Source organism: Rhizobium sp. A22-96, from assembly GCF_053521805.1.
Genome location: NZ_JBNWDQ010000005.1, coordinates 1 through 112,006, shown reverse-complemented (window position 1 = coordinate 112,006; position 112,006 = coordinate 1). Strand labels below are relative to the sequence as shown.

Below are 112,006 nucleotides of genomic sequence, written 5' to 3'. Positions count from 1 at the left end.
GCTGCCGGTTCCCATGCCGAAGGCGGCGGCAAGACCGGCTTTGCGTGAGCGGGAGACGGCAATGCGGGACACGAGCACGAAGCTCGGACCGGGGCTGACGGCCCCGATAAAAACGGCGGCGATAACACTGAAAAATATGGCTATGGATGACATGCGGCACCTCCAACGGGTCTGCAAATCCGCCCGGCGCAGACGCCAGCCTCCGAACACATTCGGGAGGGCCATCCGCTTAGGCTGCAGGGACTTCGGATCGAAGGTTAATCACGCTCCCGCCTTGGCGGCAAGCTTGCTGGTCAGAACTTGTCCATGGCCTTGAGGATAGCCGGACCGAGAATGACGGCCATCAGAACCGGCAGGAAGAAGATGATCATCGGCACCGTCAGTTTCGGCGGCAGCGCGGCCGCCTTCTTTTCCGCCTCGTTCATGCGCTCGTCTCGGCCTTCCTGGGCCATGACGCGCAGGGCCTGCGACAGCGGAGTGCCGTAACGCTCGGCCTGAATGAGAGCCTGCGTCACCGATTTGACAATCTCGATCTGCGTACGCGCGGCAAGATTATCGAAGGCGGTTCGGCGATCCTGCAAGAAGGAAAGCTCCGCCGTGGTCAGTACCATTTCCTCGGCGAGTGCGGGCGATTCTTCTGCCATCTCGTCCGCCACGCGGCGCATGCCAGCTTCGATCGATATGCCCGATTCCACGCAGATCAGCATCAGGTCGAGCGCATCTGGCCAGGCGCGCTTGATCGACTTCTGGCGCTTCGTCACCAGATTGGAAATATAGATATTCGGCGCGTAAAAGCCGAGATAACCCATGACGATGACGCCGAGAATGCGGATCGGCAACGGCCTTGAGGCGAAATAGCCAAGACCGAAAACGATGAAGATGGCAGCCGCAAAAAACAGAAACGGCAAAAGGAACCGCGCCAGCAGAAACATGTTCAGCGCGTTTTCCGAACGCAAGCCGGCAGCCCGCAGGCGATTGACGGTGTTGGCGTCAACGAGTGCATTGCGCAGATTGAAGCGCTCGACGATCTGCCGGACGTTGCGATTGTTCTGGTTGCGCAGCGTTGCCTTGCCGCCTTCGGCGGTCAGCCGCGCCCGCTCTCGCGCGCGGATCTGCTCGCGTTCGGTCGATACCGCCTTCAGTCGTTTGCTGAGATCGCCGCGCTCCAGCATCGGCATGGCAATCGTATAGAAGGTGGCGAAAACCGCGATCGCCACGACAACGGCGAGGAGAGTTTCCGGATTGGTCAAAGTGGCAGCCAGATCAGACATTAGCGATGCGGCTCCCTCCGCTCAGATCTCGAAATTGACCATGTTGCGCATGATGTAGACACCAAGCGACATCCAGATGCCGGCGCCGATCATGATCAGGTGACCGCGCGGATCCGTGAACAGAACCAGCATGTATTGCGGCGACGTCAGATAGACGAGCACCATGACAACGAAGGGCAGAGTGCCGATGATGACGGCGGACGCCTTTGCTTCCATCGACAGCGCCTTGACCTTCGCCTTCATCTTCTTGCGCTCGCGCAGGACACGCGAAAGGTTGCCCAAGGCTTCCGACAGGTTGCCGCCCGCCTGGGCCTGAATGGCGATGACGATTGCGAAGAAGTTTACCTCCTGCAACGGCATATGGGTGCCCATGCGCCCGCAGGCATCCGCCATGCTGAGGCCGACCTGTTGTGCCTCGACCACCCGGCGGAACTCCGTCTTGACAGGCTCCCGCGCCTCGGCCGCAACCAGGCGGATGGCGTCATTGAGTGGCAGACCGGAGCGAATGGAGCGCGTGATGAGATCCAGCGCATTGGGGAGCTCTTCGAGAAATTTGTTCTGCCGGCGCTTGATGAGGATACTCACGACCCATCGCGGCAACCCGAAAATCGCAGCAAAAGGCAATCCCAGAATGACGAGGAGCGGCGCGCCGAGAATGAAAAAAACGAACATGACGAACAGGCCGAACAGCACGCTGAAAAGATAGAAGCGGGACGGCGTCAACGACAGGCCCGTCTGAGGCAGGCGCGCTTTCAGCGACTGCTTCTTCTTCGTGTTTTCCGACTGGCGTTTTTCGAGATCCTTGAGCGTGTCCTGAACCGATTTCCGCCGCTTGGACAATTCCTGAACACGGTCACGCGTCGCCTTGACCTTCATGCGGTCGGTCTCAGCCTGCTTGACCCGGTTGACGCGGCTCTCGGCCTTCTTCTGCGTCTCGATGCGCGAATAGAGGACGCCATAGCAGATCGCACCCGCGGAAACGGCTGAAAGCAGGACGATCAGTAGTACTACGGGGTCAACGCCGAACATCGGGATTCCTATTTCGCCTTCTGTTCCATCTCGTCGAGGGCGGCGGCCAGGCGCCTCTCCTCGTTATAATAACGGGCACGATCCCAGAAATGCGGCTTGCCGATGCCGGTCGAGACGTGCCGGCCGATGATGCGGCCATTCGCGTCTTCACCATCGATTTCGTAGCGCATCAGGTCTTGCGTGATGATGACATCGCCTTCCATGCCGATCACTTCCGTGATCTGCGTGATGCGGCGCGAACCGTCACGCAGACGCGCAGCCTGAACGATCACGTCGACGGAGGTGGAAATGATCTCGCGCACGGTCTTGGCCGGCAGGCTGAAACCGCCCATGGCAATCATCGATTCGATACGGCTCAGGCATTCGCGTGGCGTATTGGCGTGGATCGTCCCCATGGAGCCGTCGTGGCCCGTGTTCATTGCCTGCAGCAGGTCGAAGACCTCAGGTCCGCGTACTTCGCCGACGATGATGCGTTCAGGGCGCATACGCAGGCAGTTCTTGACGAGATCACGCATGGTGATCTCGCCCTCGCCTTCGATATTCGGCGGACGCGTTTCGAGACGCACGACATGTGGCTGCTGCAACTGCAGTTCGGCGGTGTCTTCGCAGGTGATCACACGTTCATCGCGGTCGATATAGTTTGTCAGGCAGTTCAGAAGCGTCGTCTTGCCCGAGCCGGTACCGCCGGAAATGACGACGTTGCAGCGCACGCGCCCGATGATCTGCAGAAGCGTCGCACCCTCGGGCGTGATGGCACCGAAGCGGACGATCTGATCGAGCGTCAGCTTGTCCTTCTTGAATTTACGAATGGTCAGCGCCGGACCGTCGAGCGATAGCGGTGGGGCAATGACGTTGACGCGCGAGCCGTCAGGCAGGCGGGCGTCGCAAATCGGGCTCGATTCATCGACGCGGCGGCCGACCTGGCTGACGATGCGCTGGCAGATGGAGAGAAGCTGCGCATTGTCGCGGAAGCGGATTTCAGATTCGACGGTTTTACCGGCGACTTCGATGAAGGTCTGGCCAGCTCCGTTGACCATGATGTCGGAAATGTCGTCGCGGGCCAAAAGCGGCTCCAGCGGACCATAGCCGAGCACGTCGTTGCAGATATCCTCGAGCAGTTCCTCCTGCTCGGAAATCGACATCGCAAAGCTTTTGATCGTGATGATATCGTTGACGATATCGCGGATTTCCTCGCGTGCGGCTTCGTTGCCGAGCTTGGAAAGCTGCGACAGGTCGATCGTATCGATCAGCGCGGCAAAGACCTGCGATTTGGTGTCGTAATATTCTTCGGTGCGTGCCGACCGGCGTCGGCTGGGCGTCTGCATCGGCGGCGGAACCACCTGTTGACGCTGCTGCGATTGATCGCGAGACGGCTCTATCAGCACGGCAGGGGCAGCGGGCGTACCAGCTGCGGCGGGCGCACGCGCCGGCTGCGGCACAACGCCACCGCTCTTTGCTGGACCTTCATTTCCGCGCTTGCCAAACATGCCTTCAATCCAATTCTAATGCTGCAGCATGATTTTCAGGAAAGGGATGCCTTTCAAAAATCCATGCTAAATCAAACGACTACTTCCGCTTCAGCAGGCCAAGCAGACCGCCCTTTCTCGTCTTCTTCAAAGCGACGCGCCCGGTAACGATGTGCGATATCTGCGAAAAGATTTCGGTAACCGGCGACTTCGGATCCGTCTCCGAGATCATCTGGCCGCTATTGGCGGCATTGCCGAACAGATTGATGTCGAAGGGGATGATGGCAATCGGATCGATCTCGAGCGGCGCGCAGAATTCCGATGGGTTGATCTCGGGGCGCTTCGGCATGCCCACCTGATTGAGAACGAGGTGTGGCGCCTTGTCGTTGGGACGCAGTTTGCGCAATGCATCGACCAGGTTCTTGGCGTTGCGCAGATTGGCAAGATCGGGTGCCGCACAGATGACGACCTCATCGACCGCCGCAAGCACCGAGCGCGTCCATTCCGTCCAGACATGGGGGACATCGAGGACCGCGACCGGCGCGCTGCGCTGAAGAACATCGAGCACCGGCAGGAATGCCGGCCCATCGAAATCATAAGCGCGATCCAGCATGGAAGGCGCCGCCAGCAGCGATAGATGCTGCGAGCATTTGGTCAGCAGTCGATCAAGGAAAACCTCGTCCAGACGCTCCGGCGAAAAGACGGCTTCGGCGATACCCTGGGCGGGATCCTGATCGAAATCGATGTTCGCAGTACCGTAAGGCAGGTCGAGATCGGCAAGAATGGTCTCGGTCGAGAACAGGCTCGATATCCCGAAGGCACAATTATGGGCGATGGTGGATGCGCCCACGCCGCCCTTGGCACCGATGAAGGCGATGCTGCGGCCGAGCGGCTCGGCATCGGGATCGATGAAAATCCCCGCCATCGCCGTCATGAGATCGGCCATGTCCATCGGCTGCACGATGTATTCGGAAATACCGTTGCGGATGAGCTCGCGGTAAAGGCTGATGTCATTGTGATAACCGACGATGATTACCTTGGTGCTCGGATCGCAGACCGCGGCAAGCGGCGCAAGCTCTGCCAGCAGATTGCGCGCATTGGCGCGCGTCTCGAGAATGATCAGGTTCGGCGTCGGTGTCGAAGCGAACATGTTCGCCGCGGCAGCACTACCCCCACTGGTGATCCGGAGACTGACCTTCGACATGCGCCGATCGTTGGCGCACTGGTCCATCACCCGCTGCAGCTGCTCGCTTTCGCAGAAAGCGTGCACCGAAATACGCGGCAGCGGCCGCAGATTATCAAGATTGCCGGAGCGTGGGGCTTCTTCGGCGTCCGCTTCAGTCGATTCGATCTCGTAATCGATGGCGTTCATGGTCTCATCCTGTTTCGCCGGCCCCTTGCTCTCAATTTCCGCTTCCGGAACCGAAGCTGCCAAGTGTTGACGTGCTGGTTGGGGTCGAACCAGTGCGATAATCACTGATCACCTTGCTGCGCTGATCGGCGTCGATCGGCGTCATGGCGCGTGGCGAGACCAGATCAGTGGGATTGGCTACCTGCGCGGCAAGATTATGCTGCGTTGCGCAGCCGAAATTATAGTAATTCTGATTGTCGAAGGCATTGTCGGCGAGATCATCGGGCCACTGACCGCATGCATTGGTAGCGGCAGTCGTCGCGGTGAAACGCAGTCGTATCGGTGCAGCATCTCCGAGGCCACCGGCGACATAGTAGCTGTCGACGACGCGACCCGAGGGTATGCCGTTTGTCACGAGTTCTCTGCGAATCTGCTGGCGTAGAGCAGATGCGGCCACGGCATTGACCGACTCTCGCGGCGACAGGATTTCAACGGTGCCGCTTGCATGCGCCCGATAGTCTTGGACGAAGCCGCGGATGGTATCGCGCATGCCCGTGGTCAGGTGGCGGTCGCTGGTAGACACCGGTATATCGATATTATGTTCCTTCTCGGTCAGCACGATCGGGTGGCGCTGACGATAATCGTCCTTGATGGCGCTTGTGGTCATGCCGTCCGGGGAGCCGGCGCAACCGCCGAGCACCGCCGTCAAGATGAACATCGGAGCAACAAGGGCCAATGCAGGAAGCCGGGGCCTGACGGTACGAGGCGCATTGCGGTCGAGGCTAACCATCTTGTGATCTCTGGTTGATCCGGCTTGAAAGATGCGCGTCATGATCCGTATCCCCTCATTTGTAGATGAAGCCGACGGTGCCATGGAAATCGGCGTCGGCAACCGGCGGCGCATCCTTGCGGCCGTAGATCTTGTTGACACGGTTCATGAAGAAGACGCCGGCGTCGTTCGACGGCGAGAAATTGTCATCCGGTCGGGCGAGCTTGTCGCGTGCCACCGGGCGCACGAGGTATGGGGTGGCGATGATGACAAGCTCACTTTCATCACGCTGAAAACTCTTCTGACGGAACAAGGCACCCAGTAGCGGGATTTTTGACGCTCCAGGCGTTCCCGAAGTGGTCTGCTGCACATTGTCGCTCAGAAGGCCGGCAAGGGCGATCGAACCTCCGGACGGCAGCTCAACCGAGGTATTGGCGGCGCGCTGGTTGTAAGTCGGGGTTGCCGATGATGCGACCGGTTCGGAGACCTGGGTCTGCACATGCAGACTGATACGGCCGCCGGCAAGAACAACGGGCGTGAACGCCAATGTAATACCATAGGTATACGGCGTGATGGTCGTGTTCCCGTCCTTGTCTGTCGTGGAATAGAGTGTCTGGCCGCCGGAATTGAATGTTGCAGCCTGTCCGGAAATCGCTGTCAGCGTGGGCTCCGCCAAGGTGCGCACGGCGCCTGCCTGCTCGAGAGCGTTCAGATAGCTGCTGATATTGTATTTGCCGAGAGCATATTTGAAGAGCGTCGAGAGACCACCGGCGCCGGTGGCGTTGGTCGGATCACCGTTCACGCCCACGAAATTCGTGGTTCCAGTATTTCCTATATTGCCGAGCTGCGCCACGCCCAGGCCGGAGGAGTTGCTGACCAGATTGTCAAAACCGATCTGCTTCAGCACGCTGCGCTTGATCTCGGCGACCGTGACCTTGAGCGTCACCTGATCTTCTCCTTCAATCTGCAGCATATTGACGATCTGCGAGGACTGGCGCCCTTCGGCGAAGAGCGCAACCGAGCTGTCACCGCCGGTGCCGGAGGCGGTCTCCGTGCGGGTTGTCGCTTCACCACCCTTCAGAAAGGCCTGGGCGAGCTGTTGCGCGCGGATCGAATCCTGCGGCGTGCGCACCATGCCCGTCAGGACAATGTTGTCGGAGATGATCTCGACGCTGATGTCGGAGTCGGGAATGAAACGTTTGATGTTGCCTTGCAGGCCGGCAATGTCGCGCTCGATCTGAAGATCGAGGCTGACGATCTCCTTGCCGTCTGCGCCAAAGATGAAGATGTTGGTCTGGCCAACCGTCTTGCCGAACAAATAGATGCGGCGCGACGTGCGCGTTACGGCATCCGCCATCTTCGGGTCTGACACAAGGATATCATGGGCATCGGCCGGCAGATCGACCACGAGAGCCTTGTTGAGGCCGAGCTTCAAAGTGCGCTTCGTGCCAAGACCTGCGATGGTGACGATGCTGTCGGAACCGGCCGCAAATGCCGCCTGCGTGCGCAGGAAAAGAGGGATGTTCGCCAGGGGCAATCCCGCAAAGGCGACCGAGAAGGATAGAGCTGCAGCGAGGGGAACGCTGGCCTTCTTGCTTATCTTGAACATCATCCCGCCCCTTCTCATTGTGCTTTCGGCCCTGCGGGGCCATCGGTCACGATCGTCCCCGACTTGATGACCTGTACAAGTCCGCCACCATTGTCGCCGGCCAGGAGATAGTCGGCCGCGGTCGTATCGGATTGCTGCGCGTCAGCGACGGAACGCAATGCCAGTGTCAGCCGATCCGCCATCTGGTGCGCGACGGCCAGGACTTTTGTCTGGTCCGGTGTCAATTCAAGCGTAGCGGTGGCGCCGACCACAGCCTTGCCGCCGTCCTGTTTTTCTTCGATCTGCTGATCGACGGCCAGAACGCGCACATTGCTGAGCACGGTCTCGGTGACAAGTTGCTGCTGGGAACCCTTGCGAACCATGATGACGTCGACCCGGTCGTTCGGCAGGATAAAGCCGCCGGCGCCGGTGGAGACGGAAATCTCGGTCGCAACGGCACGCTTGCCGGATGGCAACAATGAAGAGAGGATGCCGCTGCTGGAATCGGCGACCTTTTCCTCGCGAATCGGTTCACCTTCAAAAATCGGCAGGCGGACGACCGCGCCGTTCAGATCCTTCAGTGCCTCAGGTCTTTGGTTTTCGGTGATGAGGCCCTTGACGACGCCGCCTTCCGGCCATGCCATCCAATGGACCATCTGCTCGTTCAACCGCGAGCCGACGGGCAGATTGGCGCTTGCGACGAGAACATTGACCGTCGCTTCCTTTTCCACAACCGCCGCAATCTGTTGCGGTACGATATCGCGCTTGCCGGCCAGACGCATCGCCAGCATGCCGGCCAGACCTGCCGCGACGGCCGCTACTGCGAGTATCATTATGCGAGCGGGTTTCATGGTCATTCCTTGGGGAATAGGATTCTTCGCCCCGTAGAATGCTCCGCAATTGGTGTAATTATGGTTAACGGTAGGTTACATTTATTATTACTTAACCATCAATACTTGATATGTATTAGAAAAATCATATACAATGATTTGAATTAAACTGGCCGTCTTTCCGCTCAGATCATTCCGCGTGTCGCCGCGATCAGGAGTGGCGACGAGGGAAAAGCGAGCACGCCTCCAATCGCGATGGCGATGCCGTATGGAATTTTCTTGGCGATCACCAGCGAATTCGGCAGAGGAAGACCCATGGCCATGATGATATTGGACTGCGATCGAAGCAGAACGATCAGCACCGTCAGCACGCCGCCGATAAACGCGACATAGACGAGGAATTCCAGAAGAGAGGTGTCGAAGCCGAACCAGAGCGTGGCGGCGGCCAGCAGTTTCGCATCGCCGCCACCCATGACGTTCAGCGCGAAGAATGCAAAGCAGGCAAGAAAGACAATGCCGGCACCGGCAAAATGCATAGCGATTTCCGGAAGCGATAATCCGAAAACGGGTGCCAATACCAGGAATGACACCGCAAGTGCCAATGAAGCGCGATTTGGGATTGTCATCGTCAGCAGATCGGAGATCGCTGCAATCGACATGCAGAGCGGAAAGATAAGTAAAGCCGCGACTTCAAGCATGGCATTGCTCCAATCTCTTATCTCAGAAGCTAAAACCGCCCATTTTACTGGGCGGCTTCAAGGTCAAGAACGTCGTTCAAGATATGAGGCTTATTAGTAGGCCTTCGAAGCGGTGTTCATCTTGGTCGAGATGTTCGTGAAGGTCGAGCTGAGCGTAGAGCCCAGGGTGGTTGCGCCGGTGATGATGGCGACCGAGATGAGAGCAGCGATCAGACCGTATTCGATTGCAGTCGCGCCGGATTCGTCCTTCAGGAAGCGCGAAAAAAGCTTGGACATAAATTTAACTCCACTTTGTTGACAGCACGTCCGCCAACTGTTGCCGTTGATCGGATGAGTTGCACGGTAGCCTCGTGCCGTTTCCATCGCTTTAAGGAAGTGGGTTAATAGGCTGTAAATATCGAAGCTCAAAAAGAATAGTTAATGGCGAGCTTATGTCTTCCCATCTATTTTTAAAGAAAATCTTCAGCTAAAAAGAAACTATTAGATGTATGAATATTAGTACGATATGCGACTTGCCCCAAAGTAATGCATGCCTGGTGTAGAAAATCCGAAGCCGAAGCCAAAGATGGGACATTTGCATCATATTCGAACGGCCAGAGCTTGTCTTAATCGTTCATTCACCATTCTTTCTCATTCTGTCCGGCAAATCCTTTCGTCATATGCTTCAAGGGGCTCAACCATGCCAATCGGCGGCAAAACCGCATTTCTTATCGGTATCGTCGCTCTGGCCGGCATGACGCCGCAGCTCTCGCACGCTGCCGGAGAAAGCATGCTGCGCGTCTATATGGATCACGCGCGCGTATTGAAGCTTGACCGCCCTGTCGCCAAAGTCATCGTCGGGAACTCCCAGGTCGCCGACGCGACCGTGGCGGATCCGAAAACCATCGTCTTGACCGGCCGCAACTTCGGAACAACGAATATCATCCTGCTCGATGCGGACGGCAACGCTATCGTTGACGAACAAATCCTGGTTTCGATCGATGAAGGCAATACGGTCCGCGTCTTCCGCCAGACGGATCGCGCCGTATTGTCATGCGCGCCCAATTGCGAGCAGCATGCGCAGCAACAGAACAATGCCGCAGCGGCCGCGCCGACCGGGCAATAGCTTTATTTATTATCGCAAATATTCTAAAGTACTATATAAGTACTATCTTCTTCTTAATAATCTCGACTTCCTTTAAATATAAAGAGAGAAGCGAAACGGATTATCAAGAAAGCATCTCTAGTTTCGTCCGCGTGTAATCGCCGCGGATGTTCGATGATACCAGACGACAATATTTCCGGGAGCAATAGTTCAGCGCGGCGACGCGCCCGCGGAGGCTTGCGCGAATTCGTCCGGTCTCGCGATGGCACTGCCGCCATCGAATTCGCATTGCTTGCCATTCCCTATTTCCTGATCGTCTTTGCAATCATCGAAACTTTCGTCGCCTTTACGGCCGAGCAAGTCGTTTCCAATGCGGTCGACACCCTGTCGCGCCAGATCAGAACCGGGCAAATGACCGCGGCCAACACGACTCAGCAGCAGTTTCGCCAGGCATTCTGCAATGAGATCTCGGTGTTGATCACTTGTTCGTCGACGGAAGTGGCGACACCCGCCAGCCTCTATGTCGATGTCGAAAGCTATTCGACCTTCGCCTCGATGCCGACAACCATTCCGCGCCAATCGTCAACGGACCCCTATTCCGATCTCAACACAACGGGGTTCACTTTCACGCCCGGCGGCGCAAAAACCTTGAATATGGTGCGCGCCTACTACCGTTGGCAGATCATCACCGATTTGCTGCGTCCCTATCTCAGCAACATCAGGCCTTCCGATGGCTCGATGCCGACGACCTATCTCATCGTTGCCACAGCGGCTTTCCAGAATGAGAACTATCCATGAGCGAGCAATCCAGGGTTGACAAAGAAGGCGCGTCCTTCGGCATCCTGCGGCGCTTTGCCCGGGATCAGCGGGGCGTCGGCGCGATCGAATTCGCCATTCTCTTCCCCGTGTTGCTGATGCTTTACCTCGGTGCGTTTGAGCTTACCGTCGGCCTCAACGTCTCCAAGCGCGCCAGCCGCTCGGCCGGTTCGATCGCGGATATCCTCTCGCAGCGCTCAAGCGTTGTCAAATCGGACCTCGCGACAATGCCCTCCGTCGTGGGCGCCATCTTTGCGCCCTACGCCACTACCGGCCTGACGTTGAAGATCACCGGAATCGCTGTCGACGCCGGTGGCAACGCCACCGTTGCATGGTCCTGGGCGCAAGATGGGACAAGACCCTATTCGCCCGGTACCGCCCTCACCGTCCCGAACAATATGAACCAGGCAAGCACCTTCCTCATACGCAGCGAGCTTGCCCTACCGTATCAGCTCATCAGTTTCGGAACTAATTTCCTGCCAAACGGCACCAACCAGATCACGATCAGCCGGCAATATTACTATCGCCAGCGCGTCGGTAGCTCGATCAGCTGTAGCGATTGCTGACCCCCCTCGGCGCCGCGGCCAACGGTACGCGGCGGCTTCAAACGGAAAATTGCCAAGTCGATGCCTCCGTTATATGGGTGACGTCCAAAGCACCGGGCAGAACCTGCAGGGTGCGGTGATCTTTATCGGGTGATCTATGGCGCGCGCCTTTCTTTTCGTTCTGGACTCTTTTGGCGTCGGTGGCGGCCCGGATGCGGCAAGCTATGGTGACGAGGGTGCCGATACGCTCGGCCATATCGCCGAGTTCTGCGCCGCAGGGGCAGCCGATCGCGAGGGCCTGCGCCAGGGGCCGCTGGCTTTGCCGAACATGTCTGCCTTCGGGTTGCTGGAGATCGCCAAGACGGCGACTGGGAATTATCCAGCTGGAATGCCGCAACCGGAAAGGCTATACGGCCTCTATGGCTGCGCCAGCGAGGTTTCACGCGGCAAGGACACGCCATCAGGCCATTGGGAGATTGCCGGAACGCCGGTTACGTTCGATTGGGGTTACTTTCCAACCGAGGGCGACGCCTTCGCGCCGGAGCTGGTGAAGGCCATCTGCGAGGCAGCCGACCTGCCCGGCATTCTCGGCAATTGTCATGCCTCCGGCACGGATATCATCGCCAGGCTCGGCGAAGAGCATATCCGCAGCGGCAAGCCCATCTGCTACACCTCGTCCGATTCCGTTTTTCAGATCGCTGCCCATGAGCAGCATTTCGGGCTCGATCGACTGATAGAGCTGAGCAAGATCGTGCGTACCCTTCTCGATCCCTACAATATCGGCCGCGTCATCGCCCGTCCCTTCATCGGCGAGACTGTGGCGACCTTCGAGCGGACCGGCAATCGCCGTGACTTCTCGGTGTTGCCGCCAGAGCCCACCCTGCTCGACCGGATCGTCAAAGCGGAGCGCAAAGTGCATGCCGTGGGCAAGATCGGCGATATCTTCGCCCATCAGGGCGTTTCGAGGGTCATCAAGGCCAATGGCAACATGGCGCTGATGGATGCCACGCTGAAGGCCATGGACGAGGCCCAGGACGGCGATCTCGTCTTCACCAATTTCGTCGATTTCGACATGCTCTACGGCCATCGCCGCGATGTGCCGGGCTATGCCGCGGCGCTCGAAGCTTTCGATGCCCGGCTGCCTGACATGTACAAAAAGCTGAAGGCTGGCGATCTCGTCATCCTCACCGCCGATCACGGCTGCGATCCGACCTGGCGCGGCACCGATCACACGCGCGAACGCGTGCCGATCATGGCCTATGGGCCGGGCATCCGCCCGCGCTCAGTCGGCGTCCGCCAGACCTATGCCGATATCGGCGAGACGGTCGCACAACATCTGGGAATTGCGGCAGGGCCGCATGGGAGGAGTTTCCTTTGACATCGCATTTGAAGAAGGTGGAGCTGCATTGCCATCTGGAAGGCGCGGCTCCGCCGGCGCTGACGCTTGCACAGGCGCAGAAGTATAACGTCGATACCAGCGCTTTCCTCAAGGACGGCGTCTATCTCTGGAAGGACTTCGCCGAATTCCTCGTCTGCTACGACAAGGTTTCCGAGGTCTACCGCACCGAGGAAGACTATGCGCTGCTGACGGAAACCTATCTGGAAGAACTTGCCGGCATCGGCACGATCTATAGCGAGCTGATCGTTTCGCCCGACCACGGCGACCGCATCGGCCTTGGTACCGACGCCTATATGGCCGGTGTTTCGTCCGGCATCCGTGCCGCCAAGGCAAAGACCGGCATCGAGGCGCGGCTCATCGTCACCGGCGAACGCCATTTCGGCCCGGATCGTGTGGTGAAGGCGGCCGAATATGCAGCCAAAAGCGACAATCCGCTGATAACGGGCTTCAACATGGCCGGCGAGGAGCGCATGGGCCGCGTTGCCGACTATGCCCGCGCCTTCGATATCGCCCGCGAGGCCGGTCTCGGCATTACCATCCATGCCGGCGAAGTCTGCGGCGCCTTCTCGGTCGCCGATGCCATTGAGCTGGTGCGCCCGGCGCGTATCGGCCATGGCGTGCGCGCCATCGAGGACGCCGACCTCGTCAAGCGCCTTGCCGATCTCGGCACCGTGCTGGAAGTGTGCCCCGGCTCCAACATCGCGCTCAACGTCTTCCCGGATTTCCAGTCGCATCCGCTGCGCAAGCTGCGCGATGCGGGCGTAAAAGTGACGATCAATTCCGACGACCCGCCCTTCTTCCACACATCGCTGAAGCGCGAATACGAGCTGGCATCGTCAGCCTTCGGCTTTAGCGACGACGAGATCAACGCGATGACGCGCACGGCGATCGAGGCGGCCTTTGTGGACGAGGCGACACGCGCTGCATTGCTGGCGAGACTGTAGAGGCATGAATTCGGCCGCAGACTGGGGATGACATTTCCCAAAACGGCCTATTTTCTTGCACCAGAGGCGATTTCCGTGAAAGAAACATCTCATATCACGGAATTATTGGAAGGCTGAACCCATGGACGGCGTCACTGTCATCGATCACCCGCTTGTGCAACACAAGCTCACAATCATGCGCAAGAAGGAGACGTCGACAGGGAGCTTCCGCCGTCTGCTGCGGGAAATTTCCACGTTGCTCTGCTACGAAGTGACGCGCGACCTGGAGCTGACGATCGAGACCATCGAAACGCCGCTTCAGCCGATGGATGCGCCGATCCTCGAAGGCAAGAAGCTGGTCTTTGCCTCGATCCTTCGCGCCGGCAACGGTCTGCTCGAAGGCATGCTCGATCTCGTACCTTCGGCGCGCGTCTCGCATATCGGCGTCTACCGCGATCATGAGACGCTGCAGCCGGTCGAATATTACTTCAAGGCGCCGGAAGATGTTTCCGAACGCCTGATCATCGTCGTCGATCCGATGCTGGCAACCGGCAACTCCTCGATCGCCGCCATCGACAAGCTGAAGGAGCGCGGCGCTCACAATATCCGCTTCCTATGCCTGCTGGCTGCTCCGGAAGGCCTTGCCAATTTCCGTGCAGCGCATCCGGATGTGCCGGTCTTCACCGCGGCGATCGACAGCCATCTCAACGAGTTGGGCTATATCGTGCCCGGCCTTGGCGATGCTGGTGATCGCATGTACGGCACGAAGTAAACTCTGCACTATACTTTTCTTCAAGGCTCGGCAGTCTTCAACTGCCGGGCTTTTTATTGATTGCCTTAGCGGCATTTCAGCAAATCTGGCTTACACATGGTGATGCCCGCAGGAGGGGCCTTGCCGATGCTCGTTCGTCTCCTTGTCGTTGCCGGTGTTATTGCCGTTGGGGCTACCCAGGTGCCGATGCTCGTGAACGAATACGACAAAGCCACTCAGAAGCCGGTAACGGTAGAGGCGGTTTCACTTGCACCGGAGAAGGTCGAAGCTCCCGTTTCCTATGGCAGCGTTCTGCTGCGCGCCAATGCGGGCGACCACTATCAGGGCGACTTCACGATCAATGGCCGATCAGTGCACGGAATGATCGATACGGGCGCGACCTATGTCGCCATCAACGAAAGCACAGCGCGCGGCCTTGGCTTCAGCAGTGTCGATCTCGACTATCGCTACACGATCCAAACCGCGAACGGCGCTTCCAAGGTCGCCCTCGTCAAGCTCGATCGCCTGGAGATCGGCAATATAAGGGTCCGCGATGTCGAGGCTGTGGTGGCGAAAGACAATGCCTTGGTCACGTCGACCTTGATCGGCATGAGCTTCTTGAAGAGATTGAAGTCCTACAGCGTCCAGAACGACACGATGCGCCTGACGCAATAGCTGCGTGTCAGATCCGCGTGACGATGACGGGCGGCAGAGCGGGCGCGGCTTCGACGAGGCTATAGTTAGCCGCCAGGTCGGCTACGGCCTTTTCCGCGCTCGCCTCGTCCGTCGCATGAACGGTCGCGATACGATCGCCCTTGCTGACCTTCGTGCCGAGCGGCAGGATATCGCTGAAACCGACACGATGGTCGATCTTGTCCTGCGGACGACGGCGGCCGCCGCCGAGATCGATGACACTCATGCCAATCGCACGGGCGTCGCACGCGCCGAGCCAGCCGTCAGAAGAGGCCAGAACCGGCTTTTGCACGGGTGCAGCCGCCAGATATCGATCAGGGTTTTCGAGGAGGTCGGCCGGACCGCCGAGACCATGCACCATGCGGCCAAACACCTCGGCTGCCTTGCCGGAGGAAATGGCGTCGCGTGCCCTGCCCTCCGCCTCGGCCTTGCTCGCGGCGATGCCGGCCTGAACAAGCATCTCGACGGCAAAGGCCAACACGACCGTTTCCAGCCGTGTGCCCGCCTTCTTGCCCTTCAGGAAATCCAGGCAATTGCTTAGCTCGACGACATTACCGGCCGCATCGGCCAAAGGCTGGTTCATGTCGGTGATCAGTGCCGACGTTTTCACGCCGGCATCGTTGGCGACCTCCACCAGCGAGCGCGCCAGGGTCTCCGCCTCTTCCTGCGAGGTCATGAAGGCGCCGCTGCCAATCTTGACGTCGAGTACCAGGGTTTCCAGCCCAGCCGCCAGTTTCTTCGACAGGATCGAAGCGGTGATCAGGGGCGCGGAATCGACGGTCGCGGTAACATCCCGCACCGCGTAAAGCTTGCCGTCAGCGGGTGCGAGCGCGCTGGTCTGGCCGATGATGGCGCAGCCGACCTCGTCAACCACCTTGCGGAAACGGGCGGCATCCGGGGTAATTCCATAGCCGGGAATAGATTCCAACTTGTCGAGCGTGCCGCCGGTATGGCCGAGGCCCCGGCCGGAGATCATGGGGACTGCGAGGCCGCAAGCCGCGGCGACGGGGGCGAGCATCAGCGAGACGTTGTCGCCGACGCCACCCGTCGAATGCTTGTCGGCGATCGGCCTGCCGATGCCTTTCCAGGAGAGCGTATCGCCCGAGCGCGCCATGGCGAGCGTCAGGGCCACCGTCTCTTCCCGCGTCATGCCGCGAAACCATACGGCCATGGCAAATGCGCCGATCTGGCTTTCCGCCAATTCGCCGCGCGCCAATGCACCGACGAAGCCTTCGATGTCGGCGGCCGACAAAGTGCCGCCGTTCCGCTTCAGCCGGATGATTTCTTGCGGGATCATCGGATCAATAGCCTGACGACGCCGTCTTCGACTCTCCGCCGGCCAATACGCTGAGGATATCGTCGAGCAGGCTCGATGCGCCGAAACGGAAGGTCGAGGGCATGGCCCAATCCGGCGTCATGATGGTCTCGGCGAGGCTGAGATACAGTGCCGCATCGGCCACCGAACCGATACCGCCGGCTGGCTTGAAACCGACCTTGCGGCCGCTGGCGCGGATTGCCCGCAGCATGATGTCAGCCGTTTCGAGCGTCGCGTTGACGGCAACCTTGCCCGTGGAGGTCTTGATGAAATCGGAGCCGGCGTCGATGGCAAGCTCGGAGGCGCGCTGGATCAGCGCAACATCTTTCAGCTCACCGGTTTCAAGGATCGTCTTCAGGATGACCGGTCCCTTGCACTCGGCCTTGACGGCGGTGACCATATCGGTGACGGCCTGTTCATTGCCGGCCAGAAGCGCGCGATAGGGAATGACGAGGTCGATCTCGTCGGCGCCATCGGCAATGGCCTCGCGGGCTTCGGCAGCAACATCGGCAACTTCCATGTCGCCAGCCGGAAAATTCACCACGGTCGCGATCTTGACCGCATGGCCTGTGCCGAGAATGCCGCGCGCCTGGGCGACGAAACGCGGCCAGATGCAGATGGCGGCGGTATTGCCATAGGGCGACTGGGCGCGGGCGCAAAGCGTCTCGATCTGCTCGGGCGTGCAATCATCCTTGAGATTGGTGAGATCAAGCAGGGAAAGCGCAACGGCCGCCGTTTCTCTGAGGGAATGGCTCGTCATGGGGAATCTCCTCCGTCCGCAATCATTTCTTTCAGGATGGCGGCAAGACGCGCGCCACCGACCGGAGCCATGTCCTTCGTCTCGTCATGCGAGAGTTCACCGCCGGTCATGCCAGCACCATAGTTAGTGACGACAGAGGCAGCGGCAACCCTCAGGCCGAAAAGACGCGCCAGAATGACTTCCGGCACGGTCGACATGCCCACGGCATCGGCACCCAGAATACGCGCCATGCGGATTTCCGCCGGCGTTTCGAAGCTCGGTCCGGAGAACCACATATAGACGCCGTGTGACAGCTTGATCTCGGCCTTTTCCGCCGCCTTGCGCATGCGCATGATCAGATCACTATCATAGGCGCTGGTCATCCCGACGAAGCGCCTGTCGCTTTCCTCGCCGATCAGCGGGTTCATGCCGGAATAGTTGATGTGGTCGGTGATCTGCATCACCGATCCCGGCGGCATCTCCTCGCGCAGCGATCCGGCCGAATTGGTCAGGATCAGCGTATCGACGCCGAGCGCCTTCAGGGTCTCGATCGGCACGCGCATGGCGTTGGCGTCGCCCTTTTCGTAATAATGCACGCGGCCCGACAGCATGACCACCGGGACATCGCCAAGCTTGCCTGCAACCAGCGTGCCGGCATGGCCCGAGACTGCGCTGACGGGAAAGCCCGGCAGTTCGGCATAGGGGATGCGCAGGGCATCGCTCACCTGATCGACTAGCGAACCAAGGCCGGAGCCGAGGATGATGCCATAGCGCGGCTTCAGCTCGCCGAGCTTCTCCCCGAGCATATCGATGGCGGCACTCATCCGAGTATCTCGGTTTCAAAGCTGAAGGGCAGCAGCTCGTCCATGGTCATGGTCTTCCTCACGCCGGTTTCGTCGCAAAGATAGATCCGCGTTTCCTTGCTGGCAAATTCGGCGATCTTCTGCCGGCAGCCGCCGCAGGGCGGGCAGAGCGGCAGCTTTTCGGCGATGACGGCCATTTCGACGATCTTCTTGGCGCCGCCCATGATCATATGGCTGATCGCCGTGGGTTCGGCGCACCAGCCCTGTGGGAAGGACAGGTTCTCGATATTGGCGCCGGCATAGATCTTGCCGTCCTCGGCGCGGATCGCCGCGCCGACGGGGAATTTCGAATAGGGCGCATGAGCGAAAGCCATCGCTCCGCGCGCGGCTTCGAACAGATCGTGCGACATGGACTAGCGCTCCTTGGTATAGGGCACGCCACCGGCCTTCGGAGGCTTGGCGACGCCGATGAAGCCTGCGAGCAGGATACAGGTCAGAATATAGGGCAGCGCCTGGAAAATCTGTACCGGCGCCTCGCCAATGCCCGGAATCGTCTTGCCCTGCATGAAATTGGCGAAGGCATCGAGGAAACCGAACAGGAGGCAGGTGAACATGATCGGCACCGGCTTCCATTTGGCGAAGATCAGCGCGGCAAGAGCGATATACCCCTTGCCGGCCGACATATTGTTGATGAAGGCGGCCGACTGGGCGATGGAGAGATAGGTGCCGGAAAAGCCACAAAGAACGCCGGCGACGATCAACGACCTGTATCGCAGCCACTCGACCGAAATGCCGGCGGTATCGACGGCGCCGGGATTTTCACCGACGGCACGCAACCGCAGGCCGAAACGGGTGCGATAGAGGATCCACCAGGAAATCGGCACGGCGAGGAAGGCCAGATAGGTCAGGATATTATTGCCGGAAATGACATTGGCATAGAGCGGCCCGATGAAGGGTACGTCACGAATGGCATCGGCGCCCGGCAGGGTGATGGCGGAAAAGCGTGAGGTGGCCGGCAACGTCGGCGTGCGACCACCCTGCCCGAACCAGGCCTGGCCGAGAACAATGGTCAAGCCGGCCATCAGGAAGTTGATGGCGACGCCCGAGACGATCTGATTGCCGCGATTGGTGATCGAGGCAAAGCCGTGCAGCAGACCGACGGAAACCGACACAAAGACGCCGGCGCCAAGCCCGGCCCATGGCGAGCCGCTGATCGAGGCGACACAGGCTGCCGCAAAGGCTGATGCCAGCATCTTGCCTTCGAGACCGATGTCGAAAATGCCGGCACGCTCGGAAAACAGGCCCGCCAATGCGGTAAAGATCAGCGGAATCGACAGGCGAATGGTCGAGCCAAGTATGCTGATGAGAAGATCATAATAGTCAGTCATGTGATCCTCACGTCCTGGCGAATGTTTGATAGATACGCACGAGCGCCGGCCGGAACATATATTCCAGGGCGCCCGCGAACAGGATGACGAGACCCTGGATGACCACGATCATGTCACGCGTGATGTTCGGCATATCGAAGGATAGCGCGTCGCCACCCTGGTAGAGGATGCCGAACAGGATCGCCGCCAGAATAATGCCGAAAGGATGGTTCCGGCCCATCAGCGAGACGGCGATGCCGACGAACCCGGCACCGAGCACGAATTCGACCTGCAGGCGGGCCGACGAGCCCATGACCGGATTAAGCGCCATCATGCCGGCGAGACCGCCCGAGATCAGCATGGCGATGATGACTGTACGGGCATAGGGGATGCCGGCATAGACGGCGGCCGTCGGGCTGAGGCCGAGCGTGCGCATCTCATAACCGAGCTTGGTGCGCCAAACGAGCACCCAGACCAGCACGCACATGACCAGAGCAATCAGGAACGACACGTTCAAGGGTGCGGCACCGATGGTGGAGCCGAATATGGCCATCAGCCAGTCGAGCTTCGGCAGCTGACCACCCTCGAGGAAGGTGCGGGTTTCCGGCGCCATCTTGCCCTGCACGATCAGCACATGCACCAGGATGAAGTTCATCATCGCCGAGGCGATGAAGTTGAACATGATTGTGGTGATGACGACATGGCTGCCGCGCTTGGCCTGAAGCCAGGCGGGAATGAGCGCCCAGAGCGCACCGAAGATGGCTGCGCCGATCACCGCGAAGGGCATCGTCACATACCAGGGCACATATCTGTCCAGGGTCAGAGCGACCAGAGCACAGCCAAGGCCGCCGACATAGGCCTGGCCTTCCGAGCCGATATTGAACAGGCCGGCATGGATGGCGACGGCGACCGAAAGGCCAGTGAAGATGAAGCTCGTGGCATAGTAAAGGGTAAAGCCGATGCCCTCCCCGCTGCCGAGAGCGCCCTGCAGGAGCAGGACCAGCGCATCAAGCGGGCTCTCGCCGATGAACCAGACCACGAGGCCCGAGATCAGGAAAGCAACGATCAGGTTGAGGATGGGGATCAGGCCGTAATTGATCCAATTTGGAAGCGGAACGGAAGCGGTACTCATCAAGGCCTCACGCGGCAATGCCGGCCATCATCAGGCCGAGCGTTTGTTCACCGGCCTCGGCCGACTTTTCCCCGACCACATGGCCGGCGAACATGACAAGGATGCGGTCCGACAATGCGCGGATTTCATCCAGTTCCACTGAGACCAGCAGGATCGCCTTGCCGGCATCGCGCATCTCGATGATGCGGCGATGGATAAACTCGATTGCACCGATATCTACGCCGCGTGTCGGCTGTCCAATGAGGAGAGCCTTCGGATCGCGCTCGATTTCGCGGGCGACGACGATCTTCTGCTGGTTGCCGCCGGAGAAGTTGGCGGTCTTCAGCCGCGCATTCGGGGGGCGAATATCGTATTTCTCGATCTTCTCGATCGCGTCCTTGCGCATGGCGTCGAGATCGAGCATGCCGCCGCGCCCGTATTTGCGGTCGCGGTGATAGCCGAGCATGGAATTTTCATATTCCTCGAATTTGAGGACGAGGCCCATGTGGTGGCGATCTTCCGGAATATGGGCAAGGCCAAGGTCGCGAAGCACCGCTGGATCGGCGTTGCCGATCGGCTTGCCATGCAGGAGGATTTCGCCCGAGGCCGGCTTGCGGATGCCGGCAATGGCCTCCAGCAGCTCGGATTGACCGTTTCCGGCAACGCCGGCGATGCCGACAATCTCGCCGGCTCGGACATCGAAGGAGACATTGTCGACCATGGTGACGCCACGACCGTCCTTGACGGTGAGGTTGCGCACCGAAAGCAGGACATCGCCGGGATTGGGGGCGCCCTTCTCGACGCGCAGCAGCACGCGACGGCCGACCATCAGCTCGGCCAGTTCTTCCACCGTGGTTTCCGCCGTCTTGCGGGTGGCGACCATCTCGCCGCGGCGCATGACCGACACCGTATCGGTGATCGCCATGATTTCGCGCAGCTTGTGGGTAATGAGCAGGATCGTCTTGCCCTGGTCGCGCAGCACCCGAAGAATGCGGAACAGATTGTCGGCCTCGGCCGGTGTCAGAACGCCGGTGGGCTCATCGAGGATGAGGATCTCGGCGCCGCGATACATCGCCTTCAGGATCTCGACGCGCTGCTGCTGGCCAACGGGAAGCTCTTCGATCACCGCATCCGGATCGACGTCCAGGCCGTAATCCTTTTCCAGCCGGCTAAGTTCGGCGCGAGCGGCGGCAACGCCCTTGGCGAGCAGCGCGCCACCTTCGGCACCCAGCATCACGTTTTCAAGGACGGTAAAATTCTCGACCAGCATGAAGTGCTGATGCACCATGCCGATGCCGGCTGATATCGCCGCCTGGCTGTCGCGGATGGTGATGGCATTGCCGTTGACGCGGATCTCGCCGCTGTCGGCCTGATAGAATCCGTAGATGATCGACATCAGCGTCGATTTCCCGGCACCGTTCTCGCCGATGATCCCGTGGATCGAACCTTTGGCGACGGTCAGGTTGATATCTTTGTTGGCGTGGACAGCACCGAACTTCTTGTCGATGCCCACGAGCTCAATGGCAGAGGTCTGGCTCACAATAATAGGCTCCCGAAACCGGATTCAGGATAAGAAAAGGGCGTATGACGTTTTGATCCGTCATACGCCCTTGTTTCATATCAGCTCTTCGGGCAGGCGTTGTCGACCGTATAGTCGTGGACCTTGACGGTACCGGCGACGATATCGGCACGAGCCTTGTCGACAGCAGCCTGGATAGCCGCGGTGACGAGTGGCTTGTTATTGTCGTCGATAGCAACGGTGACGCCGTCTTCCTTCAGGCCGAGCTCCTGGGTGCCGGGCGTGAACTTGCCGTTCTTGGCATCGGAGAAGGCATTGTAGACGGCCAGGTCGACGCGCTTGACGACCGAGGTCAGAACCGAGCCCGGATGCAGGTAGTTCTGGTTGCTGTCGACGCCGATCGAAAGCTTCTTGTTGTCAGCAGCCGTCTGCAGCACGCCAAGGCCGGTCGCGCCGGCAGCCGCGTAAACAACGTCGGCGCCCTGGTCGATCTGGTTCTTGGTGAGCTCGCCGCCGCGAACCGGGTCGTTCCAGGCAGCGCCGGTCGTGCCGGTCATGTTCTGGAAGACTTCGATCTTCGGATTGGTGGCGCGGGCGCCCTGCTCGTAGCCACATTCGAACTTGCGGATCAGCGGAATGTCCATGCCGCCGACGAAGCCGACCTTGCCGGACTTCGAGGACAGAGCAGCCATGACGCCTGCGAGGTAGGAGCCTTCGTTTTCCTTGAACTTGACAGAGCGGACGTTCGGCAGATCAAGGCTGTCGTCGATCAGCACGAATTCGGTCTTCGGATATTCGGCAGCAACCTTCTGGAGAGCCGAGGTCCAGGCGAAGGAGACGGCGATGACCGGATTGAAGCCCTTGCTGGCGAAGTTGCGCAGCGCCTGTTCACCCTGGGTGTCGCCGGTCGGCTCGAAATCGCGATAAGCGATGCCGGTTTCCTTCTTGAACTTTTCAGCGCCGTTATAGGCAGATTCGTTGAACGACTTGTCGAACTTGCCGCCGGTTCCGTAGACGATCGCCGGCTTGATATCGGCCGCAAGCGCCGTCGCCGACATGGCGGCCAAGGCGAAAAGGGTCAGAAGGGATTTTTTCATGAGTCGCAGCCCTGTTGTTGCTATCTTTGTTGGGTCCTCCCGCAAGCCCGTTGACCGGGCATGTCTGCGGAACCGCCGGCCTCCCCCGAGGCCAAGCTAGCGAGCATCCTTGCATGGCTGCATGAAAAATTCACGAGAAATTTTTCAGTTGGTAAAATTTTGTGGGAATTGCTGAAAACCCGCTCAAAGGAGCCGTTTTTTAAACAATTTTGCTTTCAAACTGCGATTTTAATAGTCATTGAGGCGATTTTTACTTCCTTGCGGTCCACAGCCAGACCTGTCCGCGAGCGCCTTTTCCGGAAGCCCGAACTCCCCGAACAGCATAGCTCCCGGAGGCGCTTTACGACGCGTCAGGCGCTGAACCGACCGATCAGCGGCGGTCGTTTGTAAGCGATCATCCACAGCAGCAGCGAGATCACCAGGAATACGGCGAAAGCCGGCTGAAAAAGCAGCCATTGTATCGCCATGTCATAGAAGCGAGGGTGAACATAATAGGCGATCGCGGAGCGGACCGTGGCAAGCGATGATGGGCTGACGTCACTCCATGCGTCGCCCATCGGGGTCAATACTATTGCCGAGGCAGCAACCGACTGTATGGAATCGATGGTCCCGGCGATGACCGCAACCACCAGCGCGACGAGACTGGCAAAACGCAACAGGAAACGCATAAACTCCTCCGGATACTCAACTATCCTCGGCCATGCACGCTTGGCCGGTTGCACTATTTTTCCGTCCTTCATTGTAGATAAGTTGAGAATGAAACAAACGCAATGGAGGGCAAGCGCGTAGTTTTTTGTCCAGAAGTCAAAAAACTGTCAGATTCGGGTTGATCCCAGAAAATTCATCGGTATATATCGCGCCGTTCCCACAATAGCTCCTTTATCGGATGCGAAAGTGCAGATGGACAGGTGGCCGAGTGGTTTAAGGCGCACGCCTGGAACGCGTGTGTGCGTGAAAGCGTACCGTGGGTTCGAATCCCACCTTGTCCGCCATCTATCCCCGCTCGCACCGGAGACGTCAGTGACGGTATCGTGCCGAACGTGATGACGACCTTTCTTCCGCGCATTCAGATATAGCCGCATTTCTTGCTTTCGAGATCTGTCATCAAGCGGCCAGGGTGATCCTGAAGACTGAGCCAGCCGCCCGGTCACAGCAGCCAAAAGGCCCGGCCAACAATGTCGACCGAGCCCTCGATTAAGCGCTATCTGAAATTCCAATCCGCCAGCGGATCAGATCATCAAGGCGAGCCTCACGCCCCAAGCGGCAACTGCGCGAGATCCTCGAGCAGTTTCGGGCCGGTGGGTTCCCAGCCGAGCTTTTGACGCGTCTTGGCGCTGGAGGCATGCATGTCGCGTCCGGCAAACAGCGAGAGCCAGCCGAAATAGTCCTGCGTCTCTTCCCTGCTGATGGATTTGACCGGCAGGTTCAGGCGGCGGCCGATGGCCTCGGCAATATCGCGCATCGCCACGCCTTCCTCGGCAACCGCGTGGTACCGGGCATTCGGCTCGGCACGCTCGACGACAAGGCGATACAGGCGCGCGACGTCGGAGAAATGCGCGGCCGGCCAGCGTTCGATCCCATCTCCGACATAGGCGCAGACGCCCTTCTGCCTGAAGATCTCGATCAAGGGGGTGATAAGCCCCTGCGAGAGCGGATCATGCACTTGCGGAAGGCGCACGACGGAGACGTTGACGCCGATTTCGCTGGCGAGGATTGCCGCTTCCTCCGAAGCCGCACGGGGATGCTGGTCGGAGCCGGCGATGGCATTGTCTTCCCGGGCGGGTTCGCCCGGCACCGTATTGGCAATGGGCGTTCCCGAGGTGATGACCAGCGGCTTGGCCGTACCGGCAAGCGCCGAAGCCAAGGTTGCGATGACGCGGCGGTCGTCTTCGCAGTTGGCCACGAAATTCGAGAAGTCGTGGTTGAAAGCAAGATGGATGACGCCGTCCGCTTGCGACGCGCCGCTTTTCAGGATTTCGGCATCCTCGATCGTTCCTTGAAGAACCTCCGCACCGGCAGCAGCAAGCGCTACCGCCTTCTCTTTCGAGCGGCTGAGGCCAAGCACCTGATGGCCTGACGCGATCAATTCCTTCACAACATAAGAGCCGATATTTCCGGTGGCTCCAGTAACAAACACACGCATTGACACAGTCTCCTTATTTGCTGGAGACAAATCTCTGCCAATCGTTTATTCTGGTAAAGTAGTGACTTTATCATAGTAAAAGAACTAACAGGATGGCCGATCTCCTCGACACGGAAAACCCGCTCGGGACCTATCTCAGGGACCGTCGCAGCAAGCTTGACCCCTCTGCCCTCGGCTTCGCCTCAGAGCGGCGCCGGACGCCGGGGCTGCGGCGCGAGGAAGTGGCGCAGCGCGCCAATATTAGTCCGACATGGTACACATGGCTTGAGCAGGGGCGCGGCGGCGCGCCGTCTGCCGACGTGCTCGACCGCATCGCCCGCGCATTGATGCTGACGGAGGTCGAGCGGGAACATCTGTTCTTCCTCGGTCTCGGCCGCCCGCCAGAGGCTCACTACCGCAAGAATGATGGCGTGACACCGCGGCTGCAGCGCGTGCTCGATGCCCTCGAGCCATGTCCCGCACTTATCAGAACCGCAACCTGGGATGTCGTTGCCTGGAACCAGGCGTCGCGAGTGATGCTGGTGGATTACGAATCCCTGCCGCCGGGCGAGCGCAATATCCTGCGCTTCATCTTTCTCGATCCTCGCGCCCGTGCCGCGCAATATGATTGGGAAAGCGTGGCCCGTTTCACCCTCGGTGCATTCCGCATCGACGCCGCCCGCGCAGGCGCCGTCACCCAGATCGAGCCTTTCGTTGCCGAAATGTGCCGGCTCAGCCCGGAGTTCCGGGCCATGTGGCGGGACAATGATGTTCCCGGCACCCATACCGAAGCCGTCAAGCATATCCACCATCCGGTTCTCGGCCCGCTCTCTTTCGAATATTCGGCCTTTTCCGTCGACGGCCGAACGGACCTCAGCATGGTCGTCTATAACCCTGCAACGCCTGAGGATGCCGAGCGGATCAGCTCGCTATTGTCAATCTCGCCGTCGGCTCCCGTCGCCTCCGAGGGCGTTTGGCACGCCCTGAAATCCTGATAGTCCCAGACCCAGCTGGGGGAACAATTAACTCGGCGAGCATATAGGGCTGCCGGCAAGCATAAACGGGGGAGAGTGACCTGCATGAGCATAGAAAGCGACGCCCGTTTCTGGGACCGGGCTTCAAGCAACTACGCCAAGGGTGCGATCGCGGATCAGGCAGGGTATGAGCGCACGCTGGAGAGCACCCGCGCGCTGTTGAACTCAGGCGACAGGATATTGGAACTGGGCTGCGGAACCGGAACGACGGCGCTCAGGCTTGCGGGCGATGTTCAAGACTATCTTGCGACGGATATTTCCGCGCAGATGATTGCCATTGCCAGGGAGCGTCGGATCGACAATCCCATGGCGAACCTCAGATTCCGCACCACGACGGCGGAAGCCGTGACGCCCGGCCCGGTGCCATTTAATGCCGTTCTGGGATTCAATTATCTGCATCTGGTCCGCGATCTCCCGGGCACGCTGCGCCACATCCATGACCTGCTCACGGCCGATGGCCTGTTCATCTCCAAGACACCCTGCGTCGGTGAGATGAACCCACTCGTCCGGCTCGCCCTGTTGCCCGCCATGCAGGCGATCGGGAAGGCGCCCTATGCAGGCGTTTTTCGGGCATCGGAACTCAGCAAGCAAATATCTGCCGCTGGCTTCGATATCATCGCCACGGAAAATCACGCTACGAAGGGCAACGACAACCGGCCCTACATCGTGGCCCGCAAGAGGTAACGACGGCACTTCCGTGCCGGCACATGGCCCATCTTTCGATTGACGCCGGCACTAACTCCGCTCTAAATTCTCTCCGTCGAAAATGGCTGGCTTGGTCTCGGTAGGCCCAGGCCCTTCTCCTAAACGAGAAGCTCTCTTCCCACGCTCTGCGTGAGATCCCCCGACAGTCCCGGCGCCTTGCGCGCGTTCTGGGTCTGCCCGGTGGCCATCCGACGATGCTCCTTTGGCAGACCGTATTCGAAGGAGTCATTTTATGTTCGCAGTCGATAAATCTAAGCCCATCCTCGTCTATCTCGCCGGCGGCGTGCAGGGTGGCGCCGTCGTTCGCGCCGCACGTCAGCGCGGCTTCAAGGTCAGGGCGCTTGTCCGGGACCGGACGCAGGTTCCGGCACTGGCGGCGCTTGGCGTCGAGCTTGTGGAAGGCGATCTTCGCGATCCTGCATCGCTTCGCGCCGCCAGCGCGGGCATTGCCCATGCCGTGCTGCAGATCCCGATCGGATCACTGGAAGACATGCGCATTCAGGCTGAGAATGCTGTATCGGCGTCGCTCGTCAGCGGTCTCACCTCGATCATCCTGAAGCTCGCAAGCGCCAGCCGTCCTGTACCCTGCGAGGAGCCGAGCTTCGTCGCAAATGCGATGATCGAGGACGTGGCCCGCCGCTCAGGCCTGCCCTTCGTCATCGTGAGACCGACCATGTATCTCGACAATCTCCTGAAGCCTTCGGCGCGAGCTGACATTGTCGAGCATGGAATATTCGCGCCGCCCATTGCCGCGTCCCAGCGGATCGCATGGACATCGACGGATGATTGTGCCCGGGCGGCCGTGACCCTGCTCGAACGTGGCGTCGATGCCGGCGATCACCGTATCGCCGGGCCGGAAAGCGTTGGTGGCGATGAACTGGCGTTGAGGATCGGCGCGGGGCTCGGGCGCAGTGTCATTTATCGTCACCAGCAACTCGATGAATTCGAGCGGGATGTCGATGCCGCGATGGGGCCGGGAACCGGACGCCGCGTCGCATCCAAGTTCCGCTTCTTCGCAGCGCATCGGGAGGAAGCGGATGCGATATTGTCAGGGGCGTTCAAGCCGCAACCCAGCCTGGAGGATTTCCAGCCAACGGGTATCGAGGAATGGGTTCGCCAGCATAGGGCGGAGTTTTATGACGGCCAGGCCTAGATAAGACGCATCGATAACAGCAAGGACCCACGTGCTCTTGAGAAGCACGGGGTCTTTGCCACGGCTCCGAGAAACGGGAGCCTCAATCGTAGTAACCGGGAGCCTGCCTGAAGCGGGGCCAGGCTTCCGGATCATGCCCGGTAACGATCATCGCTCCAACCTGTTCGGCCACGGCGCGCAGTTTTTGAACCGACCGCACGGTGTCCACGGCCGAAGCGAGGAAGCCGGGCAGAGCCTTTTCGTTCCAGTGATCCAGCGTGTAGGCGGCATCGGCGGCCAGCAGGATTGCGCCTGATTTCGGCAGGTTTACCAGAAAGGACTGGTGGCCGACGCTATGACCCGGCGTGAACAGCATGTGCAGCGTGCCGTCGCCGTAAAGGTCATAACCATCCGTCGCAGCGCCCTCCAGAAATTGCCATTTCAACTCGGGACGATCGAAATCGCGGCGGACATAGGCGCCGGCGGCAAACCAGTCGGGCGTAAAGGCGTATTCATACTCCCGACGCTGGACGATGTGCGTCGCGTTGGGGAAGCGGCCGATGGCACCCGTATGGTCGGAATGGAGATGGGACAGCACGACCAAGCGAATGTCTTCGGGCGCAATGCCAATGCCAGCCAATTGCGCCACGCATCCCTGAGACTCGACCATGACGGGCTTGTAGTTGTCGACGGCATCGCCCCAATAGCCGCGGGGATCGGCCAGGCCTTCGGCGGCAAGCCCGCCGTCGATCACCACATGGCCCTTGGGATGGGTGAGAAGAAACCACGGCACGGGTATCTCATAGTCGACACCGTTACCCTCCCCCATCCTGATATTGTGGACCTTGCACCTCTGCGTGCCCGATTGAAACATGTATAGCCTGATGTCGCTCATCGCCCTACCTCTGGTGGATTTCGTTGACGTCATATCCCTTGTTTCGGCGATAGGCGGCGCGGCCGGTAGGCGGCATCGTCCATTTTCATTTATCGGTTGAGCCGATATATTGATTCCATGGATCTGCTGGTGGCAATGCGCGTCTATGTCAGGGTGGTGGAGCGTGGCAGCATGTCGGCGGCCGCGCGCGATCTCGGCATGGGTCAGCCCGCTGTCAGCGAGCGTATTGATCGGCTGGAGCAATATATCGGCGCGCGGCTGCTCCTGCGAAACACCCGCAAACTGTCCGTCACCGATGTCGGCGCGGCCTTCTACGAGCGCAGCAAGCAGGTTCTCGAAAGCGCGGCCGACGCTCTGACTGTGGTCAATGGCGACCAATCATTGCGCGGCATGCTGCGGATCGCCGCGCCTCATGGTGTGGGCGAAGTCATCCTGCCGTCGATCCTGCGCCAGATGCGCGAGCTTCATCCCTTGTTGAAAATCGAACTGATCCTCAACGACCGGATCGTCGACCCCGTTACCGAAGGCGTCGATATCTCGCTGCGCCTCGGCGATCTTGGCGAGGGCAGCTTCATTGCGAAAAAGTTCGGCCATGTCAGCCGCGTGCTGGTGGCGGCACCGAGCTACATCGAGCGGCACGGAGCGCCGGCAAGCCCCGACGAACTCGCCGACCATCCTTTTCTGCGAGTCAGCGGCCTGTTCAACAATGGGCGGCTTCCATTGGTCGGTCCCGATCAGCAAACCGAACTTGCCGCCATCGATAACGTTGTCAGCACCAGCCATTGGCGGCCCTTGCATGCCATGCTGCTGGATGGAGCAGGCATCGGCGTCTTGCAGGAACCGGTCTGCGCCAAAGATTTGGCCAGCGGTCGATTGCAGCGATTGCTCCCCGGATACATCGTGCCGGGTTTCGATCTTCACGCCCTCTATCCAGCCATCAGGCCCGTTCCGCCACGGATCAGGGCGATGCTGTCTCTGCTGGAGGAAAAGCTACCGACAATCCTGCCGGGCTGATGTCATCAAGATGAGTGTGAGCTCGACGGCAGCTAGGCATCACGCTAACCGATCTTCTGCGTCGCTATAGCGGGTGTCGCCCGCAGGGTCAGAGCCCAGAAGAGAAGCGTTGCCAGGCTGATGGCGGCGCCGGAGACGCAGACGCCGGTCCAGCCTGCATGCGCGTAGATGATCGTCGATGTCGAGGAACCGATAGCGCTGCCGATGGAGTAGAACACCATATAGGCGGCAGTAAGCCGGCTCTGCGCGTCCGGCCTGACGCGATAGATCATGCCCTGATTGGTGACGTGCGTCGCCTGCAGGCCGAAATCGATGACGAGGACGCCGACGATGAGCCACAGGATCGACTGATCCAGCATCGAGATCGGTAGCCAGGCAAACAACATCAGCGCAAGCGCTATCCCCGTTATTCTCTGCCCATGGCCGCGGTCGGCCCAGCGCCCTGCCCTGATGGCACCGAGCGCGCCGGCCGCTCCGGCAAGGCCGAACAGGCCAACCTCTGTGTGCGACATGAAGTAGGGTGCTGCCGTCAATGGCAGGACCAGCGGCGCCAGCAAGGTCGTGATGTTGGCGAAGATCAGCATGGCGATGACGGCACGGATGCGCAGGATGGGCTCCTCTACGAGCAGCGTCGCAAGAGAGCGGATGAGGCCGACATAGGAAAGGCCCGATTGCGGCCTCTGCTGGCGGGGCAGTGCCCGCCACAACAACAGCGCGATCACCAAGGTCAGCAGCGCCGAGACGATATAGACAGTCCGCCAGCCGGAGATATCCGTCAGCGTTCCGGCGACGCTTCGCGCCAACAGGATGCCGAGCACGATGCCGCTCGTGACCATGCCAACGATGTGACCTCGCTCCGAAGGGTGGGCGAGGCTCGCCGCATAGGCGACCAGCGCCTGCGTCACCACGGCCAGGAAGCCCACGGCAGCCATCGAGGCAAGCAGCATTGTCGCATCGGTGGAAAGGCTGACAGACACCAGTGCGAGGGCCGTCAGCAGCGATTGGATGATGATGAGCTTGCGCCGGTCAACCAGATCGCCGAGCGGCACCAGCAGGATCAGGCCCAATCCATAGCCGAGCTGCGTCGCGCCGACGATAAGCCCCGCGACTGTGCGCGAGAGGCCAAGATCATCGGCCATGACATCGAGAAGCGGATGGGCGAAATAGGCGTTGGCCACCGCCAGGCCACTGGCCACGGCAAACAGGAGGATGGTGGCGCGCGTTAACGGCGAACTGCTTTCGGCGAAGGGCTGCTCAGAATCGAGACGCGCGATATCGTTCGCGCCGCCTGCCGGCGGCACGTTTTGCCTGATGGTCATTGCAAACTCCCGTGCTTTTAGTTTAATAATAAAACCATCGATCGACTAACATTATTGGTTTAATAATGCAACCGATCTCGCAAGCAAATGATGGAGAGAGCTAGGCAAATGGTGGCGCGAAAGAGTCTCAAAGGCGATTATTGCCCGAGCGCGCGCTCATTGGACGTGATCGGCGATTGGTGGTCGCTGCTCATCGTACGCGATGCTTTCGACGGGCTGACGCGCTTCGGCGAGTTTCAAAAGAGCCTCGGCATCGCCAAGAACATTCTGACGGAGCGGCTGCGGACGCTGGTGTCGAGCGGCATTCTGGAGCTCGTTCCGACAAGCGAAGGCGGCACGCGCATGGAATATCGCCTGACCGCGATGGGAAAAGATCTCTTCCCCGTGATGGTGGCGCTTCGCCAGTTTGGCGAACGCCATCTCTTTGCACCGGCGGAAGAGCATTCGCTGCTGGTGGATCGGGCGAGCGGACAGCCCGTCCGCCTTGACATCAAGGCACAGGACGGCCGGTCCATCGGCCCGGATGAAACGGTTATTCTGAAGGTGCCCGAGGAAGAATAAGCTTCCCCAAACGTATCATCAAAACACCAACGATCGGTGCAGCTGCGCGCCGGCCCAAGCGCCATCACCGACAGCGAGCGTTACCGAGTGCGGGATGCGGGCGGCATCGCCGCAGGCAAAGGCTCCGGGGATGGTGGTTTCCTTCATGGCATCAGTCTGGATCTGCGTGCCGAAGGGCGTTTCCTCGATGGTGCAACCGAGATGTTCGGCGATCGGGGTCGCGGGTGAAACGCGCGATGCGGTGAAGAGCCCGGCGAACGGGAGAAGGCGGCCATCGGCAAGACGCACGTCGGCCTTGCCTTCCAGCCCTGTGACCAATGTTTCCTCGATAGTAACACCACGAGCGTCGAGATCGGCGCGTTGCTCGGCATCCGGAGTGAAGGATCCGTTGAGGAACAGCGTCACCTCTCCCCATTCCGGCAGCAACTGCGCCTGATGCACCGAGATCGGCCCGGTGGCGATACAGCCGATGCGGCCCTGATCAAGCTCGTAGCCATGGCAATAGGGGCAATGGAACACGCTCTTGCCCCAGCGCTCGCCGAGGCCCTCGATGGCGGGCAATGCGTCGGATACGCCGGTCGCAAAGAGAAGACGCCGGCCGTCATGGCGAACGCCATCGGCTGTCGTGACGGCAAAAGCGTCCTTTTCCCCCTCGACCCGCTCGGCCAGCCCCTCGACCCAGGTCAAGGTCGGATAGGCCAGAAGCTGTTCGCGCGCCTTGCCGGCGATCTCGGCGGGGTCGACGCCATCCTGCCCGAGAAAGCCGTGTGATTCTGCGGCGAAACGATTGCGGCGTTGGCCGGCGTCGATCACCAGCACCTTGCGGCGGGCACGGAGAAGCTGGAGGGCGGCTGCCATTCCGGCGTAGCTGCCCCCTATGACGATAACGTCATGGGTCATGACAATTTCCTTGTTTCACGCCAATCCGCATGACGCCGCGCGAAGTCGGCGGCGAGGTCGGCAAGGGTGACGGTTTCAAAACGCTTGAGCAGCAAGGCCTCGGCCTCGGCAAAGGCATCGTCGAGCACGAAATTGACCGCTTGTTCGACCAGACATTCGGGCGTTTCGTTACGATTGCCGATGGCGAAGACCGCAGGCTCGCCGAGCGCTTCATGCAACTGGCGCAGGGTTACCGTGCCAAGATCACTGGCAATCGTCCAGCCGCCGGTATGCCCCTTGGCCGAATGAACGATGCCGACCTCGCGCAGGAGCCCCATGGTGCGGCGCACGACGACCGGATTGGTGTTCATGCATTGCGCCAGGGTTTCGGATGTGACGGGGCCATCCTGCTCAGCCATGTGGAGCAGGGCGTGGAGGACGGAGGAAAGTCGGCTGTCTCTTTTCATGTAACTTCAATTATTACGATTCGAAGCGACATTCAAGAGCAAAACTATTTCCCATTGCGTTCCAGGAAACGGACACCGCTCGCCGAGGCACAGATGCGCACCTCATCGCCAAGCGACCATTCAGCCGCTCGTGCCGCCATAGTCGCCGGAACAGCTTCGGACCCTGGTCCCGCCGGGACATCGTAGGTGGCATGCGCATCATGCGGCAGCAGCACACCATAACCACGCTGCAGGGCCGCGCGCGCCGTCGCGGCGACACACATCTCCGAAAGCATGCCTGATATCACCAGGTCACGCACGCCGAACGAGGTCAGAATGGCGTCGAGATCGGTGCCGTCGAAGCCATCGTCATTGGTCTTTCTGATGACGAGTTCGCCGGATCGTGGTGGGAAATGGAGTTTCCATCCGGCCTGAAGCGGCTCGTCCGGTGCGCCTGCCGGGCCATCGTTCTGCAGGAATATCACCGGCGCCCAGGCGGACCGGGCCTTCTCGAGCAGGAGCTCCACCATTGATGTCAACGTAGCATGGCCGGGAACCGCACCGGGGCCTTCCACGAAGGCATTCTGCACATCGACGACGAGCAGGGCATCGACCGGCTTGCCGAGATCGCGGGTCAATTCGTGCTTTTCTTCCATCGATACGCCTGCTTAGTGTTCCGAAGCTCCACACCATATGGATGCCGCGCAATGAGAGTTCAAAGCCTTCGGCATCGCTTCCAAGTGGGCCATCGGCGGTCAGGCAATGATGAAGACCTTACAAAAAGGCCTTCACGACCATTTCCACGCCGAGAAGAAGAAGGCAGACCAGAAACCAGCGCCGGAAGGTCGCGGGACTGACGCGGTTGCGGATGATCTGCCCGGCCCACATGCCCGCCAGCGCCGGGACGATCGCAAGGGCCGACAGTGCGAGATTGTCGATGCGAAAGGCGCCATGCCATGCCAGCGCGCCGGCCAGCGCCACCGTGGAAACGGTAAAGGAGAGGCCGAGCGCCTGCACCAGATCGTCCTTTTCGAGGCCGAGCGCCTGTAGATAGGGCACTGCAGGCACGACGAAGACGCCTGTGGCACCTGTCAGCAGGCCGGTCACGAGGCCGATGACCGGTGAAAGCATCGGCTCCAGCTTCGGCGGCACACGGATCTGGCGGGCGAGCAGCGCATGGGCTGCATAGAGCGCGAGCGCGGCACCCAGGGCACCCGTCGTCACCAGCGAATTGCCGCTGGTGAGCAAGGATGAGCCGACAAAGGTGCCGATGACGACCGCCAGCACCAGCAGCCAGAACCGCTGCGCAAGCTTGCCAAAACTCGGACCCGCCAGCAATTGCCAGACATTGGTCACGAAGGACGGGACGATCAGCAGGCTGGCTGCCGTCAGCGGCGAGATCAATGCGCCCAGCACGCCCATCGCCACCGTCGGCAGCCCCATGCCGGTCACGCCCTTGACGATGCCGGCGGCAAAGAAGGTGGCGAAGATTGCGGCAATGAGCGGTATCGAATGATCCATCATGCCCTTCCCTAGCAAATCCGGAGCCGGGCACAATGCGGATGAAGCGAAGTCAGGCTTCGGCTATGCCGAAGGCTGGAGATGCGATATTCTCGTTTCATGCGCTTCGATCTGACCGACCTTCGCCTCTTCCTCGCCGTCGTGGATGCCGGAAGCATCACTCATGGGGCGGCCGATGTCGGACTTTCGCTGCCGGCCGCCAGCGAACGGCTGCGCGACATGGAGGCCAATGGCGGCGTGCAGCTTCTGGAGCGCGGGCGACGCGGTGTGACACCGACACCGGCCGGTGAGGCACTGGCGCATCATGCCAGGCTGATCCAGCGGCAACTGGCGCAGATGCGCGGCGAGCTTGGCGAACATGCAAGCGGCCTGCGGGCGACCATCCGGCTTGTCGCCAACACCGCCTCGATTGCCGAATTCCTGCCGCAGCGGCTTGGAGATTGGATGGCTGCGCATCCGCGTGTCGATATCGAACTCAGGGAGCGCCAGAGCATCGAGATCGCCAGGGCCGTTTCGTCCGGGCTGGCGGAGATCGGCATTCTCTCGGATGCCGTCAACACGTCGGGCCTGGTGCTGCGGCCCTTCGCCATCGACCGGCTTGTCGTGGTCATGCCGCGTGACCATGCGCATGCGGCGGAGAAGAAGATCGCTTTTGCCGAGATCTTGCACGAGCATTTTGTCGGGCTCGCGAGCGGCGCGCTGCAGGATCATATCGACGCGCAGGCTGCCCGGCTCGGCACGCGGCTGAAGATGCGCGTGCGGATGCGGACCTTCGAGAGCATCTGCCAGATGGCCGCCCAGGGTATAGGCCTCGGCATCGTGCCCGAAACGGCGGCGCGGCGGTGCGGCCGATCCGCAGGGATTGTCGCATTGCGGCTCACAGACGGCTGGGCCACGCGCCAGCTGTCGGTCTGCACACGTTCGCTGGAAGAGCTGCCGCCGCCGGCCCTGGATCTTTTCGAGCATCTGGCGGCGCGCTGACCAAAACTCCTTATTGAATAAGCAATGGCTGATCGAATAGGCTCGCCCGCGTGGCTGTCTGGGGGAGACAGTTCGTTGGGAGGTCAACATGGAAATTCAGGACGACGATCTCGATCGATTCGAGGCGGAGGGGGCAGCACCCCTGCCGGACACGGAGGCGAGCGGCCACGTCGACCATGACGGTATCAGCATATGGTACGCGTCCTATGGCAGCGGCGCACCGGTGATCCTTCTGCATGGAGGCTTGGGAAACAGCGGTAACTGGGGCTATCAGGTGCCGGCGCTGATTGACGCCGGCCATCGCGTCATCGTCATCGACAGTCGCGGCCATGGTCGCAGCACGCGGGATGCGCGGCCCTATTCTTACGAGCTGATGGCGTCCGACGTTCTGGCCGTGATGGATCGGCTGGGGATCGCAAAAGCCGCCATCGCCGGGTGGAGCGATGGTGCCTGCACGGGCATGATCCTTGGAAGAACCCATCCGGAGCGTATTTCCGGGGTCTTCTTCTTTGCCTGCAACATGGACCCGAGCGGCACCAAGGAATTTGTGCTCACGCCGATCGTCGAGCACTGCTTCTCTCGTCACACCAAGGATTACGCCGCCCTGTCGCCGACGCCTGATGCGTTCGATGCTTTTGTTCAAGCCGTCAGCCTGATGCAACAAACGGAGCCGAACTATAGCACGGACGATCTGGCCGAGATCCATGTACCCGTGGCCATCGTTCACAGCGAGCATGACGAGTTCATCAAACGCGAACATGCCGACTATCTTGCGCGGCATATTCCGGGCGCGGAACTCGTTATTCTCCCCGGCGTCAGCCACTTCGCGCCATTGCAGCGGCCAGCGCAATTCAACGCGGCCTTATTCGCCTTCCTCGCTCGGATTTCGGCCTGATACGAGATTCAGTTGCGCACGTCCGATTGTTGGAATAAATGATGAGCATCATCTTATTCGACACTCCGGTGACCGATTCGCCACTGACAGGCCCTTCCGCCCCGGGGAGCAAAATCAGCTCCAGGCAGGAGAATTTCATGACAGCTTCTTTGTTTTCACCGCTTGCCGTTGGTCCCCTCGAACTATCGCACCGCATCGTCATGGCGCCGGTGACCCGCATGCGGGCAAGCCAGCCCGGCAATGTGCCTTCGGCTTTGAACGCCGAATATTATGCGCAGCGTGCCAGCGAGGGCGGGCTGATTATTTCCGAGGGATCGCAGGTTTCGCCCATCGGACAGGGCATGCCGGCAACGCCGGGCATTTACACCGCCGAACAGATCGCCGGCTGGAAGGCCGTAACCGATGGGGTCCACTGTAGGGGTGGCAAGATCTTCCTCCAGCTCTGGCATGTCGGCCGCATCTCGCATTCCTCGCACCACCCCGATGGCGCTCTGCCGATTGCCCCTTCCGCCATCGCCGCCAAGGGGCAGGCCTTCACCGCCTCGTTCGAGCGCGTGCCCTTCGAGACGCCACAGGCGATCGACATCGATCTCATGCCGCTGTTGATCGACATCTATGCGCAAGCGGCCGCCAATGCGAAGCAGGCGGGATTCGACGGCGTGGAGATTCACGGCGCCAACGGCTATCTGATCGAGCAGTTCCTGCAGGCGCGCACCAACCAGCGCACCGACCAGTATGGCGGCTCGATCGACAACCGCACGCGACTGCTGCTCGAAGTCGTCGAGGCGGTTTCCAAGGTCTGGGGTTCAACCCGCGTCGGCGTCCGTCTTTCGCCCTTCGGCATTGCCAATGACAGCGGCGAGGACGACCCTTTGCGCCTTTACGGCCATGTCATTCGCGAGCTGGATCGGCTGCATCTCGCCTATCTGCATCTGATCGAACCGCGCGCCAGTGGTGCCGGCTTCGCCGAGGTCGACCACAAGAACGTGCCATCGGCGGCGGAACTGTTTCGTCCCGCCTGGTCGGGCACATTGATCGCGGCTGGAAACTTCCGGCCCGAGAGTGCTCAAGCCGCGCTTGCCGCAGGCCACGCCGATGCCATCGCCTTCGGACGGCTCTTCATCGCCAATCCCGATCTGCCGGAGCGTATCCGTCGCGGCGCCCCGCTCAACCCCTATCATCGCCCAACCTTCTATGGCGGTGGCGCCGAGGGCTATACCGACTATCCAACACTCGATGCCAGGGAGGCCGCCGAATGAGTATGCCAAGCGCCATTATCGTTGGGGTGGGGGCAGAACAGGGACTGGGCGCCGCGCTTTGCCGGCTTCTCGCCGGCAAGGGCTACCATGTCGTCATCGCTGGGCGGACACCGGCCAAGATCGATCAGGTCGCCGAAACCATCAGGGCATCCGGCGGCAGTGCCGAAGCCATCGAAACGGATGCGACCGACGAAGCGGCTGTCGTGCGGCTGTTCGAGCACGCCTTTACGGCCCGGGATGGCATAGCAGCGCCCGACTTCATCGTCTTCAACGCCGGCATCAACCGCCCCATCGGCTTTCGCGATCTGACGGCCGCCCAGTTCGAGGAATTCTGGCGCATCTGCTGTTTCGGCGGTTTTCTCGTCGGGCGCGAGGCGGCTCGTCATCTCACGCCGCTCGGCCGCGGCACCGTGATCTTCACCGGCGCTTCCGCCAGCCTGCGCGGCAAGGCGGGCTATGCCCAATTCGCCGCCGCCAAGGCAGGCTTGAGAATGATCAGCCAGAGCATGGCGCGGGAGTTCGGACCACTCGGACTGCATGTCGCCCATACCATTATCGATGGCGGCATTGATGGCGAGCGGCTGCGCGCGCGGCGACCCGATATGGACGCCAGCGGCTTGCTGAACATCGACGCCATCGCCGAAAGCTATTGGCACATTCACCGCCAGCATCCTTCGGCCTGGACGCAAGAACTGGATTTGCGCCCCTACAAGGAAAATTTCTGAGGCCGCTAGCCGAGGCAGATCCTAGCAATTCCGTGACAGCGCCTTCGCGATGGCGAGGAATTTTGGCTGGGCGGCATCGCCTGGGTTGCAATGACCGACATCGGCACGACTTTCGGTCAAGGACATTTCGCTCGTGATCGTAAAGGACCATGCGGACGGACGTTTCCGACTGCGACGGAAGAGGTGGCGGAGACGGTCAAGGATACCGTGCGTGGCGACCCGATCCTTATCCGCAGCGCTGCACGGCTCAACGGCATTCGGGTTTTCTGGATCACCCCAACGATCGAAATAGAGATCCTTGAAGAAGTGATTGGTTGACATTGTCACTACCTTTTGAATCGATTCAATTGCGATTCAGATTTGTTTATTGAATCGGTTCAAACCTACACTCAATAATTCCAGTGTCAAGCGGAATTGAACCGATACAAATTCCTGCTAAACTGCGCGGCAACGGAAATGGAGAGGCTATTGGCCAAGGGCACGATCAGGCTCGCGGATGTCGCCAAGGCGGCAGGGGTATCGCAGGGAACCGCATCGAATGTTTTCAGCCGGCCCGATGTGGTCCGCGAGGAGGTGCGCGAGCATGTGCTCGAGACCGCCAGGCAGCTCGGCTATGCCGGCCCGAGCCTGACGGGACGATTGCTGCGGGCCGGAAAGGTCAATGCCATCGGCGTCGCCGCCGCAGAACCGCTCGCCTATTTCTTCGACGATCCATGGGCGAGAGCGCTGTTGGCAGCCGTTGCCCAGGTCTGCGATGCCAGCGGCACCGGGCTAGCGCTTGTTTCGGCCAAGGATCGGCAGAAGCTCGACTGGACTATCAAGAGCGCCCTCGTCGACGGTTTCATCCTGCTCTGCGTGGAGGGCGGCGAAAAGCTGGTGCAGCTGACGCGCGAGCGGCAATTGCCCTTCATTGCCCTGGCCTTGAATGACGACGATCCCTCGGTCCCATCGGTCAGCGTCGACAATCTCGGCGGGGCTGCGGCAGCCGCCAGGCATCTGGCGGAACTGGGCCATCGGCGCTTTGCTGTGCTTGCGACGGAGTTCTCCTACGATCATGTCGGGCCGGTTGGCATTGGCGAGATCGAGCGGGCCGTCTATTCGACGTCGCGCGATCGCGCCACCGGCTATTGGCAGGCACTCGAAACCTTCGGCATTCCGCGCGAGGATGTTCCGGTCTACGAGACGGATAACCAAAAGGCGAGCGTCGAGGCCGGTCTGGAATACCTGTTTTCCGCGCCGGAGCCGCCGACCGCGATCCTCGCAATGTCCGACTATATCGCCCTGTTGACCATGAGCTGGCTGCAGGCGCGGGGGCTTTCCGTTCCAGGAGACGTCTCCATCGTCGGCTTCGATGGCGTGCCGGAAGGCGGCATGGTGGAGCCGGGCCTGACGACGATGGCGCAGCCCTTTGCCCGGATCGCAGAGCGCGCGGTAAGAGCGGTACTGGACGATGCCATACCCAGCGAACGCGAGATGATCGGCGTCGCACTCGTCGTGCGCGGCAGCACCGCACCGCCAAAGCAATAGCCTACGCGACAACGAAAACTCAGGGGATTGGCCGCCGCCGCATATCCCGCTCGCTAACCCGCCTGCTGCGCGCCCTCGACGTTTGCGGCTCGCATCTCGATGAGCTGCCGGGCGGCGGCAGCGGATGCGTCCTTGTCGCTGGCCACCTGCACGGTCGGGAAGGCAAACTGGATGCCGTTTTCGTCGAAAGCCTGCTTGATCAGGGCCAGCGAATTGCGGCGAATGACCGACAGCTCGTTGGGCTTGGCGGTGAGCGCCAGCCTGATCTCGATGGCGAAATCGCCAAATTGCTCGACGCCCTTCATCTTCAGCGTCTGGATGATGCTCGGCGCCAGTTCGGGATCTTCAAGGAGGCGCTGGCCGATATCCTTGACGATCTTCTTCAGCTTCACCAGATCGGTATCATAGGTGACCTTGACGATGATCTTGTCGATCGCCCAGTCGCGGTTCATGTTGTTGACCGCGCCGAGCGAGCCGAAAGGTATGGTCGCCAGCGGGCCGCGCTGGTGGCGCAGCTTGACCGAGCGCAGGCTGAACGATTCCACCACGCCCTTATAATGGCCGCTTTCGATGTATTCGCCGACACGGAAGGCATCATCCCAGAGATAGAAGACGCCGCTGATGACATCCTTGACGATGGTCTGCGCGCCGAAGCCGACGGCGACACCGACGACGCCGGCACCGGCGATCAAGGGTCCGATCTGCACGCCGAGCCCAGACAGCACCATCATGATGGCGATGATGCCGATCACCACCGCAAGAATATTGCGGAAGATAGGCAGCAGTGTCTGAAGCCGGGCGCGGCTCGCCTTCATCTCCTCGGAATCGCTGACAGCAGGTAGCGATTCCATCAGCTTCGCGTCGATATAGGTCTTCGCAAGTTGCCAGACCAAATCTGCAATCAACAGGATGACGATGCCGCCAAGAAGACCGCGTGCGATACGGCCGATGATCGATTCGCTGCCGCTCATCATCGCGTGGGCCTCGACCCCCAGCATCCGGCCGAGCCAGAGCGCCGCGAAAGTGATGATCAATGCCCGCACGCCGCGATCAAGAAGCACGGTCGCCACCTTGCCGGCGCCGAAGAAGCCGTCGGCCGCATCATGCAGAGCCTCGATCGCCCGAGTCGAAACCGAGAGTGCGCGTGGCAGCAGGACCGCATAGATGCCGAGCCACAGAAGACCGTCGAAACCGGCCACCCACAGGCCCCAGAGCGCCGCAAAGAAGATCGTCAGCAACCAGGAAACGGTCTTCATTCCGCGCCTTTCAGGCGCAACGGGCCTCGACCAGACAGCGGCGACTGCGATCAGGAACAGGCCGATACCAAGGGTATAGCCGATGAGATCCCGGGCACCGGCTGAAAATTCGAGCGAGGTGACGGCCTGCATGACGGCCCAACCGCAGGCGAAATAGACGGCAAACAGAGTACAGCGCCGATACCAATAGGTTGCCACGCGCCTGCGTTCAGCGATGCGGGCAGTACCGCCATCCTCGTCCAGAACATCGGTCGCGCGGCGCATGGCGGTCAGCTCCATCAGCAGCTTGCCGATCGAGATCGCCAGTCTGATGGACACCAGCGCAATGACACAGGCGATGGCGAAGCTCTCGATGGCCGGCGGCCAGTCGAAAGCGAGCAGCGGAATCAGCGTCACCAGAGCATGGATGATGGCAGGCACGACGCCGCCCAGAAACTGGAACCGCGCGGCCTGCAGCTCGGTCTCGGTGCCGGCAGCCCTTTCGGTGCGTTGCATGTGCTTGGTATTGATGAAGCGCGCGACCGCCAGCTCCGCGACCAATCCCAGGAAAAACAGGATCACAACCTGGATGATGATACGCAGGAGACCGACCGCCCGGCCCTCACGGCCAAGCTTTTCTGAGGCGGCCATCACCTCATAGGGCAAGGTCATCCCCGCGCCGGAGACTATCTCCAGATGATGCCGGGTGTGGCCGAGCATGCCTGATAGAACGGACATCTGATCGTTGTCGGCCGGTGCGGGATCACTGACGACGGTGGGCTGGGTGTTCAGCTGCGAGGTGAGCCATTGCTTCACGTCCGGTTCGTTCATCAGCTGGATGAGTTCGCGAACCTTTTCGGGTGGCGGCGCCGCCTGCTGGGTCGCCGTCGTATTTTGCGCGAGCACAGTGAGCGGCGCGGCCAGCACAAAGAAACATAAAAACAGCATCCCCATCAGCTGCCTGCCAGCCCCGACATCCTTCATACACGTCACCCTTCCCGCAATCGGACCGCCGGCCCGTTTTTGCAGACTATACGCCTTTTTCATGCGAGCAAGCAGGCACTTACGCGGGCGGCGTGATCATCGCCTGATGCCATTGCCCTGGAGGCATTGTCGCGCTAGTTTCCGCGACAATGCCGTTCGATGCTCGGGGACGCTCGTGTTCAATTTCCTGAAAAGGCTCTTCGGTAGAGGCAGACAAGCGAAGGCGCGCGCTGAAGAGGGGCCGCCGATACCCGAGGCCTCGAACATCACACCAGTGAAGATGCTCGACCTGAATATTCCGGACGAAGCCTTGCACAACGAAGCCCGCTTTGCGGCCTATCTGCAGGAGCGGCTGCCGTTTTTCGGCGACCTGATCAGGATCGACTACGATGCCGGCGCCGGCAGCCTGACGCTACACAGCCGCAACGGCGATACCATGACAAAATTCCTGAGCAACGCGTTACTGGCGCTGCGCGAAAAGCAAGGGCAGGCCCGGGCGGAGGCGTTGCTCAACTATCTCAACATGACCGAAGCCATCGCCGGCAGCGAGGAACTCGCCCAGATCCTCCCGGTGCTGAAGGCGCGCGATTTCGTCGATGTAGCGCGGCAACAGATGTTGCATGCCGTCAAGGACGAACCCGATCCGCCGCATTTCGTCTACCTCGACGAGGCGGAAGGCCTGATCAAGCTCTTCGTCGTCAATGGCGAGACTACGGTCAGCTATGTCATGTCGACGGCGCTGGATGAATGGGGCATCGACGCGCGTGAACTGGCCGAAGTGGCGCAGGGCAACCTGCAGAAATTCCTGTCCAAGACCGGATTGCAGATCGCCAAGCGCAGCCAGTTTCAATATGTCGAGGTCGACGGCCAATTCGAATCCAGCGTCGCCTTCCTGCCGAATTTCTGGGCCCAGGTGCAGGAACAGTCCGGTGGTGCCGCGCCGATCGCGGCGTTCCTGTCCCGCGACAAGGTCTTCTTCACCCATGAGAACGACATTCAGGGCCTGCAGCTTCTGGAGCTGATCAGCGCCGATCTCAGCGACGTGCCTTACGTTATTTCGCCGGATCAGTATCGCTGGGAGAATGGCCGCTGGACGCTGTTCAAGCGCGTGGCGCGGATAGAGGCCCCCATCCACCACTAGAGCACTTTAGCTTTTCTTCGAATCGCGAAAGCGCTCCATCTCTTTGCTTTTACGCATTCCCGACGGAAAACTGCTTAAACCAGCACTTCCTGATCGACGCGATCCTCTGCGCCGAAGAACTTCAAATAACGCTCGACTTCCGCTGGCTCCCCCGTCGCCTTTTGTGGATTGTCTGAGAGCTTGACAGCCGGGCGGCCATTGGCCTCGATGACCTTGCAGACGATCGAAATCGGGTTGAGCCCCTTGAGCTCGACCGGCGCACAGCCGGCGAAATCATTGGTAAGGTTCGTGCCCCAGCCGAAGCTCATGCGAACGCGGCCGTCGAAATGCTTGTAGGTATCGATGATCGCTTCGACATCGAGACCATCGGAGAAGATCAGCAGCTTTTGGCGGGGATCGCGGCCCATCTTCTTCCACCAGTCGATGATCTTTTCGCCGCCTTCGATCGGAGGGGCGCTGTCGGGTCGGAAGCCGGTCCAGTCGGCCACCCATTCCGGCGCGTTGCGCAGGAACGAGGCCGTACCGAAAGCATCGGGCAGAACGACAAGAAGATTGCCGCCATAGAGACGGTTCCAGTCGCGCAACACCTTATAGGGCGCCTTGCCGAGTTCCTCGTTGTTCTTGGCAAGCGCGGCGGCGACCATCGGAAGTTCGTGCGCGTTGGTGCCGACGGCCTCCAGATCCGAGTCCATGGCGAGCAGCACGTTGCTCGTGCCGGTGAAAGCGTGCGGCACGCCTTCCTTCAGCGCCTCGACGCACCAGCGCTGCCAGAGGAAGCTATGGCGGCGGCGGGTGCCAAAATCGGAGATGCGCAGGCCCGGCAGTTCTTTGAGGCGATCCACCTTTTCCCACATCTTCGCCTTGGCGCGGGCATAGAGCACATCGAGCGTGAAAGGACCGAGCGCCTTCAGCGCCGTGCGCGAGCGCAGCTCGTTGATGATGGCGAGCGCGGGGATTTCCCACATCGTCGTTTCTTTCCACGAGCCGTGGAAGTCGAGAATATACTGACCGTCGCGCTTCGATAGTTCGTATTCCGGCAGCTGGAAGTTCGACAACCAGGTGAGGAACTCCGGTTCGAAAATCTGGGCGCGGCCGTAGAAGCTATTGCCGGCAAGCCAGATCATCTCCTTCTTGGAGAGCCGCAGCGTACGGGCGTGATCGAGCTGTTCGCGCAACTCCTTCTCGTCGATCACCTCGGCAAGACGGACGCTCTTGGTGCGATTGATCAGCGAAAAAGTGGCATCGACATCGGGATAGAGCTTCCAGATCATCTGGAGCATCAAAAGCTTATAGAAATCCGTATCGATCAAGCTGCGGATGATCGGATCGAGCTTCCAGGTATGGTTATAGACGCGGGTGGCGATATCCGTCTTGGTCATGTCGTTCCTGCCCCGTCTCCTGCCCTGCGGACGTCATGCTTCTCACCGGCTGGCAGGCCGGCACGCATATATAGTGCCTACAGTGCCCTGTTATCAAAAAATGTTGAGCGAAAGTCCAGTCACTGAAAGAAATTTGATACCAGACTTAACGGGTCGCGTATGGTGGCAACAACCGAACAAAAAGTCCCGATTGCCGCCATCTTATGCAAGTTCAGTAACCCCGGCTGCGATCCACAAGGTGCTGCAGCGGCTCGCCACGCTCGAAGCGGGCAATCTGTTCCTCGACATGGCGCATCAGCGCCTTTTCCTCGGATACCGCGGAATCATGCGGCGTGATGATGACATTTTCGAGGTCCCAGAGCGGATCGCCCTTCGCCAAAGGCTCGACGTCGAAGACATCGAGCGAGGCACCGCCGAGGACGCCGGTGCGGATCGCCGATACGATGTCTGCCTGGACCTGGCTCTTGCCCCGCCCGGCATTGATGAAGACCGGCTTGGAAAGAGCGCCATCGCGGCGAAGCCTGGAAAAGAGTGAGGCGTTGTAGATCCCTGTGGTTTCCGGCGTCAGCGGCAGCAGGCCGACAAGAATATCGGTTTGCGCAAGAAACGCATCCAGCTCGCCGGCATCGAAGGTTTGCATGCCGTCGATCTGCTTCCTGTTGCGCGACCAGCCGATGACGTTGAAACCCATGACCTTGAGCTTGGCGGCGGCATCGCAGCCGAGAACGCCGAGACCCATGACGCCGACGGTGACATCGGCTGCTTCGGGACCTTGTTGCTGGGCCCAGGCGTGCTGGCGCTGGCTCCTGAGGTGCCCCTGAACATCGCGCAGATGCATCAGGCATTGCATGACGACCCATTCGCTCATGCGCGTCGTCAGGCTGCGGTCGACGAAACGGACCATCGGTATATCGGGCAGGCCGGCAATGGACATCATCGAATCGACGCCGGCGCCGCCGGAGAAGATGACCTTCAGATTGGGGGCCCGCTTGAAGAGGTCGGCATCGGGCTTCCACAGAAGCGCGTAGTCGACATGGCTGAGATCTTCACCCTTGCTGGAGGGGTCGGCCAGATTGATGCTGCCGCGATCGGCAAAGGCTGCTTCGAGCGCCTTGGCGACCGTCGCCGGACTGAATTTGAGATCGACGAGAACGGGGCTTTTGGCAGACATGGCGATGGTCTTCATTGCTGGATGGTCGCGGTGGGCACGGCTTCGATGTTGAAGGCGGCGGCGAGAAGCGCCTTGGTATAATCCTCTTTCGGCGCGCGGAAAATATCGGCCGAGGCGCCCTGCTCCACGACCTTGCCGAAGCGCATGACGATCAGCTCGTTGGCGAGCGCTTTGACCACCCTCAGGTCGTGGCTGATGAAGAGGTAGGCGAGATCGTGCTTTTTCTGCAGGTCGCGCAGAAGGTCGACCACCTGCGCCTGTACGCTCATGTCGAGCGCCGAAGTCGGCTCGTCGAGCATGACGAAGCGCGGCTTCAGCACCATGGCGCGGGCAATGGCGATGCGCTGACGCTGGCCACCGGAGAACTCGTGCGGGAAGCGCCAGCGGGTGGACGGATCGAGACCGACTTCCTCCAGCGCCCAGCAGACGCGCTTGTCGCGCTCATCGGCAGAAAGCGAGCGCTCGTGAACCTTGAGCCCTTCGGCGATGATCTCGCCAACCGACATGCGCGGGCTGAGCGAGCCGTAAGGGTCCTGAAAGACCACCTGCAGCTGGTTGCGCAGCGGCCGCATCTCGCGGAACGAATAGCCGGCTATATCCTTGCCAACGAAGGCGATGCGGCCTCGCGAGGAAATGAGCCGGGCGAGTGCCAGGCCGAGCGTGGTCTTGCCGGAACCGGATTCGCCGACGACACCGAGCGTCTGGCCGGCCCTGAGTTTCAGATCGATGCCGTCGACGGCCTTCACATGGTCGACGACCTTGCGCATGAAGCCGGCCTTGATGGGGAACCAGACGCGGATATCGCTGCCTTCCATGACCACGGGCTTTTCGGCGTCGCTGGCCGGCGGTTCGCCGCGCGGCTCGGCGGCGAGCAGATGGCGCGTATATTCGTGCTGTGGATTGGTGAAGACATCCTCCACCGCACCGGTCTCGACGATGTGGCCCTTGGTCATCACGCAGACGCGGTCAGCGAACTTGCGGACGATGCCGAGATCATGGGTGATGAACAGCATCGACATGCCGTGCACGCCCTTGAGATCGCGCAATAGCTCGAGGATCTGCGCCTGCACCGTCACGTCGAGCGCCGTCGTCGGCTCGTCGGCGATCAGCAATTCCGGGCGGTTGGCAAGCGCCATGGCGATCATCACGCGCTGGCGCTGGCCGCCGGATAGCTCGTGCGGATAGGCCTTGAGGCGTTTTTCCGGCTCGCGGATGCCAACCTGGTTCAAGAGTTCCAGCGTGCGACCGCGGGCGGCGTGGCCGCTCATGCCCTGATGCAGAGCCAAGATTTCGCTGATCTGCCGCTCGATCGAGTGGAGCGGATTGAGCGAGGTCATCGGCTCCTGGAAGATCATGGTGATGTCGTTGCCGCGCACGGCGCGCAGCTCGTTATCCGATGCCTTCAGCAAATCCTTGCCCTTGAACAGGATCTCGCCCGAGGGGTGGCTGGCGGAGGGATAGGGCAGCAGCTTCAGGATCGAATTGGCCGAGACGGACTTGCCTGAGCCGGATTCGCCGACCAATGCCAGTACCTCGCCCTTTCTGATATCAAAGGAGATGTTATCGACCGCGATCGAGGTTTGCCCGCCTTGATGAAAGGCGACCGACAGATTGCGGACAGAGAGCAAGGGTGTGGAATTTTCGCTCATCGGAACGTCTTCCTTGGATCGAAGGCGTCACGCACGGCCTCGCCGATGAAAATCAGCAGCGACAGCATGATCGACATGGTGAAGAAGGCCGACAGCCCGAGCCAGGGAGCCTGCAGGTTGGATTTGCCCTGGGCGATCATCTCACCCAGCGACGGCGAACCGGGTGGCATGCCAAAGCCCAGAAAATCGAGCGAAGTCAAAGTGGAGATCGAGCCTGACAGGATGAAGGGAACGAAGGTCAGCGTCGCGACCATCGCATTCGGCAGCAGGTGCCTATACATGATGGTGCGGTTGTCGACGCCGAGGGCGCGAGCAGCGCGGACATATTCGAAATTGCGTGCCCGCAGGAATTCGGCACGTACGACGCCGACCAGCCCCACCCAGGAGAACAGCAGCAATATGCCGAGAAGGATGAAGAAGCCGGGCGGCAGAACGGAAGCGATAATCAGCAGGATATAGAGCACCGGCATCGACGACCAGATCTCGATGAAGCGCTGCATCAACAGGTCTGTCCATCCGCCGAAATAGCCCTGCACGGCACCGGCACAGACGCCGACGACCGCCGAGCAGATGGTGAGCACCAGGCCGAACAGCACCGATATGCGGAAGCCGTAGATCAACCGGGCCAGCACATCGCGCGCCTGATCATCTGTGCCGAGCCAGTTGAGGTTGCTCCAGTTGCAATTGCGATCGGCAGCGCCAGCGGCATAGCCCGAGCACCGCTCTTCCTTGCTCATCGCCCAGAATGGCGGTGTCGGCGCCGACTTTCCCTGCGGGAGATTGGAATTGGCCGTCTGATAGGAATAATGGATCGGCGGCCAGATCATCCAGCCATTGGCGTTGATCTCGTCCTGAATATCCTGGGCACGGTAATCCGTCTGTGCCAGAAAGCCGCCGAACTTGTCCTCGGGATAATCGACGAAAATCGGCGTCAGAATCTCGCCCTTATAGGAGACGAGGATCGGCCGGTCGTTGGCGATGAACTCGGCGCCGAGGGTGAGGACGAACAGGATCGCGAAGATCCAGAGCGACCAGTATCCGCGACGGTTCGCTTTGAAATTCTGCCATCGGCGCACATTGGTCGGCGAGAACAGCCCCTTGCGCGGCGGCTTCACCGTGATCGGCGCCGTGGGATGATTGGCGGCGTCCATCAGACATCCCTCCGCTCGAAGTCGATGCGCGGATCGATCCAGGTGTAGATCAGGTCGGAAACGAGGCTGACCACGAGGCCGAGCAGCGAAAAGATGAAGAGCGTCGCAAACACCACCGGATAATCGCGCTGGACGACCGAGAGATAGCTGAGGCGGCCAAGGCCATCGAGCGAGAAGATGTTCTCGATCAGCAACGAGCCGGTGAAGAAGGCGGAAATGAAGGCGCCGGGAAAGCCGGCGATGACGATGAGCATGGCGTTGCGGAAGACATGACCATAGAGCACGCGCCGTTCACTCAAGCCCTTGGCGCGGGCGGTGATGACATATTGCTTCTTGATTTCCTCGATGAAGGAATTCTTGGTGAGCAGCGTCGTGGTGGCGAAGGCAGCAAGCGACAGCGAGATCAACGGCAGCACCAGATGCCAGGCGTAGTCGAGGATCTTCTGCCACCAGTTGAGATCGGCGAAATTATCCGAGACGAGGCCGCGCAACGGGAACCAATCGAAGAAGGAGCCGCCGGCAAACAGCACGATCAGCATGATACCGAAGAGGAAGCTCGGAACGGCATAGCCGATGATGATGATGCCCGAGGTCCAGACGTCAAAGGTCGATCCGTCCTGCACCGCCTTGCGGATCCCGAGCGGGATCGAGATCGCATAGGAGAAGATCAGGATCCAGATGCCGAGCGAAATCGACACCGGCAGCTTTTGCCCGATAAGGTCGAGGACCGTGGTGTTGCGGAAGAAGCTCTCGCCGAAATCGAAGCGGATATAGTTCCACATCATCTGGCCGAAGCGCTCGAGCGGCGGCTTGTCGAAACCGAACTGCTTGTCGAGCTTGGCGATCAGCTCAGGGTCGAGCCCCTGCGCACCGCGATATTTCGAGCTGCTGTCATCAAAGGCCTGCTGGGCCAGCATATCGGTGCCGCCGGACAGGCGTCCGGTGGCATTGTCGGCCTGGCCCGTCAGCTGTGCGATGACCTGCTCGACGGGGCCGCCCGGCGCGAACTGGACGATGGTGAAGGAAATCGCCATGATGCCGACGATGGTCGGGATCATCAGCAGGAGACGTCTCAGAATGTAGGCGCCCATCAGTCCGCCGCTCCCTCAAAGAAGGGTATATTCCGCTTCGTCTCAATCCATCCGTCGATCAATTCATATTCCCTTCCGCCGGATGACAACCGGCGCAGTCATTTCAGCTTGAAACTATACGAATCAGCTCGAGCATTTGGAGCCCAGCGGGCTCATCATTGCAAGAGAGGCTCACTTTCCGGCGCTTTTCGACCACCAGACATCGGGAAAGCCAATCGAATAGTAAGGCAGTTCCGGCGGATGCTCGAACTTGTCCCAATAGGCAATCTTGTTCGTCGTCCCATAAAACAGCGGGACAAGATAGTGATGGGCGAGCAGCACGCGATCGAGCGCCTTGGCGGCAGCGGTCTTTTCTTCGAGGGTCGCGGCAGAAACAAGCTTGCCGATCAATATATCGACACCCGGATCGGATATGCCGGCGTAGTTGCGAGAGCCTTGGCGGTTTGCGGAAGCCGAGCCCCAGTAATCGATCTGCTCGCTGCCGGGCGGCAGCGACGTTCCCCAGACATTCCAGGTCGCATCATAGTCGAAGCTGCGAATGCGGTTGATGTATTGCGATGAATCGACCGTCCTGAGGGTCGCATCGATGCCGATGCGGCGCAGGTTCTGTACATAAGGCAGGTTTGATCTTTCCATCGAAGGACTGCCGAGCAGGATTTCCATCTTGAAGGGTTGGCCGGTCTTTTCGTTGATCATGCGATTGCCCTTCAACACATAGCCCGCCTCCTTGAAAAGCTCGATCGCCTTGCGCAGATTGTCCCGGGCCTTCTGTTGGTCGCCGCCGACCGGATTGGCATAGGGCGTGGTGAAAACCTCGGGCGGTACCTTGTCCTTGATGCTGTTCAGGATGTTCAGCTCCTCGCCTGTGGGGAGACCCGAAGAGGCAAGGTCGGTGCCGAAAAAGAAGCTGTTGACGCGCGTCAGCTGGCCGAAGGCAAGCGCCCGGTTCATCTCCTCGAAATCATAGGCGTAGTTCAGTGCCTCACGCACACGCTGATCCTTGAATTGATCGCGCCGGAGATTGAGCACCACCGCCTGCATGATGCCGACCGAGCGCAGCGAGTTGGGCAGCTCGTCGCGCTTGACGCGGCCGTCCTTGGCGGCTGGAAAGTCATATGCGGTCACCCAATGGCTTGCTGACTGCTCCTGCCAGAAATCGGTGTTTCCGCTACGAAAGGCTTCGAATTGCACATCCTTGTCGGCGTAGTAGGTATAGGAAATCACCCCGAAATTGTTCTCGCCGACGTTAGCAGGCAAGTTCTTGCCCCAATAGTCGTCGCGCAGTTCGTATCGGATCGACGAGCCTGCTTGCAAGGCGGCGATCTTGTAGGGCCCGGAGCCCATGACCGGTTCCAGTGTCGTGCGCGATATATCGCGCGGCTTGCCATCCGGTCCGGTGCCTTCCCACCATTTTTTCGGCACGATCTGAAGCTGGCCGGCAATAAAGGGAAGCTCGCGATTGTTCTTTTCATCGAAGTAGAAGGTGACATCTCTGTCGCCGGTCTTTTCTGCCCGCGTCACATGGGAATAGACACCCGTCGCCAAGGGATTGAGCTCCTTGGTACGATCGAAGCTGAAAACGACGTCGTCGGGGGTAACGGGTGTACCGTCTGCCCATTTGGCCTCGGCCCGCAAGCGGAACGTCGCGCTCGATATATCGTCGGGATAGGCTACACCCTCGGCGAGCAAGCCATAGGAGGTCGCGATCTCGTCCTTGGACGATTGCATAAGCGTGTCGAAAACCATCGACAATCCACTTGCGGGGTTTCCCTTGAACAATACGGGATTGAGCGTGTCGAAGGTGCCTTCGGTCGACATCTTCAACTCGCCGCCTTTCGGCGCATCGGGATTGACATAATCGAAATGCTTGAAGCCGGGCTGGTATTTGAGATCGCCGAGAATGGCGGTGCCGATGCGGAATTGCGGCTCTTCAGCTTGAGAAGCTACCGGCAAGGCCAGCAGGCACATGAAAGAAACGACCAAGCCTGCTTTCAACCGCGTCAATGCCATTCATGATCTCCCGATGATTTCTAGAGAATCAGCATAAGGCAAATGAGGGCAAAAAGCAGGACGCAATTGCTCATCTCTTTGGCATTAAGCCGTATGAGGCGTCTCGAAATCAGCTTTTGCAGGCGGCTTCTTCCAGGCGCTTGCGCAGCATCAGCCGCAATTCGCTAACGACGCGCCGGTCCTCGGCAGCGTCCGGTTCGTTGGCGACGACGAGAGCGATGCGCAGCAGTTCAAGTACGATCCCCGACATCAAGCCGATATCGTCCGATATCGGCGGCTGAGCACGCCGCAAAATAGTGGCGATCAGCTCCTTAAGCTCCGCGCGGGAGCGTGCCTTGCGCTCCTTGGGAATATCGCGGCGCGCGCCGAGCACCGGGAATTCCGGAAATTCTTCGATGAATGCGCCAAGCGCATCGAAAATCGCTTCACCGCTATCGGCTGCGGAAAGGCCAGTGCTCTGCTCCGCCACTTCCCGAAGACCCGTCTTCAGCCGCTCCAGGCGATCGATATGCAGCGCCTCGGCGAGCAGGAGCTTTGTCGGAAAGAATTGATAAAGCGAGCCGATGGAGGACCGAGCCTCGGCCGCGATCTCCGTCATCGTTGCAGCGTCGTACCCCTTTCGGGCCAAGACCCTTGCAGCGGCCTCCAGCAGGATCACGACACGGTCATGGCCGCGCTGCCGCTTCGGTGTGCGCGTCTTCAATTCTTCACTTGATTTTTGTGAGGGCATCCTCATATTTTCCATTGCGAGGATATCCTCATATTTCTCTTGGAGCCCCCAATGCCACTTTACGACCCCCGGACCACCGCTCTCGTTTCCATCGACCTGCAGGGCCTGGTTCTCAGCCGCCAGCTCGCACCCTATTCCGCCCAGCAGATCGTCGACAACACTGTCGCCATCGCAAACAAGCTGAAGGCCGATGGCGGAACGACCGTCTTTGTCACGGTTGGATTTTCCCCGGACTATGCCGACGCTGTCAACCAGCCGACTGACGAAACCTTCACGCTTCCCCCCGGTGGCTTGCCGGCAGCTGCCCTCGCGCAGCCTGCCGAGATTGCCGCGCTGACGCCCGATGTCGCCGTCATCAAGCGCCAGTGGAGCGCGTTCTACGGCACCGAACTCGATCTGCAGCTTCGCCGCCGCGGCATCAAGACACTGATCCTGACCGGCGTCGCCACCAATTTCGGTGTCGAATCGACAGTGCGTGATGCCTATGCGGCAAACTATGCCGTCATCGTCGCCGAGGACGCCGTGACGACATTCTCGCAGGACATGCAGGATTTCTCCTGCACGAAGGTGTTGCCGCGACTGTCGCGCATTCGCAAGACGGCGGAAATTTTGGCGAACTGATCCGTCCGCATTGACGGCCAGAACGGGCAAGCAGGTGGCCGTTGATCGGCCACCTGTGATTGTCGCGGATTAACTTGGACCATTTTTCAGGATAGTCTTGCCGCAAATCACTTCGGCCCGTTCCGACCGCCTTTCAAGGATATGCATGGTTTCCCCACTGGTTCGCACCTTCCAGACTATCGGCAAATTCTCCCTCGCCGCCGCGCTCGGCATGGGCCTCATCGCCGGCGATGCGTTGGCGCAGCAGACGGCCCCCTCGCCCGGCAGCGCCAAGGCGATCTTCGGCGGCGTCACCCTTCCGACGCAGGGGCCATCGCAGTCGATCGGCTTCTATGCCAAGGGTTGCCTTGCCGGCGCGGTCGCACTGCCTGCCGATGGTCCGACATGGCAGGCCATGCGCCTTTCGCGCAACCGCCGCTGGGGCAGGCCCGAGCTCATCGGCCTGCTCGAACGCCTGTCGCGCGATGCCGCGAAGAATGACGGTTGGCCGGGCCTGCTCGTCGGCGACATCTCGCAGCCCCGCGGTGGCCCGATGTTCAACGGTCATGCCTCGCACCAGATCGGCCTCGATGCCGATATCTGGCTGACGCCGATGCCTCAACGCAAGCTATCGGCTGCTGATCGCGAAGCCCTGCCCTTCACCTCGATGCTCGCCAAGGACAAATTCCTGACAATCAACGACAGGGTCTGGACGCCGGCGCATGCCCGCCTGCTGATGCGCGCGGCAAGCTATCCCGAGGTCGAACGCATCTTCGTCAATCCGGCCATCAAGAAGAAGATGTGCGACAGCTGGACGGGTGACCGCAGCAATCTCGGCAAGCTGCGCCCGGAATATGGGCACGACTCGCATTTCCACATCCGCCTACGCTGCCCCCCGGGCTCCGTCGGCTGCACGGGACAAGCGCCGGTTGCCGCCGGCGACGGCTGCGACAAGACGCTTGCCTGGTGGCTCGGGCCGGAACCCTGGGTAAAGCCGAAGCCGAAACCGAGTGACAAGCCGCCGGTAAAGCCGCGGGAGGTCATGGTTTCCGATCTTCCTAGGGCTTGCGAGGCCGTGCTGGCCGCGCCGCCCGTCGCCTCCGTGCGCGCCGCTACCTATGGCGCCAAAGGTGCCGGCGCGGCTGCCGAAACGGATATGATGCCCGCCTCCGGCAACACGCCGCCCGGCCAGATTCCACAGCAGTGAGGCAGGGGCAGTCCTTGCCCGAGCGGTCTTTCAAAGCTCATCCTCTTAGTATAGAAGGCGGATAAATCGATTGAAAGCACTGGGCGGAGCAAGGACTTCATGGCCGGCAGCAAATGCATCGCGCTGATCGCGCACGATCAGAAAAAAGATGCGATGGCAGAATTTGCACGGCGCAATCAGGCAGCCCTTGCCGATTGGAACATCGTCGCAACCGGCACGACCGGTGGCCGCGTGCTCGACGCCTGTCCCACTCTCAAGGTCACCCGCCTGAAAAGCGGTCCGCTCGGCGGCGACCAGCAGATCGGTGCGCTGATCGCCACTGGCGAGATCGACATGCTCGTCTTCTTCATCGATCCCCTTACGCCCCTGCCGCACGATGTCGACGTGAAGGCATTGACGCGGCTTGCCGTTGTCTACGACATTCCCATGGCGCTCAACGAATCCACCGCCGAGCGGCTGATCAAAACACTGAATCATTAATCCGCCTTGCCGGCGGCAGACCACGGACCTGGCCATGCCCGAGCTCAATCACAGCGATGCCCCACTGCCTTTTCCCATCCTGATCGGCGATATCGGCGGGACGAATGCGCGTTTCTCGATCCTTGTCGACGCCGAAGCCGAACAGGAACATTTTCCGGTCGTGCAGACGGCGAATTTCGCGACGATCGACGATGCGATCAAGCAGACCCTCGAAAAGAGCAGGGTGCAGCCGCGCGCCGCGATCCTTGCGATGGCAGGCCCGGTGCAGGGCGACGAGATTCCGCTCACCAATTGTGATTGGGTGATCCGCCCGAAGACGATGATCGCCAATCTCGGCATCGAGGATGTGCTTGTCATCAACGATTTCGAGGCGCAGGCGCTGGCAATCTCCGACGTTGCCGACGAGCACCGCGAAACCATCGGCAAGGCCTCGGAAAACAAGAGCGCCTCGCGCGCCGTGCTCGGACCGGGCACCGGGCTTGGCGTTGCAGGCCTTGTCCATACCCAGCATCAGTGGATACCCGTGCCGGGTGAAGGCGGCCATATCGATCTTGGACCGCGCACAAAGCGCGACCTGCAGATCTGGCCGCACCTGGAAACCATCGAGGGCCGCATCTCGGCCGAGCAGATCATCTGCGGCCGCGGGCTGCAGAACCTCTATCACGCCGTTTGCGCGGCCGATGGCATCGAACCGAGCCTGAAAGAGCCGGCCGATATCACCAACCATGCGCTTGCCGGCACCAATACACAGGCCGAGGAAACGCTGACGCTCTTCGTCACCTATCTCGGCCGCGTTGCCGGCGATATCGCGATGATCTTCATGGCGCGCGGCGGCGTCTATCTCTCGGGCGGCATCCCGCAGAAGATCCTGCCGGCGCTGCAGAAGCCGGAATTCCGCGCAGCCTTCGAAGACAAGGCGCCGCATACCGAAATGATGAAGACGATCCCGACCTATGTCGTCGTCAATCCGTTGGCAGCGCTTTCCGGCCTTGCCGCCTATGCCCGCAAGCCGTCGAGCTTCGGACTTGCGACCGACGGCCGCCGCTGGCGTCGTTGAGCGCTTTCTACAACGGATGGCGCGCCGAAACTTCCGGCACGCCATGCCTTTTTGAAGCAGCGGCCTTCCTCTATAATGGGGTCGGCTTCAGGGCCGGCCTTAACCAGTGTGGCGGCCGTCCCTAGCCAAAGCCGTCCTAACTCTTTATAGAGCCGCGAAAGCATATGCCACATTCGGCTCGCTTGGTTTGAGACAGGAAGCCGATTTTTGAAATCGCCCGATACAAAAAAAACAAACGTCGACAGCGAAGCTATCTCCGGCATGCTGAAGCGCATCATCGGTGAAAACGGCCGTGATCATATCTGGGGCTATACTGTCGCCATTGCCTGCCTGATCCTCGTAGCGGCCTCGACGGCTTATATCGCCTACATCATGAAATGGGTCATCGATAAGGCCTTTGTCGATCGCGATCTCATCGATGCCTGGCTGATTTGCGGAAGCATCTTCGTTGTTTTCGTGGCGCGCGGTTTCGCCGGGTATTTTCAATCGGTCATTCTGAGCAAAATCGGCAACAACATCATCGCCCGCTATCAACGACGGCTCTACAATCACCTGATGTCCCTGTCGGTCGGCTTCTTCAACGAGGCCCGCTCGGCGCAGCTTGCGGCCCAGGTCAGCCAGAACGTCTCCGGCATTCGCGACGTCATGAACCTGACGATCACCTCGACGGCGCGCGACCTCCTGACCTTCGTGTCCCTGCTCGGCGTGATGATCTTCCAGGACCCGGTGCTGAGCATCGTATTCCTGGTCATCGCGCCACCGCTCTTCCTTGCACTTCGCTATATTTCCAAGCGCCTGCGCGCCGCGACACGCGAAGCTGTTGTTCTCAACAGCCACGTGCTCGGCGCGATGCAGGAGACCATCCAGGGCATTTCCATCGTGAAAGCATTCACGATGGAAAACGAGCTGGAGCGCAAGATCAACAAGCTCATCACGGCAGCCGAACACCGGCAGAACCGCATCGCCCGCCTCTCGGAGCGCAACGGACCGCTGATGGAAAGCGTCGCCGGCCTCGTGATTGCCAGCCTTTTTGCCTATGCAGCCTACCGATCGATTTACGACAACGTGTCGCCCGGCGTGTTCTTCTCCTTCGCCACGTCGCTGTTGCTCGCCTATGATCCGGCCCGCCGTCTCGCCAAGCTGCAGGTGCAGCTGGAACGCGCTGTCGTCAACGCGCGGATGATCTACGAACTGCTCGACATGGAACCGCGCCAGCGCGACCTGCCGGATGCGAAGCCGCTCGTCGTCACTGAAGCCCGCATCGAATTCCGCGGTGTCCATTTTGCCTATGGCGACGACACCGTACTGGACGATGTCAGCTTCGTGGCGGAAGGCGGAAAGACGACGGCGCTCGTCGGCCCTTCCGGCGCCGGTAAGTCCACGGTCATCAATCTCATCCCCCGCTTCTACGACCCGAAGGCCGGCAGCATCCTCATTGATGGGCAGGATATCAGCCACATCACCAAGCAGTCGCTGCGCCAGCATCTCGCCTATGTCTCGCAGCAGCCCTATCTTTTCGAAGGCTCGATCCGCGACAATATCCGCTATGGCCGCCCCGAGGCGACCGACGCGGAGATCGAAGCGGCAGCCCGGCACGCCTACGCCCATGATTTCATCATGGCGCAGCCGCAGGGTTACGACACGCCGGTCGGCGAAAATGGCGTGACGCTCTCCGGTGGCCAGCGGCAGCGTCTGTCGATCGCCCGCGCGCTGGTGCGCAATGCGCCGATCCTCCTGCTCGACGAAGCGACCTCAGCGCTCGATACGGAATCGGAAGCGGCCGTGCAGAAGGCGCTGGACGAAGCCATGAGCGGCCGCACGGTCGTCGTTATCGCCCACCGCCTGTCGACGGTGGTCCGGGCCGAGAAGATCATCGTCATGCAGAACGGACGCGTGGTCGAAGAGGGCAACCACGAGACGCTTGCAGAGGCCGATAATGGTCTTTACGCTCGCCTCAACAACCTTCAGCGGCCGGCCGTTTCCAGCAACTCCCGCAAATAAGACGATAGAGACGACATGAGCGACAATGCGATGAAGCTGGTGGTGGTTGGCGCGGCGGGCCGCATGGGACAGGCTCTGATCCGCCTCATCCATGCCACCGATGGCCTGACGCTGCACGCCGCCGTCGCCCGCCCTGGCTCCGCCTTCATCGGCAAGGACGCCGGCGAGACCGCCGGGCTGGGGCCGATCGGCGTCCCCATGACCGACGATCCGCTTTCCGCCTTCCTGCATGCCGAAGGCGTCATCGATTTCACGACGCCGGCAACCAGTGTGACCTTTGCCGGGCTTGCCGCTCAGGCTCGCATCGTCCACATCATCGGCACGACGGGCTGCTCGGCCGAGGACGAAGCGAAGTTTCAGGCCGCCGCACGCCATGCCCGCATCGTCAAATCGGGCAATATGGGCCTCGGCATCAACCTTTTGAGTGTGCTGATCGAGCAGGCGGCACGCGCCCTTCCCTCGGCAGACTGGGATATCGAAGTGCTGGAGATGCATCATCGGCACAAGGTCGATGCGCCCTCGGGCACTGCACTTCTGCTCGGCCAGGCCGCAGCCAAGGGCCGTGGCATCGATCTCGACGACCATTCCGTGCGCGTGCGCGATGGCCACACCGGCCCGCGGCCCGCTGGCACCATCGGCTTTGCGACCTTGCGCGGCGGCAGCGTGGTCGGCGATCACTCCGTCATCTTCGCCGGTGAAGGCGAGCGCCTGACGCTGTCGCACAGTGCCGGCGACCGTTCGCTGTTTGCGCGCGGCGCGCTGCAAGCCGCTCTCTGGGCGCGCGACAAGAAACCCGGCTTCTATTCCATGCTCGATGTCCTCGGGCTTTCCAAACGTTGACCTGACCCCTGGAGCGGATCGGCACGGAACTGCCGATCCGCTCCAGCCTTTTATTGTCTCGCAATTCCGGACGGAAAACCGCTACAGACTTTTCCTGGAATTGCTTCATTAAGGAGAAATTTTATGAGCGGTACTCTCGTCCTCGTTCGTCATGGCCAGAGCGACTGGAATTTGAAGAATCTCTTTACCGGCTGGAAAGACCCCGATCTGACCGCGCTCGGCATCGAGGAAGCCAAGACGGGCGGCAAGGCGCTGGCCGATTACGGCATCAAGTACGACGTCGCCTTCACCTCGGATCTCACCCGCGCCCAGCACACGCTGAAGATCATCCTCGATGAAATCGGCCAGGCCGGTCTCGAGACCATCAAGGACCAGGCGCTAAACGAACGCGACTACGGCGATCTCTCGGGCCTCAACAAGGACGATGCCCGCGCCAAGTGGGGCGAAGAGCAGGTTCACATCTGGCGCCGGTCCTACGACGTGCCCCCGCCCGGCGGCGAAAGCCTGCGCGACACCGGCGCCCGTGTATGGCCCTATTACCTGACGGAAATCCTGCCGCGCGTGCTCGCCGGCCAGAACGTGCTGGTTGCTGCCCACGGCAATTCGCTGCGCTCGCTCGTCATGGTTCTCGATCGCCTGAGCAAGGCACAGATCCTTGAGCTCAACCTCGCGACCGGCGTACCGATGGTCTACAAGCTCAAGGCCGACTCCACCGTCGCCTCGAAGGAAGTCCTCGGCGACATGTCGGGCGCTCATTGAGTTCCTGAAAGAAGCGCCACCCCTCACACGCTGAATGGTTGAGGGGTGGAAAATGCAGCGAAATGTGTTACACTGCACTGCATATGTAACACATAGGCTTGATATGACGGACGCTACATTTACGTTTCGGGTTGAAGAAGACTTGAAGTCCGCCTTCAGCGAGGCTGCAAAAGCACATGATCAAACCGGGGCGCAATTGCTTCGAGGCTTCATGCGCGACTATGTGAAACGGCAGCAAGATGCAGCTGACTATGACGCATGGTTTCGCCAGCAGGTTCAGGCTGGTCTCGTTTCCGCCAATGCAGGCAATCTCATCCCCGCCGATGACGTCGAAGCCGAATTCGCTGCCTTGCGAGAAGAAACACGCCGCAAGCTCAGCGGCAAATCTTCGTGAAGCTTGCTTGGACGCCCGAAGCAAGAGCCGACCGACGCGCAATCTTTAGCTATATCGAGGCGGAGAATGCCTCAGCGGCAATCGCGCTTGATGAACTCTTTGCCAAACGGTCAACGCAGCTTATTACACATCCGATGACGGGCCGACCCGGCCGCGTATCCGGGACCCGAGAACTCGTCGTGCATAGAAACTATCTGCTGGTTTACGATCTTGCGGATGAGACAGTGCGAATAATCCGCATTCTTCATGCCGCACAGCAATGGCCGCCGAACGACGTTCAGCCGCTTTCCTAGCCTGAATTCAATCTCAATTCTCGATCGTGAAGCGTACCCTGTCGGCGGCGAAGCGGGAGATCGAATATTGCACCGGCAAATTGTCGAGATCGGTGTTCAGTGCCTGGGTGATCAGCACGATGGCCCCTGGCGATAGCTGGAGATCGGCGAGATCGTTCTCGTCGGCATGCGTTGCGGTAATTTCGGTCACCATTCGCACGTAGTCAGGCACGCCGAACTCGCGAAAAGCCTTGGTGATCGACCCGGTCGCCCGATAGGTCTCGGCGATCCCGCCGAAGCGGTCGGCCGGAAACCAGCTGGTGGCGCGCGATACCGGGCGATGATCGGCCTGGCCGAGCGTTTCCAGCCGCACGAGCGGCGCGCCGGTCTTGATCCTGAGGTGCCGGGCCAATTCCGCGCTTGCCGCCTCTTCGCCGTCGCCGAGCAGAACGCTGCGGGTCTCGCGCACCTGGTCGCCGATGCCTTGCGAAAACCGCGTCCGCTTCGAAATCGGGAAGCTCAGCCGTTCCTTGCGTTCGATCAGCGTTCCCCGCCCCTGCACGGCCCTGACGATACCCTCCTGCGCCAGTGCTGCGAGCGCGCTTCGGATGGTGTGCCGATTGACGCCGAACTGCAGCGCCAGCGTCGTTTCCGGCGGCACCATGCCGCTTTCGTCAAAGTCGCCGTGGTTGATCGAGGTGCGAATCCGGTCGGCGATCTGCCGCCAGAGCGCCACGCCTGTTTGCCGCTGTATCTTCTGCCCTGCCATTTCGCCCACTCGCCCTGTCACACGCTTGTCACGACTCACTAATAGATATAATCCTATCTTGTATGGTTGTCTATATCAATAGACATTTAAAGGAAGATGCGATGAATTCAGCACAGAGGCAGGAAGCGGCCGCGCAGGAGCGCCGGGAGCGCAAGCGCGTTGCCGATCTCTTGGCGCAGGCCCAGCGCGACGAGCTCGATGCGGCCTGGGAAGCGTTGCCGAGCAAGCCGGCGGTGCAGCCGGTGCGCGGCCCGGAAACCGGGCTTGTCATGGTGCGCGGTCGCATCGGCGGCGGCGGCTCTCCCTTCAACCTCGGCGAGGTCACGGTGACGCGCGCCACCATCCGGCTGGCGTCCGGCACGATCGGCCACGCGCATGCGCTCGGAACGGATCGCGAGAAGGCACGGCTTTCGGCCATCTTCGATGCCCTCTGGCAGCAATCGGCCACCAAGGAGTTCGTCGAGAAGGCGATCCTGCAGCCGGTCACCGAACGCATCGCAGACTATGATCGCAAACGCGCCGAAGAAACGGCCGCCACCCGCGTCGATTTCTTCACCATGGTTCGCGGAGAAGACTGATGAGCATCACCACCCCCTCCACCTTCGGCAATGATGCATTGATCGGCGGCTTTACCGATCCGGTGTTCGACGCCCAAAGCGTCTTCAAGATGATGATGGACGCGATGGCGCGCCCGGGCATCCTGCAGACGGTTACCGCCGACATCACCCCGCCCGCGCCCCTCGGCATTGCTGCGGGCGCGATCGGGCTCACCCTTTGCGACCATGATACGCCGGTCTGGCTTTCCACCAGCCTTGGACGGTCGAGCCTGCCGGAATGGCTGAGCTTTCACACCGGCGCCCCCATCATCCAGGAACGACTGGAAGCGATGTTCGCCTTCATCGAGGCAGGCATGGCGCTTTCCTCCTTCAACCAGTTCGGCATCGGCACCCAGGAATATCCCGATCGCTCGACGACGCTCGTCCTGGAGATCCAAAGTCTCGAAGGCGGCAAGGAACTGGCGCTTTCCGGTCCCGGCATCAACGGCGTCAGCATGATCGCCCCGATCGGATTGCCTGATGCATTCCTGCGCATCTGGAACGACAATCGCGCGCTCTTCCCGCGCGGCGTCGATCTCATCCTGACCGCCGGCCGGCAATTCCTTTGCCTGCCGCGCACCACCAAGATCACCGCGACGGAGTTGTGACATATGTATGTTGCCGTTAAGGGTGGCGAAGCCGCCATTGCCAATGCTCACCGGCTGCTGGCCGACCGTCGCCGCGGCGACCGCTCGCTGCCGGCTGTCGGCATCGACCAGATCGTCGCGCAGCTTGCGCTGGCGGTCGATCGCGTCATGGCCGAAGCCTCGCTTTTTGACCGCGCGCTGGCGGCACTTGCCGTTCGCCAGGCCCGCGGCGACATGATCGAAGCGATCTTTCTTCTCAGAGCCTACCGCACGACGCTGCCGCGCTTCGGCTATTCCCAGCCGCTGGACACGGCAGCCATGAAGATCGAACGCCGCATCTCCGCCACCTACAAGGACCTGCCGGGCGGCCAGCTTCTCGGCCCGACTTTCGACTATACGCACCGCCTGCTCGATCCCAGCCTACTCACCGACGAGCAGGTGGACGAGCCGATGCAGCGGCCGGCCGAACAGGGCCGCGTCATGCGCGTCTCGGAAATCCTCAGCCAGGAAGGCCTGATCGAGGGCGACGGCAATATGCCGCTCGACCACGAGATCGGCGACCTGACGCGCGAGCCGATGGAATTCCCGATGACCCGTGACCTTCGCCTGCAGGCGCTTGCCCGCGGCGACGAAGGCTTCCTGCTGGCGCTCGGCTATTCGACCCAGCGCGGCTATGGCCGCAACCATCCGTTCACCGGCGAAATCCGCATCGGCGAAGTCGAAGTGGAATTCGACGTGCCGGAACTCGGTTTTGCCGTCTCGCTCGGCCGCATCCAGGTGACCGAATGCCAGATGGTCAACCAGTTCGCCGGCTCGGCCAAGGCACCGCCGCAATTTACCCGCGGTTACGGGCTGGTCTTCGGCCAGAGCGAGCGCAAGGCCATGGCCATGTCGCTGGTCGACCGGGCGCTGCGGGCCGAAGAACTCGGCGAGGACATCACCGCGCCGGCACAGGACGAGGAATTCGTCATCTCGCATTCCGACAACGTGCAGGCGACCGGCTTCGTCGAACATCTGAAGCTGCCGCACTATGTCGACTTTCAGGCCGAACTCGACCTGGTGAGGCGCATGCGCCGCGATTTCGAAGCCGCTCGCGAAAGCGGCATGGACCCCATGACGGAGGCAGCCGAATGACCGAACTGGCCACCTACAATTTCGCCTATCTCGACGAACAGACCAAGCGGATGATCCGCCGAGCTATCCTGAAGGCGATCGCCATTCCCGGCTATCAGGTTCCCTTCGCCTCGCGCGAAATGCCGATGCCTTACGGCTGGGGCACCGGCGGCGTGCAGCTGACGGCGGCCATTATCGGGCCGCACGATGTGCTGAAGGTCATCGACCAGGGTGCTGACGATACGACCAACGCCGTCTCGATCCGCGCCTTCTTCCAGAAGGTTGCCAACGTCGCCGTCACCACGCGCACCGACGAGGCGACAATCATTCAGACACGTCACCGCATCCCGGAAGCCAAGCTCGGCCCGAACCAGGTGCTCGTCTATCAGGTGCCGATCCCCGAGCCGCTGCGTTTCCTCGAACCGCGCGAGACCGAGACCCGCAAGATGCACGCGCTCGAGGAATATGGCCTCATGCATGTGAAGCTCTACGAGGACATTGCCCGCAACGGCCGCATCGCCACCACCTATGCCTATCCGGTCAAGGTTGCCGGCCGTTACGTGATGGACCCGTCGCCGACGCCGAAGTTCGACAATCCGAAAATGCATCTGTCGGATGCGCTGCAGCTGTTCGGCGCCGGTCGTGAAAAGCGCATCTATGCCGTGCCGCCATACACCGAAGTCGTGAGCCTCGATTTCGACGATCATCCGTTCGAGGTGCAGCGCTTCGACAAGCCCTGCGCCCTTTGCGGCGCCGAGCAGGTCTATCTCGACGAGGTGATCCTCGACGACAAGGGCGGCCGCATGTTCGTCTGCTCCGACACCGATTTCTGCGAGGACCGCCGCGCCCATGGCCATGCTGGGTCGATGCTCGCAGCCGATGGATTGCCTGGTAGCAAGGAGGCTGCCGAATGACCGATACACCGCTTCTGAAAGTCAAGGACATCTCGAAATTCTACGGCAGCCGCATCGGGTGCCGGGATGTGTCCTTCGAGCTTTGGCCGGGCGAAGTGCTCGCCATCGTCGGAGAATCCGGCTCCGGCAAGACGACGCTGCTCAACTGCATCTCGACGCGGCTGCTGCCAACAACGGGCAGCGTCGAATATCATATGCGCGACGAGACCTATCGTGACCTGTTCCGCATGAGCGAGGCCGAACGGCGCTTCCTGATGCGTACCGACTGGGGCTTCGTGCATCAGAACCCGGCCGACGGCCTGCGCATGACGGTGTCTGCCGGCGCCAATGTCGGCGAGCGGCTGATGGCCATCGGCAATCGCCACTACGGCAACATCCGCAACACGGCCATCGACTGGCTGGAACGGGTGGAAATCGACGCCGACCGCATCGACGATCAGCCGCGCGCCTTCTCCGGCGGCATGCGCCAGCGCCTGCAGATCGCCCGCAATCTGGTGACCGGCCCGCGCCTGGTGTTCATGGACGAGCCGACCGGCGGCCTTGACGTTTCGGTGCAGGCCCGCCTGCTCGACCTCGTTCGCGGCCTCGTCAACGATCTCGGCCTGTCGGCGATCATCGTTACGCACGACCTCGCCGTCGCCCGGCTTCTGTCGCACCGCATGATGGTGATGAAGGACGGATACGTCATCGAGCATGGTCTGACCGACCGCGTGCTCGACGATCCGCGCGAACCCTATACGCAACTGCTCGTCTCTTCGATCCTGCAGGTCTGAGGAAATATCATGGCAACCCCACTCGTCGTTTCCGAAGTCTTCAAAAGCTTCACCATGCATCTGCGTGATGGCCTGCGTCTGCCCGTCGTCGCCGATGTCTCCTTCTCGGTCGCATCCGGCGAATGCGTCGTGCTCGGCGGCCCGTCGGGCATCGGCAAGAGCTCGCTGCTGAAGATGATCTATGGCAATTACGCCGTCGACAACGGCCAGATCCTCGTCACGCACAAGGGTAAGATCGTCGATCTCGCCACCGCCGATCCGCGCACCGTGCTTGAAGTGCGCCGGCAGACCATGGGCTATGTCAGCCAGTTCCTGCGCACCGTGCCGCGCGTCGCCGCCATAGATGTCGTCGCCGAGCCGCTGCTCGCTCGCGGCGTGGCGGCAGCCGATGCCCGCGAAAAGGCAGCCGGCCTGCTTGCGCAGCTGAACCTTCCGCAGGAGCTTTGGCAACTGCCGCCTGCCACTTTCTCCGGCGGCGAGCAGCAGCGCGTCAACATCGCGCGCGGCTTCATCACCGACCACGCCATCCTGCTCCTCGACGAGCCGACAGCCTCGCTCGACGCCCGCAACCGCGCCGTCGTCGTCGACATGATCGAGCAGAAAAAGCAGGCGGGCGTTGCCCTTCTCGGCATCTTCCATGACGAGGAAGTGCGCGAAGCCGTTGGCAGCCGCATTCTCGACGTCTCACAATTCTCGCCGAGAAAGGCAGCCGCATGAGCCGCAAGCTGGGCGAGACGCCCTTCATCAGCCCGACGGCCAGCGTCAACAATTCGACGCTCGGCCGCTACACCGAGGTGTCCGACCGCTGCCGCATCGACGAAACCGAGATCGGCGATTATTCCTACATCATGCAGGACGGCGCGGTCTGGTGTGCGACCATCGGCAAGTTCGTCAACATCGCCGCTGCCGTTCGCATCAACGCCACCAACCATCCAACATGGCGCGCGACGCTTCACCATTTCACCTATCGCGCCGCCGACTACTGGCCGGACGCCGATATGGAGACCGACTTCTTCACCTGGCGTCGCGAGAACCGGGTCGTCATCGGCCATGACGTCTGGATCGGCCACGGGGCGACCGTGCTTCCGGGTGTCACGGTCGGCAACGGGGCCGTCATCGGCGCGGGTGCAGTCGTCTCCAAGGATGTCGCTCCCTATGCGATCGTCGGCGGCGTTCCGGCCAAGCTGATCCGCGAGCGTTTCACTCCCGAGGTCGGCGCACGTATGGACAAGCTCGCCTGGTGGGATTGGGATCATGATCGCCTGCGCACGGCGCTGGCCGACTTCCGCGCCCTTTCGGCCGAGGATTTTCTGGATCGTTACGACGCCTAAGGACGGTTTTCGCCCTGACCGGGCTTGCACGGGGCCGGCAGGCGTCACAGCCTCAGGCTATCTGTCGAGCCCGAGTTTAGGGGAGGCCTCTTCATGGCAAAGCAGTTTTCCAGCATCGACGACCGGCTGCGCGATTTCATCGCGCGGCAACACATCTTCTTCACGGCATCCGCGGCTGCCAATTCGCGGGTCAATGTCTCGCCGCGCGAGACGCTATGCCTGCGCATCATCTCGCCGAACACGGCCATCTATCTCGACCGCACCGGCAGCGGCAACGAAACCTCCGCCCATATGAAGGCCGATGGCCGGCTGACCATCATGTTCTGCGCAATGCAGGGGCCGCCGATGATCCTGCGCCTCTATGGTCGCGGCAGGATTATCCATCGACCACTCCCCGAATACCGCGAATTGCTGCACGCACATTATGCCGGAGACGAGCCGCTCGGCGCTCGGCAGATCGTGTGGCTGGACATCGATCTCGTGCAGACATCATGCGGTTTCGGCGTGCCGCTGTTTTCCTATGAGGGCGAAAGACCGAGCCTCGATCAATGGGCCAAAGCCAAAGGTCCGGACGGTATTGAGGAATACCGGCGCGAGAAGAATGTCCTCAGTATGGATGGTTTGCCGACGGGCTTATTTGACGGCTAAAGACAAGCAAAGCTCTCAGCCGGCTAATATTGCAAAATCGGCGAGAATTGTAACAGCACTTACATAAAACTGACATTGGAGCTTCATGAAGCGGGACTAATCGGTTGCCTTGTGGTTGGCGCCAACCCCCTCGAAACTCCTTTCGAGGCAGGGTCATGCGCCCATTCTTAGCACCGGTACCGCTGAAATTTTTGCAGCCCGGCAGCCGCGAAAGGGAAGCACTATGTTCGAACTCAGGAACGTCTCGCGCCGGTTTGGCAACAAGCTCGCTGTCGATTCCGTGACTTTGGACATACCGCAGGGACAGATGGTCGGCGTTATCGGCCGCTCCGGTGCCGGCAAGTCGACCCTGCTGCGCATGATCAACCGCCTGGCCGATCCGAGCTCCGGCTCCATCCATTTCTCCGGCGTCGAAGTCTCGAAGCTCAGAGGCCGCGCGCTGCGCAGCTGGCAGCGCGACTGCGCCATGATCTTCCAGCAGTTCAACCTGGTGCCGCGCCTCGACGTGCTGACCAACGTCATGCTCGGCCGCCTCAACCAGCGCTCGACCATCATGAGCCTTCTGTCGGTCTTCACCCGCGAAGAGCGCATCGAAGCCATCGCCGCGCTGGAACGCCTCGGCATCGAGCAGACGGCACTGCAAATGGCCGGCACGCTTTCCGGCGGCCAGCAGCAGCGCGTCGCCATCTGCCGCGCCCTGATGCAGCAACCGAAGATGATGCTCGCCGACGAGCCGATCGCCTCGCTCGATCCGCTCAATGCCAAGATCGTCATGGACGCGTTGCGCGACATCAACGAGCGCGAGGGCATCACCGTCATCACCAACCTGCATACGCTGGATACGGCCCGCAACTATTGCGAACGCATCATCGGCATGGCGGCCGGCAAAGTCGTCTTCGACGGCAAGGCATCCGAACTGACGGCTGCGGCCGTCAAGGAAATCTACGGCACCGACAAGGATGGTGCCGGGATCGACGAAACCATGACGTCGACATCAATCAATTTAGCCGATCCGGCCGCACAGGCAGCGGCCATCGAATCTGCCGGCCCGCAACCGCTGGCACTGGCCGGTCTCTGAGAGGGACCGGGATCGACAGCCCGCGTCAAGGGCACATTCTTCTAGACCGAAGGCATCCGGGGACACCGGTTAATCAGGAGACGAACCCAATGTTGAAGAAGACTCTTCTCGCAGCCACGGCGCTTCTCGCGCTCGCTGGCGGCGCTGCAAACGCCGCAGACCTCAAGGAATTCCGCGTCGGCATTCTCGGCGGCGAAAACGAAGCCGACCGCCTGCGCAACTATGCCTGCCTTGCCGACCACCTGAAGAAGGAATTCGGTTTCGAGAAGGTATCGCTGTTCCCGGCCGCCGATTATGACGGCGTTATCCAGGGCCTTCTCGGCGGCACGCTCGACTTCGCAGAACTCGGTGCTTCCGGCTATGCAGCCGTTGCCATCAAGGACCCGAAGGCCGTTACCCCGATCCTGACGACCCAGCAGACCGACGGCTCGACCGGCTACTACTCGATCGGCCTCGCTCTGAAGTCCTCCGGCATCAAGACCATCATGGACGCCAAGGGCAAGAAGCTCGGCTATGCCGATCCGGACTCCACCTCGGGCTACCTCGTTCCGCTGACGCAGATCCCGAAGACCACCGGCGTTCCGAACGACAAGTTCTTCGCCTCGACCCAGTTCAACGGCGGCCACGAGAACAACCTGCTCGCCGCTTATGACGGCAAGGTCGACGTTGCTGTCGACGACTCCTCGGGCGTTGGCGATTTCAAGGACGGCTTCACCTCCGGTACCTTCCGCAAGGAAGTCGACAAGGGTGCAGTCGACCCGAACAAGCTCGTCGAAGTCTGGCGTTCGCCGCTCATCCCGAACGGCCCGCTCGTTGTTCGCAACGCTCTCGGCACCGAATGGCAGGCAAAGCTTTCGGACTTCTTCATGAAGCTCCCGACGGCTGACGCCAAGTGCTTCAATGCTGTCGAAGGCGGCGATTTCAAGGGCTACGTCAAGGTGACCCCGGACTTCTACAACGCTGTTATCGACGTTCGTAAGGCTGCCATCGGCGGTTGATCCGCATTCCAATGACGGGGCGGCCGGCAACGGCCGCCCTTTTGCTATCACAAGGGCAGAATTCATGACGATCGCCGATACGCACCCGAACATGCAAAGCGCGCCGCAGAGCGCCAAGGAGATCGGCGACGCCTGGAGCAAGATGGTGGCCAAGCGGCGCCTCTACACCGGCATCGGCCTCGTGATCCTGCTTGTCGCCTTCGTCAGTTCCGTGCGCTTTGCCGACGAAAGCAATGCCGGCCATTTCTTCGAACGTCTGCCGCATCTCTTCGATTTCCTGAGCTGGCTTATCCCCAAGGACTGGAGCGACGTCTATCGCGCGCTCTTCGACCTGCCGAGCCCGAACGGGGCAAACGGCGCCGGCGGCGAGGAATTCAACTTTCCGCTCGGCCGCGTCTATGTCTGGGGCGATTTCTACATCCCTGAATATTTCGAGCTGATGATCATCACCATCAATGTGGCGCTGGTCTCGACCATCATCGGCTTCGTCTTCGCGGTGCCGATGAGCTTCTATGCCGCCCGCAACATGTCACCGTCCCATCCCGTCCGCTTGGTGACGAAGCGCATCATGGAATTCCTGCGCGCCTTCCCGGAAATCGTTATCGCCGGGCTGTTTTCGGCGATCCTGTCCATCGGACCGATCGCCGCCATCATCGCCGTCGGCCTGCACACGATCGGCGCGCTCGGCAAGCTGTTCTACGAAGTCGTCGAGAATATCGACATGAAGCCCGACGAGGGCATGCGCGCCGTCGGCGCGAGCTGGACCGAGCGCGTCCGCTTCGCAGCCCTGCCGCAGGTCCTGCCGAACTTCATGTCCTATGCGCTCTTGCGCCTCGAGATCAACGTTCGCGCCTCCACCATCATCGGCGCCGTCGGCGGCGGCGGCATCGGCGAGGAGCTGAAGCTCTCGATTTCGCGCGGCTTCGGCGCCAAGACAGTGGCGCTCGTGCTGCTGCTCTTCGTGACCATCATCGCCGTCGACCAGTTTTCCGCATGGCTCCGCCGCCGCCTCGTCGGCGAGCATGCCTTTCTTTTGCAGCATTGAGGTTGACCATGTCCGTCATCGACGCCGGCCGTATGCAGGAAATCGAAGCGCGCTACCCGGAGATTCTTCACCGGTCGTTCCGCCATCGCTTCGGCGCGCTGATAATGTTCATCGGCGTCATCCTTTATGGCTTCTATGCCGTCTGGTTCTTCGATCTGCCGAAAGTCATCGCTGAGGCGCATTGGGAGCGCGTCGGCATCTATCTCAGCGAGTGGGTGAGCTATGATGTTCAGCCGGAATTCCGCATCTCCGGCGACAAGATCAGCATCAAATATCCGCGCTTCTCGCCGCTGGGCGACAATCCGAACCCGGACTGGGTGAAGACCAACCCCGATGGCAGCATGACGGTCTCCGTCAGCGGCACGAGCCGCATGGTGACGGTGACGAAGACGCAGGCGATCGTCACGGCGCATGGCATCACCATCCCGATCGACATTACCGGCGACACACCGAAGCTTGTCGGCTCTGAGCCTGTTCCCAGCTGGATGACGGTCTATGACGACAATATCCTGGTCAATCTCGGCTTTGCCGGGGACGCCAGCATTTCCTCTGATCGCGTGAAGATCCGCAAGCGGTTCATCGGCTGGGCCAATTTCGTCTTCGACACGCATTCGCCCTTCTTCGACAAGCCGGCGGGCGAGGTCATCGGCCTGATCGTTTCCGGGCCGCGGCTCGATCCCGCGCAATCCAATCTGTCACTGGCGTTCGATAATGTCTGGAACAATGGCGCATGGCAGCATGGCGATGTCTGGACCAAGCTGTTCCAGACCATCGTCATGGCGTTCCTCGGCACGCTCCTCGGCTCGCTCGCGGCCTTCCCGCTCGCTTTCCTCGCGGCCCGCAACATCACGCCCAACCGGCTGCTCAATCAGGTCCTGAAGCGTTCCTTCGACTTCCTGCGCTCGGTCGACATGCTGATCTGGGCGCTGTTCCTGACCCGCGCCTTCGGCCCCGGCCCGCTTGCCGGCAGCGGCGCGATCTTCCTCACGGAGACCGGCACGCTCGGCAAGCTCTATTCCGAAGGCCTTGAGAACATCGACAACAAGCCGCGCGAAGGCGTGAAATCCACCGGCTCGTCGACGATCCTGGTGCATCGCTACGGCATCATGCCGCAGATCGTGCCGGTCATCGTCAGCCAGACGCTCTACCAGTGGGAATCCAACGTGCGCGGCGCGACCATCATAGGCGCCGTCGGCGCAGGCGGTATCGGCCTGAAACTTTGGGAAGCGATGCGCACCAACGCCAATTGGGAAAACGTCGCCTACATGGTGCTGCTGATCCTGCTCGTCGTCTTCCTGTTCGACGCCGCATCCAATGCTTTGCGCTCTCGCCTGATGGGCACGCGGGTTAAATAAAAAACAGCGAGAAAAATCTCCAGAGATCATCATTTTGTCACGGGAATCCGGTAGCGCAGGCCCGGCAAGATCGTATCGGCCGAACCGGATTTAGCCGGATTCGGTCCGAGGCTGCCTTGCTGCTCTTGCGGTTTGTCGCAAATCACCCAACAGTGTCCCGCGCAGCCGATTTTTCCAGGGAATACAGCATTGCGCTATGCTCTTTATTTCACGCCGCCCAAAGACGATCCGTTGACGTCGCTTGCCTCTCGCTGGCTGGGTCGCGATGCATTTTCCAATGAGATTTTTTCCGACAAGGCGATCGGCCCGGTGCCGGACGGTCATGCGGAATTGACCGCCGATCCCCGCCGCTACGGCTTCCATGCCACGCTGAAGGCGCCTTTCGAGCTTGCGACATCGGTGAATGAGCGCGACCTGCTCGAAGTTGCCGCCGATTTTGCCTCGCGGACCAAGGCATTCGTCATTCCGGAGCTGGTGCTTGGCCAGCTCGGCCACTTCTTCGCCCTCGTGCCGGGCTCGCTTTACCAGCCGCTGCAGGATTTCGCCTCGAGCGTCGTGAAGAGCTTCGAGCCGTTCCGCGCGCCACTTTCGCAATATGACATCGCCCGCCGCAACCCCGAAGAAATGACCGAACCGCATCGCGCCAATCTGCTGCGCTGGGGCTATCCCTACGTCAACGACGAGTTTCGCTTCCATATGACTTTGACAGGGCGTGTCCCCGCCGAGCGTCAGGCTGAAATGCACGAGGCACTGCGTGAGCGTTTCGCCGACCATACCGGCAAATCGCTCGACATTTCCGGCCTCGCCATCTTCGTCGAAGAAGAGCGTGGGGCACCCTTTACCGTCCGTTCCTGGCTGCCGCTTGCCGACGCCTAAACCTGAAAGACCAGACATGACCAAAGAAACCGTCCTCTCCAATGCCCGCATCGTCCTCGAAGACAAGATCGTCGAAGGCTCGGTGCTGATCCGCGACGGACGCATTGCCAGCATCTCCGAAGGCAAGTCCGACATCGGCGAGGATTTCGAGGGCGATTTTCTGATCCCCGGTCTGGTCGAGCTGCATACGGACCATCTGGAATCCCACTATTCGCCGCGTCCGGGCGTGCGCTGGAACAAAACGGCAGCCATTCAGGCGCATGACGCCCAGATCGTCACCTCAGGCATCACGACAGTATTCGATTGCCTGCGCATGGGCTCCGACGAAGATGGCGGTTTCGAAAAGGGCGAGATGCGCGATATGGCCGACGCCATTCAGGCGGCCCAGCGCGAAGACCGGCTGCGCGCCGATCACCTCATCCACCTGCGCTGCGAGGTCTCTTCCGACAACGTCCTCGATCACTTCCACGACTTCGAGAAAGACGCCTATGTCCGGCTCGTCTCGCTGATGGACCATGCGCCCGGCCAGCGTCAGTTCCAGACCATGGATCAATACATTTTCTACTACCAGAAGAAGCGCGGCCTCAGCGACGAGGTCTTTGCCCGTTTCGTCGCCAAGCGCCAGGAAGAATCGGCCAAATATGCCAAGCCGCACCGCGATGCGATTTCCAAGGTCTGCTCCGAGCGCGGCATCACCATCGCCAGTCATGACGACGCAACGCTTGCCCATGTCGACGAAGCCGTTGCCTATGGCGTCCGCCTGGCGGAATTCCCGACCAGCATCGACGCCGCCAAGGCATCGCATGGCGCCGGCATGAGCGTGCTGATGGGCGCCCCGAACATCGTGCGCGGCATGTCGCACTCCGGCAATATCGCCGCCCGCGATCTGGCCGAACTCGGCGTGCTGGACGTACTCTCCTCCGATTATGTGCCGCTCAGCCTGCTGCATGCGCCGTTCATCCTCGCCGACGAAGTCGAGGGTATCTCGCTTCCGCAGGCCATCGCCATGGTCACGGCAACGCCGGCAAGGACGGTCAGCCTGAACGATCGCGGCCGCATCGCCGAGGGCCTGCGCGCCGATCTGGTTCGCGTTCGCCGCGATCATGGTGTGCCGGTTACCCGCGCAGTATGGCGAGAAGGACGTCGGGTCGCATGAACGCGGACGCCAACATCAAGCCGGCTAATCACGGCCTGCCGGATGCAGCCACAGGCGTCATGGCCGTTGTCGTTGGCCCGAGCGGCGCCGGCAAGGATACGCTGATGAACCTCGCCGCCCGGCATTTCGCCGGCCGGCCGGATATCCACTTCGTCCGCCGCGTCATCACCCGCGATGGCGATGCCGGCAACGAGGACCACAGAAGCGTTTCCGACGCGGATTTCGATGCCATGGAAAAGGCCGGCGCCTTTGCCGTTTCCTGGGAGGCACATGGGCTGAAATACGGCATTCCCGCCGATGTCTTCGATGAGCTTGCGCGCGGCAATCTGGTCATCGCCAACGGCTCGCGCTCGGCGTTACATCATTTCGAGGCCGCATTCCCGCGCCTGAAGATCATCAACATCACGGCTACGCGCGAAGTGCTTGCGGAACGGCTGATCGCACGCGGGCGCGAGAACCGTGAAGATGTGCTCAAGCGCCTGGAACGGAGTGCGCTGACCGTTCAAGGCAGCTACGACGTGACCGATATCGACAATAGCGGCACGCTCGAAGAGGCCGAACAGGCAATCATCTCCGCGCTGGAAACGCTGATCCGGAAATAGGCGTTTGTGTCAGGCCCGGATCATAGCAGTGAATTCGTAGCTATGTCGGGTCGCGAGCCTCCCCTACCTCATGCTGAGGTGCCTTGGCGCGCAAGCGTCAAGGCCTGGAAGTACGAGGTGGCCCGGTAGAATATCTCCACCCGCCCTCGTGGTTCGAGGCTTCGGCCCTTCGACAAGCTCAGAGCCTGCGCACCTCACCATGAGGAGTGACCTCCTCGCCGTGCCCGATATGGCCTCAGTGTGCCTCGTCCCAATTATTGGCAGCGCGGGCATCGACCTTCAGCGGCACGGCCATGTCCACGGCCGGCATGGCGGCATTTTCCATGACCGAGACGATGATCGGCGTCGTGCGCTCGACATCGGCATCCTCCACTTCGAAGATCAGTTCGTCGTGCACCTGCAGCAGCATGCGAACGCGATCGCCAAGTCCGGCCGAAGCCAGTGCCGGCTCCATCTTGATCATGGCGCGACGGATGACATCGGCGGCAGATCCCTGGATCGGCGCGTTGATCGAGGCGCGCTCGTTGAAGGCACGCACAGACGGATTGGAGGAACGGATTTCCGGGAAATGGATGCGGCGGCCGAAGATGGTCTCGACATAGCCCTTGTCGCGCGCCGTCTGCTTGGTGCCGTCCATGTAATCGCGGATGCCGGGGAAGCGCTCGAAATACTTCTTGATGTAATCGCCCGCTTCCGAGCGTTCGATGGAGAGCTGGTTGGCAAGACCGAAGGCGGAAATGCCGTAGATGATGCCGAAGTTGATCGCCTTGGCGCGGCGGCGAACCTCGCTCGGCATGCCCTCGACCGGCACGCCGAACATTTCGGACGCCGTCATCGCGTGAATGTCGATGCCGTCTTCGAAGGCCTGCTTCAGCTGCGGGATGTTGGCGACATGCGCCAGCACGCGCAGCTCGATCTGGCTGTAATCGGCCGAAACCAGCTTGTGGCCTGGGGTCGAGATGAAGGCCGTGCGGATCTTGCGGCCCTCCGCGGTGCGCACCGGAATATTCTGCAGGTTTGGCTCGGAGGACGACAGACGCCCGGTCGTGGTCGAGGCCAGCGAATAGGACGTATGCACGCGCTTCGTCTGCGGATGCACATAGGTCGGCAGTGCATCGGTATAGGTCGATTTCAGCTTGGTGAGCTGGCGCCAGTCGACGATCTTCCGTGGCAGCTCGAAGCCGGCCGCCGCCAAGTCTTCCAGCACCTGCGCCGAGGTCGACCATTGGCCTGTCTTAGTCTTGCTGCCGCCGGCCAGCCCCATCTTGCCGAAGAGGATGTCGCCTAGCTGCTTGGGAGAGCCGATATTGAAGCGTTCGCCAGCCAGCGTGTAGACTTCATCCTCCAGCCGCGCAGCACCCTGCGCCAGTTCGCCGGAGAGGCGTGACAGGATTTGCCGGTCGATGGTGATGCCGCGCTCTTCCATATGAGCGAGTACGGGCACCAGAGGCCGCTCCAGCCGCTCGTAGACGGCGGAGAGTTTTTCCGCCGCAAGCCGCGGCTTCAGCACCAGCCACAGACGCAGGGTCACATCCGCATCCTCGGCGGCATAGGCCGTGGCGCGGTCGATATCGACGAGATCGAAAGTGACGTTGGATTTACCGCTGCCGGCCACGTCCTTATAGGCGATCGGCTTGTGGCCGAGCCAGCGTTCGGACAGGCTGTCCATGCCGTGAAGGGCATTGGAGCCGCCGTCGAGCACATAGGACAACAACATCGTATCGTCGAAGGCCTTGGTCTCGATGCCGTAGCGCTTCATCAGCAGGTAATCGTATTTAAGGTTCTGCGCGATCTTCAGGATGGAGCTATCCTCGAGCAGATCCTTCAATCGCGCCAGCGCATCGCGCAGCGGAATCTGATTGTCGGCGAGCCCGCCACCGAGCAGATCGCCGACGCCGGTCTTGTGGCTGAGGGGCACGTAAGCCGCGCGAATGGAGGCACCCGTGGGATCGTTCTTGTTATCCGCGATCGCCAGCGAAAAGCCGACGATCTCAGCCTGCATGACATCGAGCGATGTCGTTTCCGTATCGAAGGCGACGATGCCGGTCTCGCGGGCATCGGCGATCCACCGATCGAGAGTAGCGATATCGCGGATGGTCACGTATTTCGAATGATCGATCGGCGCGGTGGCGAAGCTTGCGGCGCGCGCAGTGGCAAGGTCGGTCGGCTCGGTCTGTCCCTCGACAGCCAGCCGCGGCTTTACCGCCGGCGCCGGAGCGGAAGCACCCTCGGTGGCAACTGCGCTGCCGGCAACGGGTTCGGCATTGTCTGCGACATCGAGATCCGGGCCATGCGCGGCGTCAGCAAGCTCGACCTTGACTTCGGACGGTTCGATCGTGGCCGGGTCGCAATCGCAAGCATCGGCGACGCGGCGCGTCAGCGAGGTGAATTCCATTGCCTTCAGGAAGCCGACCAGTTTCGGGCCGTTCTGCGGCTCGAGCACCAAAGCGTCGAGTTCAAGCTCCAGTGGCACGTCGGTTCTCAGCGTCACCAGCTGCCGGGAAATCCGCGCAAGTTCGGCGTTGGCGATGATGTTCTCGCGGCGCTTCTGCTGCTTGATTTCCTCGGCGCGGGCAAGCAGCGTGTCGAGATCGCCGAATTCTTCCAGAAGCTGCGCCGCCGTCTTCGGGCCGATGCCGGGGATGCCGGGCACGTTGTCGACCGAATCGCCGGTCATGGCCTGCAGGTCGATCATCTTGTCCGGCGTCACACCCCATTTCTCGATGACGTCGGGAATGCCGATCTGCTTGTCCTTCATGCTGTCATACATGTGGACCGTCGGGGTGACGAGCTGCATCAGGTCCTTGTCGGACGAGATGATCGTGACATCGGCACCTGTGGCTTCGGCCTGGCGGGCATAGGTGGCAATGATGTCGTCGGCCTCGAAACCATCGGTCTCGATGCAGGGCAGATTGAAGGCGCGGGTCGCCTGGCGGATGAGCCCGAATTGCGGGATCAGCTCCTCTGGCGGGGCCGAGCGGTTTGCCTTGTAATCGGGGAAAATTTCCTTACGGAAGGTCTTCGAGGAATAGTCGAAAATGACCGCAAAATGGGTCGGCGTCACCCCGACCGATGTATCACGCGCCGAAGTCAGCAGCTTCCACAGCATGTTGCAGAAACCGGAGACGGCACCGACAGGCAATCCATCGGACTTGCGCGTCAGCGGCGGCAGGGCGTGAAAGGCCCGGAAAATGAAACCGGAGCCGTCGACGAGGAAGAGATGATCACCTTTTTTCATGGAAGCATGGATAGCGTGGCGCACCTCCAACGTCCATATAAACTTGTGTTTTGCACCCTTGCGGGAGAGCCAAATCTCTCACCGAAACGTTACTAAGTTTTAATTGATCTAATCTGCGCATTCCCTTGAAAAACCACATTCGAAACCTCAAATCATACTCACCGGCGATTGATACGCCGCGGGTCTGACAACCGGCCTGTCCCCCGCCATGTCAGACTTGGACAAAGGCCTATCCCCTCTCCGGGCCTTTGTCCCCCTTTCTGAGCCGCCATGGCGCCCTCCAGGCCATGGCGGCTTTTTCATGAGAAAAATACACCTCTTGCTTGTAAAAAAATTCGACAAAGTTGCTGATTTCAGGCCTATCCGTACCCAAGATTTGCTGATTGTCTTGGTTATGAATTATCGGCATACTTGCAATCATGGGATTTAATCGGATGGACTCCGCGGCTTATCTTGCCGGTCAAATGGCGAAGGCATTTGCTCGCGCATTACAGCAACGCGCAGCCAAACTCGGCTTCTCACCCGGCCAGTTTCCGATCCTTCTGGAATTGTGGTCCGAGAACGGGTTGACGCAAAAACAACTGCTTGAGCGTGTCGATATCGAACAGGCGACGATGGCCAACACGCTGTCGCGCATGGAACGTGACGGGCTGGTCGAGCGCCGCCCGCACCCGTCGGACAAGCGGGCGCAACTGATCTTCCTGACGGAGAAAGCCGCTGCTATCGAGGCCGAGGCTATCGAGGCTGCAACGGCTGCCGACACGAACCTTTTAAAGGGTTTCCGCAGTTTCGAGCGCGAACTGCTGCTCGAATATGTCAGGCGTATCCTGGAGAACGCCAAGCATCTCTAGGCTTAACCCACGGCCTTCTCCGGCATGGGGAACTGTGCGCTCGGACCAACATCCGGCTTGCCGAAGAATATCCCCTGCAGCTGGGCGCAGCCCTCTTCGATGACGATGCGGCGCTGGGTTTCGGTTTCCACACCCTCGGTCACAACAGGCATGTTCAGGCTGTGGCCGAGACCGATGATCGCGCGCACGATCGAGCGTGCCGCCGGATCATGTTCCAGAGCGCCGGTGAAGCTGCGATCGACCTTGATCTTGTCGAAGGGGAAGGAACGCAGATTGCTGAGCGAGGAAAAACCGGTACCGAAATCGTCCATGACGACCCGGACGCCAAGGCGGTGCAGCCGCTGCAGCGTCGCGATGACAGCCGTGCGTTCACGCATCAGAGCCGCCTCAGTGATCTCCAGCTCCAGCCGTTTCGGATCGAGGCCGGCTTTCCGAAGGATGCGCTCGATCTGGTCGTAGAGCGTCGGGATCATGAATTGCAGCGGCGACAGATTGACGGCGACGCTTGCCGGCTCACTCCAGAGGGCGGCTTCCTGGCATGCCTGCTCCAGTACCCATTCACCGATTGCCGCAATCGAGCCGCTCTCCTCGGCGATCGGAATGAAGGTCTCCGGCTCGATGATCCCCCGGTCGGGATGTTTCCAGCGCAGCAGGGCTTCGTAGCCGGTGACGCCGTCGCTGCCGACATCGTAGATCGGCTGGTATTCAAGATAGAGCTGCTTGCGCAGGATGGCCTGCCGCAGGTCGTTTTCGAGCTGGCGGCGGGTGCGCACGGCCTTGTCCATTTCAGCGTCGAAGAAGCAGGCATGCCCACGGCCGCCACGCTTGGCGCGATAAAGCGCCGTATCCGCATTCGCATAAAGCTGCTCGGCACTGGCGCCGTCGCGCGGGTAGATGGCGATGCCGAGGCTGACGCCGACCGCAGTCGGATCGCGTGCAGTATCCATCTCCACTGCAAATTCCGCAAGAATGCGCTCGGCAAGGCGCGTGGCGCCGTCAGATCGCTGACGCAACGGCTGGATGATGGCGAATTCGTCGCCGCCCAGCCTTGCCACCGTGTCCCCCTCCTCGGAGGCGCGCTGCAGGATGCCGGCGACCTTGCAGAGGATCCGATCGCCCTCGGCGTGACCGAAGACATCGTTGATCGCCTTGAAGCGGTCGAGGTCCAGGCAGAAGATCGCGACTTCGCCGCCCTTGCGGCTTGCCATTTGCAGCGCCTGGCGCATGCGCTGGTCGAAGAGCGAGCGATTGGGAAGATCCGTCAGTATATCGTGATGCGCCAGATGCTCGATCATCTGCTGCGCCTGCCGGCGCTCTGTCAGGTCGCGCACCACAAGCACGCTGCAATCATGGCCACGATAGGTGATGGAGCGGATCACGGTTTCCACAGGGATGGCCTTGCCGTCCCGCCCTGACAGCGTGGTCTCGAGCGGGATCGCGGTCTCCGCATAGGTGTCCATATCGATCATCAGAAAGGCCTCGGCCGGTGCGCCGATGACCTGCTGGGCGGACCATCCGGAAATGGCGAAGAACCGCTCGTTCGCATCGATCACCCGGCCATCGCGAAGAACGAGCAGTCCCTCCAGCGAGGCATTGGCAAAACCGCGAAGGTCAGTGAGGTGACGGTCGACGAAGATAGCGCCGAGCGCGATGAGGATCAGCCCGGTCGCCGCCGCCATAACGATGCCGGCAAGGATGCTTCGGTCGATGGAAAGAGGCATCACTTCCGTGCCCGCCTCTGGCGTCAACGTGACACCGCTCATCGCCGTGAAGTGCAGCGCGCAGATCGCCAAGACCAGGAGAAGAGTGCCGGCAAGGATGCGCTTGACGCCGTGAAGGCCGCGAAAGGCTAGGAAGGAAAATGAGGCAAAGCCGACGCCGACGGCAACGGCAGCAACGACGCGCGGCATGCTGTAGGAGAGTTCTGCGGACGCTTCGATGGCCTGCATGCCGGTGAAATGCATGGCGGCTATGCCCAGCGCCATCAGCACACCGCCAACGGTGAACGAGGCCGCGTTATCCCACTCGAACGCAACAGCAATGGCAAGCCACGAACCGGCGATCGCGAAAACGACAGACAGCACGGTCAGTGAAAGACCATAGGTGATGGGCAGGCTGCCCTCATATGCCAGCATCGCGATAAAATGCGTCGCCCATATGCCGACGCCGCTGGCAAAAGCTGCGGCGGTGATCCAATATCGACGCTGGTGCGACCGGCACTCCTGCGCGCGTGCAAAGAGAAGCATGGTGGCAAGGCTGCCGATCAGGCAAATAATCGCCGCGACAAGAATCAACCGGATGTCGTGTTCGTCACGAATGCATGCAATCACTGAAAACATTTTTAGTCTCCAGAATACTCTTCTGGATTGAGGTTATTTCTAATACTCTAAAAAACTTGTAAACTACATACGCAACTAATCACATAAACATTCCCCCCGATCCGAAGACGCAAGCTACGGTAAATTTTCGGTTTTAACGCCTCGAAACCGACAGGGCTTTGGTCTATCGTCCCTCCAAATCTCATGTAAGGAGTCGGACATGACCGATCTATCGCCCGTTCTCGATCGCGCCGATCAGAACCTTCCCTCCAGCCTCGACAAGCTCTTCGAATTGCTGCGCATCAAGTCCATTTCCACGGATCCGGACTTCAAGGCGGAATGCCGCAAGGCGGCGGAATGGCTGGTCGGCTACCTGAATTCGCTGGGCTTCACCGCTTCGGTGCGCGACACGCCCGGCCATCCGATGGTGGTGGCTCACCACGATGCCGGCAGCGCCAACGCTCCGCATGTACTTTTCTATGGTCACTACGACGTGCAGCCGGTCGACCCGATCGAATTGTGGGAAAGCGATCCCTTCGCGCCCGAGATCAAGGACATGGGCAATGGCCGCAAGATCCTGACCGGTCGCGGTACCTCCGACGACAAGGGTCAGCTGATGACCTTCGTCGAAGCGGTGCGCGCCTATAAGGAAACCAGGGGCGCGCTGCCCGTGAGCATCACCATCCTGTTCGAAGGTGAGGAAGAATCCGGCTCGCCTTCGCTGAAGCCCTTCCTCGAAGCCAATGCCGCCGAACTGAAGGCGGATTTCGCCCTGGTTTGCGATACCGGCATGTGGGACGGCGATACGCCGGCGATTTCGGCCGGCCTGCGCGGCCTTGTGGGCGAGGAAATCGTCGTCACGGCTGCCGACCGCGACCTGCATTCGGGCCTCTTCGGCGGCGCTGCCGCCAATCCGATCCATATCCTCACCGATATCCTCGCCGGCCTGCATGACGAGACGGGGCGCATCATGCTTCCCGGCTTCTATGAAGGCGTCGAGGAAACACCCGCCAATATCAAGGCCTCGTGGGAGAAGCTCGGCATGACGGCCGAGAAATTCCTCGGCGAAGTCGGCCTGTCGATCCCCTCGGGCGAGAAGGGCCGCTCGGTGATGGAACTCACCTGGGCGCGACCGACGGCGGAAGTGAACGGCATCTGGGGCGGCTATACCGGCGCTGGCTTCAAGACGGTGATTGCGGCCAAAGCATCGGCGAAGGTTTCCTTCCGGCTCGTCGGCCAGCAGAACCCGGCGGCCATCCGCGAAAGCTTCCGCGCCTATGTGCGTTCCAAGATACCGGCGGATTGCTCGGTGGAATTCCATGAGCATGGCGGTTCGGCGGCAATCCAACTCTCCTATGATTCGCCTGTGCTGACTAAAGCGAAGACGGCGCTTTCCAGCGAGTGGCCGCAGCCTGCCCTCATCATCGGCATGGGCGGCTCGATCCCGATCGTCGGCGACTTCCAGAAGATGCTGGGCATGGAATCGCTGCTCGTCGGCTTCGGCCTCTCCGACGACCGCATCCATTCGCCGAACGAAAAGTACGAGCTGCGCTCCTACCACAAGGGCATTCGCTCCTGGATCCGCATCCTCGACGCGCTCGCAGTCTAAACGATCGGCCGGGACGCGTGCCTCTTTGCGCGTCCCGTCCTCACTCCCGCCTCGATGACGTTTAAGCTGTCATCCGGACCGAGCGACGGCAGGCCTGCTCTCGCGTCTTTTGGCCACGATCGATGAGATAGAACATGGGAATCTGGATCGATACCGACATGGGGTTCGATGACATCGCCGCCATCCTGGTTGTCGCGCATTCGAAGCTTACTATCGACGGTGTTTCGCTGGTAAGCGGCAACGCTCCGCTATCGCATGTCCAAGCCAATGCGGCGAGTGCCGCCGCCGTCTTCGGCTGGTCTTTTCCCATTCACACCGGCCGCGAATTGCCGGTGCTCTGCAAGCTGGAGACGGCGCAAAGCATTCTCGGCCAGACCGGCATTCCGACAACGGGCCGGAGCCTGCCGCCCGCCAATCCGTTGCCGTTGAGCAATGCCTTTACCGCACTCTGCGATTGGCTTGCCGATGGCGCGGGACCGAAACGCATCCTCGCGCTCGGTCCGCTGACCAATATCGCCGCCCTCGCGCTCGCCCGCCCGGAACTGGCCGCCCAGATCGATGAGCTGACCTGGATGGGCGGCGGCGTCACTTCGGGCAATCACACTGCCTCTGCAGAGTTCAACGCCTTCGCCGACCCAGAGGCGCTGGCAATCGTGCTGGCACATGGCCTGCCGCTCAGGATGATCGACCTCGACATCTGCCGGAAGGTGCTGGCCTGGCCCGAGGATGTAGCCCGCCTGCGCAAAACATCAGGCGAAAAGGCGCAGCTGCTTGCCGATCTTCTCGAAGGTTACGTCAACATCGCCATCAGCCGCGGCCGGCCGGCCATGGCCGTGTACGATCCGACGGCGGCGGCCATTTTCGTCGCGCCCGAGATAGCAACGCTTCGCCACGCACGGATCGAAGCCGAATTGCACGGGCAGCACACGCGCGGGCGCACCGTCGTCGAGACGCGCGCCTCGCATGGTGCCTTCAACGCCCATTTCGCGGCCGAAATCGATGCCGACAGGGCGCGTTCCATCATATTCGATGCCCTGCAGCGAGAGGCCGGCCGATGACCCGAGATTTTTCCGGCGAGCCTGCCGATCTCAACACGCCCGACCTGCGGGCACGCGCAGTCGCCGCCGCCCGAGGCGATGCGCCCTTTGACTTGCTGATCGCAGGCGGCCTCATTGTCGATATCGTGACCGGCCGGATCCGCGCCGCCGATATCGGCATTGTCGGTCCGCTGATCGCCAGCGTGCATGCGTCGGGCAGCCGCGTGGATGCGGCGCGGACGATCGACGCAGCCGGATGCTTTCTTTCGCCCGGCCTGATCGACACGCATATGCACATCGAAAGTTCGATGGTGACGCCGGCTGTTTACGCCAAGGCCGTGCTGCCGCGCGGTGTGACGACCATCGTCTGGGATCCGCATGAACTCGGCAATGTCCATGGGCTCGACGGCGTGCGCTGGGCAATCGACGCAAGCCGGCAATTGCCGATCCGCGTGATACCGCTAGCGCCCTCCTGCGTGCCCTCCGCTCCGGGGCTCGAGTTGGCGGGCGCCGATTTCGACGCGACGGCGATGACCGAGATGCTCTCGTGGCCCGAGATCGGCGGTATCGCCGAAGTCATGACAATGCGCGAGGTGATCAACGGCGATCCGCGCGCCATCGGCATCGTCAATGCCGGGCTGCATTCGGGCAAGATGATCTGCGGCCATGCCCGCAGCCTAGAGGGCAGCGACCTCAACGCTTTTATGGCGGCCGGTGTCACCTCGGACCATGAACTGACGTCGGGAGCCGATCTGCTTGCCAAGCTATCGGCAGGATTGACGATCGAGATGCGCGGTTCGCATGATCATCTCATGCCGCAATTCGTCGAGACCATCAACGAACTCGGCTTTCTGCCGCAGACCGTGACGCTCTGCACCGACGACGTGTTTCCCGACGAACTCCAGGACGGCGGCGGCCTTGATGACGTCATGCGCCGCCTCGTGCGCTATGGGCTGAAGCCCGAATGGGCATTGAGAGCCGCGACCCTGAATGGTGCCATGCGGCTTGGCCGAAACGACCTTGGCCTGATTGCGGTCGGGCGCCGTGCCGATATCGTGCTCTTCGAAGATCTTGAGGCCTTCAAGGCCCGGCATGTGATCACCAACGGCGTGCTGGCGGCCGAAGACGGCCGGATTGTCGGCACCATTGCCGGGATCGATCCGCAGCCACTGCGCGATTCGATCAAGCTCGCAGCGCTTAGCGAGAATGATTTCCGCGTGCCCGCAACGGGCGGCCGCGTGCGGCTCGCGACCATCGACCGGCCCCGCTTCACCCAATGGGGTGAGGTCGAGGCTGATGTGGAAGACGGTTTCGTCGTACCGCCGGCCGGAACCATGATGCTGGCCGTCGCCCACCGCCATGGCAAAGCCGATAGCCGGCCACGGATCGGCTTTCTCACCGGTTGGGGCGAATGGCGCGGTGCCTTCTGCACGACGGTATCGCACGACAGCCATAACCTCGCGGTCTTCGGCGGCAATATCAGTGACATGACGCTCGCCGCCAATGCCGTTATCGCGGCCGGCGGCGGCATGGCGGTTGCGCGCGATGGGAAGGTCGAGGCGCTGCTGCCGTTGCCGCTCTCCGGGCTGGTGAGCGATGCCCCGCTTGACGAAATCGCCGATGCCTTCCGCGCTATCCGTGGCGCAATCGACGGTATCGTCGACTGGAGCCCGCCCTACCTCGTCTTCAAGGCCTGCTTTGGCGCGACGCTTGCCTGCAATGCCGGACCGCACCAGACGGATCGCGGGATCGCTGATGTCGCGACGGGGCGGGTGTTGGAGACGCCGGTGCTTGGGGTGATTTAGGCTTCCTTATCCAGTATCAACTATGCGTTTGCGGAGAGTGTGCACCCCCCTCTGTCACTTCGTGACATCTCCCCCACAAGGGGGGAGATCGTTGGGAGTTTGCGGCTCGTTACCCGTTAGGCAATAGGCTGCATTTTCAACGGATTCGATATTCGATTGAGGTAAAGAGTGCCTGCGAGTTACCAATCTCCCCCTTGTGGGGGAGATGTCACGATAGTGACAGAGGGGGGTATCAGACCCTCGGCATAGTGAGGATTACTCCCCTTCCCCCAACTCCTGCCGCACCAGCGTCGCCCAAAACGCCACGCCGGAGGCAATCGCATCGTCGCTGAAGTCATAGGCCGTGTTGTGATGCAGCGCGCCATCGACGGCGGGGCCGTTGCCAAGCCAGACGTAGCAGCCCGGCGCTTTCTGGCCGAAAAAGGCGAAATCGTCGCCGGCGGTCGAGGGTGGAAAGCGGGTCAGCACCTTCTCACCGAAGACGGTGGTGGCAGCTTTCAGCGCCCGCGCAGTGGCATCGGTATCGTTGACGACGGGCGGAATGCGCCGCTCGAACTGATAATCGACCGCAATGCCGTACATGGCGGCCGTACCATGCGCCAGACGTCCGATCTCCTGTTCGAGCTGATCGCGAACCTCCGGCGTATAGGCGCGCGCCGTACCGCCGATGTCGACAGTGTCGGGAATGACGTTTAGCGCATTGGGATCGCCGGCCTGCAGTGAACAGGCGCTGACGACAGCCGGCTGCAGCGGATCGACAACACGGCCGACAATGGTCTGTAGCGAAGACAGGAAGGTCGCGGCGGCCGTGATCGGATCCTTGCCGAGATGCGGCTTGGCACCATGAGTGCCGGTGCCGCGAAAAGTGATGCGCCAGCTATCCGAAGACGCAAGCTGCGGCCCCTCGACAACAGCCATCTCGTCGACGTCGAGACCGGGCATATTATGCAGGCCGTAGACGGCGTCGCAGGGGAAAAGATCGAACAGGCCCTCCTCCACCATGCGTTTGGCGCCGCCGCGTCCTTCCTCGGCCGGTTGGAAGATGAAATGCACCGTACCGGAAAATCCGCGCTTGGCGGCGAGATGGCGGGCAGCACCGATAAGCATGGTCGTGTGGCCGTCATGGCCGCACGCGTGCATCTTGCCGGGAATGGTTGACTTGTAGGGACGATTGGCCTTTTCCGGCATGGCCAGCGCGTCCATGTCGGCGCGAAGGCCGATGCGGCGGGTGCCGTTGCCGATCTGCAATGTACCGACGACACCGGTCTTGCCGAGGCCGCGATGCACCGTCAGACCTGCCTCCTCCAGCAGAGTGGCGACGATGCCGCTGGTGCGTTCCTCCTCGAAGCCGAGCTCCGGGTGGGCGTGAAGATTATGACGAAGCGACGTCAGGAAAGGGAGATCCTGGGCGATCTCATCGAACAGAGACATGGGCGTTCCTTCGGCACCGGGCGCAATTGCGAAAAGCGATCACGCCTTTCTTTCGCAAAGGCACGGCAGTTTCAACGGGAAAGAACTTATTTGCCCGAGGGATCGAAGACGTGTGCCTTGCCGATCACGCTGACATGAACGGCAGCGCCGACATCTGGCAGATCGACGCTGGAACTCTTGATCGTCAGCGGCGCCAAACCGGATGCCTCGGCAAGCGCCAGCGTGACCGTGCAGACGGCACCACCGAATTCGACGTCCAGAACTTTGCCGGCACATAGGGATGCGGAATCCGCCTCGGCAATCGCGCTGAAGCGAAGCTGCTCGGGGCGCAGCATGATCTCTCCAGACCCGCTTCGGCCATTCGTATGGGTCGCGATGCGGCCAAGCGCGCAATCGGCAAAACCATCGCTCAATTCCGCCGGCAGCAGGATGGCATCGCCCAGGAACGTCGCTGTCTCGCGGTCGCACGGAGATAGATAGAGAGCCTGCGGCGTTCCGGCCTGCACCAATTTGCCCTCCCGCAGCACCGCGACCTGATCGGCAAAGGACAGCGCCTCTCCCTGATCGTGGGTCACGAGCACAGTGGTAATGCCGGCATTCTGCAGCACACGGGCGACGGCCTTGCGCATGTTCTCCCGCAGGCCGGTGTCGAGTGCGGAAAAGGGTTCGTCAAGCAGCATCAGCCTCGGCTTGCGGCCAAGGGCGCGCGCCAGCGCCACACGCTGCTGCTGGCCGCCGGAAAGCTGATGCGGGCGGCGGGCGAGCATGCCGCGATCGAGCTCCACCATGTCGATGAGGGCATTGATCTGCTCGGCGCGATCCGCCTGACCGCGCTCCATGCCGAAGCTGATATTCTCGGCGACGCTCAGATGCGGAAACAGCGCGCCATCCTGCGAGACGATGCCGATGCCGCGGCGATGCGCCGGGACAATGGCCGGACCGTCCGCCAGTGTCTGGCCCTCCAGCGTCACCTGACCCTCATCCGGTATCTCGAAGCCGGCGATGATGCGCAGCAGCGTCGTCTTGCCGGAACCCGAGGGGCCGACAATGGCCGTGCGGCTGCCCGCGGCCACGGTGAGATCGATGCTGTCGAGCGCGTGCACCGGGCCGTAACGCTTGCTGATGTTCTTGATCGCCAGAAAGGTCATTGCCCGGCCGTTCGCTTGGATTGCACATAAAGAAGAAGGGTGAGCGGCAGCGACAGCACGACCATCATGAAGGCGTAGGGCGCGGCGGAAACATAGTCGATTTCGCTCGTCAGTGCCCAGAATTTCGTCGCCAGCGTTTCCGTGCCGTTGGGCGACAGCATCAGCGTCGCCGTCAGCTCGTTGGTGATGCCGAGCGCGACCAGCGCGACGCTAGCGGCAAAGCCGGGTGCGGCAAGGCGCATGGTGACCTGACGCACGGCCTGGGCCGGCGTGCGGCCGAGCGCCATGGCTGCGCGCTCGAGCTCAACCGGCGCCTGGGCGATGCTGGCGCGCAGGCCGACCATGGCGCGTGGCAGGAACAGCAGGACATAGGCGAGCAGGAGCGTGGCAAATGTCTGGTAGAGCGGCAAGATCAGCCGGACGGTGATCGAGACCAGGGCCAGGGCGACGACCACGCCCGGCAGCGAGCCGACATAATAATGGCAGGCTTCGAGGATGCGCTGCAGCCGGCCCGGCGCGCGCACGGACAGCCAGGCCATGGGGACAGCTGCTATCGTCGTCAGCAGACCGCCGGCAACCGCCAGGCCGATGGTTTGCAGCAGAGCCCAGCCGACGGTATCGATCCGCCAGATGCCGATGCCGCCAAGATAGAGCCAGCGCGCCAGGGTGACGAAGGGGACGCCGAGCGTGAGCACGGCGGTCACGACAGGCAGAGCGATAGCGGGAGCCACGAACCAGCCGAGGCGGCGGCGATCTGCCGGGCGCGCGGCGCCAGAGCCAACGCGGGCATAGCGCTCATTACCGCGCACCAATACCTCGATGCCGAGCAGCAGCAGGCAGCAGAAGACGAGGACGCCGCCGAGCATATTGGCGGCAGGGCTGTTATAGGCCGACTGAAACTGATCGACGATCGCGGTCGAGAAAGTGTCGAAGCGGATCATCACGTAGAGGCCGTATTCGGCCAGGAGATGAAGGCCGATCAGCAGCGAGCCGCCGCAGATGGCAAGGCGGAGCTGCGGCAGTATCGCTCTGAAGAAGACGCGCCAGGGGCCGAGGCCGAGCGAAGCGGCAGCATCTTCGATCGCCGGGTCTAGCCGGCGCAGGGTCGCGGCGACGGGCAAATAGAGGAAGGGGAAATAGGCTAGCACCGATACCAGCACGCCGCTCCACAAGCCTCGCATGCTCGGCACGAGGCTGACCCAGGCATAGCTGTGCACGAAGGCGGGCACCGCAAGCGGCGCAACGGCCAACCAGGACCAGATGCGGGCACCGGGAAGATCGGTGCGCTCCGTCAGCCAGGCGAGCGTTACCGCCAGCAGGATGGAGAGCGGGATAGTGCAGACTTCAAGCAGGACGGTATTGACGAGCAGCTCGCCGACGCGATTGCGGAAAACAAGGGCGACCACTTCTGCCCAGCCGGTATCAATCGAGATCCAGATGATGAAGCCGAGCGGCACCAGGCTCAGAAGGGCGACGACGGAAGCGAAGGCGACAACGGAGGCATGCCGAATGCGGTTGCGGGGAGCAGCCGTCAACTGGGGCATTCGCATGGCGGCGGCCTCAGCGGCCGGCGCGGCATATGTGTTCTTCTGCAGCAAGTCCAAGCTGCCTTTCACGCCCTGAAATAGGAAGGCAACCGCCGTTGAAAGGCGATTGCCCGATGGTCAGCCTAAAAGGCCATTCGCATGCCCCTAGCAGGGCATGCGACAGTGATGCAAGTGCAGAGCCCGGGATCAAGGCGCAAGCCTTTCCGAAAACGGCTCAAACGCGTTTCCGTCCGGGCCTTCAGCTTAGATAAGGCCGGCTTCGGTCATAAGATCGGTTACCTTCTTGCTGTTCAGCTTGGAAGGCTCGACCTTTGGTGCCTGCAGGTCCTTGATCGGCACCAGCTTCGGATTGGATGCGTCGCCGGTGCCGACGGCATATTCATAGGAGTCGCCGTCGCGCAGAACGGCCTGACCGCTCTTGCCGGTGATCCACTTGAGGAATGCCTGAGCTTCCTTCTGGTGCTGGCTGGAGGCCAGAACCGCACCGCCGGAGATGCTGACGAATGCGCCCGGATCCTGGTTCTTGAAATAGTGCAGAAGAACGTTCTTGCTGTTCTCGCCGGTCTTGGCCTGATCGCCGAACCAGTAATAGTGGTAGATCACCGCGCCTTCGATCTCGCCCGCATTGACAGCCTTCATGGCAACGCTGTTGCCCTTGTAGAAGCTGGCATTTGTCTTCATTGCCTTCAGCCAGGAACGGGTGGCGTCTTCGCCCTTCAGCTCCAGAAACGCGCTGACGATCGCCTGGAAATCGGCGCCGGCCGGCGAAGCACCCCAACGGCCCTTCCACTTCGGATCGGCCAGATCGAGCAGCGACTTCGGCAGATCAGCTTCCTTCAACTTAGTCTTGTCATAGGCGAAGACCGTCGAGCGGGCGGCAACGCCGACCCAGTTGCCATCGGCCGACTTGAAGGTGCCCGGCACCTGCGCGAGCGTCGCGGCATCGACCGGAGCGAAAAGCTTGTTCGAATCGACCAGCGTCATGCCGGGTGAATTCTCGGTCAGATAAACGTCTGCGGGGGAAGCAGCGCCTTCCTGAATGATCTGGTTGGCGAACTGCATGTCGCTACCATTGCGGATCGTGACCTTGATGCCGGTTTCCTTGGTGAAGCCATCCGCCCATGCCTGCGTCAGCGTCTCGTGCTGGGCATTGTAGACCACGATCCCTTCGGATTCGGCGGCGTTCGCGATCATTGGAGCAACGGCAAGACCTGCCGCCAGTGCCAGCATGCTGGTGAGATGAGAAAAGGAAAAAGCCATAGGTCCTCTCGCTTGAAAGTCGCTACCCCCGGCAGCGATGCGATAGCGTATATTTTTCCTGACCGTTTTTTTCAAGTTTACGCTCAGTCCCTGCTTATCACAAAAGTTTGAGAATGGAGTCAAGATTTAACCGTCACGCCTTTTGCGGGCCGAAGCCGGGCGCAGCTGGCGTGCCCGAGCGGGCGGCTGCGGTCCGGTCATGATGTTGGTGGGATTGCCGAATGTGGTGGCTGGACCGCTGATCGCCTGGCTCATTCACGCATCCGACTTGAATGAAAAAGGGCCGCGGCGTTCACACGCTACGGCCCTTTGCCAATCCGAAAATCGGGATCAGGTGTCCTTCGTCTCCAGCGTCTTGCTGAAGAAGATCGCGACCAGCGTGCAGACGACGCCCGACAGCAGATAGAGGCTGGTATAGACGAGGCCGAACTGGCTGGAGAGGCTCAACGCCACGAAGGGCGCAAAGCCGGCACCGATGAGCCAGGACAGATCCGAGGTCAGGGCCGAGCCGCTGTAACGATAGTTGCGGCTGAAGCGCGAGGCACTGGCACCTGCCGCCTGGCCGAAGGAGAGGCCGAGCAGCGTGAAGCCGAGGACGACATAGATATGACGGCCAGTCACTCCGCCATCGAGCAGCCACGGCGCGATGAAGGCAAAGCAGGCGATCAGCACCGCGCCGAGGGCGAGCTGATTGCGGCGACCGATCCGGTCGGCAATGAGACCGGAACAGATGATGGCGACAATGCCACAGATGGCGCCGACGAATTCCATCAGAAGGAACGAGCCGGGAGTCTGCTCGCTGTACAGCGTCACCCAGCTCAGCGGGAAGACGGTGACCAGATGGAAGGTTGCAAAGCTTGCAAGCGGCACGAAGGCACCGATCAGCACGTCGCGACCATGGACACGCAGCAGTTCGGTCATCTTGACCGGCTCCAGCTCGTGGCGTTCCAGCAGCGCACCGAATTCCGGCGTGGCGACAAGGCGAAGCCGGGCGAACAGCGCCACGACGTTGACCATGAAGGCGCAGAAGAACGGATAGCGCCAGCCCCAATCAAGGAAGTCGGCTGTCGTCAGGCTCGTGGCGAAATAGGCAAACAGTGCGCTTGCGAGCATGAAGCCGATCGGCGCGCCGAGCTGCGGGATCATCGCATACCAGCCACGATGGTTCGTCGGAGCATTGAGAGCGAGAAGCGAAGCCAGGCCGTCCCAGGCGCCGCCGAGCGCAAGGCCCTGACCTATGCGGAAGAGCGCGAGCAGGATGATCGCATAGGCGCCGACCTCAGAATAACCCGGCAGGAAGCTCATCGCGGCCGTCGAGCCGCCAAGCAGGAACAGCGCTATGGTGAGCTTGACGCCACGCCCATATCGACGATCGATCGCCATGAAGATGAACGAACCGATCGGCCGGGCGACGAAGGCGAGTGCAAACACGAGGAAGGAAAGCAGCGTGCCGTGCAGCGGGTCCGCGAAAGGAAACATCAATTTCGGGAAAACCAGCACCGATGCGATGGCATAGGTGAAGAAATCGAAAAATTCGGAGGTGCGACCGATGATCACGCCGATGGCGATGTTGCCGGGAGCGACAGAGCCGCCAGCATGCATGCTGCGAGCATCACTTTCGAGTGTTGAAGATGTGGGGTTTAAAGTTTCATGTGTCACGCTGACCATGTATGGGAGCCTCCCTCTCCAAGCGCGAATTCCTCCACGAATTCACGCATAATCAAAATGTTTATCAAACGTGCGAACATATCAAGTGTCGCGCATGAAATAATTCGCAAATTAGCCATCAAACCCGCCCTTATCCGGCTTTGTCGCCCTGTCATCTGAATATGGGAAAAGGCGACCGATGGTTATTTGTTCCGATCCAGGTATATTAGCCACGACAAAAGCGAATGATCGATGGAAAACCTTCTGGATTTCAGCAGGTTTTCCCGATAGGTGGGACCGCATTCCATACCGCATTGCACTCGCACTTGCTGCGGTGCGACGAAACACCTCATATCGTTCATGACCGCCGTCCTTTAGTCGCGGTAGGGTCGAAACAAAAAGAGCTTTAAGACGTGCTAAGACTAGCGAAGATTTTCAGCCGTTTATCCGTCATCCCACTGTTTTTGCTGCTCTCCGGTTGCAATTTCGTTGTGATGGCTCCCTCCGGCGATATCGCCATGCAGCAGCGAGACCTGATCATTATCTCGGTCGTGCTGATGCTGATCATTATCATCCCCGTGATCTTCCTGACGCTGTATTTTGCCTGGAAATACCGGCAGTCCAACACGCAGGCGACCTACGAGCCGGAGTGGCATCATTCGACACGTCTGGAGCTGGTCATCTGGTCCGCTCCGCTTGCCATCATCATCGCGCTCGGCGCGGTGACCTGGATCAGCACCCATCAGCTCGACCCCTACCGTCCGCTCGACCGGATCGCAGCCGACAAGCCGCTCAGCGCCGACGTCAAGCCGCTGACCGTCGAAGTGGTCGCACTCGACTGGAAATGGCTCTTCTTCTATCCGGATTACGGCATCGCCACCGTCAACGAGATGGCTGCCCCGGTCGACCGGCCGATCAACTTTAAGATCACGGCTTCGGCGGTCATGAACTCCTTCTTCGTGCCGGCACTGGCCGGCCAGATCTACGCCATGCCGGGCATGGAGACGAAGCTGCACGCCGTCATCAATCATCCCGGCGAATTCCAGGGCCTGTCCGCCAACTACAGCGGCGCCGGCTTCTCGAACATGCGCTTCAAGTTCCATGGCCTCAATCAGGCTGATTTCGATCAGTGGGTCCAGAAGGCCAAGAGCCAGGGCACCGCACTTGGCCGCCCCGAATATCTGGCGCTTGCCAAGCCGAGCGAACGCAACCCGGTACAGTACTTCAATGCCGTCGACGATGGTCTCTACAATGCCATCCTCAACATGTGCGCCGACCCGAGCAAGATGTGCATGAGCGAAATGATGCATATCGACGCCAAGGGTGGCGGCGGCAAGGAAAGCCAGGAAAACCGCGAGCGTCTGATCTACGACAACCGCGATGGCAGCCCGCTCCACGCCACGCCTGTCAAGGCCGATGGCGGCGCCGACCATTCCATGCAGCACGGAGACAACTCGATGCAGGGCATGTCCATGCAAGGCATGGATATGGGCAACGGCTCTTCTTCCGATTCGTCGACCGGTTCGGCGCAGCACCAGGGTCATTGATCCGGTGCGCTTAGTAACAAGACATTTATAAGGACAGAGGCAATCCATGTTTTCCAACCCGGACCTCTATAAATTCATCTTCGGCCGGCTGACGCTCGACTCGATCCCGTACCACGAGCCGATCCTCGTCGTGACCTTCATCGGCGTCGCGATCGGCGGCATCGCCCTTCTCGGCCTGCTGACCTATTTCCGCCTCTGGGGCTATCTCTGGACAGAATGGTTCACCAGCATCGATCACAAGAAGATCGGCATCATGTATGTCGTGCTGGCGCTCATCATGCTGCTGCGCGGCTTTTCCGACGCGTTGCTGATGCGCATGCAGCAGGCATTTGCCTTCAACGGTTCTGAAGGCTTCCTGCCACCGCATCACTACGACCAGATCTTCACCGCCCACGGCGTCATCATGATCTTCTTCGTGGCGATGCCCTTCGTCACCGGTCTGATGAACCTGGTCGTGCCGCTGCAGATCGGCGCCCGCGACGTGTCCTTCCCCTTCCTGAACAATTTTTCGTTCTGGATGACGACGGCAGGCGCGATCGTGATCATGATCTCGCTCTTCATCGGCGAATTCGCGAAGACCGGCTGGCTGGCCTATCCGCCGCTCTCCGGCATCGCCTACAGCCCCGATGTCGGCGTCGATTATTACATCTGGGGCCTGCAAGTCGCGGGTATCGGAACGACGCTCTCGGGCATCAACCTGGTCGCCACCATCGTCAAGATGCGCGCGCCGGGCATGACCTTCATGAAGATGCCGGTGTTCACCTGGACGTCGCTCTGCACCAACATCCTGATCGTTGCGTCCTTCCCGATCCTGACCGCAACGCTCGCACTGCTCACCCTCGATCGCTACGCCGGCACGAACTTCTTCACGAACGACCTCGGCGGCAACCCGATGATGTATGTCAACCTCATCTGGATCTGGGGCCACCCGGAAGTCTACATCCTGATCCTGCCGGCCTTCGGCGTGTTCTCGGAAGTGGTCGCCACCTTCAGCGGCAAGCGTCTCTTCGGTTACGCCTCGATGGTTTACGCCACCTGCGTGATCATGATCCTCTCCTACCTCGTCTGGCTGCACCACTTCTTCACGATGGGCTCGGGCGCCAGCGTCAATTCCTTCTTCGGCATCACCACGATGATCATCTCGATCCCGACAGGAGCGAAGCTGTTCAACTGGCTGTTCACGATGTATCACGGCCGCATCCGCTACGAAGTACCGATGCTGTGGACCGTCGGCTTCATGGTGACCTTCACCATCGGCGGCATGACCGGCGTCATGCTGGCAATTCCGCCGGCCGACTTCGTGCTGCACAACTCGCTTTTCCTGATCGCCCACTTCCATAACGTGATCATCGGCGGCGTGCTCTTCGGCATGTTTGCAGGCGTCAACTACTGGTTCCCGAAGGCCTTCGGCTTCAAGCTCGATCCTTTCTGGGGCAAGATGAGCTTCTGGTTCTGGCAGATCGGCTTCTGGTTCGCCTTCATGCCGCTCTATATCCTCGGCCTGATGGGCGTTACCCGCCGCGTCAGCCAGTTCGACGATCCGTCTCTGCAGATCTGGTTCATCATCGCCGCCTTCGGCGCCGGCCTGATCGCCATCGGCATCGCCTGCTTCCTCATCCAGATCGCCGTCAGCTTCATGAAGCGCGAAGAGCTTCGCGACCACACGGGCGACCCCTGGAACGGCCGTACGCTGGAATGGTCGACCTCGTCACCGCCGCCGGCCTACAACTTCGCCTTCACGCCGATCGTCTACGATCACGATGCCTGGTATGACATGAAGGCTCGTGGCTATGTCCGGCCGACCGAAGGCTTCATCCCGATCCACATGCCGAAGAATACCGGCACGGGCGTCATCCTCGGCGCTCTCTCGATCGCCTTCGCATTCGGGATGATCTGGTACATCTGGTGGCTTGCCGCCATCACCTTCGTCGCGATGCTTGTCATTACGATCGGCCATACCTTCAACTACAAGCGCGACTACCACATTCCCGCCGAGGAGGTGGTGAAGACCGAGAACGAGCGTACGAAGCAGCTCGCAGGACAGGTGTAAGACCTATGACGACCCACACTGCAAAGGCTCCCATGGACGGCGAAACACCCGCTTTCTATCTGACGGAGGAACATCATCCGGAAGGCAGCACCATGCTGGGCTTCTGGATCTACATCATGAGCGACTGCCTGATCTTCGCAGTCCTCTTCGCCACCTATGCCGTACTCGGCCATAACTACGCGGCCGGCCCTTCCCCGGCCGACCTATTCGAGCTGCCGCTGGTCGCCGTCAACACGGCGATGCTGCTTCTTTCCTCCATCACCTATGGCTTCGCCATGCTGGCGATGGAGAAGGATAACAAGTCGGGCACGCTGATGTGGCTGACGATTACCGGCATCTTCGGCGCCATCTTCATCTTCTTCGAACTCTATGAGTTCTATCACCTGATCCTCGACGGCGCCGGTCCGCAGCGCAGCGCGTTCCTCTCGGCCTTCTTCACGCTGGTCGGCACGCACGGTCTGCACGTCACCGTCGGTATCGTCTGGCTGATCACGCTGATGACGCAGGTTGGCCGCTATGGCCTCATCGCGGAAAACAAGCGCCGCCTGATGTGCCTTTCGATGTTCTGGCACTTCCTCGACGTCGTCTGGATCGGCGTGTTTTCCCTCGTCTACCTCATGGGAGTTCTCGGATGAGCTCGAACGCAAACCATTCGCATTCCGGCGACGCCCACGGCCATGACCACCACCATGGCGGCCATGAGGCTTCTCACGGCACCTACAAGAGCTACATGACGGGGTTCATTCTCTCCGTCATCCTGACCGCCATTCCCTTCTGGCTGGTCATGGGCAAGGTGTTCTCCGATCCGGCCATCACCGGCGCGATCGTCATGATCCTCGGTGCGATCCAGATCGTCGTCCACATGATCTACTTCCTGCACATGAATACCCGCTCGGAAGGCGGCTGGAACATGATGGCGCTGATCTTCACCATCGTGCTCGTCATCATCGCGCTTTCCGGCTCGCTCTGGGTCATGCATCATCTCAATGCGAACATGATGCCCATGTCGCCCGATATGATGCGCAACATGCCATAAGATCGAGCGGTGGGCCTTTCAGCGAAGGCCCACCCTCTTGCCGGCGATGATATCGACCGGATGCTGCGCTAAATGTTTTCGGGAATGCCCGAGATCGCAGCCGATTTTTCCAGACAACGCATGATCTTCCGCGAAGGCTATTTCCCACCTCCCGAAATCATGCGGCAGCGCGTCCCCGGAGACCTGCGCCATGACCGACATTTCCTCGAAGACATCTATCGGCAAATCACGCTCGATGCTTGGCCTTGCCATCTGGCTGGCGCTGCTTCTGCTCCTGACCGTTCTTCTCATCGGACTTGGCACCTGGCAGGTGCAACGGCTGCATTGGAAGCTGGATCTGATCGCCAAAGTCGATTCCCGTGTGCATGCGCCGGCGGTTGCGGCACCTGGCCCGGCGCAATGGGCTGCTATCAATGCCGAAAATTCCGAATACAAGCACGTGCAGGCAAAGGGCACTTTCCTCAATGACAAGGAAACGCAGGTCTATGCCTCGACCGAACTTGGCCCCGGTTATTGGGTGCTGACGCCCTTGAAGCAGGCTGACGGGACGACCGTCATCATCAATCGCGGCTTCGTTGCCACCGATAAACGCCAGCCGACGACGCGACCTGAAGGCCAGATCGGCGGCGAGACGACGGTGACCGGCCTACTGCGCATCAACGAGCCCAAGGGCACATTGATGCGTTCCAACGTGCCTGCGGAAGAACGCTGGTATTCACGGGATGTCACGGCAATCGCCGATGTCCGCGGCCTGCAGAATGTCGCGCCCTACTTCATCGACGCCGACGACACGAAAAATCCAGGCGGCCTGCCGGTGGGCGGGCTGACGCAGATCGTCTTCCACAACAGCCATTTGGTCTACGCCATCACCTGGTACGGGCTGGCGGCCATGACGCTCGGCCTTGCAGTATTCCTTGTCTATTTCGAGCGGCGGCGGGCAATTGCGGTCGACTGACCCGTGCATGTTTTTGTTTTGCCGCAATTCCGCACGGAAAACCGCTTCGCACTTTTCCTGGACTTGCTCTATCGAATCATCTTCGGAAATCGGAGCTGCCAGCGCCGGCCATCGCTCGTCATCTCGACAAGGCCGAATGGCTCAACGTCGATCGTCCAGAATGCCGTGGGCGGCGCCTGCAGCACATGCAGCACGGCAGCGCGGATAACGCTCGCATGGGTGACGACGACGGTATGACCGGCATCGTGAAGATGATGTCCCATCCATTCGCCGATGCGCAGCATGACTGACGATAGCGATTCGCCGCCATGCGGCGCTGCGTCCAAATCAGTCATCCATAGTTCCAGGGATTGCGGGTCGCTTGCGTGAAGCTCGGCAAGCGACTTTCCACTCCAGTCGCCATAGTCACACTCGCGCAAGGCGGCATCCAGGATGGCGTCAGAGCCAAGGATGGCAGCCGTCTGGCGCGCGCGCAGTGCCGGGCTCGTCCACATCCGATCAATCGTTCCAAGCTTGGCCAATCCGGTCCGCTGCGCCGCCTTATCCTCCAGCGGCTCATCGTCCGGGAAGCAGCCTTTCCGATTGGCCTCGGTCGGACCATGGCAAATCCAGCTCAAACGCGCCTTCATGACAGCCGATATCTCCATTGATTGTCGCGATTTCGCATCACGATGGCGGTTGATTGACAACCATATTTGCCGACAGTTATAAACTTGCACTTGCGGGTGTGGAAGCCGGTGTAATCCCGGCGCGGTCGCGCCACTGTAATCGACGGGCGGATACCGCCCCCAGAGAGCCAGACCCTTCCCGCAAAACCCTTCCGCAAATGGAACGCGCTTTTCTTCTAGAGGGAAATACAATGTCCGATACCGCTTTCGCCCCTACCGCGATCCCGCAGCCGATCCCGCTCGGCCAAATCCTGCCCTGGGCTATTTTTGCCGGCCTGCTGATGCTGCTCGCGATCTATTTCGTCGGCGCAGAAGAAGGCGCGGCCTCGCTGATTTCAGGCATGTATGTGCATGAATTCGTGCATGACGGCCGCCATCTCCTCGGTTTCCCCTGCCACTAAGGGATCAGGCACATGGTTGGACGTCTTTTGCTCCGCGGCATGATCGTGGGGGCGCTCGCTGGTATTCTCGTTTTCGCTTTCGCCCACACCTTCGGCGAACCGCTGGTTGATTGGGCAATCGGCTTTGAAGAAAAAACTGCCCAGGCAGCTGGAGAAGCCGCAGAACCGGAAATCGTCAGCCGCGCCACCCAGGCTGGCTTCGGTCTCTTCACCGGCATCATGGTCTATTCGACGGCGATCGGCGGGTTGTTCGCGCTGGTTTTCTCCTTCGTCTACGGCCGCATCAGCCCCCTCGGCGCACGCGGCACCGCAGTCTTGCTCGCAATCGCCGCTTTCGTGACGATTTCGCTCGTTCCTGATATCAAGTATCCGGCAAATCCGCCGGCAGTCGGCAATCCCGACACGATCGGCGCCAGAACGGAACTGTTCTTCATCATGATCGTCGCCTCGATCGTCGGCATGATCGTTGCCATCGGGCTCGGCCGCCGGCTGGCGGCGCGCTACGGATCATGGAACGGGACGATCATCGGCGGCATCGGCTACATCGTCTTCATCGCGCTGATCCAGTACCTGCTTCCATCTGTCAACGAAGTGCCAGAACAGTTCTCGGCGGTCGTGCTCTGGCGGTTCCGCGTCACCTCGCTTGGCATGCATGTCATCCTGTGGACGACGCTCGCTCTTGGCTTCGGCGCCTGGGCGGAACGCGAGTTGCCGCAGACGCGCTATCGCAGCAACGCGACGCTGCGCCGCGCCTGAAATGGCATATCTATCGCATCCCGCGCACGCCAGCGTGCGCGGGAAACGCCGACTGCGAAGCGGCGTCTTGCTCGCAGTCCTCTGTCTCATGTTCTCGAGCTGGCCGACGCTGGTTTCGGCTCATGGAGGTTCTTCCGGGAGCCAGGCCGGCATCCCGATACCAAGCCTCACACATGGTGAAATGGCCGTGATCGCACCCTATTACGGGCGGATCATTGCGATTGCCGAGGATGTGTCCGATACCGACGAGACCTTTCGCCGACTGCTGAATTTCACGCAGATCCAGCGTGCCTATTGTCTCTGGGGCATGATGCCTGGCAGCGTGAGCGACGAGGAAAGCCCGTTCAACGAATGCTCGCACGCCTATCTCGCCGCCGCCAAGGCGGTGTTGCTGAAGATGCGGACGATGAAAAGCGATGCGGCCCCGGTAGATGATCTCGCTTCAGAGATCGATGCCGCGCTCGTGCGCAACAATCTGTCGCTCGTTCTCTGCCAGTTCAGCAGCGAAAATTTCAATACGGCCGATCTGATCCGGCCAAAGTTAGCCGACATCGTCCGTCATGCCCAAAGTCTCCTGGCACTCCTGTCGGCCCTTCTGGCGATCGGCGCCGGACTATGGCTGACGGCACGGGCTTTGCGGACCGAACCTCGCCCATAAAAAACACCGCCGCTCTACGCGGCGGTGTCTTTCATCTTACCAGTCGCGATGGCGATCACGCCAGCGATCGCTGCGCCAGCCGCCGTCACCACGCCAGCCATCACGATGACCGTGCCAGCCCCACGGCGGCGGTCTATGATATCCTCCACCCCAGCCATAGCGCGGTGGCGGCGGTCCCCATCTGTTCGGGCGGCACTCACCCCAGCGGGTCACATGCCAGCCACGACCGCAGGCATAGTCAACTTTCACAACCGGCACCGCCGCCGTTGTCCCGACAGCGGGTATAGGCATTGCTTCTGCCGAAGATACAGCCAGGCCACCAAGCAAAGCAGCGATGGCAAAAACGGACGATCTCATTTTGGTGGTCCTCTAACCAAGTCCCTTACAAGCCGGATTTAAAGCCCCGCCGCATGAACGCTGGCTGAACCGAAAAAGGCCATTTGGCGGCAGAAACAAGATTGGTTTCGAGACAGCTAACTCGACCAGAAGCTGTCGGCGTCAATCCTTCACGCCCCGATTCTGCCTGCCAGCAAAGGATATTCGACCTCCCTCGCGCGTCACGAGAGTTTCATGAACGAGGCTTACACCAAAGATATCGTTTGCCATAAAGGAGTTTGGGATGGTCGACCTCGCTTCCAACAGTTCAGAGGGTGGCAATACCAATCACCCAATTCACGGGGCCAGCGGCTCGGCAAAATGGTTCTTGCCGCTCTTCGGTGTCGTCGTGCTCGGTGGCCTGGCCTATGTCGGCTATGCGCTCGGCAGCGAACTTGCCGAGGCTGCGGCGGTTCCGTGGATTCTGCTCGGTCTTGCTCTCCTGATCGCGCTGGGTTTTGAATTCGTCAACGGCTTCCACGATACGGCCAACGCCGTGGCAACCGTCATCTACACCCGTTCGCTGCCGGCCGAATTTGCCGTCATCTGGTCCGGCTTCTTCAATTTCCTTGGCGTTCTAACCTCTTCCGGCGCGGTTGCCTTCGGCATCCTGGCGCTCTTGCCGGTCGAACTGATCCTTCAGGTCGGCTCCGGCTCGGGCCTTGCCATGGTGTTCGCCCTTCTGACCGCCGCCATCATATGGAACCTCGGCACCTGGTATCTGGGCCTGCCGGCATCGAGCTCGCATACGCTTGTCGGCTCCATTATCGGTGTCGGTCTCGCCAATCAGTTCCTGGCGCCGGCCGGCTCCGCCACCAGCGGTGTCGACTGGTCGCAGGCAAGCAGCGTCGGCATGTCGCTGCTGCTGTCGCCGATCATCGGTTTCGGCCTCGCAGCCATATTGCTGCTGGTTGCCAAGGTACTGATCCGCAACAAGGCGCTTTATGAGGCTCCGAAAGGCAATGCACCGCCACCGCTGTGGATCCGCTGCCTGTTGATCTTCACCTGCACCGGTGTCAGCTTCGCCCATGGCTCGAACGATGGACAGAAGGGCATGGGCCTTATCATGCTCATCCTCATCGGCCTGGTACCGACCGCCTTCGCGCTGAACCGCACGCCTGACATCAACTATCTCGAGGCTTACAAGGCCGCTTCGACACAGGTCGAGACGGTGCTGGGCAAATATGTGAAGCCCGGCGTCGCCACCCCCGCCGATCCGAAAGCCGCCGTCAGCGACGCGGTGAAGAACAAGAGCTGGACGGATGCCACGACACCGGCACTCCAAGCCTATATTCACGCCACCGGCGTCGAAATCGCCTCGTATCCTTCGGTAGAGAAGCTGCCGAACGGTCTTGTCAGCAACGTTCGCAACGACATCTACCTCATCGGCGAAGCGTTGAAGCTGATCGACAAGCAGAAGCTGTTGCCGATGAGCGCCGACGACCTGAAGGCGGTGACGCAGTATCACGCTGCCGTCGACAACGCGACGAAGTTCATTCCGCTCTGGGTCAAGGTCGCTGTGGCGCTGGCGCTCGGCCTCGGCACCATGGTCGGCTGGAAGCGCATCGTCGTTACCGTCGGCGAAAAGATCGGCAAGACGCATCTGACCTATGGCCAAGGCGCTGCCGCCGAAGTCGTCGCCATGCTGACGATCGGTGCGGCCGACCATCTCGGCTTGCCGGTTTCCACCACCCACGTCCTCTCGTCCGGCGTCGCCGGGACGATGGCGGCAAATGGCTCGGGCCTGCAGTGGTCGACGGTGCGCAACATGCTGATGGCGTGGATATTGACGCTGCCGGCGTCGATAGCGCTCGCTTTTGTGCTGTTCATCATCCTGCGCCAGGTTTTCTGATCGGCATACCGGCTGGATATTCCAGCCTTTGCCTGAAAATATCCCCAAAGCACAATGGCGCCCCTCGCGGGCGCCATTTCCATTGAATATCACGGTTACATGCCGCCGCTCATCGCCGTAACGGCTCTCAGAGTTACCCCGAAATCCTTCGGCACAGCCGCTGCGGCGGTTGCGTCATTCAACCACCGCAACGACCTTCCGAAAGCGCTCTAGCGAGCGATTTCTCTCCTGCTGCCATTGGCGCCCAGGCCGGACAGCTTTGCCAGCTCGGAACGCCGGTTTGCATAATTCTGCGCAACCATCGGGTAGTTGGGGGCCAATCCCCATTTTTGTCGATATTCCTCTGGCGTCAGCCCGTAATGCACACGCAGATGACGCTTCAGCGTTTTGAAGCGTTTGCCGTCTTCGAGGCAAACGATGTAATCGCTCGTTACCGATTTCTTCAAATCCACCGCCGGCACAAGATTGGCCCGCTCGACGGCGGGTGCCGGTGCATCCAACGCATGCAACGCGTCGTGCACGTCCTTGATCAACCTGGGAAGGCTGACGACCGGAATCGCATTGTGACTGACATAGGCCGAAACGATTTTCACACAACCATCGAACAATGAATGCATCTGCGGGGGCGTAGGTTTTTGTCTCTCGCTGAAAGAATCCATGATCTTTTCCCGGATCTCGTAGGTTCCTCGTGCGCCGCCTCGCCCGATCGTATAAAGCGCGACGTCCGTTGCCGAACGTCCCGCCGTTTCAAGTGACGCCATTTTGCTGGCGCCTGATCCCCGGCACAATTGCCGAGGTAGAATGCGTTCGCACCAGGTGCGTCCGCGATCATAGCCTGTAGCCTCTCGCCTCGAGCCCTGCATCCGCGGCAGCTTGCGGCTGCTCGCTGGCAGGGTCCGCAAAATAAACTGCCAGCCTGTTACAGAGGGCGACGAGCGGCATACCGAGCATGAATGCCGTATGTGTCGGATCTCCTTCGCAATGATGAAGCGTTTGAAGAATGAGCTTGCGCTCGACATCCTCGATAGTCTGACCGACGAGGATATCGACGGCCGCATCGACCGTTCGCTGCCCCGGATAATCGCCACAAAGGTGGAGAGCGATCTCTTCGATCAATCGCTCCTCACTCGCCGTGGCTATGACGATGTCCGTGTGGCAGTCGCCAAATTCGCAGAAGACATAAAGCCCGCTTTCGGCATCGATCGTCACGCGCCCCGCGATCTCGGCCGATTGATGACGAATGAGAACATGCGGCGAGGCATCACCGCCAAATATCACCGACAGGGTCCGGTCTACCGAATGAAGCCTGCCTCGGAGACGGCCCGTAAGACCAGTCAACAATGCCCTTGCCTTCAGGTTGGGCGTCTCCCGGACAACCGAGACCTGATAATCCGAATCGGGAAGCGATTTCCTCATCATGGCGACACCGATGCGGACAGCGCCGAACGATCGGCACTGGCCTTCCTCATATCAACCATCGGGGTTGCGACCTTCTGGGATCGCGAGACGATTGCATGAACGCTCATCCCACCCCCCTCAGTCCGGCCTTGCCGTTCCGCCGGCACAGCTGCGGCAGCGATACCGGTCGAGACAAGAGGAAACCCTGGACGTGGGTCGCACCAGCCGCACGGGCTGCTTCGAGCTGAGATTCCGTCTCGATGCCTTCGACGACGACAAAAGGGGCAAAGCAGGCAGCAAATCCGACGAGATGCGAAAGGCTGTCTCGCCCATCGCGACCACGCCTGTTGTCCCTGAGAAAAGCCGCATCGATCTTGACGATATCGCTGGTGATTTGCAGCAGCGATGCCGGCGTGGCGAAGCCCGAGCCGAAATCGTCGATGGCGATGCGACAGCCGAGCGAACGGATCATCTTCACCCGCTCGATGGCGGTGCCAACCAGGGGATATGTTTCGGTGACCTCCACGATAAGGCGAGAAGAGAGCTCCGGCTGATGAGTGATTCGGGCGAAAATATCGGCGAATCGATCCGGGTGGGACAGGCTGGAGACGGACAGGTTGCAGCCGAGGACGAGTGTTTCGTCCGCCGCAAGCGCGGACAACACCATATCGAGAATACGCAGGTCGAGCGCGAACCAGCGATCCTGCCGTTCAAGCAGCGACACAAAGGTACCGGCGCCATGCACGGTCCCGTCCGATTCCGTCACACGCGCCAGGCTTTCGGCATACAATACCTGTTCGGCATTCACCGCGTCGTGAACCCATTGGGCAGCAAAGCCCAGGCCACCCTCGGCGATAGCCTTTAAAATCAGGGCCTTATGACCTTCCTCGTTGCGATGAGCATTACCGTTCATCGAACCTCCCCTCGTCGGGGGAACGACCATGGGCAAAGTTTTGAAAACAAGCAGGGGTGATTGAAAGCGGCGCGATCCGCTTCGAAACATGAGATTTCTGGCGCTGTAAATCCGCGTCTTCCATCTTCCAGACACCCTTAAACCTCATATCATCGAGGTCCTCTGCACCGAGCCGGAAATATTACACCAGAGACCAAAGTCTATTCGGCGCCGCCACACCGATGGTGCTTTTTATCTATTGCTAATACACTAATTAGCATCTCACTGCAAAAGTCAATCTCTACGCGTTTTTTGTTATATCTAATTCAACTAAAACATTAACAAGTCTCATCTGTCATTACCGACTTCACTCATGAGGCCACCATCTGTTCTGCCGCGCTGCTTGAAGGGCCAAATCCAGGGACGGCAATTCGGCGTGCCACAGCTTCTCCCATTCGAGACTCATGACGCCGGCATAACCATCGGCGGCAAGCGCGGAACGCAGCGCGGCCATGGGAAACTCCCCACTACCAGGCAATACATAGCTATAGGGCAGCTTCGGTCCCGGCTGCGAGATACTGTCCTTCACATGAAGATGCCGGGTGTTGTTGCGGACCAGTTTCCAGGTCTCCAGGAGATCGTGACCACCCTTGCGCCATGTGTGATGGGTGTCCCAGAGCAATGCACAATCAGGGGCAGCCTCCAGGAAACGTGCGATAGGATCGAGCCTCACGAGGCAATCATGCGTCTCGACGACCATCTCGGCGCCGAATCCTTCTCGCCTGGCCGTTTCACGCCACCATTGCAACGTCTCCAGTGCCTCAGCCAACTCTCCGGCATCACCGCTCTCGCCGCCGTCAAAAACCCGCAGAGACTTGATGCCCGCGGCTTCCGCCCAGGGAAGATAGCGCAAAAACTCTTCCTTGGCCTGAGATGTCGCGCCGACAATGCGCAGCGAAGTATTGAAGGCGCAAACCTTTACTGGCGACGCTGCCAGCGCTCGGGCGAGACCTGACGGCGAACCGAACCTCTCGATGAAATAGCTGACCAGATCGATCGTACCGCCAAGGGCGCGAATTTCGATGGCGGCGAGCCCGTGATGGGCTGCCAGGGCGAGAGCCTCATCCAATTCAAGATCCGCGCATCCCAGCGTCGAAAATGCCAGCTTTATCCGCGGCACATTATTGTCAACGGCAACCACTACGCCCTCCTCCGCCAGATTTTTTAATGTCGACCAAGAGCCGCCGGACAGGGTGTGCCCTCTCCAGCTGCACGACATAAGTAACCAAACGGATAATTACGAAGCAGCACTCGGCCGTCAAGAGCCGACACCCTTTAACCGATAGATCGCGACTGACCTTCATCGCAGGATCAGTGCAGGATATCCAAAAAGGGCCTACAGCTATCCCTCACCAGACGATGGGATGCGTCTCTCCGGTCGCAACATTGACGAAGCCCTCCGGAGCCCTTTCCGATGGAGCCACAAGAACCCAGCGCCAGGGTGCGCAGGTCAGTGTCGCGAAGGAAAGGCGCTCGGGGAAGCCCGGCCACCAGCGCGGCGAAAATGTCGGCTCATACATCCAGTCGATATCGGCGCCGGCCTTGTAAAGCAGCTGCATCTCCGCATCCAACTCTTGCGCCGATCGTGCCGTCATCAGGCCGCCGACTTCGTAGCGGACGCGAGCGACGACCTTGCCGCCCGATACCAGCACCCAGCCGCCCTGCTGTTCGTTGAGTGCATTGGCGACCATCGCCATGGCTTCGTCCGAGGAACCGACGACCCAGATATTGTGCTTGTCATGGCCGAGCGTGGCGCCAAGTGCTGTATGCGGCGTGCGTGGGCCGGTGCCAAGCCAGAACATCTTGGCGACCCTGGCGTCGCCGGAAAAACGGTCGACGATTGCGAATTTAGTGACGTTGCGATCCGGGTCGCGCTGCACAGCACCGCCAATAACCGGCAGATCCATGGTGATGAAATCATCGGCCCAGTGGAATGGTCGCAGCAGCGCCGCCTTCGCCGTCGCCGCATCCGAGGGCGCAGCGATACGGAAATCTTCTGGCGTCACAACTCTGTCGATCCGGACCGTCTTCGTCGCCCAATCCGGCCAATCAATCTCGGGGCGGACGCCGACGAAAGACTTGCCTTCGGAAGCCGGCCTGCCATCGGCCCAGACCTTGGCGATCGACAGCGTCGCAACATCGTCCAGAAGCACGATATCGGCGAAGCGGCCGGGCGCGATCGAGCCAACCCAGGGCGTGAGCCGCATATGCCGCGCCGGGTTGATCGTCACGCATTGAATGGCGATCTCAGGAGCCAATCCATTTTCGATCGCTAACCGGACATTGTGATCAGTCGCTCCGATTTTCAGCGTATCGGAAGCGCTGCGATCGTCCGTGACGAAAGCGATCTGCGACCAGTCGGACAGGCCCTTTTCCATCAGCCCCTGGATGACTTCGGGCAGGGAGTGCGGCCGAAGCTCGATGAACAGGCCATGCGTCAGCTTTTCCCAGATTTCATCGAGGAACCAGCCTTCGTGATCGGAGGCGAGGCCCGCGCCGGCAAACGCATTGATCGAGGCCAGATCACGCAGGCCCGCGCCATGCCCCTCGACAACGCCACGCTGCTCGAAGGTGGCGCGGATCATGCCCCAGAGGCGATCATAGGCGGGATTGTCCGGATTGCTGACCGAGGGCCAATCCATCACCTCGTCGAGACCGGCAACCATCAGGCTTTCGCCGAGAAAGGCCTTCTGCTCGTCATAGCCGAAATGGCCGCCGCCCCATTCATAGGCGGTCGGCGGCACGGCCGAGCCCGGCAGAGGGAAGATCTTCATCGGCGAGCCGCGGCGGCGTGCCTCCAGCCAGAATTCGAGATTGCGAGCGCCGTTGACATTGGAAAACTCGTGGCTCGCCTCGCAGACCCAGGTGACACCGTGCGGCATGACCAAAGCAGCTTCCCATTCCGGCGTCAGGTGCGAGCTTTCGATGTGCTTGTGCGCCTCGCCGAAGCCGGGAACGGCTGCAAGATTTGGCTCGTGAATGCGCTCGCCAACCTCGCCCTGGTAGCTGCCAGCCGGACCGACATAGGCGACGCGCCTGCCCTTGATGACGATCTCCTGATCATCGAGCCAGGTGCGGCTATGTACATCGAGCAACCGGCCGACACGCAGCAGCCGGTCGGCCGGACGGCGACCGAGCGCCGTCAGAGTGAGATCCTGGCGGATCAACACCTCGTCTGCCGCGTTGACAAGCAGATCGTCGGGGAGATTTTTCGTTGGAGATGTCATGAGAAAGATGCCTGCGGAAATTCGATCGGCCGAGGGTAAAGATGGCGGTCCACCGTGTAAAGCGACTTGGCTCGGATGCGGGAAACCAAACCATCTCAATGGGTTGCATTTCCAGCCATGATGCGCGCCGGAATATGTGGATTGCCGGGCGTGACATCGAAAAACTCACCCCTGCCCAATTGTTGGGCTTGTAAAGCGGATGCTCGAAAAATAGTATCCTGCAAGCTTGAAGCATATGGCTGATTTTATTGACCAAAGGATTTCGATCATGAAGGGCCTCTCTTTCGCCCACGTCGCGGGTTTCGCCGTTCTAGCTGCGACCGCCGCTTTGCCAGCCTTCGCCCAGGCAAAGACCCTGACCGTTTCATGGTGGGGCTACAATGGCGAGAAGATGCAGGCCAATATCATCGAGCCCTTCAAGAAGATCTGCGGCTGCGACGTTGTCTTCGAAACCGGCAACAATGCCGACCGGCTCAACAAGCTGAAGCTGCGCGGGGGTAAGGGTGTCGACGTCATCTACCTCACCGATAGCTATTCGCAGGCCGGCATCCAGCAGGGCCTCTTTCAGGAGATCGACCGCAGCAAGATCCCGAACATTGCCGATCTCTACGACATCGCCAAGGCGCCGCAGGGCAATTACGGTCCCGCTTACACAATCGGCCGCGTGGGAATCGTCTACGATACCGCGAAGGTGAACCCGCCGATTACCTCCTGGAATGATCTCTGGCGCGACGATCTGAAGGGGGCTGTTTCGCTTCCCGGCATCACGACCACAGGCGGGCCGCTGACAGTGCTTGAAGCCGGCAAGCATGCCGGCGTCGATCCCTATACCGATGCCGACAAGACCTTCGAAGCCATCGAGACGCTGAAGCCGAGCGTGGTCAAGAACTACAATACCGGCTCCGAGCTGGTAAACCTGATCTCGACAGGCGAAGCCAAGGTGGCGATAACGCAGGACTTTGTTCTGACATCCTTGCGCGCTGCCGTTCCAACGATGACCTGGGCCAATCTGAAGGAGGGCGATATCGCCGTCCTCAATACAGTCAATATTCCGAAGGGCTCGGAAAACGTCGAGCTTGCGCATCAGTTCATCAACTTCATCCTGTCGAAGGACGTGCAGCAGGCGGAAGCCGAACAGGGCGTCGATGCGGCCGTTTCGACCAAGGTCCTGCTGCCGCCGGAAAAAGCGAAGCTCTGGACTTATGGCGCCGAGATGATCGCCAAACTCAACCGCATCGATTATGAAAAGCTGATCGACGCGCAGTCTGACTGGGTCGATCGCTGGAACGAAATCTTCGGCATGTAACAGGGCATGCCGCGGCGATCCTGCGGTATTCCCACGGAATTCGTCTGATGAAGCATCTTGCAAAATGGGGTTTGACGGCGCCGGCGATTATCGCCGTGGTCCTCTTCCTGCTCGTTCCGGTGATCATCACGATCGCTGCGACATTCGGCGAAGCCAAGGGTGTGTTTTCTCCTTATGTCGCCTTCTTCACCAGCGGCTTTCGCCGCACGGTGCTCTTCAGGACAATCGAGATCGCCCTGGTGACAACGGCCATCTCCCTCATCATCGGCTTCATCGCCGCCTATGTGATCGCGCAGATGCCGGGCCGCCTGAAAAGCGCGATGATTATTGCCGCCGTCTTTCCGCTGCTGACCGGCGTCGTCGTCCGCTCCTTCGCCTGGCTGATCATTCTCGGCAAGAACGGTATTCTCAACAGCATGCTGCTTTCGGTCGGCGTCATCAGCGAGCCTCTGTCGATGCTCTATACCGAGGGTTCGGTGATCGTCGCGATGGTCTATCTTTTCGTGCCACTGATGATCCTCACCCTCGTCGGCGTGCTCGAGGGCATACCGCAGGACCTGATCCAGGCGGCGAATTCGCTTGGTGCAACGCCGGCTGCGACCTTCCGGCAGGTGATCCTGCCGCTTGCCACGCCCGGCCTTATCGTCGGCGCCGTGCTGGTCTTTACCGGCAGCTTCACCTCATACGCCACGCCGCAGCTGCTTGGCGGTGAAAAGCAGATGATGATGGGTACCTTCCTCTATCAGCGCGCCATGGTCACCTTCGACTGGGTAGGGGCATCGACGATCGCCGCCATCATGGTGGTCGTGACGATCGGCATTGTCGCGATCATGAGCCGCATCGCGCGGCGACTGAACCCGATGGCGGTGTGATCATGGCGAAATCTGTTCATCCCGCACTCATCGCTTTCACGGGTCTCATCTTCCTGTTTCTGCTGGCGCCGCTCGTCATCATCATCGGCGCGGCCTTCAGCGACACGACTTATCTCACCTTCCCGCCGCAGGGCCTGACACTGCACTGGTTCTCGAACATCTTTGCGATCGAGGCCTTTCGCACGACGGCAATCACCAGTTTCGAACTAGCCTTCCTTGGAACTGGGCTCTCGCTGCTGCTTGGCGTTCCCGCCGCCTATGCGATCAGCCGCTACAGGGTCGAGCTGCCGAGCTGGCTTTCGACGCTTTTCGTTCTTCCGATCCTCGTTCCGGAAATCGTCTTCGGCTTCTCGCTGATGAAATCGATCACCATCGGCCTCGGGCTGCCGATCTTTCCGAGCCTGTTGATCGGCCATGCGCTGCTGGTACTGCCCTATTCGGTGCGCGTTGTCAGCGCCAGCCTTGCGAGCTTCGATTTCTCGATCGAGGAAGCCGCTATCAGCCTCGGCTGCCCGCCGCTCAAAACCTTCCTGACGGTGGTGCTGCCGAATATCCGCGCCGGCGTCATCGCGGCCTTCATTCTCGCCTTCATCACCTCCATCAACGATGTCTCCGTCTCGGTCTTCCTGACCGGCCCCGGCATCTCCACCCTTCCCATCCAGATCCTCGCCCATATGGAGCAGTTCTTCGACCCGACCATCGCCTCGGTCTCCGTGCTCTTGATGCTCGTGACCGTCGCCGTCATGGCGGTCGTCGAAGCCACCCTGGGCCTCACCTTCCTGACAAAGTAGCCGCCCGTGACCGTATCGCTTACCATCCAATCCATCAGCGCCCATTACGGCAAGACGGCTGTTCTGCAAGACCTTTCGCTGTCGGTCGCAGCCGGCGAGCTGGTGTCGCTGCTCGGCTCCAGCGGCTGCGGCAAGACGACGACGCTGCGGCTCGTCGCGGGCTTCCTGCAACCGACGAGCGGCGCCATCAAGCTCGGCGAACGCGATCTGACCACGCTTCCCGCACATGCCCGCGATATCGGCCTCGTGTTCCAGAACTATGCGCTGTTTCCGCATCTGACGGTGCTGGAGAACGTCGCCTTCGGCCTGAAGCAGCGCCGCATCGCAACGCAGGAACGCCGACAGAAGGCTGCAGCCATGCTGGAGCGCGTCGGCCTCTCAGGCCTCGGCGACCGGTTACCCTCCGCACTCTCCGGCGGACAGAAACAGCGCGTCGCATTGGCGCGTGCACTCGTCATTGAGCCGCCGCTTCTGATGTTCGACGAACCGCTGTCCAATCTCGACGCCAAGCTCAGGATTGATATGCGCGTCGAGATCCGCCAGCTGCAGCGCGCCAACGGCACGACATCGCTCTATGTCACGCACGATCAGGAAGAAGCCTTCTCGATCTCGGATCGGGTCGCCATCATGAATGCAGGTCGCATCATGCAGCTCGATACGCCGGAAGTCCTCTACCGCAAACCGGCCAATGCCTTCGTTGCCCGTTTCGTCGGCTTCGAAAACCTGCTGCCATTGCAAGTGGTCGCGCGCGATGGCGCCCTTGTGACGGCAGAGGGTGCAGGCGGTGCAAAGATCACGCTTTCGCAGGATGATTTCGGACCGATCCCCGATGATTTCATCCTCGGCTGCCGCGCCGACGGGCTTTCCGTGCAGCAGGAGGGCAATGGATTGCCGGCGACCCTCGGAATGAGAACCTATCTCGGCCGCGCCTATCAATATCAATGCACAACGCCGGCGGGCGATTTTGTTGCCAATGGCGCATTGTCCGAGCCGCTGGCCGCAGGTAGTGCGGCGACGCTCGTGCCTGTGCCCGAACAGTGCTGCATTCTTAATCCGGAGCGGTAGGCGGGCGAACTGGGTGGTCCCGAGTGTTAACTCCT

111 protein-coding genes and 1 tRNA gene (1 of these 112 cut by a window edge) are annotated in these 112,006 nt (G+C 60.7%); 61 read left to right on the top strand and 51 right to left on the bottom strand.

Going from position 1 to position 112,006, the window contains the following annotated elements; translation table 11 throughout:
* From ACQZ6F_RS22030 to ACQZ6F_RS21985, 10 genes are all read right to left on the bottom strand, one after another.
* Positions 1-153, bottom strand: partial view of a LysE family translocator gene (locus ACQZ6F_RS22030; RefSeq protein ID WP_077468388.1) — the 5' portion only. Its footprint begins 492 nt before the window's first position; only the first 153 of its 645 coding nucleotides appear in the window; its start codon is at positions 151-153; the stop codon falls past the left edge of the window.
* Positions 154-293: 140 nt separating this feature from the next.
* Positions 294-1,271: a type II secretion system F family protein gene (locus tag ACQZ6F_RS22025; protein WP_077468387.1), complete on the bottom strand. Its 978-nt coding sequence runs from the start codon at positions 1,269-1,271 to the stop codon at positions 294-296.
* Between the two features lie 21 nt (positions 1,272-1,292).
* The gene (locus tag ACQZ6F_RS22020; protein WP_449096003.1) at positions 1,293-2,300 is read right to left on the bottom strand and encodes a type II secretion system F family protein; all 1,008 of its coding nucleotides are present in this window, start codon (positions 2,298-2,300) and stop codon (positions 1,293-1,295) included.
* An 8-nt stretch (positions 2,301-2,308) separates the two neighbouring features.
* Entirely contained in the window at positions 2,309-3,787 is a 1,479-nt protein-coding gene (locus tag ACQZ6F_RS22015) for a CpaF family protein (RefSeq protein WP_077468385.1), read from the bottom strand.
* A 79-nt stretch (positions 3,788-3,866) separates the two neighbouring features.
* Positions 3,867-5,138, bottom strand: a complete 1,272-nt coding sequence (locus ACQZ6F_RS22010; RefSeq protein WP_449096004.1) for an AAA family ATPase — start codon at positions 5,136-5,138, stop codon at positions 3,867-3,869.
* 31 nt (positions 5,139-5,169) lie between these two features.
* Entirely contained in the window at positions 5,170-5,907 is a 738-nt protein-coding gene (locus tag ACQZ6F_RS22005; RefSeq protein ID WP_449096073.1) for a CpaD family pilus assembly protein, read from the bottom strand.
* Between the two features lie 55 nt (positions 5,908-5,962).
* Positions 5,963-7,495 carry a type II and III secretion system protein family protein gene (locus ACQZ6F_RS22000; RefSeq protein ID WP_449096074.1) on the bottom strand — a complete coding sequence of 511 codons (1,533 nt, stop codon included), beginning with the start codon at positions 7,493-7,495 and terminating at the stop codon, positions 5,963-5,965.
* Positions 7,496-7,509: 14 nt separating this feature from the next.
* Positions 7,510-8,325 (bottom strand): Flp pilus assembly protein CpaB, encoded by an 816-nt coding sequence (gene cpaB, locus ACQZ6F_RS21995; RefSeq protein WP_449096005.1) that lies wholly within the window; start codon positions 8,323-8,325, stop codon positions 7,510-7,512.
* A 164-nt stretch (positions 8,326-8,489) separates the two neighbouring features.
* Entirely contained in the window at positions 8,490-9,002 is a 513-nt protein-coding gene (locus ACQZ6F_RS21990; protein WP_449096006.1) for an A24 family peptidase, read from the bottom strand.
* Positions 9,003-9,095: 93 nt separating this feature from the next.
* Positions 9,096-9,278, bottom strand: a complete 183-nt coding sequence (locus tag ACQZ6F_RS21985; RefSeq protein ID WP_449096007.1) for a Flp family type IVb pilin — start codon at positions 9,276-9,278, stop codon at positions 9,096-9,098.
* 403 nt (positions 9,279-9,681) lie between these two features.
* Here ACQZ6F_RS21985 and ACQZ6F_RS21980 point away from each other — a divergent pair, with 403 nt between their 5' ends.
* The 7 genes from ACQZ6F_RS21980 to ACQZ6F_RS21950 all read left to right on the top strand — a co-directional run bounded on the left by ACQZ6F_RS21980 (position 9,682) and on the right by ACQZ6F_RS21950 (position 15,195).
* A complete protein-coding gene (locus ACQZ6F_RS21980; RefSeq protein WP_449096008.1) occupies positions 9,682-10,107 on the top strand; it encodes a pilus assembly protein N-terminal domain-containing protein in 426 nt (141 codons plus the stop codon).
* A gap of 153 nt (positions 10,108-10,260) precedes the next feature.
* Positions 10,261-10,884 (top strand): TadE/TadG family type IV pilus assembly protein, encoded by a 624-nt coding sequence (locus tag ACQZ6F_RS21975; protein WP_077468379.1) that lies wholly within the window; start codon positions 10,261-10,263, stop codon positions 10,882-10,884.
* On the top strand, positions 10,881-11,468 hold the full coding sequence (locus tag ACQZ6F_RS21970) for a TadE/TadG family type IV pilus assembly protein (RefSeq protein WP_449096009.1): 588 nt from the start codon (positions 10,881-10,883) through the stop codon (positions 11,466-11,468). Before ACQZ6F_RS21975 ends, ACQZ6F_RS21970 begins: the two co-directional genes overlap by 4 nt.
* 136 nt (positions 11,469-11,604) lie before the next feature.
* The gene (locus ACQZ6F_RS21965; protein WP_449096010.1) at positions 11,605-12,825 is read left to right on the top strand and encodes a phosphopentomutase; all 1,221 of its coding nucleotides are present in this window, start codon (positions 11,605-11,607) and stop codon (positions 12,823-12,825) included.
* Positions 12,822-13,790 carry an adenosine deaminase gene (locus tag ACQZ6F_RS21960; protein ID WP_449096011.1) on the top strand — a complete coding sequence of 323 codons (969 nt, stop codon included), beginning with the start codon at positions 12,822-12,824 and terminating at the stop codon, positions 13,788-13,790. The genes ACQZ6F_RS21965 and ACQZ6F_RS21960 overlap by 4 nt, the downstream gene beginning before the upstream one ends.
* 121 nt (positions 13,791-13,911) lie before the next feature.
* Positions 13,912-14,541: a uracil phosphoribosyltransferase gene (gene upp, locus ACQZ6F_RS21955; protein ID WP_068400897.1), complete on the top strand. Its 630-nt coding sequence runs from the start codon at positions 13,912-13,914 to the stop codon at positions 14,539-14,541.
* Between the two features lie 126 nt (positions 14,542-14,667).
* On the top strand, positions 14,668-15,195 hold the full coding sequence (locus tag ACQZ6F_RS21950; protein ID WP_449096012.1) for a TIGR02281 family clan AA aspartic protease: 528 nt from the start codon (positions 14,668-14,670) through the stop codon (positions 15,193-15,195).
* Between the two features lie 7 nt (positions 15,196-15,202).
* On the opposite strand, the gene deoA is transcribed toward ACQZ6F_RS21950, so the two are convergent.
* The 9 genes from deoA to ACQZ6F_RS21905 form a co-directional block, all read right to left on the bottom strand.
* Entirely contained in the window at positions 15,203-16,510 is a 1,308-nt protein-coding gene (gene deoA / locus ACQZ6F_RS21945) for a thymidine phosphorylase (RefSeq protein ID WP_449096013.1), read from the bottom strand.
* A 4-nt stretch (positions 16,511-16,514) separates the two neighbouring features.
* Positions 16,515-17,288, bottom strand: a complete 774-nt coding sequence (deoC, locus tag ACQZ6F_RS21940; protein WP_449096014.1) for a deoxyribose-phosphate aldolase — start codon at positions 17,286-17,288, stop codon at positions 16,515-16,517.
* Complete coding sequence (locus ACQZ6F_RS21935) at positions 17,285-18,091, bottom strand: purine-nucleoside phosphorylase (RefSeq protein WP_077468373.1); 807 nt, start codon at positions 18,089-18,091, stop codon at positions 17,285-17,287. The genes deoC and ACQZ6F_RS21935 overlap by 4 nt, the downstream gene beginning before the upstream one ends.
* Positions 18,088-18,480, bottom strand: a complete 393-nt coding sequence (locus ACQZ6F_RS21930; protein WP_068400908.1) for a cytidine deaminase — start codon at positions 18,478-18,480, stop codon at positions 18,088-18,090. The genes ACQZ6F_RS21935 and ACQZ6F_RS21930 overlap by 4 nt, the downstream gene beginning before the upstream one ends.
* Positions 18,481-18,483: 3 nt before the next feature.
* Positions 18,484-19,458, bottom strand: a complete 975-nt coding sequence (locus ACQZ6F_RS21925) for an ABC transporter permease (protein ID WP_068400910.1) — start codon at positions 19,456-19,458, stop codon at positions 18,484-18,486.
* A 7-nt stretch (positions 19,459-19,465) separates the two neighbouring features.
* Entirely contained in the window at positions 19,466-20,569 is a 1,104-nt protein-coding gene (locus tag ACQZ6F_RS21920; RefSeq protein ID WP_077468724.1) for an ABC transporter permease, read from the bottom strand.
* Positions 20,570-20,576: 7 nt separating this feature from the next.
* Positions 20,577-22,088, bottom strand: coding sequence for an ABC transporter ATP-binding protein (locus tag ACQZ6F_RS21915; protein WP_077468371.1), 1,512 nt, complete (start codon positions 22,086-22,088; stop codon positions 20,577-20,579).
* Between the two features lie 80 nt (positions 22,089-22,168).
* On the bottom strand, positions 22,169-23,164 hold the full coding sequence (locus ACQZ6F_RS21910) for a BMP family lipoprotein (protein WP_068400919.1): 996 nt from the start codon (positions 23,162-23,164) through the stop codon (positions 22,169-22,171).
* 350 nt (positions 23,165-23,514) lie between these two features.
* Positions 23,515-23,832: a hypothetical protein gene (locus tag ACQZ6F_RS21905; RefSeq protein ID WP_077468370.1), complete on the bottom strand. Its 318-nt coding sequence runs from the start codon at positions 23,830-23,832 to the stop codon at positions 23,515-23,517.
* A gap of 234 nt (positions 23,833-24,066) precedes the next feature.
* Here ACQZ6F_RS21905 and ACQZ6F_RS21900 point away from each other — a divergent pair.
* Positions 24,067-24,156 (top strand) — tRNA-Ser (locus ACQZ6F_RS21900).
* A 257-nt stretch (positions 24,157-24,413) separates the two neighbouring features.
* Here ACQZ6F_RS21900 and ACQZ6F_RS21895 read toward each other — a convergent pair.
* On the bottom strand, positions 24,414-25,307 hold the full coding sequence (locus ACQZ6F_RS21895; RefSeq protein WP_449096015.1) for an SDR family oxidoreductase: 894 nt from the start codon (positions 25,305-25,307) through the stop codon (positions 24,414-24,416).
* Positions 25,308-25,399: 92 nt separating this feature from the next.
* Between ACQZ6F_RS21895 and ACQZ6F_RS21890 the strand changes: the two genes are divergently transcribed.
* From ACQZ6F_RS21890 to ACQZ6F_RS21880, 3 genes are all read left to right on the top strand, one after another.
* Complete coding sequence (locus ACQZ6F_RS21890) at positions 25,400-26,281, top strand: helix-turn-helix transcriptional regulator (protein ID WP_068400930.1); 882 nt, start codon at positions 25,400-25,402, stop codon at positions 26,279-26,281.
* Positions 26,282-26,365: 84 nt separating this feature from the next.
* Positions 26,366-27,004 (top strand): class I SAM-dependent methyltransferase, encoded by a 639-nt coding sequence (locus tag ACQZ6F_RS21885; protein WP_449096016.1) that lies wholly within the window; start codon positions 26,366-26,368, stop codon positions 27,002-27,004.
* 253 nt (positions 27,005-27,257) lie between these two features.
* Positions 27,258-28,178 (top strand): SDR family oxidoreductase, encoded by a 921-nt coding sequence (locus ACQZ6F_RS21880; protein ID WP_449096017.1) that lies wholly within the window; start codon positions 27,258-27,260, stop codon positions 28,176-28,178.
* An 82-nt stretch (positions 28,179-28,260) separates the two neighbouring features.
* On the opposite strand, the gene attM is transcribed toward ACQZ6F_RS21880, so the two are convergent.
* Positions 28,261-29,052: an AttM family quorum-quenching N-acyl homoserine lactonase gene (gene attM / locus ACQZ6F_RS21875; RefSeq protein ID WP_449096018.1), complete on the bottom strand. Its 792-nt coding sequence runs from the start codon at positions 29,050-29,052 to the stop codon at positions 28,261-28,263.
* Between the two features lie 117 nt (positions 29,053-29,169).
* Between attM and ACQZ6F_RS21870 the strand changes: the two genes are divergently transcribed.
* The gene (locus tag ACQZ6F_RS21870; protein WP_077468364.1) at positions 29,170-30,066 is read left to right on the top strand and encodes a LysR family transcriptional regulator; all 897 of its coding nucleotides are present in this window, start codon (positions 29,170-29,172) and stop codon (positions 30,064-30,066) included.
* A gap of 44 nt (positions 30,067-30,110) precedes the next feature.
* Here the strand turns inward: ACQZ6F_RS21870 and ACQZ6F_RS21865 are convergent, their stop codons facing one another.
* The gene (locus ACQZ6F_RS21865) at positions 30,111-31,385 is read right to left on the bottom strand and encodes an MFS transporter (protein ID WP_077468363.1); all 1,275 of its coding nucleotides are present in this window, start codon (positions 31,383-31,385) and stop codon (positions 30,111-30,113) included.
* Positions 31,386-31,493: 108 nt separating this feature from the next.
* Here ACQZ6F_RS21865 and ACQZ6F_RS21860 point away from each other — a divergent pair, with 108 nt between their 5' ends.
* Positions 31,494-31,946: a winged helix-turn-helix transcriptional regulator gene (locus ACQZ6F_RS21860; RefSeq protein ID WP_449096019.1), complete on the top strand. Its 453-nt coding sequence runs from the start codon at positions 31,494-31,496 to the stop codon at positions 31,944-31,946.
* Between the two features lie 18 nt (positions 31,947-31,964).
* Here the strand turns inward: ACQZ6F_RS21860 and ACQZ6F_RS21855 are convergent, their stop codons facing one another.
* From ACQZ6F_RS21855 to ACQZ6F_RS21840, 4 genes are all read right to left on the bottom strand, one after another.
* Entirely contained in the window at positions 31,965-32,846 is an 882-nt protein-coding gene (locus ACQZ6F_RS21855; RefSeq protein ID WP_449096020.1) for an NAD(P)/FAD-dependent oxidoreductase, read from the bottom strand.
* The gene (locus ACQZ6F_RS21850) at positions 32,843-33,292 is read right to left on the bottom strand and encodes an Rrf2 family transcriptional regulator (protein WP_449096021.1); all 450 of its coding nucleotides are present in this window, start codon (positions 33,290-33,292) and stop codon (positions 32,843-32,845) included. Before ACQZ6F_RS21850 ends, ACQZ6F_RS21855 begins: the two co-directional genes overlap by 4 nt.
* 44 nt (positions 33,293-33,336) lie before the next feature.
* Positions 33,337-33,927, bottom strand: coding sequence for an isochorismatase family protein (locus ACQZ6F_RS21845; protein ID WP_449096022.1), 591 nt, complete (start codon positions 33,925-33,927; stop codon positions 33,337-33,339).
* Between the two features lie 118 nt (positions 33,928-34,045).
* Positions 34,046-34,795 carry a sulfite exporter TauE/SafE family protein gene (locus ACQZ6F_RS21840; RefSeq protein WP_449096023.1) on the bottom strand — a complete coding sequence of 250 codons (750 nt, stop codon included), beginning with the start codon at positions 34,793-34,795 and terminating at the stop codon, positions 34,046-34,048.
* Between the two features lie 96 nt (positions 34,796-34,891).
* On the opposite strand from ACQZ6F_RS21840, the gene ACQZ6F_RS21835 reads away from it, so the two are divergent.
* The 6 genes from ACQZ6F_RS21835 (at position 34,892) to ACQZ6F_RS21810 (ending at position 40,179) form a co-directional block, all read left to right on the top strand.
* Complete coding sequence (locus ACQZ6F_RS21835; RefSeq protein ID WP_449096075.1) at positions 34,892-35,773, top strand: LysR family transcriptional regulator; 882 nt, start codon at positions 34,892-34,894, stop codon at positions 35,771-35,773.
* Between the two features lie 88 nt (positions 35,774-35,861).
* Positions 35,862-36,668 (top strand): alpha/beta fold hydrolase, encoded by an 807-nt coding sequence (locus ACQZ6F_RS21830; RefSeq protein WP_449096024.1) that lies wholly within the window; start codon positions 35,862-35,864, stop codon positions 36,666-36,668.
* A 137-nt stretch (positions 36,669-36,805) separates the two neighbouring features.
* On the top strand, positions 36,806-37,927 hold the full coding sequence (locus ACQZ6F_RS21825) for an alkene reductase (protein WP_449096025.1): 1,122 nt from the start codon (positions 36,806-36,808) through the stop codon (positions 37,925-37,927).
* A complete protein-coding gene (locus tag ACQZ6F_RS21820) occupies positions 37,924-38,652 on the top strand; it encodes an SDR family NAD(P)-dependent oxidoreductase (protein WP_449096026.1) in 729 nt (242 codons plus the stop codon). Before ACQZ6F_RS21825 ends, ACQZ6F_RS21820 begins: the two co-directional genes overlap by 4 nt.
* A 90-nt stretch (positions 38,653-38,742) precedes the next feature.
* Entirely contained in the window at positions 38,743-38,970 is a 228-nt protein-coding gene (locus tag ACQZ6F_RS21815) for a hypothetical protein (RefSeq protein ID WP_449096027.1), read from the top strand.
* A gap of 138 nt (positions 38,971-39,108) precedes the next feature.
* Positions 39,109-40,179, top strand: a complete 1,071-nt coding sequence (locus tag ACQZ6F_RS21810) for a LacI family DNA-binding transcriptional regulator (RefSeq protein WP_449096028.1) — start codon at positions 39,109-39,111, stop codon at positions 40,177-40,179.
* 53 nt (positions 40,180-40,232) lie between these two features.
* On the opposite strand, the gene ACQZ6F_RS21805 is transcribed toward ACQZ6F_RS21810, so the two are convergent.
* Positions 40,233-42,398 (bottom strand): mechanosensitive ion channel family protein, encoded by a 2,166-nt coding sequence (locus ACQZ6F_RS21805; protein ID WP_449096029.1) that lies wholly within the window; start codon positions 42,396-42,398, stop codon positions 40,233-40,235.
* A 175-nt stretch (positions 42,399-42,573) separates the two neighbouring features.
* Here ACQZ6F_RS21805 and ACQZ6F_RS21800 point away from each other — a divergent pair, with 175 nt between their 5' ends.
* Positions 42,574-43,539 (top strand): hypothetical protein, encoded by a 966-nt coding sequence (locus ACQZ6F_RS21800; RefSeq protein WP_449096030.1) that lies wholly within the window; start codon positions 42,574-42,576, stop codon positions 43,537-43,539.
* Between the two features lie 74 nt (positions 43,540-43,613).
* Here ACQZ6F_RS21800 and pncB read toward each other — a convergent pair whose 3' ends face one another.
* The 7 genes from pncB to ACQZ6F_RS21765 form a co-directional block, all read right to left on the bottom strand.
* Positions 43,614-44,918, bottom strand: coding sequence for a nicotinate phosphoribosyltransferase (gene pncB, locus ACQZ6F_RS21795; protein ID WP_449096031.1), 1,305 nt, complete (start codon positions 44,916-44,918; stop codon positions 43,614-43,616).
* A 211-nt stretch (positions 44,919-45,129) separates the two neighbouring features.
* Positions 45,130-46,089 (bottom strand): 2-hydroxyacid dehydrogenase, encoded by a 960-nt coding sequence (locus ACQZ6F_RS21790; RefSeq protein WP_449096032.1) that lies wholly within the window; start codon positions 46,087-46,089, stop codon positions 45,130-45,132.
* 11 nt (positions 46,090-46,100) lie between these two features.
* Positions 46,101-47,738, bottom strand: coding sequence for an ABC transporter ATP-binding protein (locus ACQZ6F_RS21785; RefSeq protein WP_449096033.1), 1,638 nt, complete (start codon positions 47,736-47,738; stop codon positions 46,101-46,103).
* Positions 47,735-48,889 carry an ABC transporter permease gene (locus tag ACQZ6F_RS21780; protein WP_449096034.1) on the bottom strand — a complete coding sequence of 385 codons (1,155 nt, stop codon included), beginning with the start codon at positions 48,887-48,889 and terminating at the stop codon, positions 47,735-47,737. The genes ACQZ6F_RS21785 and ACQZ6F_RS21780 overlap by 4 nt, the downstream gene beginning before the upstream one ends.
* Positions 48,889-49,980 (bottom strand): microcin C ABC transporter permease YejB, encoded by a 1,092-nt coding sequence (locus tag ACQZ6F_RS21775; protein ID WP_449096035.1) that lies wholly within the window; start codon positions 49,978-49,980, stop codon positions 48,889-48,891. Before ACQZ6F_RS21775 ends, ACQZ6F_RS21780 begins: the two co-directional genes overlap by 1 nt.
* A gap of 171 nt (positions 49,981-50,151) precedes the next feature.
* Entirely contained in the window at positions 50,152-51,990 is a 1,839-nt protein-coding gene (locus ACQZ6F_RS21770; RefSeq protein WP_449096036.1) for an extracellular solute-binding protein, read from the bottom strand.
* A gap of 109 nt (positions 51,991-52,099) precedes the next feature.
* Complete coding sequence (locus ACQZ6F_RS21765) at positions 52,100-52,735, bottom strand: TetR/AcrR family transcriptional regulator (RefSeq protein ID WP_205910594.1); 636 nt, start codon at positions 52,733-52,735, stop codon at positions 52,100-52,102.
* Between the two features lie 36 nt (positions 52,736-52,771).
* Here ACQZ6F_RS21765 and ACQZ6F_RS21760 point away from each other — a divergent pair, with 36 nt between their 5' ends.
* The 9 genes from ACQZ6F_RS21760 to ACQZ6F_RS21720 all read left to right on the top strand — a co-directional run bounded on the left by ACQZ6F_RS21760 (position 52,772) and on the right by ACQZ6F_RS21720 (position 60,351).
* Positions 52,772-53,341, top strand: a complete 570-nt coding sequence (locus ACQZ6F_RS21760; protein ID WP_449096037.1) for a hydrolase — start codon at positions 52,772-52,774, stop codon at positions 53,339-53,341.
* A 145-nt stretch (positions 53,342-53,486) separates the two neighbouring features.
* On the top strand, positions 53,487-54,527 hold the full coding sequence (mepA, locus tag ACQZ6F_RS21755; protein WP_449096038.1) for a penicillin-insensitive murein endopeptidase: 1,041 nt from the start codon (positions 53,487-53,489) through the stop codon (positions 54,525-54,527).
* Between the two features lie 99 nt (positions 54,528-54,626).
* Positions 54,627-55,007: a methylglyoxal synthase gene (locus ACQZ6F_RS21750; protein WP_449096039.1), complete on the top strand. Its 381-nt coding sequence runs from the start codon at positions 54,627-54,629 to the stop codon at positions 55,005-55,007.
* A 34-nt stretch (positions 55,008-55,041) separates the two neighbouring features.
* Positions 55,042-56,064, top strand: a complete 1,023-nt coding sequence (locus tag ACQZ6F_RS21745) for a glucokinase (RefSeq protein ID WP_068400998.1) — start codon at positions 55,042-55,044, stop codon at positions 56,062-56,064.
* Between the two features lie 261 nt (positions 56,065-56,325).
* A complete protein-coding gene (locus ACQZ6F_RS21740) occupies positions 56,326-58,065 on the top strand; it encodes an ABC transporter ATP-binding protein (RefSeq protein ID WP_449096076.1) in 1,740 nt (579 codons plus the stop codon).
* Positions 58,066-58,080: 15 nt separating this feature from the next.
* Positions 58,081-58,905, top strand: coding sequence for a 4-hydroxy-tetrahydrodipicolinate reductase (gene dapB / locus ACQZ6F_RS21735; RefSeq protein WP_449096040.1), 825 nt, complete (start codon positions 58,081-58,083; stop codon positions 58,903-58,905).
* 123 nt (positions 58,906-59,028) lie between these two features.
* Positions 59,029-59,664, top strand: coding sequence for a 2,3-bisphosphoglycerate-dependent phosphoglycerate mutase (locus tag ACQZ6F_RS21730; RefSeq protein WP_068401007.1), 636 nt, complete (start codon positions 59,029-59,031; stop codon positions 59,662-59,664).
* Positions 59,665-59,716: 52 nt separating this feature from the next.
* Positions 59,717-60,058, top strand: a complete 342-nt coding sequence (locus tag ACQZ6F_RS21725; RefSeq protein ID WP_449096041.1) for a CopG family ribbon-helix-helix protein — start codon at positions 59,717-59,719, stop codon at positions 60,056-60,058.
* Positions 60,055-60,351, top strand: coding sequence for a type II toxin-antitoxin system RelE/ParE family toxin (locus tag ACQZ6F_RS21720; RefSeq protein ID WP_077468337.1), 297 nt, complete (start codon positions 60,055-60,057; stop codon positions 60,349-60,351). Before ACQZ6F_RS21725 ends, ACQZ6F_RS21720 begins: the two co-directional genes overlap by 4 nt.
* Positions 60,352-60,364: 13 nt before the next feature.
* On the opposite strand, the gene phnF is transcribed toward ACQZ6F_RS21720, so the two are convergent.
* Positions 60,365-61,099 (bottom strand): phosphonate metabolism transcriptional regulator PhnF, encoded by a 735-nt coding sequence (gene phnF / locus ACQZ6F_RS21715; RefSeq protein ID WP_449096042.1) that lies wholly within the window; start codon positions 61,097-61,099, stop codon positions 60,365-60,367.
* 101 nt (positions 61,100-61,200) lie between these two features.
* On the opposite strand from phnF, the gene phnG reads away from it, so the two are divergent.
* The 15 genes from phnG (at position 61,201) to phnN (ending at position 74,171) form a co-directional block, all read left to right on the top strand.
* Positions 61,201-61,677, top strand: coding sequence for a phosphonate C-P lyase system protein PhnG (gene phnG / locus ACQZ6F_RS21710; protein WP_037200348.1), 477 nt, complete (start codon positions 61,201-61,203; stop codon positions 61,675-61,677).
* The gene (gene phnH, locus ACQZ6F_RS21705; RefSeq protein WP_449096043.1) at positions 61,677-62,303 is read left to right on the top strand and encodes a phosphonate C-P lyase system protein PhnH; all 627 of its coding nucleotides are present in this window, start codon (positions 61,677-61,679) and stop codon (positions 62,301-62,303) included. Before phnG ends, phnH begins: the two co-directional genes overlap by 1 nt.
* Before the next feature lie 3 nt (positions 62,304-62,306).
* Entirely contained in the window at positions 62,307-63,416 is a 1,110-nt protein-coding gene (locus ACQZ6F_RS21700) for a carbon-phosphorus lyase complex subunit PhnI (RefSeq protein ID WP_068401019.1), read from the top strand.
* Complete coding sequence (locus ACQZ6F_RS21695; RefSeq protein ID WP_267553922.1) at positions 63,413-64,309, top strand: alpha-D-ribose 1-methylphosphonate 5-phosphate C-P-lyase PhnJ; 897 nt, start codon at positions 63,413-63,415, stop codon at positions 64,307-64,309. Before ACQZ6F_RS21700 ends, ACQZ6F_RS21695 begins: the two co-directional genes overlap by 4 nt.
* Positions 64,306-65,082, top strand: coding sequence for a phosphonate C-P lyase system protein PhnK (phnK, locus tag ACQZ6F_RS21690; RefSeq protein WP_077468333.1), 777 nt, complete (start codon positions 64,306-64,308; stop codon positions 65,080-65,082). Before ACQZ6F_RS21695 ends, phnK begins: the two co-directional genes overlap by 4 nt.
* 9 nt (positions 65,083-65,091) lie before the next feature.
* On the top strand, positions 65,092-65,799 hold the full coding sequence (phnL, locus tag ACQZ6F_RS21685) for a phosphonate C-P lyase system protein PhnL (protein ID WP_077468332.1): 708 nt from the start codon (positions 65,092-65,094) through the stop codon (positions 65,797-65,799).
* The gene (locus tag ACQZ6F_RS21680) at positions 65,796-66,413 is read left to right on the top strand and encodes a DapH/DapD/GlmU-related protein (RefSeq protein WP_267553926.1); all 618 of its coding nucleotides are present in this window, start codon (positions 65,796-65,798) and stop codon (positions 66,411-66,413) included. Before phnL ends, ACQZ6F_RS21680 begins: the two co-directional genes overlap by 4 nt.
* A gap of 93 nt (positions 66,414-66,506) precedes the next feature.
* Entirely contained in the window at positions 66,507-67,061 is a 555-nt protein-coding gene (locus ACQZ6F_RS21675) for a pyridoxamine 5'-phosphate oxidase family protein (protein ID WP_077468331.1), read from the top strand.
* Positions 67,062-67,284: 223 nt separating this feature from the next.
* Positions 67,285-68,139, top strand: coding sequence for a phosphonate ABC transporter ATP-binding protein (gene phnC, locus ACQZ6F_RS21670; RefSeq protein WP_068401037.1), 855 nt, complete (start codon positions 67,285-67,287; stop codon positions 68,137-68,139).
* Positions 68,140-68,228: 89 nt separating this feature from the next.
* A complete protein-coding gene (gene phnD / locus ACQZ6F_RS21665; protein WP_077468330.1) occupies positions 68,229-69,137 on the top strand; it encodes a phosphonate ABC transporter substrate-binding protein in 909 nt (302 codons plus the stop codon).
* A gap of 64 nt (positions 69,138-69,201) precedes the next feature.
* Positions 69,202-70,182 carry a phosphonate ABC transporter, permease protein PhnE gene (phnE, locus tag ACQZ6F_RS21660; protein WP_077468329.1) on the top strand — a complete coding sequence of 327 codons (981 nt, stop codon included), beginning with the start codon at positions 69,202-69,204 and terminating at the stop codon, positions 70,180-70,182.
* A gap of 8 nt (positions 70,183-70,190) precedes the next feature.
* A complete protein-coding gene (gene phnE / locus ACQZ6F_RS21655; RefSeq protein WP_449096044.1) occupies positions 70,191-71,537 on the top strand; it encodes a phosphonate ABC transporter, permease protein PhnE in 1,347 nt (448 codons plus the stop codon).
* 189 nt (positions 71,538-71,726) lie between these two features.
* Positions 71,727-72,413, top strand: coding sequence for a DUF1045 domain-containing protein (locus ACQZ6F_RS21650; protein ID WP_449096045.1), 687 nt, complete (start codon positions 71,727-71,729; stop codon positions 72,411-72,413).
* A 16-nt stretch (positions 72,414-72,429) separates the two neighbouring features.
* A complete protein-coding gene (locus ACQZ6F_RS21645) occupies positions 72,430-73,569 on the top strand; it encodes an alpha-D-ribose 1-methylphosphonate 5-triphosphate diphosphatase (protein ID WP_449096046.1) in 1,140 nt (379 codons plus the stop codon).
* The gene (phnN, locus tag ACQZ6F_RS21640; protein WP_449096047.1) at positions 73,566-74,171 is read left to right on the top strand and encodes a phosphonate metabolism protein/1,5-bisphosphokinase (PRPP-forming) PhnN; all 606 of its coding nucleotides are present in this window, start codon (positions 73,566-73,568) and stop codon (positions 74,169-74,171) included. The genes ACQZ6F_RS21645 and phnN overlap by 4 nt, the downstream gene beginning before the upstream one ends.
* 235 nt (positions 74,172-74,406) lie before the next feature.
* Here the strand turns inward: phnN and polA are convergent, their stop codons facing one another.
* A complete protein-coding gene (polA, locus tag ACQZ6F_RS21635; RefSeq protein ID WP_449096048.1) occupies positions 74,407-77,409 on the bottom strand; it encodes a DNA polymerase I in 3,003 nt (1,000 codons plus the stop codon).
* A 434-nt stretch (positions 77,410-77,843) separates the two neighbouring features.
* Between polA and ACQZ6F_RS21630 the strand changes: the two genes are divergently transcribed.
* The gene (locus ACQZ6F_RS21630) at positions 77,844-78,260 is read left to right on the top strand and encodes a MarR family winged helix-turn-helix transcriptional regulator (RefSeq protein ID WP_077468325.1); all 417 of its coding nucleotides are present in this window, start codon (positions 77,844-77,846) and stop codon (positions 78,258-78,260) included.
* 2 nt (positions 78,261-78,262) lie between these two features.
* Here the strand turns inward: ACQZ6F_RS21630 and ACQZ6F_RS21625 are convergent, their stop codons facing one another.
* A complete protein-coding gene (locus ACQZ6F_RS21625; RefSeq protein ID WP_449096049.1) occupies positions 78,263-80,599 on the bottom strand; it encodes a bifunctional diguanylate cyclase/phosphodiesterase in 2,337 nt (778 codons plus the stop codon).
* A 199-nt stretch (positions 80,600-80,798) separates the two neighbouring features.
* On the opposite strand from ACQZ6F_RS21625, the gene ACQZ6F_RS21620 reads away from it, so the two are divergent.
* The 3 genes from ACQZ6F_RS21620 to ACQZ6F_RS21610 all read left to right on the top strand — a co-directional run bounded on the left by ACQZ6F_RS21620 (position 80,799) and on the right by ACQZ6F_RS21610 (position 85,029).
* The gene (locus ACQZ6F_RS21620; RefSeq protein WP_449096050.1) at positions 80,799-82,187 is read left to right on the top strand and encodes a M20/M25/M40 family metallo-hydrolase; all 1,389 of its coding nucleotides are present in this window, start codon (positions 80,799-80,801) and stop codon (positions 82,185-82,187) included.
* 134 nt (positions 82,188-82,321) lie between these two features.
* Positions 82,322-83,245 (top strand): nucleoside hydrolase, encoded by a 924-nt coding sequence (locus ACQZ6F_RS21615; RefSeq protein ID WP_449096051.1) that lies wholly within the window; start codon positions 82,322-82,324, stop codon positions 83,243-83,245.
* Positions 83,242-85,029, top strand: a complete 1,788-nt coding sequence (locus ACQZ6F_RS21610) for an adenine deaminase (RefSeq protein WP_449096052.1) — start codon at positions 83,242-83,244, stop codon at positions 85,027-85,029. Before ACQZ6F_RS21615 ends, ACQZ6F_RS21610 begins: the two co-directional genes overlap by 4 nt.
* Before the next feature lie 255 nt (positions 85,030-85,284).
* On the opposite strand, the gene ACQZ6F_RS21605 is transcribed toward ACQZ6F_RS21610, so the two are convergent.
* From ACQZ6F_RS21605 to ACQZ6F_RS21580, 6 genes are all read right to left on the bottom strand, one after another.
* Positions 85,285-86,460 carry a M20 aminoacylase family protein gene (locus tag ACQZ6F_RS21605; RefSeq protein WP_449096053.1) on the bottom strand — a complete coding sequence of 392 codons (1,176 nt, stop codon included), beginning with the start codon at positions 86,458-86,460 and terminating at the stop codon, positions 85,285-85,287.
* Positions 86,461-86,546: 86 nt separating this feature from the next.
* A complete protein-coding gene (locus ACQZ6F_RS21600) occupies positions 86,547-87,608 on the bottom strand; it encodes an ABC transporter ATP-binding protein (RefSeq protein WP_449096054.1) in 1,062 nt (353 codons plus the stop codon).
* A complete protein-coding gene (locus tag ACQZ6F_RS21595; protein ID WP_449096077.1) occupies positions 87,605-89,158 on the bottom strand; it encodes an ABC transporter permease in 1,554 nt (517 codons plus the stop codon). Before ACQZ6F_RS21595 ends, ACQZ6F_RS21600 begins: the two co-directional genes overlap by 4 nt.
* Before the next feature lie 240 nt (positions 89,159-89,398).
* The gene (locus ACQZ6F_RS21590) at positions 89,399-90,415 is read right to left on the bottom strand and encodes an iron ABC transporter substrate-binding protein (protein ID WP_449096055.1); all 1,017 of its coding nucleotides are present in this window, start codon (positions 90,413-90,415) and stop codon (positions 89,399-89,401) included.
* A gap of 126 nt (positions 90,416-90,541) precedes the next feature.
* The gene (locus ACQZ6F_RS21585) at positions 90,542-90,670 is read right to left on the bottom strand and encodes a hypothetical protein (protein ID WP_281406622.1); all 129 of its coding nucleotides are present in this window, start codon (positions 90,668-90,670) and stop codon (positions 90,542-90,544) included.
* A 75-nt stretch (positions 90,671-90,745) separates the two neighbouring features.
* Positions 90,746-92,083: an MFS transporter gene (locus tag ACQZ6F_RS21580; RefSeq protein ID WP_068401081.1), complete on the bottom strand. Its 1,338-nt coding sequence runs from the start codon at positions 92,081-92,083 to the stop codon at positions 90,746-90,748.
* 392 nt (positions 92,084-92,475) lie between these two features.
* On the opposite strand from ACQZ6F_RS21580, the gene cyoA reads away from it, so the two are divergent.
* From cyoA to cyoD, 4 genes are read left to right on the top strand one after another with little or no spacing between them, the layout of a single operon-like run.
* Positions 92,476-93,609: a ubiquinol oxidase subunit II gene (gene cyoA, locus ACQZ6F_RS21575; protein ID WP_077468319.1), complete on the top strand. Its 1,134-nt coding sequence runs from the start codon at positions 92,476-92,478 to the stop codon at positions 93,607-93,609.
* A gap of 46 nt (positions 93,610-93,655) precedes the next feature.
* Entirely contained in the window at positions 93,656-95,659 is a 2,004-nt protein-coding gene (cyoB, locus tag ACQZ6F_RS21570) for a cytochrome o ubiquinol oxidase subunit I (RefSeq protein ID WP_077468318.1), read from the top strand.
* Positions 95,660-95,664: 5 nt separating this feature from the next.
* Complete coding sequence (gene cyoC / locus ACQZ6F_RS21565) at positions 95,665-96,294, top strand: cytochrome o ubiquinol oxidase subunit III (protein ID WP_449096056.1); 630 nt, start codon at positions 95,665-95,667, stop codon at positions 96,292-96,294.
* A complete protein-coding gene (gene cyoD, locus ACQZ6F_RS21560; RefSeq protein WP_449096057.1) occupies positions 96,291-96,695 on the top strand; it encodes a cytochrome o ubiquinol oxidase subunit IV in 405 nt (134 codons plus the stop codon). Before cyoC ends, cyoD begins: the two co-directional genes overlap by 4 nt.
* An 18-nt stretch (positions 96,696-96,713) precedes the next feature.
* Here the strand turns inward: cyoD and ACQZ6F_RS21555 are convergent, their stop codons facing one another.
* A complete protein-coding gene (locus ACQZ6F_RS21555) occupies positions 96,714-96,887 on the bottom strand; it encodes a hypothetical protein (RefSeq protein ID WP_449096058.1) in 174 nt (57 codons plus the stop codon).
* Between ACQZ6F_RS21555 and ACQZ6F_RS21550 the strand changes: the two genes are divergently transcribed.
* A complete protein-coding gene (locus ACQZ6F_RS21550; RefSeq protein WP_449096059.1) occupies positions 96,886-97,650 on the top strand; it encodes an SURF1 family protein in 765 nt (254 codons plus the stop codon). The genes ACQZ6F_RS21555 and ACQZ6F_RS21550 overlap by 2 nt on opposite strands.
* A gap of 68 nt (positions 97,651-97,718) precedes the next feature.
* On the opposite strand, the gene ACQZ6F_RS21545 is transcribed toward ACQZ6F_RS21550, so the two are convergent.
* A complete protein-coding gene (locus tag ACQZ6F_RS21545) occupies positions 97,719-98,279 on the bottom strand; it encodes a histidine phosphatase family protein (RefSeq protein WP_449096060.1) in 561 nt (186 codons plus the stop codon).
* Between the two features lie 230 nt (positions 98,280-98,509).
* Between ACQZ6F_RS21545 and ACQZ6F_RS21540 the strand changes: the two genes are divergently transcribed.
* The 3 genes from ACQZ6F_RS21540 to ACQZ6F_RS21530 all read left to right on the top strand — a co-directional run bounded on the left by ACQZ6F_RS21540 (position 98,510) and on the right by ACQZ6F_RS21530 (position 100,133).
* Entirely contained in the window at positions 98,510-98,719 is a 210-nt protein-coding gene (locus ACQZ6F_RS21540) for a CbtB domain-containing protein (protein WP_449096061.1), read from the top strand.
* 12 nt (positions 98,720-98,731) lie between these two features.
* Positions 98,732-99,475, top strand: a complete 744-nt coding sequence (locus tag ACQZ6F_RS21535; RefSeq protein ID WP_449096062.1) for a CbtA family protein — start codon at positions 98,732-98,734, stop codon at positions 99,473-99,475.
* A gap of 88 nt (positions 99,476-99,563) precedes the next feature.
* Positions 99,564-100,133, top strand: a complete 570-nt coding sequence (locus ACQZ6F_RS21530; RefSeq protein WP_449096063.1) for a hypothetical protein — start codon at positions 99,564-99,566, stop codon at positions 100,131-100,133.
* A gap of 36 nt (positions 100,134-100,169) precedes the next feature.
* Here ACQZ6F_RS21530 and ACQZ6F_RS21525 read toward each other — a convergent pair whose 3' ends face one another.
* A complete protein-coding gene (locus tag ACQZ6F_RS21525; protein ID WP_449096064.1) occupies positions 100,170-100,490 on the bottom strand; it encodes a GCG_CRPN prefix-to-repeats domain-containing protein in 321 nt (106 codons plus the stop codon).
* Positions 100,491-100,752: 262 nt separating this feature from the next.
* Between ACQZ6F_RS21525 and ACQZ6F_RS21520 the strand changes: the two genes are divergently transcribed.
* The gene (locus ACQZ6F_RS21520; RefSeq protein WP_449096065.1) at positions 100,753-102,360 is read left to right on the top strand and encodes an inorganic phosphate transporter; all 1,608 of its coding nucleotides are present in this window, start codon (positions 100,753-100,755) and stop codon (positions 102,358-102,360) included.
* 209 nt (positions 102,361-102,569) lie between these two features.
* On the opposite strand, the gene ACQZ6F_RS21515 is transcribed toward ACQZ6F_RS21520, so the two are convergent.
* The 5 genes from ACQZ6F_RS21515 to ACQZ6F_RS21495 form a co-directional block, all read right to left on the bottom strand.
* A complete protein-coding gene (locus ACQZ6F_RS21515) occupies positions 102,570-103,019 on the bottom strand; it encodes a Ros/MucR family transcriptional regulator (protein ID WP_068401106.1) in 450 nt (149 codons plus the stop codon).
* A gap of 169 nt (positions 103,020-103,188) precedes the next feature.
* Complete coding sequence (locus ACQZ6F_RS21510) at positions 103,189-103,779, bottom strand: helix-turn-helix domain-containing protein (protein WP_449096066.1); 591 nt, start codon at positions 103,777-103,779, stop codon at positions 103,189-103,191.
* A gap of 103 nt (positions 103,780-103,882) precedes the next feature.
* Positions 103,883-104,671 carry an EAL domain-containing protein gene (locus ACQZ6F_RS21505; protein WP_077468307.1) on the bottom strand — a complete coding sequence of 263 codons (789 nt, stop codon included), beginning with the start codon at positions 104,669-104,671 and terminating at the stop codon, positions 103,883-103,885.
* A 346-nt stretch (positions 104,672-105,017) separates the two neighbouring features.
* Entirely contained in the window at positions 105,018-105,851 is an 834-nt protein-coding gene (locus ACQZ6F_RS21500; RefSeq protein WP_449096067.1) for a sugar phosphate isomerase/epimerase family protein, read from the bottom strand.
* Positions 105,852-106,059: 208 nt separating this feature from the next.
* Positions 106,060-107,937, bottom strand: a complete 1,878-nt coding sequence (locus tag ACQZ6F_RS21495) for an adenine deaminase (RefSeq protein ID WP_449096068.1) — start codon at positions 107,935-107,937, stop codon at positions 106,060-106,062.
* 268 nt (positions 107,938-108,205) lie between these two features.
* Here ACQZ6F_RS21495 and ACQZ6F_RS21490 point away from each other — a divergent pair, with 268 nt between their 5' ends.
* Genes ACQZ6F_RS21490 through ACQZ6F_RS21475 form a run of 4 tightly spaced genes read left to right on the top strand, consistent with a single transcriptional unit; the run spans position 108,206 to position 111,971 of the window.
* On the top strand, positions 108,206-109,243 hold the full coding sequence (locus ACQZ6F_RS21490) for an ABC transporter substrate-binding protein (RefSeq protein WP_077468719.1): 1,038 nt from the start codon (positions 108,206-108,208) through the stop codon (positions 109,241-109,243).
* Positions 109,244-109,290: 47 nt separating this feature from the next.
* On the top strand, positions 109,291-110,115 hold the full coding sequence (locus ACQZ6F_RS21485; RefSeq protein ID WP_449096069.1) for an ABC transporter permease: 825 nt from the start codon (positions 109,291-109,293) through the stop codon (positions 110,113-110,115).
* Positions 110,116-110,117: 2 nt separating this feature from the next.
* Positions 110,118-110,906 (top strand): ABC transporter permease, encoded by a 789-nt coding sequence (locus ACQZ6F_RS21480; protein WP_449096070.1) that lies wholly within the window; start codon positions 110,118-110,120, stop codon positions 110,904-110,906.
* Between the two features lie 6 nt (positions 110,907-110,912).
* On the top strand, positions 110,913-111,971 hold the full coding sequence (locus ACQZ6F_RS21475; RefSeq protein WP_449096071.1) for an ABC transporter ATP-binding protein: 1,059 nt from the start codon (positions 110,913-110,915) through the stop codon (positions 111,969-111,971).
* Positions 111,972-112,006: the final 35 nt, after the last annotated feature.

Bases quoted from the DNA above. Each gene is read 5' to 3' on its own strand.
- phnL (WP_077468332.1), top strand. From the start codon at position 65,092: ATGGCAACCCCACTCGTCGTTTCCGAAGTCTTCAAAAGCTTCACCATG.
- ACQZ6F_RS21770 (WP_449096036.1), bottom strand. From the start codon at position 51,990: ATGGCATTGACGCGGTTGAAAGCAGGCTTGGTCGTTTCTTTCATGTGC.
- ACQZ6F_RS21850 (WP_449096021.1), bottom strand. From the start codon at position 33,292: ATGAAAAGAGACAGCCGACTTTCCTCCGTCCTCCACGCCCTGCTCCAC.
- ACQZ6F_RS21990 (WP_449096006.1), bottom strand. From the start codon at position 9,002: ATGCTTGAAGTCGCGGCTTTACTTATCTTTCCGCTCTGCATGTCGATT.
- ACQZ6F_RS22015 (WP_077468385.1), bottom strand. From the start codon at position 3,787: ATGTTTGGCAAGCGCGGAAATGAAGGTCCAGCAAAGAGCGGTGGCGTT.
- ACQZ6F_RS21615 (WP_449096051.1), top strand. From the start codon at position 82,322: ATGGGAATCTGGATCGATACCGACATGGGGTTCGATGACATCGCCGCC.
- ACQZ6F_RS21535 (WP_449096062.1), top strand. From the start codon at position 98,732: ATGGTTGGACGTCTTTTGCTCCGCGGCATGATCGTGGGGGCGCTCGCT.
- ACQZ6F_RS21550 (WP_449096059.1), top strand. From the start codon at position 96,886: ATGACCGACATTTCCTCGAAGACATCTATCGGCAAATCACGCTCGATG.
- ACQZ6F_RS21520 (WP_449096065.1), top strand. From the start codon at position 100,753: ATGGTCGACCTCGCTTCCAACAGTTCAGAGGGTGGCAATACCAATCAC.
- phnH (WP_449096043.1), top strand. From the start codon at position 61,677: ATGAGCATCACCACCCCCTCCACCTTCGGCAATGATGCATTGATCGGC.
- ACQZ6F_RS21630 (WP_077468325.1), top strand. From the start codon at position 77,844: ATGGACTCCGCGGCTTATCTTGCCGGTCAAATGGCGAAGGCATTTGCT.
- ACQZ6F_RS21515 (WP_068401106.1), bottom strand. From the start codon at position 103,019: ATGGATTCTTTCAGCGAGAGACAAAAACCTACGCCCCCGCAGATGCAT.
- ACQZ6F_RS21840 (WP_449096023.1), bottom strand. From the start codon at position 34,795: ATGATGGATCATTCGATACCGCTCATTGCCGCAATCTTCGCCACCTTC.
- ACQZ6F_RS21935 (WP_077468373.1), bottom strand. From the start codon at position 18,091: ATGAGTGCCGCCATCGATATGCTCGGGGAGAAGCTCGGCGAGCTGAAG.
- ACQZ6F_RS21530 (WP_449096063.1), top strand. From the start codon at position 99,564: ATGTTCTCGAGCTGGCCGACGCTGGTTTCGGCTCATGGAGGTTCTTCC.
- ACQZ6F_RS21595 (WP_449096077.1), bottom strand. From the start codon at position 89,158: ATGCGAATGCCCCAGTTGACGGCTGCTCCCCGCAACCGCATTCGGCAT.
- ACQZ6F_RS21645 (WP_449096046.1), top strand. From the start codon at position 72,430: ATGACCAAAGAAACCGTCCTCTCCAATGCCCGCATCGTCCTCGAAGAC.
- ACQZ6F_RS21605 (WP_449096053.1), bottom strand. From the start codon at position 86,460: ATGTCTCTGTTCGATGAGATCGCCCAGGATCTCCCTTTCCTGACGTCG.
- ACQZ6F_RS21490 (WP_077468719.1), top strand. From the start codon at position 108,206: ATGAAGGGCCTCTCTTTCGCCCACGTCGCGGGTTTCGCCGTTCTAGCT.
- ACQZ6F_RS21885 (WP_449096016.1), top strand. From the start codon at position 26,366: ATGAGCATAGAAAGCGACGCCCGTTTCTGGGACCGGGCTTCAAGCAAC.
- ACQZ6F_RS21740 (WP_449096076.1), top strand. From the start codon at position 56,326: ATGCTGAAGCGCATCATCGGTGAAAACGGCCGTGATCATATCTGGGGC.
- deoA (WP_449096013.1), bottom strand. From the start codon at position 16,510: ATGATCCCGCAAGAAATCATCCGGCTGAAGCGGAACGGCGGCACTTTG.
- ACQZ6F_RS21745 (WP_068400998.1), top strand. From the start codon at position 55,042: ATGCCCGAGCTCAATCACAGCGATGCCCCACTGCCTTTTCCCATCCTG.
- cyoB (WP_077468318.1), top strand. From the start codon at position 93,656: ATGTTTTCCAACCCGGACCTCTATAAATTCATCTTCGGCCGGCTGACG.
- ACQZ6F_RS21820 (WP_449096026.1), top strand. From the start codon at position 37,924: ATGAGTATGCCAAGCGCCATTATCGTTGGGGTGGGGGCAGAACAGGGA.
- ACQZ6F_RS21545 (WP_449096060.1), bottom strand. From the start codon at position 98,279: ATGAAGGCGCGTTTGAGCTGGATTTGCCATGGTCCGACCGAGGCCAAT.
- ACQZ6F_RS21860 (WP_449096019.1), top strand. From the start codon at position 31,494: ATGGTGGCGCGAAAGAGTCTCAAAGGCGATTATTGCCCGAGCGCGCGC.
- upp (WP_068400897.1), top strand. From the start codon at position 13,912: ATGGACGGCGTCACTGTCATCGATCACCCGCTTGTGCAACACAAGCTC.
- dapB (WP_449096040.1), top strand. From the start codon at position 58,081: ATGAGCGACAATGCGATGAAGCTGGTGGTGGTTGGCGCGGCGGGCCGC.
- ACQZ6F_RS21985 (WP_449096007.1), bottom strand. From the start codon at position 9,278: ATGTCCAAGCTTTTTTCGCGCTTCCTGAAGGACGAATCCGGCGCGACT.
- ACQZ6F_RS21910 (WP_068400919.1), bottom strand. From the start codon at position 23,164: ATGAAAAAATCCCTTCTGACCCTTTTCGCCTTGGCCGCCATGTCGGCG.
- ACQZ6F_RS21890 (WP_068400930.1), top strand. From the start codon at position 25,400: ATGGCCGATCTCCTCGACACGGAAAACCCGCTCGGGACCTATCTCAGG.
- ACQZ6F_RS21760 (WP_449096037.1), top strand. From the start codon at position 52,772: ATGCCACTTTACGACCCCCGGACCACCGCTCTCGTTTCCATCGACCTG.
- ACQZ6F_RS21610 (WP_449096052.1), top strand. From the start codon at position 83,242: ATGACCCGAGATTTTTCCGGCGAGCCTGCCGATCTCAACACGCCCGAC.
- deoC (WP_449096014.1), bottom strand. From the start codon at position 17,288: ATGACGAGCCATTCCCTCAGAGAAACGGCGGCCGTTGCGCTTTCCCTG.
- cyoC (WP_449096056.1), top strand. From the start codon at position 95,665: ATGACGACCCACACTGCAAAGGCTCCCATGGACGGCGAAACACCCGCT.
- phnK (WP_077468333.1), top strand. From the start codon at position 64,306: ATGACCGATACACCGCTTCTGAAAGTCAAGGACATCTCGAAATTCTAC.
- ACQZ6F_RS21845 (WP_449096022.1), bottom strand. From the start codon at position 33,927: ATGGAAGAAAAGCACGAATTGACCCGCGATCTCGGCAAGCCGGTCGAT.
- ACQZ6F_RS21625 (WP_449096049.1), bottom strand. From the start codon at position 80,599: ATGTTTTCAGTGATTGCATGCATTCGTGACGAACACGACATCCGGTTG.
- phnN (WP_449096047.1), top strand. From the start codon at position 73,566: ATGAACGCGGACGCCAACATCAAGCCGGCTAATCACGGCCTGCCGGAT.
- phnE (WP_449096044.1), top strand. From the start codon at position 70,191: ATGTCCGTCATCGACGCCGGCCGTATGCAGGAAATCGAAGCGCGCTAC.
- ACQZ6F_RS21905 (WP_077468370.1), bottom strand. From the start codon at position 23,832: ATGCGTTTCCTGTTGCGTTTTGCCAGTCTCGTCGCGCTGGTGGTTGCG.
- ACQZ6F_RS21765 (WP_205910594.1), bottom strand. From the start codon at position 52,735: ATGGAAAATATGAGGATGCCCTCACAAAAATCAAGTGAAGAATTGAAG.
- ACQZ6F_RS21970 (WP_449096009.1), top strand. From the start codon at position 10,881: ATGAGCGAGCAATCCAGGGTTGACAAAGAAGGCGCGTCCTTCGGCATC.
- ACQZ6F_RS21815 (WP_449096027.1), top strand. From the start codon at position 38,743: ATGACCGACATCGGCACGACTTTCGGTCAAGGACATTTCGCTCGTGAT.
- ACQZ6F_RS21975 (WP_077468379.1), top strand. From the start codon at position 10,261: ATGATACCAGACGACAATATTTCCGGGAGCAATAGTTCAGCGCGGCGA.
- ACQZ6F_RS21600 (WP_449096054.1), bottom strand. From the start codon at position 87,608: ATGACCTTTCTGGCGATCAAGAACATCAGCAAGCGTTACGGCCCGGTG.
- ACQZ6F_RS21480 (WP_449096070.1), top strand. From the start codon at position 110,118: ATGGCGAAATCTGTTCATCCCGCACTCATCGCTTTCACGGGTCTCATC.
- ACQZ6F_RS22010 (WP_449096004.1), bottom strand. From the start codon at position 5,138: ATGAACGCCATCGATTACGAGATCGAATCGACTGAAGCGGACGCCGAA.
- ACQZ6F_RS21675 (WP_077468331.1), top strand. From the start codon at position 66,507: ATGGCAAAGCAGTTTTCCAGCATCGACGACCGGCTGCGCGATTTCATC.
- ACQZ6F_RS21725 (WP_449096041.1), top strand. From the start codon at position 59,717: ATGCAGCGAAATGTGTTACACTGCACTGCATATGTAACACATAGGCTT.
- ACQZ6F_RS21775 (WP_449096035.1), bottom strand. From the start codon at position 49,980: ATGGGCGCCTACATTCTGAGACGTCTCCTGCTGATGATCCCGACCATC.
- cpaB (WP_449096005.1), bottom strand. From the start codon at position 8,325: ATGAAACCCGCTCGCATAATGATACTCGCAGTAGCGGCCGTCGCGGCA.
- ACQZ6F_RS21700 (WP_068401019.1), top strand. From the start codon at position 62,307: ATGTATGTTGCCGTTAAGGGTGGCGAAGCCGCCATTGCCAATGCTCAC.
- ACQZ6F_RS21540 (WP_449096061.1), top strand. From the start codon at position 98,510: ATGTCCGATACCGCTTTCGCCCCTACCGCGATCCCGCAGCCGATCCCG.
- phnF (WP_449096042.1), bottom strand. From the start codon at position 61,099: ATGGCAGGGCAGAAGATACAGCGGCAAACAGGCGTGGCGCTCTGGCGG.
- ACQZ6F_RS22000 (WP_449096074.1), bottom strand. From the start codon at position 7,495: ATGTTCAAGATAAGCAAGAAGGCCAGCGTTCCCCTCGCTGCAGCTCTA.
- phnC (WP_068401037.1), top strand. From the start codon at position 67,285: ATGTTCGAACTCAGGAACGTCTCGCGCCGGTTTGGCAACAAGCTCGCT.
- ACQZ6F_RS21590 (WP_449096055.1), bottom strand. From the start codon at position 90,415: ATGGCTTTTTCCTTTTCTCATCTCACCAGCATGCTGGCACTGGCGGCA.
- ACQZ6F_RS21895 (WP_449096015.1), bottom strand. From the start codon at position 25,307: ATGCGTGTGTTTGTTACTGGAGCCACCGGAAATATCGGCTCTTATGTT.
- ACQZ6F_RS21810 (WP_449096028.1), top strand. From the start codon at position 39,109: ATGGAGAGGCTATTGGCCAAGGGCACGATCAGGCTCGCGGATGTCGCC.
- ACQZ6F_RS21780 (WP_449096034.1), bottom strand. From the start codon at position 48,889: ATGGACGCCGCCAATCATCCCACGGCGCCGATCACGGTGAAGCCGCCG.
- ACQZ6F_RS21870 (WP_077468364.1), top strand. From the start codon at position 29,170: ATGGATCTGCTGGTGGCAATGCGCGTCTATGTCAGGGTGGTGGAGCGT.
- ACQZ6F_RS21785 (WP_449096033.1), bottom strand. From the start codon at position 47,738: ATGAGCGAAAATTCCACACCCTTGCTCTCTGTCCGCAATCTGTCGGTC.
- ACQZ6F_RS21920 (WP_077468724.1), bottom strand. From the start codon at position 20,569: ATGAGTACCGCTTCCGTTCCGCTTCCAAATTGGATCAATTACGGCCTG.
- ACQZ6F_RS21680 (WP_267553926.1), top strand. From the start codon at position 65,796: ATGAGCCGCAAGCTGGGCGAGACGCCCTTCATCAGCCCGACGGCCAGC.
- ACQZ6F_RS22020 (WP_449096003.1), bottom strand. From the start codon at position 2,300: ATGTTCGGCGTTGACCCCGTAGTACTACTGATCGTCCTGCTTTCAGCC.
- ACQZ6F_RS21485 (WP_449096069.1), top strand. From the start codon at position 109,291: ATGAAGCATCTTGCAAAATGGGGTTTGACGGCGCCGGCGATTATCGCC.
- ACQZ6F_RS21495 (WP_449096068.1), bottom strand. From the start codon at position 107,937: ATGACATCTCCAACGAAAAATCTCCCCGACGATCTGCTTGTCAACGCG.
- ACQZ6F_RS21585 (WP_281406622.1), bottom strand. From the start codon at position 90,670: ATGAGCCAGGCGATCAGCGGTCCAGCCACCACATTCGGCAATCCCACC.
- ACQZ6F_RS21750 (WP_449096039.1), top strand. From the start codon at position 54,627: ATGGCCGGCAGCAAATGCATCGCGCTGATCGCGCACGATCAGAAAAAA.
- ACQZ6F_RS21825 (WP_449096025.1), top strand. From the start codon at position 36,806: ATGACAGCTTCTTTGTTTTCACCGCTTGCCGTTGGTCCCCTCGAACTA.
- ACQZ6F_RS21930 (WP_068400908.1), bottom strand. From the start codon at position 18,480: ATGTCGCACGATCTGTTCGAAGCCGCGCGCGGAGCGATGGCTTTCGCT.
- ACQZ6F_RS21580 (WP_068401081.1), bottom strand. From the start codon at position 92,083: ATGGTCAGCGTGACACATGAAACTTTAAACCCCACATCTTCAACACTC.
- ACQZ6F_RS21880 (WP_449096017.1), top strand. From the start codon at position 27,258: ATGTTCGCAGTCGATAAATCTAAGCCCATCCTCGTCTATCTCGCCGGC.
- phnE (WP_077468329.1), top strand. From the start codon at position 69,202: ATGACGATCGCCGATACGCACCCGAACATGCAAAGCGCGCCGCAGAGC.
- attM (WP_449096018.1), bottom strand. From the start codon at position 29,052: ATGAGCGACATCAGGCTATACATGTTTCAATCGGGCACGCAGAGGTGC.
- ACQZ6F_RS21805 (WP_449096029.1), bottom strand. From the start codon at position 42,398: ATGAAGGATGTCGGGGCTGGCAGGCAGCTGATGGGGATGCTGTTTTTA.
- ACQZ6F_RS21865 (WP_077468363.1), bottom strand. From the start codon at position 31,385: ATGACCATCAGGCAAAACGTGCCGCCGGCAGGCGGCGCGAACGATATC.
- phnD (WP_077468330.1), top strand. From the start codon at position 68,229: ATGTTGAAGAAGACTCTTCTCGCAGCCACGGCGCTTCTCGCGCTCGCT.
- ACQZ6F_RS21965 (WP_449096010.1), top strand. From the start codon at position 11,605: ATGGCGCGCGCCTTTCTTTTCGTTCTGGACTCTTTTGGCGTCGGTGGC.
- ACQZ6F_RS22005 (WP_449096073.1), bottom strand. From the start codon at position 5,907: ATGGTTAGCCTCGACCGCAATGCGCCTCGTACCGTCAGGCCCCGGCTT.
- cyoD (WP_449096057.1), top strand. From the start codon at position 96,291: ATGAGCTCGAACGCAAACCATTCGCATTCCGGCGACGCCCACGGCCAT.
- ACQZ6F_RS21790 (WP_449096032.1), bottom strand. From the start codon at position 46,089: ATGTCTGCCAAAAGCCCCGTTCTCGTCGATCTCAAATTCAGTCCGGCG.
- ACQZ6F_RS21695 (WP_267553922.1), top strand. From the start codon at position 63,413: ATGACCGAACTGGCCACCTACAATTTCGCCTATCTCGACGAACAGACC.
- mepA (WP_449096038.1), top strand. From the start codon at position 53,487: ATGGTTTCCCCACTGGTTCGCACCTTCCAGACTATCGGCAAATTCTCC.
- ACQZ6F_RS21505 (WP_077468307.1), bottom strand. From the start codon at position 104,671: ATGAACGGTAATGCTCATCGCAACGAGGAAGGTCATAAGGCCCTGATT.
- ACQZ6F_RS21980 (WP_449096008.1), top strand. From the start codon at position 9,682: ATGCCAATCGGCGGCAAAACCGCATTTCTTATCGGTATCGTCGCTCTG.
- ACQZ6F_RS22025 (WP_077468387.1), bottom strand. From the start codon at position 1,271: ATGTCTGATCTGGCTGCCACTTTGACCAATCCGGAAACTCTCCTCGCC.
- ACQZ6F_RS21510 (WP_449096066.1), bottom strand. From the start codon at position 103,779: ATGATGAGGAAATCGCTTCCCGATTCGGATTATCAGGTCTCGGTTGTC.
- ACQZ6F_RS21730 (WP_068401007.1), top strand. From the start codon at position 59,029: ATGAGCGGTACTCTCGTCCTCGTTCGTCATGGCCAGAGCGACTGGAAT.
- ACQZ6F_RS21855 (WP_449096020.1), bottom strand. From the start codon at position 32,846: ATGACCCATGACGTTATCGTCATAGGGGGCAGCTACGCCGGAATGGCA.
- ACQZ6F_RS21925 (WP_068400910.1), bottom strand. From the start codon at position 19,458: ATGACTGACTATTATGATCTTCTCATCAGCATACTTGGCTCGACCATT.
- ACQZ6F_RS21525 (WP_449096064.1), bottom strand. From the start codon at position 100,490: ATGAGATCGTCCGTTTTTGCCATCGCTGCTTTGCTTGGTGGCCTGGCT.
- pncB (WP_449096031.1), bottom strand. From the start codon at position 44,918: ATGACCAAGACGGATATCGCCACCCGCGTCTATAACCATACCTGGAAG.
- ACQZ6F_RS21950 (WP_449096012.1), top strand. From the start codon at position 14,668: ATGCTCGTTCGTCTCCTTGTCGTTGCCGGTGTTATTGCCGTTGGGGCT.
- ACQZ6F_RS21620 (WP_449096050.1), top strand. From the start codon at position 80,799: ATGACCGATCTATCGCCCGTTCTCGATCGCGCCGATCAGAACCTTCCC.
- ACQZ6F_RS21835 (WP_449096075.1), top strand. From the start codon at position 34,892: ATGCGCTTCGATCTGACCGACCTTCGCCTCTTCCTCGCCGTCGTGGAT.
- ACQZ6F_RS21555 (WP_449096058.1), bottom strand. From the start codon at position 96,887: ATGGCGCAGGTCTCCGGGGACGCGCTGCCGCATGATTTCGGGAGGTGG.
- polA (WP_449096048.1), bottom strand. From the start codon at position 77,409: ATGAAAAAAGGTGATCATCTCTTCCTCGTCGACGGCTCCGGTTTCATT.
- ACQZ6F_RS21830 (WP_449096024.1), top strand. From the start codon at position 35,862: ATGGAAATTCAGGACGACGATCTCGATCGATTCGAGGCGGAGGGGGCA.
- phnG (WP_037200348.1), top strand. From the start codon at position 61,201: ATGAATTCAGCACAGAGGCAGGAAGCGGCCGCGCAGGAGCGCCGGGAG.